General features: G+C 36.8%; 70 protein-coding genes and 8 tRNA genes (1 of these 78 cut by a window edge). 18 read left to right on the forward strand and 60 right to left on the reverse strand.

Annotation, left to right across the window (positions count from 1 at the left end):
- The 8 genes from recB to EPA86_RS15580 all read right to left on the reverse strand — a co-directional run.
- A protein-coding gene (gene recB, locus EPA86_RS15545; protein ID WP_140605237.1) for an exodeoxyribonuclease V subunit beta crosses the window boundary here: on the reverse strand, nucleotides 1–744 show its beginning. 2,901 nt of this gene lie to the left of the window's left edge; only the first 744 of its 3,645 coding nucleotides appear in the window; it begins with the start codon at nucleotides 742–744; its stop codon lies beyond the left edge, outside the window.
- A complete protein-coding gene (recC, locus tag EPA86_RS15550; protein ID WP_140605239.1) occupies nucleotides 744–4,193 on the reverse strand; it encodes an exodeoxyribonuclease V subunit gamma in 3,450 nt (1,149 codons plus the stop codon). The genes recB and recC overlap by 1 nt, the downstream gene beginning before the upstream one ends.
- A 115-nt stretch (nucleotides 4,194–4,308) precedes the next feature.
- On the reverse strand, nucleotides 4,309–4,695 hold the full coding sequence (locus tag EPA86_RS15555; protein ID WP_140605241.1) for a DUF4870 domain-containing protein: 387 nt from the start codon (nucleotides 4,693–4,695) through the stop codon (nucleotides 4,309–4,311).
- A gap of 188 nt (nucleotides 4,696–4,883) precedes the next feature.
- On the reverse strand, nucleotides 4,884–7,040 hold the full coding sequence (locus EPA86_RS15560; protein ID WP_140605244.1) for a transglutaminase TgpA family protein: 2,157 nt from the start codon (nucleotides 7,038–7,040) through the stop codon (nucleotides 4,884–4,886).
- A 63-nt stretch (nucleotides 7,041–7,103) separates the two neighbouring features.
- Nucleotides 7,104–8,090 carry a DUF58 domain-containing protein gene (locus tag EPA86_RS15565; RefSeq protein ID WP_140605246.1) on the reverse strand — a complete coding sequence of 329 codons (987 nt, stop codon included), beginning with the start codon at nucleotides 8,088–8,090 and terminating at the stop codon, nucleotides 7,104–7,106.
- 9 nt (nucleotides 8,091–8,099) lie between these two features.
- Entirely contained in the window at nucleotides 8,100–9,077 is a 978-nt protein-coding gene (locus tag EPA86_RS15570; protein WP_140605248.1) for an AAA family ATPase, read from the reverse strand.
- Between the two features lie 101 nt (nucleotides 9,078–9,178).
- Nucleotides 9,179–10,237 (reverse strand): 3-deoxy-7-phosphoheptulonate synthase AroG, encoded by a 1,059-nt coding sequence (aroG, locus tag EPA86_RS15575; RefSeq protein WP_140605421.1) that lies wholly within the window; start codon nucleotides 10,235–10,237, stop codon nucleotides 9,179–9,181.
- 181 nt (nucleotides 10,238–10,418) lie between these two features.
- Nucleotides 10,419–10,679: a DUF5062 family protein gene (locus tag EPA86_RS15580; RefSeq protein ID WP_140605250.1), complete on the reverse strand. Its 261-nt coding sequence runs from the start codon at nucleotides 10,677–10,679 to the stop codon at nucleotides 10,419–10,421.
- Between the two features lie 204 nt (nucleotides 10,680–10,883).
- Here EPA86_RS15580 and EPA86_RS15585 point away from each other — a divergent pair, with 204 nt between their 5' ends.
- Entirely contained in the window at nucleotides 10,884–12,002 is a 1,119-nt protein-coding gene (locus EPA86_RS15585; RefSeq protein ID WP_140605252.1) for a DUF3083 family protein, read from the forward strand.
- Nucleotides 12,003–12,083: 81 nt separating this feature from the next.
- Here EPA86_RS15585 and EPA86_RS15590 read toward each other — a convergent pair whose 3' ends face one another.
- The 3 genes from EPA86_RS15590 to EPA86_RS15600 are packed head-to-tail and all read right to left on the reverse strand — an operon-like array spanning nucleotide 12,084 to nucleotide 14,584.
- Entirely contained in the window at nucleotides 12,084–12,995 is a 912-nt protein-coding gene (locus tag EPA86_RS15590) for an FAD:protein FMN transferase (RefSeq protein WP_140605254.1), read from the reverse strand.
- A gap of 1 nt (nucleotide 12,996) precedes the next feature.
- On the reverse strand, nucleotides 12,997–14,319 hold the full coding sequence (locus EPA86_RS15595; protein ID WP_140605256.1) for a DUF3570 domain-containing protein: 1,323 nt from the start codon (nucleotides 14,317–14,319) through the stop codon (nucleotides 12,997–12,999).
- Between the two features lie 40 nt (nucleotides 14,320–14,359).
- Nucleotides 14,360–14,584 carry a DUF4266 domain-containing protein gene (locus EPA86_RS15600; RefSeq protein ID WP_140605258.1) on the reverse strand — a complete coding sequence of 75 codons (225 nt, stop codon included), beginning with the start codon at nucleotides 14,582–14,584 and terminating at the stop codon, nucleotides 14,360–14,362.
- 387 nt (nucleotides 14,585–14,971) lie between these two features.
- Here EPA86_RS15600 and asnB point away from each other — a divergent pair, with 387 nt between their 5' ends.
- On the forward strand, nucleotides 14,972–16,636 hold the full coding sequence (gene asnB / locus EPA86_RS15605; protein WP_140605260.1) for an asparagine synthase B: 1,665 nt from the start codon (nucleotides 14,972–14,974) through the stop codon (nucleotides 16,634–16,636).
- Between the two features lie 286 nt (nucleotides 16,637–16,922).
- Here the strand turns inward: asnB and EPA86_RS15610 are convergent, their stop codons facing one another.
- From EPA86_RS15610 to EPA86_RS15735, 26 genes are all read right to left on the reverse strand, one after another.
- Nucleotides 16,923–17,234, reverse strand: coding sequence for a hypothetical protein (locus EPA86_RS15610; protein WP_140605262.1), 312 nt, complete (start codon nucleotides 17,232–17,234; stop codon nucleotides 16,923–16,925).
- A 7-nt stretch (nucleotides 17,235–17,241) separates the two neighbouring features.
- On the reverse strand, nucleotides 17,242–18,252 hold the full coding sequence (gene pyrD / locus EPA86_RS15615) for a quinone-dependent dihydroorotate dehydrogenase (protein ID WP_140605264.1): 1,011 nt from the start codon (nucleotides 18,250–18,252) through the stop codon (nucleotides 17,242–17,244).
- Nucleotides 18,253–18,374: 122 nt separating this feature from the next.
- Complete coding sequence (locus EPA86_RS15620; RefSeq protein ID WP_140605266.1) at nucleotides 18,375–23,240, reverse strand: NAD-glutamate dehydrogenase; 4,866 nt, start codon at nucleotides 23,238–23,240, stop codon at nucleotides 18,375–18,377.
- A gap of 393 nt (nucleotides 23,241–23,633) precedes the next feature.
- Nucleotides 23,634–25,991 (reverse strand): efflux RND transporter permease subunit, encoded by a 2,358-nt coding sequence (locus EPA86_RS15625; protein WP_140605268.1) that lies wholly within the window; start codon nucleotides 25,989–25,991, stop codon nucleotides 23,634–23,636.
- A 69-nt stretch (nucleotides 25,992–26,060) separates the two neighbouring features.
- On the reverse strand, nucleotides 26,061–27,077 hold the full coding sequence (locus EPA86_RS15630; RefSeq protein WP_140605270.1) for a YCF48-related protein: 1,017 nt from the start codon (nucleotides 27,075–27,077) through the stop codon (nucleotides 26,061–26,063).
- 104 nt (nucleotides 27,078–27,181) lie between these two features.
- Nucleotides 27,182–28,543 (reverse strand): DUF1329 domain-containing protein, encoded by a 1,362-nt coding sequence (locus tag EPA86_RS15635; protein ID WP_140605422.1) that lies wholly within the window; start codon nucleotides 28,541–28,543, stop codon nucleotides 27,182–27,184.
- 26 nt (nucleotides 28,544–28,569) lie between these two features.
- Nucleotides 28,570–30,654, reverse strand: coding sequence for a DUF1302 domain-containing protein (locus tag EPA86_RS15640; protein WP_140605272.1), 2,085 nt, complete (start codon nucleotides 30,652–30,654; stop codon nucleotides 28,570–28,572).
- A gap of 424 nt (nucleotides 30,655–31,078) precedes the next feature.
- On the reverse strand, nucleotides 31,079–31,297 hold the full coding sequence (locus EPA86_RS15645) for a DUF2835 domain-containing protein (protein ID WP_140605274.1): 219 nt from the start codon (nucleotides 31,295–31,297) through the stop codon (nucleotides 31,079–31,081).
- Between the two features lie 48 nt (nucleotides 31,298–31,345).
- Nucleotides 31,346–33,958, reverse strand: coding sequence for an aminopeptidase N (gene pepN / locus EPA86_RS15650; protein ID WP_140605276.1), 2,613 nt, complete (start codon nucleotides 33,956–33,958; stop codon nucleotides 31,346–31,348).
- 91 nt (nucleotides 33,959–34,049) lie between these two features.
- The gene (gene nhaC, locus EPA86_RS15655) at nucleotides 34,050–35,507 is read right to left on the reverse strand and encodes a Na+/H+ antiporter NhaC (RefSeq protein ID WP_140605278.1); all 1,458 of its coding nucleotides are present in this window, start codon (nucleotides 35,505–35,507) and stop codon (nucleotides 34,050–34,052) included.
- A 152-nt stretch (nucleotides 35,508–35,659) separates the two neighbouring features.
- Nucleotides 35,660–37,705 carry a carboxy terminal-processing peptidase gene (gene prc / locus EPA86_RS15660; RefSeq protein WP_140605280.1) on the reverse strand — a complete coding sequence of 682 codons (2,046 nt, stop codon included), beginning with the start codon at nucleotides 37,703–37,705 and terminating at the stop codon, nucleotides 35,660–35,662.
- A gap of 48 nt (nucleotides 37,706–37,753) precedes the next feature.
- Nucleotides 37,754–38,425, reverse strand: a complete 672-nt coding sequence (gene proQ, locus EPA86_RS15665) for an RNA chaperone ProQ (RefSeq protein ID WP_140605282.1) — start codon at nucleotides 38,423–38,425, stop codon at nucleotides 37,754–37,756.
- Nucleotides 38,426–38,489: 64 nt separating this feature from the next.
- Nucleotides 38,490–38,774 carry a hypothetical protein gene (locus EPA86_RS15670; protein ID WP_140605284.1) on the reverse strand — a complete coding sequence of 95 codons (285 nt, stop codon included), beginning with the start codon at nucleotides 38,772–38,774 and terminating at the stop codon, nucleotides 38,490–38,492.
- Nucleotides 38,775–38,778: 4 nt separating this feature from the next.
- Entirely contained in the window at nucleotides 38,779–39,219 is a 441-nt protein-coding gene (locus tag EPA86_RS15675; RefSeq protein WP_140605423.1) for a GAF domain-containing protein, read from the reverse strand.
- A 223-nt stretch (nucleotides 39,220–39,442) separates the two neighbouring features.
- Nucleotides 39,443–40,243 carry an SIMPL domain-containing protein gene (locus tag EPA86_RS15680; protein ID WP_140605286.1) on the reverse strand — a complete coding sequence of 267 codons (801 nt, stop codon included), beginning with the start codon at nucleotides 40,241–40,243 and terminating at the stop codon, nucleotides 39,443–39,445.
- A gap of 25 nt (nucleotides 40,244–40,268) precedes the next feature.
- The gene (locus EPA86_RS15685; protein ID WP_170309679.1) at nucleotides 40,269–40,988 is read right to left on the reverse strand and encodes a DUF2057 family protein; all 720 of its coding nucleotides are present in this window, start codon (nucleotides 40,986–40,988) and stop codon (nucleotides 40,269–40,271) included.
- A gap of 159 nt (nucleotides 40,989–41,147) precedes the next feature.
- A complete protein-coding gene (gene prpF / locus EPA86_RS15690) occupies nucleotides 41,148–42,326 on the reverse strand; it encodes a 2-methylaconitate cis-trans isomerase PrpF (RefSeq protein ID WP_140605290.1) in 1,179 nt (392 codons plus the stop codon).
- A 95-nt stretch (nucleotides 42,327–42,421) separates the two neighbouring features.
- The gene (acnD, locus tag EPA86_RS15695; RefSeq protein ID WP_140605292.1) at nucleotides 42,422–45,025 is read right to left on the reverse strand and encodes a Fe/S-dependent 2-methylisocitrate dehydratase AcnD; all 2,604 of its coding nucleotides are present in this window, start codon (nucleotides 45,023–45,025) and stop codon (nucleotides 42,422–42,424) included.
- A 133-nt stretch (nucleotides 45,026–45,158) separates the two neighbouring features.
- Nucleotides 45,159–46,283 carry a bifunctional 2-methylcitrate synthase/citrate synthase gene (gene prpC, locus EPA86_RS15700; RefSeq protein ID WP_140605294.1) on the reverse strand — a complete coding sequence of 375 codons (1,125 nt, stop codon included), beginning with the start codon at nucleotides 46,281–46,283 and terminating at the stop codon, nucleotides 45,159–45,161.
- Nucleotides 46,284–46,338: 55 nt separating this feature from the next.
- On the reverse strand, nucleotides 46,339–47,229 hold the full coding sequence (gene prpB, locus EPA86_RS15705; protein ID WP_140605296.1) for a methylisocitrate lyase: 891 nt from the start codon (nucleotides 47,227–47,229) through the stop codon (nucleotides 46,339–46,341).
- A gap of 14 nt (nucleotides 47,230–47,243) precedes the next feature.
- The gene (locus EPA86_RS15710; protein WP_140605298.1) at nucleotides 47,244–47,945 is read right to left on the reverse strand and encodes a GntR family transcriptional regulator; all 702 of its coding nucleotides are present in this window, start codon (nucleotides 47,943–47,945) and stop codon (nucleotides 47,244–47,246) included.
- Between the two features lie 229 nt (nucleotides 47,946–48,174).
- Nucleotides 48,175–48,250 (reverse strand) — tRNA-Glu (locus EPA86_RS15715).
- 164 nt (nucleotides 48,251–48,414) lie between these two features.
- A tRNA-Glu gene (locus EPA86_RS15720) sits at nucleotides 48,415–48,490 on the reverse strand.
- A 142-nt stretch (nucleotides 48,491–48,632) separates the two neighbouring features.
- Nucleotides 48,633–48,708 (reverse strand) — tRNA-Glu (locus EPA86_RS15725).
- A gap of 138 nt (nucleotides 48,709–48,846) precedes the next feature.
- Nucleotides 48,847–48,922 (reverse strand) — tRNA-Glu (locus EPA86_RS15730).
- A 56-nt stretch (nucleotides 48,923–48,978) separates the two neighbouring features.
- Nucleotides 48,979–49,054: transfer RNA gene (locus tag EPA86_RS15735), tRNA-Ala, on the reverse strand.
- Nucleotides 49,055–49,460: 406 nt separating this feature from the next.
- On the opposite strand from EPA86_RS15735, the gene EPA86_RS15740 reads away from it, so the two are divergent.
- On the forward strand, nucleotides 49,461–50,360 hold the full coding sequence (locus EPA86_RS15740) for a gluconeogenesis factor YvcK family protein (RefSeq protein WP_140605300.1): 900 nt from the start codon (nucleotides 49,461–49,463) through the stop codon (nucleotides 50,358–50,360).
- Between the two features lie 67 nt (nucleotides 50,361–50,427).
- On the opposite strand, the gene dcd is transcribed toward EPA86_RS15740, so the two are convergent.
- Nucleotides 50,428–51,024, reverse strand: coding sequence for a dCTP deaminase (dcd, locus tag EPA86_RS15745; RefSeq protein ID WP_140605302.1), 597 nt, complete (start codon nucleotides 51,022–51,024; stop codon nucleotides 50,428–50,430).
- Between the two features lie 51 nt (nucleotides 51,025–51,075).
- A complete protein-coding gene (apbC, locus tag EPA86_RS15750) occupies nucleotides 51,076–52,263 on the reverse strand; it encodes an iron-sulfur cluster carrier protein ApbC (RefSeq protein WP_140605304.1) in 1,188 nt (395 codons plus the stop codon).
- Nucleotides 52,264–52,353: 90 nt separating this feature from the next.
- Here apbC and metG point away from each other — a divergent pair, with 90 nt between their 5' ends.
- From metG to EPA86_RS15775, 5 genes are all read left to right on the forward strand, one after another.
- The gene (metG, locus tag EPA86_RS15755) at nucleotides 52,354–54,489 is read left to right on the forward strand and encodes a methionine--tRNA ligase (protein WP_140605306.1); all 2,136 of its coding nucleotides are present in this window, start codon (nucleotides 52,354–52,356) and stop codon (nucleotides 54,487–54,489) included.
- Between the two features lie 118 nt (nucleotides 54,490–54,607).
- Nucleotides 54,608–56,791, forward strand: a complete 2,184-nt coding sequence (locus tag EPA86_RS15760; protein ID WP_140605308.1) for a cation:dicarboxylate symporter family transporter — start codon at nucleotides 54,608–54,610, stop codon at nucleotides 56,789–56,791.
- Between the two features lie 32 nt (nucleotides 56,792–56,823).
- Nucleotides 56,824–57,243, forward strand: coding sequence for an Rcs stress response system protein RcsF (gene rcsF / locus EPA86_RS15765; RefSeq protein ID WP_140605310.1), 420 nt, complete (start codon nucleotides 56,824–56,826; stop codon nucleotides 57,241–57,243).
- Between the two features lie 31 nt (nucleotides 57,244–57,274).
- Nucleotides 57,275–58,024, forward strand: a complete 750-nt coding sequence (gene tsaA / locus EPA86_RS15770; RefSeq protein ID WP_211664951.1) for a tRNA (N6-threonylcarbamoyladenosine(37)-N6)-methyltransferase TrmO — start codon at nucleotides 57,275–57,277, stop codon at nucleotides 58,022–58,024.
- A 50-nt stretch (nucleotides 58,025–58,074) separates the two neighbouring features.
- Nucleotides 58,075–58,731, forward strand: a complete 657-nt coding sequence (locus tag EPA86_RS15775) for a carbohydrate-binding family 9-like protein (protein WP_140605312.1) — start codon at nucleotides 58,075–58,077, stop codon at nucleotides 58,729–58,731.
- Between the two features lie 200 nt (nucleotides 58,732–58,931).
- Here EPA86_RS15775 and EPA86_RS15780 read toward each other — a convergent pair whose 3' ends face one another.
- From EPA86_RS15780 to fdhD, 8 genes are all read right to left on the reverse strand, one after another.
- Nucleotides 58,932–59,435, reverse strand: a complete 504-nt coding sequence (locus tag EPA86_RS15780; protein WP_140605314.1) for an FKBP-type peptidyl-prolyl cis-trans isomerase — start codon at nucleotides 59,433–59,435, stop codon at nucleotides 58,932–58,934.
- A 59-nt stretch (nucleotides 59,436–59,494) separates the two neighbouring features.
- Nucleotides 59,495–60,394, reverse strand: coding sequence for a DMT family transporter (locus EPA86_RS15785; RefSeq protein WP_140605316.1), 900 nt, complete (start codon nucleotides 60,392–60,394; stop codon nucleotides 59,495–59,497).
- 47 nt (nucleotides 60,395–60,441) lie between these two features.
- A complete protein-coding gene (locus EPA86_RS15790) occupies nucleotides 60,442–64,269 on the reverse strand; it encodes an AAA family ATPase (RefSeq protein ID WP_140605318.1) in 3,828 nt (1,275 codons plus the stop codon).
- On the reverse strand, nucleotides 64,266–65,720 hold the full coding sequence (gene sbcD / locus EPA86_RS15795; RefSeq protein WP_140605320.1) for an exonuclease subunit SbcD: 1,455 nt from the start codon (nucleotides 65,718–65,720) through the stop codon (nucleotides 64,266–64,268). Before sbcD ends, EPA86_RS15790 begins: the two co-directional genes overlap by 4 nt.
- 165 nt (nucleotides 65,721–65,885) lie before the next feature.
- Nucleotides 65,886–66,563, reverse strand: coding sequence for a flagellar brake domain-containing protein (locus EPA86_RS15800; protein WP_246058428.1), 678 nt, complete (start codon nucleotides 66,561–66,563; stop codon nucleotides 65,886–65,888).
- 182 nt (nucleotides 66,564–66,745) lie between these two features.
- The gene (gene fdhF, locus EPA86_RS15805) at nucleotides 66,746–69,535 is read right to left on the reverse strand and encodes a formate dehydrogenase subunit alpha (RefSeq protein ID WP_211664952.1); all 2,790 of its coding nucleotides are present in this window, start codon (nucleotides 69,533–69,535) and stop codon (nucleotides 66,746–66,748) included.
- Nucleotides 69,535–71,235 carry an NADH-ubiquinone oxidoreductase-F iron-sulfur binding region domain-containing protein gene (locus EPA86_RS15810; RefSeq protein ID WP_140605322.1) on the reverse strand — a complete coding sequence of 567 codons (1,701 nt, stop codon included), beginning with the start codon at nucleotides 71,233–71,235 and terminating at the stop codon, nucleotides 69,535–69,537. The genes fdhF and EPA86_RS15810 overlap by 1 nt, the downstream gene beginning before the upstream one ends.
- A 58-nt stretch (nucleotides 71,236–71,293) precedes the next feature.
- Complete coding sequence (gene fdhD / locus EPA86_RS15815) at nucleotides 71,294–72,196, reverse strand: formate dehydrogenase accessory sulfurtransferase FdhD (RefSeq protein ID WP_140605324.1); 903 nt, start codon at nucleotides 72,194–72,196, stop codon at nucleotides 71,294–71,296.
- A 269-nt stretch (nucleotides 72,197–72,465) separates the two neighbouring features.
- On the opposite strand from fdhD, the gene EPA86_RS15820 reads away from it, so the two are divergent.
- Complete coding sequence (locus EPA86_RS15820; RefSeq protein WP_140605326.1) at nucleotides 72,466–74,130, forward strand: formate--tetrahydrofolate ligase; 1,665 nt, start codon at nucleotides 72,466–72,468, stop codon at nucleotides 74,128–74,130.
- A gap of 130 nt (nucleotides 74,131–74,260) precedes the next feature.
- Here the strand turns inward: EPA86_RS15820 and EPA86_RS15825 are convergent, their stop codons facing one another.
- Genes EPA86_RS15825 through bamJ form a run of 4 tightly spaced genes read right to left on the reverse strand, consistent with a single transcriptional unit; the run spans nucleotide 74,261 to nucleotide 76,777 of the window.
- A complete protein-coding gene (locus tag EPA86_RS15825) occupies nucleotides 74,261–75,166 on the reverse strand; it encodes a peptidoglycan DD-metalloendopeptidase family protein (RefSeq protein ID WP_140605328.1) in 906 nt (301 codons plus the stop codon).
- A gap of 28 nt (nucleotides 75,167–75,194) precedes the next feature.
- On the reverse strand, nucleotides 75,195–75,827 hold the full coding sequence (locus EPA86_RS15830) for an NAD(P)H-dependent oxidoreductase (RefSeq protein ID WP_140605330.1): 633 nt from the start codon (nucleotides 75,825–75,827) through the stop codon (nucleotides 75,195–75,197).
- Between the two features lie 31 nt (nucleotides 75,828–75,858).
- Complete coding sequence (locus EPA86_RS15835) at nucleotides 75,859–76,251, reverse strand: GFA family protein (RefSeq protein ID WP_140605332.1); 393 nt, start codon at nucleotides 76,249–76,251, stop codon at nucleotides 75,859–75,861.
- Nucleotides 76,252–76,303: 52 nt separating this feature from the next.
- On the reverse strand, nucleotides 76,304–76,777 hold the full coding sequence (bamJ, locus tag EPA86_RS15840) for a BamJ family beta-barrel-assembly machinery protein (protein ID WP_140605334.1): 474 nt from the start codon (nucleotides 76,775–76,777) through the stop codon (nucleotides 76,304–76,306).
- A 209-nt stretch (nucleotides 76,778–76,986) separates the two neighbouring features.
- Between bamJ and EPA86_RS15845 the strand changes: the two genes are divergently transcribed.
- Complete coding sequence (locus EPA86_RS15845; RefSeq protein WP_140605336.1) at nucleotides 76,987–78,822, forward strand: DUF885 domain-containing protein; 1,836 nt, start codon at nucleotides 76,987–76,989, stop codon at nucleotides 78,820–78,822.
- A gap of 123 nt (nucleotides 78,823–78,945) precedes the next feature.
- Here the strand turns inward: EPA86_RS15845 and EPA86_RS15850 are convergent, their stop codons facing one another.
- The gene (locus EPA86_RS15850; RefSeq protein ID WP_140605338.1) at nucleotides 78,946–79,128 is read right to left on the reverse strand and encodes a hypothetical protein; all 183 of its coding nucleotides are present in this window, start codon (nucleotides 79,126–79,128) and stop codon (nucleotides 78,946–78,948) included.
- A gap of 119 nt (nucleotides 79,129–79,247) precedes the next feature.
- On the opposite strand from EPA86_RS15850, the gene EPA86_RS15855 reads away from it, so the two are divergent.
- Nucleotides 79,248–80,354, forward strand: a complete 1,107-nt coding sequence (locus EPA86_RS15855; protein WP_140605340.1) for an NAD(P)/FAD-dependent oxidoreductase — start codon at nucleotides 79,248–79,250, stop codon at nucleotides 80,352–80,354.
- A 3-nt stretch (nucleotides 80,355–80,357) separates the two neighbouring features.
- Here EPA86_RS15855 and pbp4b read toward each other — a convergent pair whose 3' ends face one another.
- From pbp4b to murQ, 3 genes are all read right to left on the reverse strand, one after another.
- Nucleotides 80,358–82,793: a penicillin binding protein PBP4B gene (pbp4b, locus tag EPA86_RS15860; protein WP_246058429.1), complete on the reverse strand. Its 2,436-nt coding sequence runs from the start codon at nucleotides 82,791–82,793 to the stop codon at nucleotides 80,358–80,360.
- Between the two features lie 103 nt (nucleotides 82,794–82,896).
- Nucleotides 82,897–84,138: an exo-beta-N-acetylmuramidase NamZ family protein gene (locus EPA86_RS15865; RefSeq protein ID WP_140605344.1), complete on the reverse strand. Its 1,242-nt coding sequence runs from the start codon at nucleotides 84,136–84,138 to the stop codon at nucleotides 82,897–82,899.
- Nucleotides 84,131–85,066 carry an N-acetylmuramic acid 6-phosphate etherase gene (gene murQ / locus EPA86_RS15870; RefSeq protein WP_140605346.1) on the reverse strand — a complete coding sequence of 312 codons (936 nt, stop codon included), beginning with the start codon at nucleotides 85,064–85,066 and terminating at the stop codon, nucleotides 84,131–84,133. The genes EPA86_RS15865 and murQ overlap by 8 nt, the downstream gene beginning before the upstream one ends.
- A 165-nt stretch (nucleotides 85,067–85,231) precedes the next feature.
- Between murQ and alr the strand changes: the two genes are divergently transcribed.
- Nucleotides 85,232–86,320, forward strand: a complete 1,089-nt coding sequence (gene alr, locus EPA86_RS15875) for an alanine racemase (protein ID WP_140605348.1) — start codon at nucleotides 85,232–85,234, stop codon at nucleotides 86,318–86,320.
- On the opposite strand, the gene EPA86_RS15880 is transcribed toward alr, so the two are convergent.
- The 3 genes from EPA86_RS15880 to queE form a co-directional block, all read right to left on the reverse strand.
- Nucleotides 86,321–87,604, reverse strand: coding sequence for a GGDEF domain-containing protein (locus EPA86_RS15880; RefSeq protein ID WP_140605350.1), 1,284 nt, complete (start codon nucleotides 87,602–87,604; stop codon nucleotides 86,321–86,323). It lies immediately after the preceding gene.
- An 11-nt stretch (nucleotides 87,605–87,615) separates the two neighbouring features.
- Complete coding sequence (locus tag EPA86_RS15885; RefSeq protein WP_140605352.1) at nucleotides 87,616–88,614, reverse strand: ABC transporter substrate-binding protein; 999 nt, start codon at nucleotides 88,612–88,614, stop codon at nucleotides 87,616–87,618.
- 91 nt (nucleotides 88,615–88,705) lie between these two features.
- Nucleotides 88,706–89,383, reverse strand: a complete 678-nt coding sequence (gene queE / locus EPA86_RS15890; protein WP_140605353.1) for a 7-carboxy-7-deazaguanine synthase QueE — start codon at nucleotides 89,381–89,383, stop codon at nucleotides 88,706–88,708.
- A 97-nt stretch (nucleotides 89,384–89,480) separates the two neighbouring features.
- Here queE and queC point away from each other — a divergent pair, with 97 nt between their 5' ends.
- The 3 genes from queC to EPA86_RS15905 all read left to right on the forward strand — a co-directional run bounded on the left by queC (nucleotide 89,481) and on the right by EPA86_RS15905 (nucleotide 91,557).
- The gene (queC, locus tag EPA86_RS15895) at nucleotides 89,481–90,137 is read left to right on the forward strand and encodes a 7-cyano-7-deazaguanine synthase QueC (RefSeq protein WP_140605355.1); all 657 of its coding nucleotides are present in this window, start codon (nucleotides 89,481–89,483) and stop codon (nucleotides 90,135–90,137) included.
- A 73-nt stretch (nucleotides 90,138–90,210) separates the two neighbouring features.
- On the forward strand, nucleotides 90,211–91,164 hold the full coding sequence (locus EPA86_RS15900; protein ID WP_140605357.1) for an ion transporter: 954 nt from the start codon (nucleotides 90,211–90,213) through the stop codon (nucleotides 91,162–91,164).
- Between the two features lie 180 nt (nucleotides 91,165–91,344).
- Nucleotides 91,345–91,557, forward strand: a complete 213-nt coding sequence (locus tag EPA86_RS15905) for a hypothetical protein (RefSeq protein ID WP_140605359.1) — start codon at nucleotides 91,345–91,347, stop codon at nucleotides 91,555–91,557.
- Between the two features lie 221 nt (nucleotides 91,558–91,778).
- Here the strand turns inward: EPA86_RS15905 and uvrB are convergent, their stop codons facing one another.
- On the reverse strand, nucleotides 91,779–93,788 hold the full coding sequence (uvrB, locus tag EPA86_RS15910) for an excinuclease ABC subunit UvrB (RefSeq protein WP_425462578.1): 2,010 nt from the start codon (nucleotides 93,786–93,788) through the stop codon (nucleotides 91,779–91,781).
- Between the two features lie 5 nt (nucleotides 93,789–93,793).
- Nucleotides 93,794–95,173: an MATE family efflux transporter gene (locus EPA86_RS15915; RefSeq protein WP_140605363.1), complete on the reverse strand. Its 1,380-nt coding sequence runs from the start codon at nucleotides 95,171–95,173 to the stop codon at nucleotides 93,794–93,796.
- A gap of 647 nt (nucleotides 95,174–95,820) precedes the next feature.
- Here EPA86_RS15915 and EPA86_RS15920 point away from each other — a divergent pair.
- From EPA86_RS15920 to EPA86_RS15930, 3 genes are all read left to right on the forward strand, one after another.
- Nucleotides 95,821–95,896, forward strand: a tRNA-Asn gene (locus tag EPA86_RS15920).
- A 146-nt stretch (nucleotides 95,897–96,042) separates the two neighbouring features.
- Nucleotides 96,043–96,118: transfer RNA gene (locus EPA86_RS15925), tRNA-Asn, on the forward strand.
- A 40-nt stretch (nucleotides 96,119–96,158) separates the two neighbouring features.
- Nucleotides 96,159–96,234: transfer RNA gene (locus EPA86_RS15930), tRNA-Asn, on the forward strand.
- The last annotated feature ends 218 nt before the right edge of the window (nucleotides 96,235–96,452 follow it).

Below are 96,452 nucleotides of genomic sequence, written 5' to 3' on the forward strand. Positions count from 1 at the left end.
AAGCTGAGCTAACTCTTCTCTTCTCACTTGTTGGTCTTTTCCCTTTTTAACAAGTATTAACTGGTTTTCTAACAAAGTTGAGTTTGTTTGCAAACTTATACGGGCTTCACAAACTAACTGCTGGAACTGCTTTTCAATATCCTCAACAGGCACAAGAGTAAGTTCACGGTTATGTGAAATGGCTTTACTAAAACTGGTGAGAAAGCTTGTCGGTGTTGCCCAAAACTCTGCCAATAAAGTAAAAGCATGCTCATTTTGATTAGCCAACTGGCGATACCAATCTTGCGTTGCTTGTAATGTTATATCGTTAGTATTGGTAGATAACGTGGCATCAAAAGTTAAACCACTGGAAAATGCATGTTGATTGAGTACTTTTTGACAAAAGCCATGGATAGTATGAATTGCCGCATCATCAAGCAACAATAAAGCCCTTTTTAACAGAAATTGCGCTTTTTCATAACTCACCTTTTCACTTATCTGACGAAAGTATTCATCTGTTGCTATGAGTTCATGCCATTGTGTTAATGCTTGACGAATAAAAACATCAATGCGACCTCTTAGTTCTTGAGTCGCGTCTTTAGTAAATGTCATCAATAATATTTGTTCAACGGATAACTCTTGCTCTAACAAGAGCCTTAAGTAAATACGCGTAATATTATATGTTTTACCCGTACCAGCACTGGCTTCAATCAAATGTTTACCTGACAATGGGATGGTTTGAGCACATAAATTTTGCATATTCATTAATGCTCTCCTGTCAAAGTTGGCACTTCGATATTGTGTATAACTTTCACGACTTGCTTATACATAGCTTGATAAACTAAACATAAATCTTCTTCAAACAAGTTAATATCTGGGCATGTTGGCCAGAAGTACTCAAGGTATGGGTCTTCACCTAACCCTCTTGCTGATTGATTTCCTTGCCATGTTTTAGCGAATTTTTCCTGTGATATTTCTTCAAATTTCCCACGTTTTTGCGTAAACATAACGTGGGCTAAATCGCTATTGAGTAATAGTGCTTGTTGTTTCCCTTTAAAAAAGATCTTCAGCATGAGCGCAAGTTGTATTGCGGGTTGTTCAAGTTGTGCAAAGGTAAATTGTTCAACTTTTTGAGATTTAGTATTAAAGTAAAAACCTGTCGATTTTTCAACGCCAAGTAGCGCTTGTACCACCTCTGAGTTACTCGCTAAGCTTTTAGCTAAATGAGTTTCTTGCCAAACTTGTATCAATAATTGTTGTAAATAAAGGCTCAATAAATCTTTAGACTTTGCCGTAGAGTACCTGTACATAATGTGCTCATTGCCATGTACATTTAATTGACTCATTAAAGTTATATTTTGTAACTTTCCATCAAGGTTTATATCAACCTGACAATCCAGCTTATTAATACAGGTTATGCCCTTTTGCTCGAGTACTTTTGCAAATGATTGACTTTCGTTTTGCCATTGATGCAAGGTTTGCTTTGTTTGAGGTAAGTCGGGAAATTTACCAGATAATAAAGCCTGATGAACAAGATCATCACTGGTTATATCGCGGTTATTTTGCAGCTCACTTTTTACCAGTGCTTGTTTTAATAAATAACTTTCTAAGTAATCACTGGTAAAAGGCTCAACATCGTCGAGAGCAGCATTGTTAGTGTGGAAAAATAGTTTTAATTGAGACTGTGCAAAATACTTAGCAGGATGTTGATAGAAACGTATAAGTTCATCAATACTTAGTGAAGTAATGTCATTAACTGAATAATTTTCTGGTATCACTGCTAAATCAGCGCCTTGATTTTCCACTTCATTAGATAATGCTAAAGATAACCAGTGCCTATCAAAACTTGCTCTATTACCCATATAATTACTTTGACTAAAAGCTTGCATGGGTAACTGGAAAAGCTTGTTATTTAACGATTCCCCCTCATCTGAGCTATTCGTTGACTCATCAGTTGAAAAATGCCAGCCATAAGCTGATGTTAGATACTCCATTAGTTCTTTTAATACTAAAGATGGCTGTTTTTCTATATTCGTTTTTATACTGCGTCCTTGATAACTTAAGTAAAGCGCTTGTCTAGCAGAAATAATTGCTTCTAAAAACAAATAGCGATCGTCAGCTTTTCGTGATCTATCACCCATTCTTGCTGTTGATGATGAGAGTAAATCAAAACCTAATGGTTGGCGTTGTCTTGGGTATTCTCCGTCATTTAGTCCAAGTACAGCAATCACTTTAAATGGAATACTACGCATCGGCAGCATTGAGCAAAAAGTTACCTGACCAACCATAAACTGTTGACTTGCATCTCCTTGATTAAAGTGATTTGTTAAAAATTCAACCACAATATTTAACGGTAATAACTCCGTTAATTGTGCTTTTTCACAATGTTCAACTAAAGATACAATCGCTTGTGTAATAACGTTGAAGCTTACGTCGTGAGTTTTGCTGTTTTCTTGATTAAATAAAATTTCTATTTGCTCTAGTAAAAATTGATGCCACTGAGCGGGCGTACGTTCTTTCAATAGCTGCTGACTTAACGACTGTAATTGCTCAATAAATAGCATCAGTTGTCCAAGTAGAATCGCATCATCGCCTTCAACAATGCCTAACAATAGTTGCTCTTGATAAACAGTATCATTATCAGAAAAGGCAAAACCCTTAATCAATCGTGAAAGCCCTTGTTGCCAGGTAAAACTATTGTTTGCTTCTTCACCTAGATATTGTTGTTTATGTTCTTGGTTAATTCCCCAATGTATACAAGCCGAGTCTAACCACAAAGCAATTTTATCGAGTGATTCAAGGGGGATATTTACCGCATTGGCGATAGCGGGTAAGCGTAATAACGAGACAATTTGCGAAACCTGAAAGCGACTATCGGGTAGCGCAAGCAACTCTACAAATGTAGCTACAATAGGATCACTATGCAATGCGCTTCTATCAGCAATAGAACAAGGCAATGGCGGGCGTTTACTGTCTACATCTTGCCAGCCATGGGTAAATACGGCATTAACAAAAGGTGCGTATTGCTCTATTTGAGGACACATAACTAATATGTCCTTTGGCGTCAGAGATTCATCTTCATTAAATAAACTCAATAAATAGTCATGAAGCCCTTGTACTTCTCTTAGCACACTATGACTACTTGTTACCACAATAGAATTATCTTGGTTAATCTCATCTATGCATAAGCGTTGTGGATTTTCGCGTGAATCACTAAAGCTTAAAATATCTTGCTGTATACGCTGTAGAGCAGGTTTGCCAATATGAGTTTCATCTTCACTAAGTAACTCAAAAGCATCAACATTTACTGTGCTATATTCTTGCAACATAGCAATAAACTCACGCCCTTGTTGGCCCAAGTTCGCTAATAATGGATTACCGACAAATTGTTCAACTTGCTCAACACCTTCTGTCCACAGGCGTAATTGACGAAATGCTTCTTTTTCACTTTTTATATCTCCCCAATAATCAAAACAGGGATTTAAATGATAAAAATGAACATCTATATGTTGGCTTAACGCATTAATAAATGACAACCACATTGGTGCCATGGTATTTATGCCAAAGAAACTTAATCTTTTAGGTAATGCCGGTAAATTTTGCTTTATATTTTCAATGGCATTTTCAAGTAGAGCAACGGGGTTGTAAGGCAGTTGTTGTATCAATGTTTGCCAAATTCTAGCCTGCCATTTATAGTCTTTCGCATCAACATCATCTATTGCTTTTCCTTTTTCCCACGCATCAAGCCAATCGGGTCTAAAAATTAGATACTGCTCAAACAAATCGGCTAATTGTCTGGCCAACTGATAACGTTTAAAGTTATCAGCAAGCTTTTCATTCTTTGCTGTAAGTTCATTGCGCCAATAATGAGTTGCAACACTCATTTCTTCATCATCAATAATACTTTGCAAAGCCAAAATATCATAAATACGCCAGGTTAAAACTTCTCGAGAATAAGGTGACTGCTCTGGTACCACATCATCGTTAGCTATCGTTCTTATTAGCTTCCATAAAAACTGCGCCGGTAACGCGTAACGCATATTCATACTAATTTCGCGCTCGTTAGCTAAAGCAAGGTTTAGCCAATGTTGCATACCTGGATTTTGAACAACAACCACTTCTTGTTCAAACACACCTAAAGGAGAAACTTGGGAAACTTTGTTAAAAAGGGCTAACAAATGCTCCATTTTGTTGGCTGGATAGAGATAAATCAAAGAAAGCCCTGCGATGAGTTAAACATAAATTAATAACTTAAATTTAACCACACGCAGCTTATGAACTCTAGTAAAATGCGCTTAAAATTTTGACAAGATTACAAGCGCTTACAAGTTAATCAATAAAATCGAGGTTCTTCTGGAAGAAGTCACCTAAAATGGGCAACTTGTAGATATTTCCTATAAGGGCTTGATAGACACAAAATATCCAAATGAGACAAAGCATGATACTGACAAACCAACCAATTAATGGGATCAAAGTTAATAGTGCTGCTGTAATAATTAAGCCTAAGCTTTGTCTTAAATGAAACCGGGAAAATTCAGACTTTTGCTGTCCGTATAAAAACATTGCTAAAATCCAACCAAACAATGTTAAATAACTTAATACCGATATTAACTTACTCATGTCAGAAAGCTTAATAGATTTGTCGCTATTACAGGCACTTGATAAATGGTGATTTATAAGTGTATTTTGTTGTTTTTCCATTGCTTTATAACGCATTCATTGATTCTCCATCATCGTCTGCTATAAAAAGGAAGTACGAGCATAGATGTATCACTGCCCTGTTATTAACTTAGGTAAAATATACCGTTACTACAAGGGCAGAATATTTACATTGCCATAAAATACATCTTAATTATTTCAATTATATGAAGAAAACTTATAAAGAATATTTTGCTTAGAAATCATTAGTTCTTATAACTTAACTTATTAACTTGTTGATTTAATGATTTAAACTCATTTTTCATTTTTGAGAGCAATACTAATTGTTGCTCATGCGAAATTTGTTGATAGTTAAGCTGGTTAAATAAATGACTCAGCTTATAAAATGTTTTTGATATTTTGGGGAATTTTAATGCAACTTGTTTAGCAAAATGATTAACCGTTTCATCTGGGGATTTAGTCAAACCTTTTTTAGTTAACAATGTTAATGATTTGCTGTATAAAGCCCCCCAGGGCGTACGCTCTTTTGCTTTTATTCTAACCTTTGACAAGTAGATGTTAATAAAAAATAACAGCAATAATACTAACACAATCGAGCTGACCATAATTAAGCCAAACGTCCAAGATTGAACTTGACCAAACCAACGTTTAATCAGTTCATATTGCTTTTGAGCAGAATAACCAATAACAAGTTTTGTCCATTGATAATCTAATAAGTCCAGTGTTAAGCGTAGATTATTTATCCATGCAAAATGTTTAAATGACTGAAGGCTAAAGAAATTATTATCTAAATTATCTCTTTGCTCAGCTAAGCGCTCAGAAAAACCTTGATTAACTCTGCTAGGATCCACCGATGCCGTGGGATCATACCTGACCCAACCTATTCCCTTTAACCATATTTCAGACCATGCATGCGCATCATATTGATAAATATTTAAATGCCCTTTTGAACCACCTTTAGCATTAAGACGATTAATTTCTCCTCCCATATATCCTGTTACCATACGCGAAGGCACACCTGCGGATCGCATTAAAAATGTAAAAGCACTAGCGTAATGAGAGCAAAAGCCAGCTTTCGTATCAAAGAAAAATTGGTCTAAGCTATTATTTACCAATAAAGGAGGCTCTAAAGTGTAATAATAATTCAATTCGTTAAAACGAGTTAACACTGCTAAAGCTCTATCTTGCGGTGATTGAAATTGCTCTCTTAATTGCGCTCCTAATGCTTCTAATTTGGGATTAGAGCCAACAGGATAACTGAGGTTTATACGTTGCTCTGTCTTAGTTAAAGGACGCAACTTAGCTTGATTAACATAACTAGTGACCGAGTAACTTTGTGTTTGACTAACTATTCGCTTACTTTTTAGCGTATAGTCAGGTAGCAAATCGATACCTGTTTCAGCTGTTCTCGCCACAGGTAAGGCAAAAAGCCATGGTTGAAAGCTTGGTTCGACAGTTACTCGATATGAAATTGCTTCATCGCTTGCTAAAGTTTCGAGTCCTTTTAGCTCTTTTTGAAATAATGCGAGACCCCAAATATTTTTCTCGTTTGACTTGCTCCATTTTCTACCATCATATTTATCAAGCACTAATGCACGCCAATATAATTGTGAATATGCCGGTATGGTGTCCTCAGAAAATTCAACCCTAAAAGCCAATTCACTTGAGCGAGCTAGCTTGGCAATATCACCTGGTTGAACAGTCGCAGATAGTCCTGTTTGAGCTGACTTAGCTAAAGGCACTTGCCAAAAAGGTGAAAGTCGAGGAAAAAATAAAAACAGTAAGACAGCGAGTACTGAGCTTTGTGCAAGCAATAAGAACTGTAACTTACTATTTTTAAAAACTCGATTCGAAGGAGAGAAATACTGCAACAGTACCAATAGATTAATCATCAGTACCGCAAACGCTAAAATACTAAAATATAAATTTTGTGTAAAAATTAAAGAAGAGGCTAAAACAAAAAAGCCAAGTAATATTAACTGGTAAAAATCTTTTCGGCTTCTTAATTCAAACGCTTTTAATATATAAGAGAAGCTGAGCAGGTGAATCATACTAATTAAAATCCCAAAGCTTTTAGCAGTTACGGCTATTGCTATACACCCTAACAAGGCAAAAATTAATAACACCATGGGAGAAACAGTCTTTAACGCGAGCCAGTTTAATTGAGAATTTACTGGGTTTGGATGATCGGGTTTCACATTTTGCTGTATACGTAACGCTTGTAAGCAAAAACACAGCAATATAATGGCTAACATCCAATATGCTAGCTCAAAACCTAACAACGCGATATTAAGTAGCTGTGAAAGCCATAATAACCAAGCATTACTTCTAGTTAAGTAAAACTTTGGTTTACTCACCGCTTGCTTTACCAGCAACTTATTAAAAAGATGGGTTATCTTCACTTAAATCCTAGCCATTTGTTTTTCGAGTTTTTTTGAATAGTAACTATCACAGTTTATACCCCCTTAATACATAGCCAGAGCAGTCAAACATTGCTGTTTATGTGCTTTGCTCAATGAAGGTTCGATCTTTACCTTAGCCTTTCCAGGAGATGAGAGCAGTAACCCGAACTCTTGATTACTGGTAGACAATTTATTGACCAAGTAACTTAAATATTGCAATTGCACCTCGAGTTGTTTAGTGGGTAAATTATCTAAGGTTAACCATAATGGTTCACCTTGTTGGCTTTGGTAATGTTTGGTGAAATGCCCCTGCCCTTTAGCTAATTGTTTCCAAGCAGTTCTTGCCAGAGACTCCCCCTGAATAAAGTTTTTTAGTTCTGAAAACTCATCTATGCCAATATCCGAGGATTGAGTCACCCCGGCAAGTTTACTTTCCTCTGTAGAAGAAGATAACCAAGTATTTAAGTTGTTTATCACGCGTTGCTTGGGATATACCAACACCTTGTGATCGAAATCTAATTTAGACCAACTCCTAAATAAGCCAAAAGAATACTCACTACTCACAGTTATTCGTCCTAATGAAAATTGCCCACGCTCATTAGAGAATACTGGCAAATTAACCAATTCACTACCGGGTTGTACATGAATGGTAGCCGCAGTCTTTGTTTTCATTGACGGTTTTGTATAGGCAAATTGAATATTGAAATGTTCTTTTTGGGCTTCAATATAAATAGGAAAATCTATACGTTGCTCACAATAACCCGCCATAAGTTTTTCTGAATGTAAGGTTAATCCAGAAAAATTAAAGAAACTATGAAGCATTACCGTGACAAAAAAGCTCGCTAAGAAGAAGCTAAATAGAATAATTAAATTATTTTGATAATTAGTACCTAGTAAAAATAGCAGTAAAACAAACAGTAAATAAGTAAAGCCAAACGCTGTTGGAAATATGAATATATTCTTACTTGTTAGCGTATGTTGTGACTTTGCAGGTATACGTTTTGTTAACCAAGACTCAAATCTATCTTTAAAAAATGTCTTAATATTCACAGCCAATACTTAATAAGCAAGTGGATTTAAGACATCAACTAAGCCTAATATCTGCTTCGCAGCTGAACTAGAACCTGCTGTGTTTTGATATTGTTGTGGCTCTAACCTGTGTTGGCACACTTCATAAAAAACAGCCTGAATGTCATCAGGCAAAACATAATCTCGATCATCGATATAAGCCCATGCCTTAGCAGCGGCTAACAATGATTTTCCAGCGCGTGGCGATAAAGGTGCGCATTGCAAACCAGAAGATAAAACAGCTTTATTTTGTGGTAACTTTTTATCATCCATAAACTGATAGCGACTGACTTGGCATAAGGCGATAACATAATCAATTACATCAGAAGACACAGTAATATTTTGAACGGCTTGCTGCATTTCTATTAACTGCTCAGAATTAAGTACGTTTGGATGTTCTCCTGTAATCGTATCATCACTTCCTTGTAGGATTTTCTTTTCTGCTTTTAAATCAGGAAATCCTAATGATAATCGCATCATAAAACGATCAAGCTGAGATTCAGGTAAAGGATACGTACCTGAGTGAAATAAAGGATTTTGAGTTGCTATCACGAAAAAAGGGGTTGGTAAATCATAAGTAACACCATCAATACTGACTTGATTTTCAGCCATAGCTTCTAATAATGCACTTTGAGTTTTTGGGCTGGCACGGTTAATCTCATCGCCTAGCACTACCTGGTTAAATACAGGCCCTTTATGTAATTCAAAGGTTTTTGTGTCTTGATTAAAAATTGATACGCCAATGACATCTGAGGGTAATAAATCACTAGTAAATTGCGTTCTTTGATAGCTAAGACCTAATGAAATAGCTAATTGATGTGCTAAAGTTGTTTTCCCCATACCAGGTAGGTCTTCAATTAGTAAATGCCCTTTGGCTAGCAAACATGCTAATGCTAATCGACATTCTCTGGGTTTACCTAGAACGACTGATTCAATTTGAGTTAATACCTTTTCAATTATATGTTGCACTACTTCATTCCAAAGTTATAGGTTAAAAAACACTCGAAAAAAAACGCCTAAAAGCAAAGCTCATTAGACGTTTTAACATGAATGTTTCGATAAAGAAATGATTAGCTACGAGAATCTCGTCGGTTTTGTACTGCCTGACTCAATTGCTCAAGCATCTTTTCTGTATCAGACCATCCAATACACGCATCTGTAATACTTTGACCATATACTTGTGCTTTACCGTCAATAAGCTTTTGATTCCCTTCAACAAGGTGACTCTCGACCATAACGCCAAAAATATTATTATTACCTTGGCTAATTTGTTCACTAACATCCGTTGAAACAAGCATTTGATTTTCAAACTTTTTGTTTGAATTTGCATGACTGAAATCAATCATAACCTTGGTATTTAGTTTTGAATCATCTAACTGTGAAGTCACTTCTTGCACACTGTCAGCATCAAAGTTAGTTGTTTTACCACCACGTAAAATAATATGACAATCACTATTACCTGTGGTTTCAACGATAGCGGCATGACCAAATTTCGTAACTGAAAGAAAATGATGAGATGCTGCCGCTGAACCTATTGCATCTATTGCTATTTTTATTGTGCCGTCTGTACCATTTTTAAAACCAACAGGACATGATAAACCTGAAGCTAATTCACGGTGAACTTGTGATTCAGTAGTTCTTGCACCAATTGCTCCCCAACACATAAAATCAGCCATGTATTGTGGTGTGATCATATCAAGAAACTCACCTGCCGTTGGTAAACCAAGCTCATTCAAATCCAATAGTAGTTTACGTCCCATACGTAAGCCATCATTCAATTTAAAGCTATTATCCAAATAAGGGTCATTAATTAGACCTTTCCATCCAACAGTAGTACGTGGTTTTTCAAAATAAACGCGCATAACCACTTCTAAATTGTCTTTATATTTTTCGCGCAGTTTTACTAAACGCTGACCATACTCAATGGCCGCTTCAGGATCATGGATAGAACATGGGCCGATCACAACTAATAAGCGGTCATCTTTATTCTTTAAAATATTATGAATAGCAGCACGACCTGCAACTACAGAAGCGGTTGCCTCATCTGACGCTGGAAATCGTTCCAGTAATGCAATAGGAGGTAATAAGTCTTTAATTTTATTGATGCGCACATCGTCAGTTTGGTACATAAATTGTTCTCTTTTTTCTGCCATTCATGTTGGCTTAAATGTATTTTTGTCTAATTCTTTACGGCTAGACGCCTATATTGGTAATCCCAAAGACAATCTAGCAGTGTTAACAATGGATTTCTATGAAAAAATACTAAAACACAGCAATATTTAGAATAAATATTCTATTCAGCATCTATTCTCACTTTAACAAGGGATGATCTTTTGGTAATTGCTTCGCGAGCCATAAAGCAAGCTTGTGCTTCATATTGACTTGATTTTCTTGAACAACAGGTAAGGGTTGAATAAGTTTATCGTTAACTAACAGTCGATATAGACTTTCTATTTTATCTTTAGCTGCATTAGTTGAACTAAAGCCCTTATACCCTCGATTGATTGCATATTTTTCACCAATAATGATGGCTTTCTTTACTAACTCTGCTTCATTTTTAATCTTTTTCATTTAGATTCCTTGATTGAATTACGTTCAACTTCTCGAGTACGTTAAGTAGTATTTACTCCATATACAACAATAAGTTACATTTAATTACAAAATAGCCTAAGCATTCACTTTAATAGTTGATTCACATCAGCTTAAATCAACTTTCATTCGCTATAATTGCCATAATTTAATTTTAACTATTTTTATCACTATATAGGTGAGTATATGTCTGTATCAAGAACTAGAAATTTACAACATAAAGTTTACATTCCCTCTTCTGCAAGAGAAAACCAATATTTAATGGCTAAGATACCATTAACTGATGAGTTGTTAGCCTCATTTGATGAATTAATTGCTAAAGGCTCTGAAACACCATTTGAAGCGTTATATCAACATTTAAGTGATTCGTTTTTTAAAGCCACAGATAAATCAACTATTGAAAGTGCACAATTTATTGCTAACGATAAGTTCCCTCGAGTTCGTTATAGCCCTGAAAAATTAACTGCACAAACAAAACAGCAAGTACTATTTTTATACGATCCTAAATTTCATACGAGTCGTAATACTTTTGTAAATGGCGCAAATAAAGCTAAAAAGATTACTTTGATCTTTTTAGCTAATGGTGATGATATCCGAGTTGAGTCAGCAAAATTCCATAATGAAGTAAAAAATGTATTACTTGATTTTGCTAAGCAAACAAATATTGATATTTCTCAAATTCGTGTTTGTGATCATCAACATTTAACTTACGATCTATTCGCTAAAAATAAAGGTATTGAAGGCAGTCAATCTCATAAATTCCGTTCTATGACAGATAGATATTTAGCTGACAAATTACAGTTACCACAAGAGACTGATGCCCTTACTTATGCTGTAGTTGATTTACCACTAAATCGCAGGATCAGATCGTTAGTGACTATAGACGACACAGCATCAGACAAATATATTGAGTTATATAACCTTGTGGCTGACGCTTTTATCAATTCAGCAAAACAACACAACTTACATAATGGCGCTGTTATCGCTAATGGCTTAGTACCAATAGTAAGACGTGCTGAAGACGAGAATGTCATCAAAGATGGCGAGTTGTTGATGTTGGGTTATAACCCTAAACACTCATCAGGTGGCTATACCTGTAAATGGGATGCGAATAAGTTAGTTGATAGCATTCAACTTATCTTTGTTGCTAGTGAACAAGACAAAACTTCGCATGGCTATGGCAAATTTGTTAATCAGATCCAACAAGCTTTATCATCTTTTGCAAAACAACTAGATTATGTGGTTGAAAAAGAGGAATTAATACTAAGACTTCACCAGCACATTGGCTTTTATTTAGAGAAATAATTCGACCAAATATACTAGAAAACAGTTAACAAGCAGCTAGTAAGCAAACTAGCTGCTTGTTATTTCAACTGACAGGAAATATTAACGCCTAACCCAATACTTAACTTCTTGTTCATTTAGGAAATTTTCTGCTCTTTCTCCTTGTAGCAGCGCTAAAGTTGCTAAAACACCTGCTTGAGTACATTGTGGTGCCACAACGGTTATTGAGCGCGGTGCATTTTCAATAGGCCAACCAGTTTTGGCATTAAGTACATGCCCAAAACGTTTACCTTCTTTTATTAAGTAACGTTTACTATCTCCACTTGTTGCTAATCCGCCCGATACTAAAGCAATGATCATATCAGGCTGTTGCTTGGTTAAAGTGGGATGTTCGATTGCGACCTGCCAAGGTTTATTCTGCTTAAGTGGAGAAGTTACTGCTAAATCACCACCTAAATTGATTAAAACTGGTGAATCAGTGATTGATTTTGCAAGTAAAATGGCCTTATCAACAGCATATTCTTTTGCAATGCCGCCAAAGTCAATTTCCATTTTCTCAGGTAAAGTCACTTGATGTTGATTGTATTTAACTTTTTGCCAGCCAATATATTTCAACAAACTGTCAATGTTACTTTGCTCAGGCACTTCATGGTTGGGCGAAAATTGCCAAGCTTTTCTTAATATACCTGTAGTTATATCAAACAGGCCATCACTTAAGTGATAACACTGCTCAGCAAAGTTTAACAATAAAAACGTTTCTTCATCTATTGGAGTCGGTAACCCACCATTGGTGTTAATTTGTTGACACAAACTGTCTGTACGATAGCGACTGTACTTGTGTTCAATCCTCCAAACCTCTGTACACACCTTACTAGCCAATCGTTGTGCTAGCTGTTTATCTTGACTTTGAATAATGATTTCACACGGACTTGCCATAGCCTGAAAGTTTATGTGTATAAATGCTGAATTATCACGCTGACATAAATTTACATTGATTTTTCTTGAAATAGACATGTTAAAACGAGTAAGAAACTTGCGCTATGATTGCTTTTACTGCCGGATAAATATTAAGGTCATTTAATACCCCTATTGACTCAAACCCTGCATTCTCAGGCGTTTGTTGGTAATATTCAAGCCTGAACGAAAGTTCATTACCCTTTTCTAAAAACATCCCATACTTTACCCCTAAAGTTAAGGTAACCATCTGCCCTATTCGATAATCTGCACTTGCATAATCAATATTAAGGCTTTCGTTTTGCTCTAATAAGTAGGGTTGATAAAACAGAGCTGCTGATTGTTTGTAGAAACGTAGGTGTGGCTGTATATATGATTCATTAGATGAGAATAAATGAACTGGAATACGTAAGCGGCTATCTATTGTGTGAGAGGTAATATCCCAATCATCCCACATATATCGGTAGGATAAATCTAAAATATTCTGCTCGAAATGATACATACTTTGAAAGAATGTACTTTGTTTAACTCGAGTTGTAGGCCGTTTTTCATAAATATAATCTTGGGCAATACCCTGCTCGTTTATGACACTGATAATTTTAAAAGGATCGGTAAGGTAACCATCAACCATTGAATAAGAATAATTCATTTGCACCAACATTCGTCTATTAATAACTTGTGTCAGTCCAAGCATGAGATCTGTAGTGGTTTTAGTATCACTTGAAGTTAATCGTGTCTTCGCAAAGGCTTCATCCCAATCAGGGTCATTACTATCACCAATTAACATAGAAGCAAAAGCAACAGGTATACCACCTTCAGGGCTAAAAGTATCATGAAAATAACTAAATCCAGCCGAAAGCGTGGTGTTCTTACGGTCAAAATCAACAGCAAGATTACTATTAATTCCTAAAGATAAATAATCATATTCCTTTGAAAAATGTGCGCCAGAGCTCAAAATATAATCTTGCGCAATGGCTTGCGTCCATTGGCCATTAAGCTGCACTCGTGTATCTTTGAAAGTATCATCAAGAGGTGTATCTTCTCCAGAAATTACATATTGCCCCTGACCTGAGGGTCTAGTAAATGTTTGTGCGTATGGCTGCGCCACTGCACCATTAGCTGAAGCCCCTGTTAAAGCGTCGATAGTAAACTTAAGATTAAGCACTTCATCGTTATCAAACGTTTTATTCGCAGAAATAATACCTTCAATAGCGCTGACTCGCTCTGCTTCACTGTAAAACAAAAAAGCACTCTCGATATCCCAATCATCAGTGACACTGCTTTGTTGAGCGTTTGACTCTGTCGGTATTGCAATACCTAACAAGGTACTTGTTGCAATAGAAAGTGCAGCTTTAATATTTTCTTTATTTTTACCTAGAACCATAGAATACAGAGCTTAATTATTATGAGATAAATTAATAAGGTTAATTACAGCCACAACCGCCACCGCCAAAACTTTTACCACCACTTGAAGCTTCTTTACTAAAATAAATGTGATCGTCCAAAGAGGCATCGAGTGGCGAAGACGTTAATGCCATTTCTTTTTTAGCAAGTAGATCTCTTTCCCAAGGCTCAACCCCTAAACTAGCACAGCCCATTACGCTTATGGAAGTTATAAATATGAAACATAACCTTATAATTTTATTCATTGCAATCATCCAGTTAGTAATAGCGGTTCATAGCTAAAGATTAACATTTATATAAGCAAATTAATGCCGTTGCTACCTAAATTTTAGTAACTTTCTGTTAAACAACATAGAATTATGTCTCCGCTTATAACTATTTTTACTAAATATTTAAAAAATATTGTTGATATTTTATAAAAAACTGGCAAAGTGTCTATAGAAGCAATTTGAGTAATTAGTCTATAACAAGTTTTGTTGATACTTAAATTGATGTAATCTTGCAGTACTACAACAAATTTAATTTTTTAAATTTAGCTTCCTAACCTGCCATATTCAATCAGTTTATTTGAATTTACTGTTTTGAACTCACAATCTGACATTAACTATATTATTTAAAGGAGTAGCGCTTCAATGTGTTCGATCTTTGGTATATTAGACATAAAAACTAGTGCTGATGCACTTCGCCCTAAAGCATTAGAATGTTCTCGCTTATTACGTCATCGCGGCCCAGATTGGTCGGGTATTTACAACAACGACAATGCGATTTTAGTGCACGAACGATTATCTATTGTTGATACAGAGCATGGCGCTCAACCACTTTATAATGATGATAAAACTCATGTATTGGCGGTCAATGGTGAGATATATAATCATAAAACACTCTCAGAAAAGCTGTTAGTAGAATATAGCTTTAAAACAGGTTCTGACTGCGAAGTTATTCTTCCATTATATGAAGAGCATGGCGTAGAGTTTGTAGACAAACTTCAAGGAATGTTTGCTTTTTGTTTATACAATGCAAATGATAACAGTTATTTAATTGCTAGAGACCATATAGGTATTATCCCACTTTATACCGGCTATGATAGTGATGGTAACTTTTATGTTGCCTCTGAAATGAAAGCATTAATGCCACTGTGTAAAACTGTTGAAGAATTCCCTCCTGGTCATATTTTAGATAGCCGCGTTGGTAGAGTTGAAAAATATTACAAGCGTAACTGGCAACAATATGGTGCAATTAAAGATAACACCACCAGTAAAGATAAACTAAGAGAAGCACTTGAAGAATCCGTTAAAAGTCACTTGATGACTGATGTACCATATGGCGTACTTTTATCAGGAGGGTTAGATTCATCATTAATTTCAGCTATCACGCAAAAGTTTGCCGCTCGTCGTATTGAAGATAATGATTTAGCTGAAGCATGGTGGCCAAAAGTGCATTCGTTTGCTTGTGGTCTTGAGGGGTCTCCTGATTTGCTAGCAGCGCAAACTGTTGCCGACAGTATTGGTACCATCCATCACAGTGTTATTTTTACCGAACAAGAAGGTATCGATGCCCTTAAAGAAGTTATTTATCATCTAGAAACTTATGACGTAACCACAATCAGAGCCTCTACTCCAATGTATTTAATGGCAAGAAAAATTAAAGCTATGGGGATCAAGATGGTGCTTTCTGGAGAAGGTGCGGATGAAATATTTGGTGGTTATTTATATTTTCATAAAGCGCCAAACGCACAAGAGTTTCATGAAGAACTAAACCGAAAACTTGAAAGGTTACACAAGTTTGATTGTTTAAGAGCAAATAAATCAATGTCTGCTTGGGGAATTGAAGCTCGTGTCCCCTTCTTGGATAAAAACTTTATGGACGTTGCAATGCGCATAAATCCTGAAGATAAAATGTGTGGTAATGGCAAAATGGAGAAAGCCATTTTACGAGAATCTTTTGAAGGTTATTTACCTAAAGAAATTTTATGGCGTCAAAAAGAGCAATTTTCTGATGGTGTAGGTTATTCTTGGATTGATGGCTTAAAAGCATTTGTTGAGTCTCAAGTAACAGATCAACAACTAGAAAGTGCTAGCTATAGATTCCCTGTAAACACACCAGATAGTAAAGAGGCTTACTTCTATCGTTGTATATTTGAAGAGAAATTCCCGCTAGCCTCAGCTGCACACTGTGTTATAGGTGGCAAATCTGTAGCCTGTAGTACACAAGAAGCATTAGCTTGGGATGAAAGCTTTAAAGATAATGCCGATCCATCTGGGCGTGCAGTACTTAGCGTACATAATGAAAGTTATTAACCCGTATAAAGTTAATAACCAGCAATAAAAAGGCCGATTGATTTCGGCCTTTTATATTTTTACTGCAATCATCTAAGCATTATCACTAACTAACCTCAGCTCGGGATAACAACTTGCTATCTAGCTGTCTATTTTCCTTACTACAGCGTTAAATTAGTTTGCAATAGACTAGCTATTGGCGCACTAGTTTTCCTTTAAATAAGAAAAATCGCCAAGCTAGAATACTGATAAATCTAAATTTACATACATTTCAAATAGCTAGCTAATTTCTTATCTCTAGTTGAGGTTAACTAGAAAATTTTAAAAACCAAGCAGTTAAGGTGACTAAGAATTGTAATAACCAAAAAACACCTACAAGTAATAATCTTATAACAAACTGAGCCGTAGAAATATTGGCTTTTTGGTTAACATTATCATTAACTAATCTTATTGCTTTATTTGTAGAATACAAAAAAGTAATAGTAACTATGGTAATGCTTGATAGTAAAAAAACATTAACCGAGTAATCACCGTAAAGTACTAGATAACAGACAAAAACAGCAAGTATTGAGCAAACAGGTGCTAAAGCTAAATGAAGAAAATACTTCCAAAAGTTCATTTATAGCCTATAAGCCTTTAACAATGTCTTTAACTAACTCTGGTCCCTGATAAATAAAACCAGTATACACCTGTACAAGACTTGCACCCGCGGCGAGTTTTTCATTAGCATCATCACTTGAAGAAATACCGCCAACACCAATAATAGGAAGTTTATTGTCTAATGCCTTAGCAAGTAACTTAATTACTGTTGTACTTTTATCTTTAACAGGCGCACCGCTTAAACCACCTTGCTCATTACCATGCTCAAGACCTTCAACACCATCTCTTGATAAGGTTGTATTTGTGGCAATAACGCCATCTATCTCATTTGTGATCAATGAAGCTGCGATAGAATTAACTTCATCTTCATTTAAATCAGGCGCGATTTTTACCGCTATTGGAACATATTTATCATACTCTTTACTTAGGAGTTTTTGCTCAGCTTTTAATGCAGCTAACAATTCATCCAGTGCTTCACCATATTGCAGTGAGCGTAAGCCAGGTGTATTTGGTGATGAAATATTAACGGTAATGTAAGTAGCGAAATCATAAACCTTTCTCATGCAATGAATATAATCATCTTTAGCATTTTCTTCAGGTGTCGTTTTATTTTTTCCAATGTTGATACCTATAACGCCTTTAAACTTAGCTGCTCTTACTTGGTCAACTAAATAATCAACACCTTTGTTGTTAAACCCCATACGGTTAATAACTGCGTTAGCTTGTGGAATTCTGAAAATGCGTGGCTTGTCATTACCTGGTTGTGGTTTAGGAGTTACTGTGCCTACTTCGACAAAGCCAAAGCCCATTGCAGCAAATGCATCTATACATTCCCCATTTTTATCTAACCCGGCAGCTAAACCAACTGGATTAGGAAATTTTATTCCCATGACATTAACAGGCTTGTCTTTTACAGACTGTTTGTACATAAAGTTTAACGGTGATGAACCAGTGCTTTTTAATCCTTTGATGGTAACTTCATGAATCTTCTCTGGATCAAAATGAAAAAAAACTTTTCGTATCGCTGAATAGAACATAGAGCCTCTAATGTTAGGTAGTTATAGAATAAATTGTAAAGGAGAAAATAAAAATCCCCGCTAGGCGAGGATTTTATCAGTTAAGGTAAGTATTACAACTTCCCTAAAGCATTTGCGCTAAATTATTTAACGATAACTGGGCTACAGTTTAAACTGAGTAGCATCAACTCACGTAATGCAACTGAGAATTTTGCAAAATCATGTGTTTGCCCGACTTTAAAGTCTGACAAAATATGCTTCCAACGATCAAGTGGCTGCTCATTAGTTGCAACCCACTCATCCAGTAACGTTTCAAGATCAGCAACTTTTGTATCACACTCACAGCTTAAAACTACCGAAGTTAATGAACGCTGTTGCCAGTCTAGCTCTTCCCTAAATGAAGCACGAGCTAATGCTTGCCAATGGTTGCCTACCGGTTGATTGGTAATTTGATCTAAGAACCAGTGTAGCTCTAAACGCACACCTAACTTGAAGTATAAATGAGCAACTTGTTCAATTGTTCGGCCATCATCATTCGCTACTTCAGCAATGTCCATCGCAGAGAATAGCGTGCTTAACTGTGAAACTCTTACTGCAATATCTTTAGGCACACCAGCGTTAATTAAATCATCTGAAATTCGTTCTAGCTCCTGAATTTCTTCTGTGATCATAAAATCAGCAAGGTTAGAAGACAATAACGCAAATGTTGGTTGATAAAGTGCAATTGATTGCTCAATTGATAATGCCTTGTTTCTATGGCGCAAGAACCAACGAGTTACACGTCTAATTGTTCTACGGTATTGAAATAGCATCTCTGTTTGTATTGCTGTAGAAATTTTATTATCTAACGTTGCGATTTTTTGCCAAAAGAGTGGCAGTTCAAATACCTCACTAGCAATAGTGTAACAGTTGGCAATCTCTGCCACAGTTGCACCTGTTTCTTCATGCATACGATTAACAAAATTAAAGCCCATATCATTGCCAATTTTATTAGCAAGTTTTGTCGCTATAATTTCAGCACGTAATGGATGTTGTTGCATTTCAGCTTGATAGTTATCTCTTAGCTGCGCAGGGAATGCGTCAATTAATAATCTATCATGGTATGGATTATCTGTGATTTCTTCATGAACTAAATCATCTTTCAATACCATTTTACTATAGGCGAGTAATACTGAAAGTTCTGGACGAGTTAAACCTTTATTTTCTGCTAAACGATCAGCAATTTCTTCATCATCAGGAATAAACTCAAGTGCGCGATCTAATTTACCCGTTCTCTCCAGTTCGTGAATAAAGCGAACTTGCTCTTTTAATTGATTAACACCGCGCATTGCCGTTATTGACAGTGAATGTGTTTGACGGTAACAATCTTCAATAACAATATCACCTACTTCATCAGTCATATCATATAAAAGCTTGTTACGTTGCTTAACAGTTAAATCACCATTTTGAACTAATGTATTGAGCAAGATCTTAATGTTTACTTCATTATCTGAACAATCAACACCACCAGCATTATCAACCGCATCGGTATTAATTCTACCGCCAGTAGCAGCATATTCAATACGACCTAATTGTGTTAAACCAAGGTTACCACCCTCGCCTACAATTTTTGCTTTTAATTCTTTACCGTTAATTCGTAAGCCATCATTTGCACGATCACCTACTTCTAAATGTGTTTCTTTGCTGCCTTTAACGTAGGTACCGATACCACCATTCCAAAGTAAGTCTACTTCCATTGTTAAGATGGCTTGAATTAGATCGTTTGGTGCCATACTCTGCTTTTGTGTACCAAGCATTTTTTTAATTTCAGGCGTTAATTTGATCGATTTAACATGGCGACTAAAAATACCACCGCCTTTAGAAATTAATTCTTTGTTGTAATCTTCCCATGTACATCCCGCTAAATTGAATAAACGCTCACGCTCAGGGTAAGACGTTTTCGCTACTGGGTTCGGGTCGATAAAAATATGCATGTGGTTAAAAGCAGCTTGTAATCGAATATGCTTAGATAACAGCATACCATTACCGAATACATCACCAGCCATATCACCTACAGCGATACAGGTGAAGTCAGTACTTTGACAATCGATGTCCATTTCTCTGAAATGACGTTTAACTGATTCCCACGCGCCTTTTGCTGTAATACCCATTGCTTTATGGTCGTAACCAACACTACCACCTGAGGCAAAAGCATCACCTAGCCAGAAGTCATATTCTTCAGAGATACCATTAGCTATATCAGAGAAAGTCGCAGTACCTTTATCCGCTGCTACAACTAAATATGCGTCATCTTCATCTAAACGAACAACATCCTTAGGAGGAACAATTTCACCTGCAACAATGTTATCCGTGATATCTAATAAGGCACGAATAAACGTTCTATAACATTCTTTACCAGCTTCAAAAATTTCTTCTCTAGAGCCACTTTCAGGAAGCTGCTTACAAACAAAACCACCCTTGGCACCAACTGGCACGATAACAGTGTTTTTAACTTGTTGTGCTTTGACTAAGCCCAATACTTCGGTTCTAAAGTCTTCACGGCGATCTGACCAACGTAAGCCACCACGAGCAACTTTGCCACCACGCAAGTGAACACCTTCAACTTGTGGAGAATAAACAAAGATCTCAAATTTAGGCACAGGTAATGGAATTTCACTAATTTGTTCAGGCACAATTTTGAATGAGATATAAGATTTCTCGGCCTGATTAGCATCTAATTGATAATAGTTAGTACGGATAGTCGCATTTATCATTTCGACAAAACGACGAATAATGCGGTCATCATCCAAGTTAGCAACATTGTCTAAAGAACTTTCAATCTCATTTAATACTTTATCAATTGCTTTCCCTTTAGCTGACTCCGATGACTTACTATTAGGATCAAAACGTAAGCTAAATAATTTAATTAATAGCTCAGCTAAATTTGGGTATCTTGAAAAAGTATCCTCGATATAACTTTGACTAAAACGTCCACCAATTTGACGTTCATATTTTGCAAATGCACGCAAGATTGATACAGCTCTGCCTTCAAGTCCAGCACCTAAAATTAAACGGTTAAAACCATCATCTTCTAGATCACCACGCCATACTTTAGCAAAGGCATCTTGAAATAAAGAACGTACTTTATATAAATCAAAATTACTATCACCTGTTAAGTACATCGAAAAATCTAGTATCCAGCTTGTTTCACCTGGTGTTCTTATCGCATAAGGACTTTCACCAATGACGCGTAAACCAAAGTTTTCTAACATTGGTAACACATCACTTAAGTGAATTGGCTCACCTTTATGGAATAATTTTAATTTAACAAAACGGCTATCAGGCTTTTCTTCAAGTGGTTGATAGAAAAGCATTTCAAGATTATTACTTTCGGTTAAGCTTTCTAACTTTTCGATATCAACAATGGCTGAACCTGGTAAAACTTCATCTTTATAAGCTTGCGGGAAGCTTGAGTACTTTTTACTTAATGATTTAGCATCTGCTTCACCAAGGTTAGAAGCAAGTGCAGTTACTAGCTTGTCATCCCAGTTACGTGCAGCTTCATTCAAATTCTTTTCTATTTCTTTCACGTTTATATCTGCTTTAGTAGAGTTTACTTTGACGATGTAGTGAGTTCTAGCGTGTACAGACTCAGAGAAGAAAGTAGTAAACTCAACTTCTTCATTGCTGTTAAAAACTTCTTTCAATAGTTTTTGTGTCTCAACACGTAACTTGGTGTTATAACGCTCCCTTGGTACATAAACCATACATGAATAGAAACGATCAAACGCATCTCTTCTGACAAAAAGTCCTGTATAGTCGCGCTCTTGCATCTGCAAAATACCTGTAACATTTTGCAGGAGTTCTTCAACAGAGCTTTGTAATATTTCATCTCTTGGGTAAGTTTCTAAAATATTAATAAGGGCTTTATAAGCATGTGTTCCTTTAGCAAAGCCAGATGAGTCACAGACCTCAATTACTTTAGATTTAATTAATGGTAAATCTAGAGCACTGTTTGTGTAATAAGCTGAACCGAATAAACCAATAAAGCGTTCTTCACCTACCACGTTACCTTTGCTATCGAAACGCTTAATGCCGATATAATCAAGTTGTGCTGGACGGTGAACTCGAGAACGTGAATTTGTTTTCGTTAGAATTAAATGGTTGTTACCCAGAGCAACTTCACGGCCTGTTTCACTTAACGTAGAAACTAAGCGTGATTTTAAACCTTTAGAGTTTTTCATTAAGCCTAAGCTTGATTCTAAATTCGCTTCTAAAGAAATATCACCTTTAACTGCTTTTACATCATATGAACGATAGCCCATTAATGTGAAATGGTTTTCAGTAATCCATGATAAAAACTCTAAGGTGTCATCTTTAGCTTTTTTAGTGCCTGGCAATTTGGCTTTTTTAACATCTGCAACAACTTCATTTAAGCGTTTTAGCATTGGTTGCCAATCATTAACAGTGAGTTGAATATCTTCAACAACAGATAAAAGTTCAGCCTTGATAGCATTTAGCTCAGCTTGACTCGTTTGACGGTCAACTTCGATGAAGAAGATAGTTTCTTCTGAAGTCGCTTTAATTTTTGTATCAACAATAGGTGCTAGCTCAGCAATTTCAAGATCTTTAGTTCTGGCTACTTTTAATGGTGAATTTAACATTAAATGCGCAGGTATTCCGAGACGGTTCAAAGCGATACGTATTGAATCAACTAAAAAGGGCATGTCTTTGACAATAATTTCAATAATAGTGTGGCTAGATTTCCAACCATTCTTGCTTACTGTTGGGTTAAAAACATGAATTACAGGCTCATCATCTTTATGTTCATTCAATGAGCTCCATAAACTCAAAGTTGCACCATACATATCACTATCATTTCGATGCGATAAATCTTGCGATGAAATATTACCGTAAAGTAAGTTGGCAAACTGCTCTACTAATGGAGCACTGTTCTTTGGTACTTTTTGATGAATTAATTGTGATACATTATTTAATATCACTGATGGTGAACCGTTTACTAACGCCATGCCGTTTTCCTTTTGCCTTAGAGTTTTAAAAAGAAAGCTTGAATAATTAATTTAGTTATCTTGGGTATTACTTTACGCAATTTAAACAAGATTTATATTATTTTTTTATATCTGTCTATCAGAATAGACTATGGCACGGATTTTATGAATAAATCTAAGCTATTGCGAGTTTTTTTTTCTTGAAAGGAGCACTAAAACTTCTTGTTTTACACAAGATTCGACCACTTTATTTTACAATAAACTATGTTTATGCATTATTGCTAAATAGAAACTGGTTAATCAGTAGTATTCTTGTTTTTTTATGCACAAAAAAAGCAGGTTTTGTGAATAAAAAAAAGTTTGTTTAATATCAAATTAAACAAACTTTTTTTATAGCCTTGCTTTGGGTAAGTGTTAAATTCCCGTTCTTCCTGCAATTTGCACTTCGCCAGAGTCTTTTTCTTCTTCGGCTTTAGATGGCCAGAAAAAAGCAGCTAATGCGGGGAGAACTATTATCGCTGCCAGCATATTAACTAAAAACATGAAAGTTAATAAAATTCCCATATCCATTTGGAATTTCAAATCCGAGAAGAACCAAGTTGAAACACCAATGGCAAGTGTTAAGCCTGTTATGAGAACTGCACTTCCCCTTTCTTTTAAGGCAGCTAAATAAGCATCTTGAACTTTAGCACCTTCATTTAATTTAGTACTCATGGTTGAAAGTATATAAATACCATAATCAACACCAATACCAACACCTAATGCAATTACAGGTAATGTTGAAACGGTTAATCCAATATCTAAAGCGGTCATTAACCATTGTGCTAATGTCGATACTACATATAAAGGTAAAATTACAACGGCTGTAGCTCTGATACTTCTAAAACTAATTAAACATAATAAAATTACCGCTCCGTATACATAAAGCATCATCGGGACTTGCGCTTCAGAAACGGCTTCATTAGTTGCAGCCATAACGCCTACGGGGCCTGAGGCAAGTTTAAACTGCACTTGTTCTGTACCTAATACTTTTGATGCAGCTTGAACAGCATCAATAACAGTATTAATTGTTTCTGCTTTATGGTCCTCTAAAAAGAGAATAACAGGCATTACACTACAATCACTATTTAATAAGCCACTAGAAGAAGGAACCCTTGCTATAGACTGCACTAGAGTTTGTTGATTTCGTGGAATAACTCTCCACTTAGGATTACCTTCGTTATATCCAGCATTCACTATTTTTGATATTGAAGCCAAACTAACCGCAGACTGAACGCCAGCAACGTTTTCCATACGCCATTGAAAATTGTTAATAGTCGACATAATGTCATAGTATGTACAAGCTTCTGGCGTCGTTTCAATAATCACTGACATATAGTCAACGCTAATAGCGTATCGGTCTGTTATTAAAAAAGTATCGGTATTATATCGAGAGCTTTCATGTAAGGCTGGAGCACCAGCGTGAAGCTCACCTATTTTCAACTCTTGGCCTTTATAAAAACCAACCAAATATAAAGCAGCCGTAATAGATAAAATGATAACTGCAGGCCCTTTAGTGGCAAAACTTGATAAAGCGAGCCATACAGTACTTTCTTCTTTTAATTGCCCGACTTTTGCCGATTGTTTAATTGTCATGTAAGAAAGCATTACAGGTAACAATACTAAGTTGGTCAAAATGATCATCGCTACACCTAAAGAGGCTGTAATGGCAAGCTCTCTAATAATACCTATGTCAATAGATAGTAATGTTAAGAAACCGACAGTATCAGAAAGTAATGCAATTCCACCTGGTATCAATAAAGCTCTAAAGCTTGCTTGTGCAGCAGCGGTACAAGTCAACCCTAAGCCAACTTTTTTAACCACAGAGTTTATCATTTGCACGCCGTGGCTCACGCCGATAGCAAAAACCAAAAATGGTACCAAAATAGACATAGGATCAAGGCCAAAGCCTAGAGATGAAAGCATGCCCATCTGCCAAACAACAGCGATTAGAGAGCAAAAAATAGGCAGGATTGTTAAACGAATAGAATGGCAAAAGATGTACACCATTACCGCGGTAATTGCGATTGCTATAGCAAAGAATAAAACTACCCCTTTAGCTCCTTGAGCAACATCACCAACCATTTTAGCAAAGCCAATAATATGCACTGTTATATTGTTTTTCTCATAACTTTGCCTAACTTCATTTTCAAGCTTTTCGGCTATTTGTAGTGTATCTAGTTTCTCTCCTGTTTCAGGGTTTATATCAAGCAGAGCAGCTTTTACCATAGCGCAACTATAATCATCCGCGACGATACCACCTACAATACCTGCCTTTTCAATATTACCTTTAACAATAGCAAGACCTTCAGTAGTTGCTTGAAAGTCAGCCGGAATAACAGGACCACCAGCAAAACCATCTTCAACAACCTCAACGAAACGAGTACTGGGTGAGAACAAAGACTTTACTTGAATTCTATCTACGCCGGGAATAAAAAATAACTTATCGTGAACGCCCTTTAATGCAGTAAAGAATTCAGGGTTGAAAATATCTCCTTCACTATCACATACAGAAATTAAAATATTATTTGCACCACCAAAATTAGCACGATGCTTTAAATACGTTTTCATGTAACTATGTTCTAGAGGAATATTTTTAGTAAACGAAGCATCAAGTCTAATTTGACTCGCTTGGAATAATAAAAAAACACTGGTAAGAAAGAAAAGTACCAACACAAAAAGTCGATGACGAAATAACGCAACTTCTATGCGGTTAGCTAGGGAGATTTTCATAGTATTTATAATTCCACACAAAATATAACAAGAACAACATCGAATAGGTAATTAGCGGATAACCTATCACTACAAGGAAATTTGTTTTATTCCAACATCAGAAACAACAATAAGTTTTCCATTAAATAACACGCCTGCAATTAAAGACTTACCGTCTTTTTGAGGGTGTAATCGATAAGTTAAACCATCATCAGTGCTTTCTAACAAAACACCGTTATTACCTAAAATTAGTACTCTATCGTCTTTACTGATGAGCACTTCATTTAGTAAAGCTGTAGTATTTGTTGATATCTCATTCCAATTACTACCATTCTTAATACCTCTAAATACATGCCCACGTAGACCTGCAACAATAAGATTTCCTGTTTTAGTTCGTGCTAAACCAAAAAATGAACCTTGATAAATATCTTCAAACTGTTGCCAAGTAACACCGAAATCATTACTTTTTGCCAACATGCCTGTTTCACCTAACAAGAAAAGCGTGCGACCATCTTTTACCAGTTTATTGAAATGCGGTAAAATAAAAGCGATTTCATCAAGGTATGCTTCTTCGTCTTCCTGCTTTAGCTCAGCTAAATACTCGACATCATCGGGAAGTAAAAACTCTTGATGAAATTCACTTTGCCATGTCTTTCCGCCATCAGATGTACGAAGCGTTTGTCCGTAAGCACCAACAGCAATACCATGGTTCTCATTATCAAAGGCTATATCAAAAAGAGGTTTTTCTAATTCAGGGGAAAAATACTGTATTTCCCAACTTTCACCGCCATCGCTTGTATGTAAAATCGTTGAATCATGACCAACAACCCAGCCAAGTTCAGGTGTTAAAAAATACACACTAGTTAGGGTTGACTGCACGGGAACATTTGCTTGACGCCAGTTTTCACCGTCATTTGAAAGCAATATATGACCATACTCACCAACAGCAACTAGTTTGGATTGTCCTACTTGAGTAATATCTAATAATAAAGATTTATCAGCTAAGGGTGCTTGGATGGCAGGAGAAGGAGATTCACTTTGAAAACCGTAGCTAGTCAGACTAAAACTACAAACAAGCAAAGCTATAGTGAATATTAAAAAACGCATAATAAATAGCACTCAACTAAAACAAAATTGTGTATGTAATTAATTTTTATTTGTGTAGGTTTAAACAAAAACGGCTGACATAGTCAGCCGTTAATTAAAATGACTTATCTACGACCTTCTCGTCTTAATGCCGATGGTGTAAAGTCTCGGTCTTTTAACTCAACAGAGAAATCATACATTTTAGCTTCGTTATCTAAACCAATCGCTAAATAACGACGAGATTGAATGTCATGATATACCTCAAGTGTAGACCATTGGGCAGGAACTTCGTAATAGTTCAGGCCATGAGCAACTCCAACACGATATAATTCATCACGGTTATCATAAATATCAGTCACAGCCACTTGCCAACTATCTTCATCTATAAAGAAAACACGTTTTTTATACGTATGACGTGTATTTTCTTTTAGTGTAGCTTCAACAACCCAAACTCTATGCTTTTCATAACGAACAAGATCTGGATTAATATGTCCTGCTTGTAATATGTCCTTATATTTAACTTGGTTACTGTGTAAACGGTAATCGTTATAAGGAATCAGCAATTCTTTCTTGCCTTTGAGTTCCCAGTTGTAACGATTAGGTGCACCGTTATACATATCAAAATCATCTGTAGTACGTAAACCATCTGACGCTGTACCAGGTGCATCATATGCAACATTAGGCGCACGACGAACACGACGCTGGCCTGTATTGTATGTCCATGCTTGTCTTGGCACTTTAATTTGATCCATGGTTTCATGAACCAATAATGCAGTACCTGCTAGACGTGCTGGCTCAGTAACCTTTTGTTTAAACTTAAATAAGATGTTCGATTTTTCAAGCTCTTCTGGAGAAGCACCTTTTGTTCCATAAGGTAACATTAATGTTTCGTTGAAACCGATGTAGGTGAAACTTCCTGAAGCAGTTGGAGCAGCTTGTCCGCCTTGACGTTGAACTTGTTCACCACGATAACGTAAGGTGTGATTCCAAATTGCTTGTAACCCATTTTCTGGGATTGGAAAAGGCACACCAATTGCGGCTTGCTTAATACCATTTCCATTTTCAATTAATTCTGCTCGAGTGGCATTATCTTTTACGGCTTGATAAACATGTTCAGGAAAAGAAGCACTTCGGCGAGTTTGATAAACATTCATTTTAAATGTATCAGGGTACGTTTCAAATAGCTTAACTTGACCAGGTGTCAATAAGTCTTTGTACTCAGCCATATTGCTGGCAGTTACAGTATATTTTACTTTATCCGCAGAAAACGGATCTAAATGGTGATCACCTGGAGAATAACCAGCAGGTGCTTTTGTAATACCACCAGTCCACTCAGGGATTGAACCATCTTTATTCGCTGCGCGTTCTGCGCCCATAGGCGTAAGTTCTTTACCAAGCTTAGCTGCTTGTTCAGGTGAAGTTTTTGCTAAAACATTACCTGACAATGCAATTGATACAGCTAAAGATATTAAAGGTAATTTCTTCATTGTTGTTTTCATTATTAGTGCCTTTCTTAAATAGAGTACTTAATGCTGAAAGATACATAATCACGATCTTCCATCTTGTTTGTAGTGCCTACACCACCAAAGAAACTGTTGTACGAGAAGTCTGCTGACCATCTGCTTTGATAATCAAAGCTTATTCCAGCTGCAACTGATTTTCTATCTTCAATAAACATAAATAAAGGATCTGGTGTGATACCTTTTACGTCATGTGAAAATACAATACGAGGGTTCATGTTTATGCCAGCGAACAAGTTATTGTATTCAAACTTAGCAACAGCTTTATAACCCCAAGCAAATTCGGTTGGGAATGGGTTACTTTCTACACCATTTTGTACTACTTGCTCGATTTCCCAAGCATGACGGCCATCAATATAAATTTCACCACTACGTGCCGTACCAGGACCATTTAAACGAAGTTCACTCTGATTAGGAATATCATTGATATTAATACCACCAATCTCAACTAAACCTACAAATTGGTTAGCGCCAAGAGTTGGCCCAAATAAATGAGTTAAAGTTAACTGTGCTTGTAACGTATCAGATAAAATAAAGCCATCAGGTGTTGCACCTGGACCGTAAGGATTGCCATTAGCATCTTTAAACTGTGATAAGCCATCTAATGAGTCATATCCTGGTATACCTGCATTAGCTAACTGTTGTGGCATTGCAGCAAATAACAATTCAACATCATCAATTTGCAAAGGCTCATCCTTACGGAAACTCACCTCACCGGCAACCGATGTAGTACCAACGTTAGTGTTAAAGCTTAACGCGTACATTTGAATATCTTCAGGGTAGGCAAGTTTCACTTGTGAGAATGCAGAAAGGTTATCAGAATAATTCTCTTCAGTAATTTCTGTTTGTGCCATGTAAGCTAAGTCTGTACCGATTGAAGCGGCGGTAAAATCTGCCATTTGACCTGAGAATAAAGGTCTACGGCTATGATAATTTACATAGTAAAAACTAAACTCAGTGTCATTTAATTCTGGAACATACCAAGCAAGACGCAAACCATATTGACCACCGTCATCAGGACGTAATTCCGCCTTGGCGCCAGGTGCTCTTAGGGTTACTTTAGTCGGGTAAGCTAAATAAGCTTGAGATGCTGCAGCAACATCACCTGCTCTAACCATATCACCAATTTGATTTAACCCCATTAATAAGTAATCTAGATCGATATCAGGGTTACCAGTAAAGCCTAATTGAACATTATTTGCGTGACCACCGTCACCAGCAAAGTCATTTGTCGAGAAGTAGCTACCAGGAGGTGGTAAAATTGATTGTTCCCAGCTGTACTGATAAAAACCTTCAATATTAATGTTTTCTGTCACACCAATAGACGCCCATACAGCACCAAAAGGAATAAAAGCTTCTTTAAGCTCAGCACCAGGCGCTCTTAAACGCGCTATATCTACCGGGTTAATTTCACTAATACCATGAGATATTAACGTACTTTCACCCCAACTGATTACTTGGTTACCAACACGAACAGAAAGTGGCATATCACCAATATGAAAATCACCGTAAGCATAAGCATCTAGTAAGCGAACATCTTTACAAACTTGTTCACGTGCTTTTTTGTCATCACACGGATCGTTAATTTCACCTGTTAATTGATTTGTCCAATCTCTATCGCTATTCATCATCGCGAAATCGTAGTAGTACATACCACGAACGAACACACCAAAGTTACCGTAATTAACATCAAGTTCATGACTACCTTTAATTAGCTGAGAAAAGCTCTCGCCTGCATCAAAGTTTAAGCCACCATTATCACCATTGTTAGAATAACTGCCCGCACCTTGCCATATTGTGTCGCTTGCAGGGTAAGGATTCATCACTGGATGATATTGACTAAAGTCAAAACCATTATTTAGATTGTTTGATTTACCAACATTATCATTCCAGTTTCTGTCTTCGGTTCTTATACTTGTACCAAGACTAAATGTTGAGTCAAAACTAATTTGTACATCACCAAGTTCAAACCTAGCAGCTTGAGCAGGATTAGTAACTAATAAGGTCATCGAAAGTGCCGCCGCGATACCTGCAGCTAAAGGTTTTTTGCTAAAGCTGTTGCGAGGGTTGTGTTTCATTTATTCTCTCCCCTGTCATAATTTATGCGAAGTAACTTATTGTAACGCTCGCCATAAATCACATTCTTATTATTGAGTTAATGTCATGATTTTATTGGTTGTGCTCTTTTTATTCTTTTTGACCACTTTATGAGCATAGCTCATTAATTCAAGGTGGATTAAACAATAATTGCATCATTTTCCTTTCGGGGCAAGGGTAAAAATCTATTGTAAAGGGACTGTATTTTAATGACTTTTGGATATAGAAAGCGAAGATTTAAAATCATGTTTTAAACTAGTGTTTAAAACCGTAATCCATAAGTTGGTAATGATTAGTTATAAGTTCATGATATAACACTTATTTAAATAATATATCACGGTATTTACCGCCCAAAGATGGTCTGACCACTGTTTAAAGCAAATACTCTAGGACGGTATTAAAAACTTACATATTTATTTTTTTTATTGATAAAAATTTATTATTTTGTGTTTCTAAACAAAATCGACCGTGAATACCATTGCTAACAAGAAAGCTTCTCAAGTGCATTGCAGGAAATTGAATGCGCTTGCCACTTTCACTTAATACCACAATGCTTGATGCCTTACCTTGGTAATAAGGCATAAATTCTTTAGCTGACATAGAAAGATAAAAGTAATATTTCATTGCTCAAACCACTAAAATTCAGATAGCACTGTCATTCATCGAAATTAATCAATCAGCCAAAGCTGCATCTAACTTTTCTTTCAGATCATTAGATAACTCAGGTAAATTATGAAGCTTCACTAATTGCTCTTTCATTAGGATCTGATGACTTGCCTCGAAGCTTTTAAATTGAATCAAAGGCGTTATTAGTCGAGATGCTACTTGTGGGTTTATCGTATTAAGTTTTGCTATTTGCGCTGCTAAAAACTCATATCCTCTCCCAGTTGGGCAATGAAAGTACTTAGGGTTATTCATTGCAAACGCACCTATTAATGAACGCGCCCTATTTGGATTTTTCAGAGTAAATAACGGATGTTCCATTAGCTGGTCTAAATGTTCGAATATGGTTTCAGTCTCAACACTCGCATTTATCGCAAACCACTTATCCATGACGAGTGTTGTGTCTTGCCATTTGTTCTCAAAATGGCTTAATTGATTAGTTAATGACTCAGCGTTAATTTTAGCTGCGCAAGTAAGTGCCGCTAAGCTATCAGTCATATTCTCATTTTGAACAAGTCCATTATTAGCTAAATCATATTGTTTTTGAGCTAATGACTGCGATGTCGTTAATAAAGATAAATATTGCAGACATATGTTTTTCAATGAGCGTGTACCAACATTATTTCCTAGTCTGCCCTGCTCTTGGCAATATTGATATGTTCTTAATAGGTTTTCTTGCGCACCTTTTGCTATAAATATTGAAAGCTTTTTGATGGCTTCAACTAAGCGTTGTGGAGAAACTTTATCAATTAACCCAGCGACTTCATCAAAACTAGGTAATTGTAACTGTTCTGCTATAAAGGCATGTTCATTTTTACTAGTAAGTAGTGTATCAATACTGTTGATAAGCGCCTGAGGCAGTACAAAGTCATTATCAATAGTTAACCTTTTAATATAAGAAATGAGTAACTGTTGACCTGCATCCCAACGACAGAAACTATTTTGTGCATGGTTTATTATGGTGTACAAGCTTTGTTCATCTTGTTCAAAAGTTAGTTTTACTGGAGCAGAGAAATCGGCTAGTAATGCAGTTATAGGTTTAGTTGTGACGTCATTAAATGTAAAAGTTTGCTCTTGCTCTGTTAACTCAAGCATATGACTCTTACTTGCCATTTTACCTTCACTATCTGGCAACAATAACTCAAGCTTAATGGGTATATGTAATGCCTTGGGATCGAGTTGTGACTTTGTTACTGGCGATTGTTGAGATAAAGTTAACTGGTATGTTTTAGTTAAAGTATCATAAACTTCACTTACATTGATTTGTGGTGTTCCAAATTGGCTATACCACAATTTGAACTGAGATAAATCTTTAGCACTAGCACTACTCATAGCGTCGATAAAATCATCACAAGTAACTGCCATTCCATCATAACGTTTAAAGTATAGATCCATCCCCTTTCTGAAGTTTTCCGCACCAATTAAGGTGTGAAGCATTCTAATAACCTCAGCTCCTTTTTCATACACGGTAAGCGTATAAAAGTTATTCATTTCAAGAACTTTTGTCGGTCTTATCGGGTGAGCCATCGGCCCTGCATCTTCAGCAAATTGCTGAGCACGTAATAACCTAACATTTTGAATACGAGTAACAGCACTTGAATGCATATCAGCACTAAATTGTTGATCGCGAAAAACAGTTAACCCTTCTTTTAAACTTAACTGAAACCAATCACGACAAGTAACTCGGTTACCTGTCCAATTATGGAAATATTCATGGGCTATTACCGCTTCAATATTAAAATAGTCGCTGTCTGTAGCACAATCTGAATCAGCGAGAACATATTTAGAATTAAATACATTCAAACCTTTATTCTCCATTGCACCCATATTGAAAAAATCAACGGCGACAATCATGTAAATATCCAGATCATATTCAAGGCCATAAACTTGCTCATCCCATGCCATCGACTTTTTCAATGATGTCATTGCATGCTCAGCTTTATGTAAGTTACCTTGATCTACAAAAATTTCTAAATTGACTTCTCGACCTGAACTCGTCGTAAAAGAATCTGTCAATAAATCAAAATTCCCCGCTACTAAAGCAAATAAATAACATGGCTTTGGAAAAGGGTCATACCAAGTAACAAAGTGCATCCCTTCAGCTAAATCACCTGAATCAATTTTATTACCATTTGCAAGCAAATAGGGATAATTGACTTTATTGGCAATAACTTTAGTGGTAAACGTAGCCATTACATCTGGTCTATCTAAATAATAAGTTATACGCCTAAAACCTTCTGCTTCACACTGCGTACAAAACGCCTCTCCAGACTTAAATAAACCTTCTAATGCAGTATTTTCTTCAGGATTAACTTCCGTTACGATTACCACTTTAAACTCACCTTGAGTTTTGCTAAATAGGCTCGATGGCAGTGTTAGGTGGGTATCATTAATCTCATATTGCTGAGCTGATAAAGCTTGATTTTCTAACGTGATAGATATCAGCTTTACATGCTCTCCATTTAAAACCAAATCACATAAAGATTCATTCGCCTTAGTTACTAATAGTTCACTTACAACTTGTGTGTTCTTATCATCTAACGTAACCGTTAAATTGACATGTGAAATATTAAAATCAGATGGAGAATAGTCGGATAAAAAACGAGGAGATGAATCAGTCATAGTGAACCTTTCAATGTCATAAAATAAAATGCCTGCAAAGCAGGCATTAATATAAAAGTCTATTAGTTAACTTAATAGAAGTTAATAATTATTACGCCGTTACTTTTTTAGCAAGTGTTTTGATATTAAAACCAATAAAGCCATAGATTACTGCTAAAATTGGATTAATCCAGTTAAAGAAGCAATAGAATATATAATCTAACGGATTAACCAGCAACACACCTGACATATAAACAGCACAAGTATTCCATGGTATTAATGGTGAAGTAATAGTACCAGCATCCTCTAAAGTACGGCTTAATACTAGAGGATCTAGCCCTCGAGCTTGATACTCTTCTTTATACATACGGCCAGGCATTACAATTGCTATATATTGATCGGCTGTAATCACGTTAGTACCAATACATGTTGCGACAGTACTCGCTATTAAGCTACCTGTTGATTTAGCTGCTGATAGAATAGCATTGACAAATTTTTTCAGCATGCCTAAATATTCTAGTACAGCCCCAAAACTTAAGGCACACATAATTAACCAAACAGTATTTAACATGCCCGACATACCGCCGCCACTTAACAAATCATTAAGCTCTGCATTACCTGTTTCAATCACAACACCATCGAAGAAAGCTGTCCATATCACTAGAATATTCGCAGTCAATTGATCACTACCCTCTGCAGATAATCGAATGATTAATTCTTGTTGAAACATAAAAGCCCATATAGCACCAACTAAAGCTCCTATAGCCACGGCAGGAAATGCTGGTACTTTCTTAATAGCTAAGCTCAACAAGATTATTAAAGGAATTAAATTAAAAACTGAGATGTCAAACTGTTCAGCTAACTGCGCACTTAAGTTATCTATAGCGACATTATTTACTTCTGAAGTCCCATTAAAACCAAGAATAATAAACAAAACTAATGCGGTAAGGATTGAAGGCGCCGTCGTCCAAAGCATATATCTAATATGGGCAAACAACTCACTGCCCGCAATAGCAGGAGCAAGGTTAGTAGTTTCTGATAGTGGTGAGATCTTATCACCAAAATAAGCACCAGAGATTACCGCACCAGCTGTAATAGCCGGATCCAACCCTAACCCTTGTGCTATACCGATTAGAGCAACACCAATGGTTGCCGCAGTAGTCCATGAACTACCTATACTCATTGAAACTACACCACACATTATACAGGCTGCAGCATAAAACCATGATGGGTTAAGTATTTTCAAACCATAGTAAATCATCGTTGGCACTGTACCTGATAATAACCAAGTACCGATTAGGGAGCCTACGGCAAATAAAATCAGCACAGCACCGAGTGATAGTGAAATACCTTTCACTATAGCCTTTTCCATGTCATGCCATTGATGACCATTTTTCAAACCAATGACAATAGCAATCCCCATAGAGAATAGTAATGCTATTTGATTTGGCCCATAAGAGGAATTATCTCCAAAAAACGTAACCGCAAGTGCTAATAACCCTATTAAAGAGATTACCGGTATGGATGCATCTAACATAGAGGGTGATTTGACTTGATTTAACTCAGACATGGTATAACAGAACCTTTTATCGTTATTATTATTTATAAGTTTTATATTTTCTTTTATTCTTCATCATACTTATACAAAAAAACTAAATAAAAATATCATGGGAATAAAATAATAAAGCCGCCTCTACGGGCGGCTTTTAATTTTGTTAGCGATTACTTTTTAGCAACTTTACCTAAAGAGATCAAGTCAAAGGTGATTCTCGCTGTTTCATCTAAAAATGGATCTAAGTCATCTAACTCTTCACCCAAATCATCGAGATTTTCAACTTTTTCTTTACCTAAATTAACTAAACGCTCGTTTACTCTAACTAGGCGTTTGGCCTTATTCGTTTCTCTTTTAGCCTTCCTTTCAGCTAAATTCAACGAAATACTTTTGTTATCTTTCTCTTCTTGATACGTAGCAATATCTTCCAATAAGTAATTAAATTCTTGATTATCTTTAATTCTTTGTTGATATAGCGATGTTAAATAATCAATATCTGTAGAGATATCATTTAGCGGTGTATACTGGGCTTTTTTGATTTGATCCCAAGGTAACGCGTTTTCTTCTTTACTTTCACCCCAATCTTCTGGGTCTACAGCACTTGGAAAAGCAATATCAGGTAGAACACCGCGATGTTGCGTGCTGCCACCATTTATGCGATAGAACTTTGCAATAGTATACTGAATGCTACCTAAAGGCTTTTCGTATAAATCATATACACGACCTAAACCTCTATGTTGTTGAACAGTTCCCTTACCAAAGGTATGTTCACCCACTATCACACCACGACCATAATCTTGAATCGCAGCAGAAAAAATTTCAGAAGCTGAGGCACTGTATCTATCAACCATTACTGTTAATGGTCCATCATAATAACTTATACCATCTTTATCACGGTTCACTTGAACTCTATCTGCTCCATCGCGAATTTGAACTACGGGTCCTTTATCAATAAAGAGACCTGTCAATAATGTTGCTTCTGTTAATGAACCACCACCATTTCCACGTAAATCAACGATTATACCTTGAACGTCTTGTTCTTTTAGTTTGGCTATTTCTTTTTTAACATCGCGAGAAAGGTTGTTATAAAAGCTAGGGATAGTAATTATTCCCAGTTTTTTCGAATCAGCTTGTTTAGGGTTCTCCTGATAAACTTCAGACTTAGCGGCTCTATCTTCAAGTTTTATAATATCTCTGATAATAGAAACAATTTTAATATTTGCTTCATCATCAGATTCACCTGAAAGTACCTGTAAACGAACAGTCGTACCTTTAGGACCTTTGATTAATTCAACAACATCATCTAAACGCCATCCAATAACATCTTCGAAGTCATCTTCTCCTTGCGCGACTCCAACAATGCGATCTTTTGCTTTTAATTGGTTAGATTTGTCTGCTGGACCGCCCGTAACAACACGGTGGATTACAGTATAATCTTCAATCGCTCTAAGCTCGGCACCAATACCTTCAAGTGACAAATTCATGTCAACTTGGAAACGTTCGGCATTTCGAGGTGATAAATATGAAGTATGAGGCTCTACAACACGAGCAAAACTATTCATTACAATTTGAAAAGCATCTTCACTTTCACTTTGCTTTAAGCGCTTAATGGCATAACTATATCGCTTAGTTAATACCTCTTTTATCTTATCCCACTTTTTACCAGTCAAAGTTAAATTTAATGCATCAGACTTAACTTTTTTACGCCATAACTCATTCAATTCAGCTTCTGTTTTAGCCCAAGGAGCCTCTTCTCTATCGAAGCTGTAAACTTCCTCTTTAGTAAAATCAAAAGGTTTATCTAATAAGCTAATAGCGTACTCATAACGCTCTAAACGACGTAGTAAATTGACGTTAAAAATATCATAAGCAGCATCGAGTTTTCCACGTGCTATTACGTTATCAAAATCTTCACGGTATTTAGAGAAATCTTCAATATCAGAAGCTAAAAAAACATTACGAGCATAATCAAGCTGTTTAATATAGCGATCAAAAACTTCCGCTGACAACTCATCACTTATCTTAACTTTTTTATAATGCGCTCGCGTAAATCGTGCCGATATTCGTTTACTTGCTGTTGCGTGTTGGCTTTCAGGGCTCAATACGGGTAGCTCTTCAGGAACAGAGGCCTTTTCAAATGCGAGTGAATCGACACTGGTAAATGAAAAACTTATTGATAATGAAACAGCAATTGCGATACGACAAAATTTTTGCATGCATTAACTCCAAAATAGGGACATAACTTGCAGTACTATGACCGCTTATTATAAAAATATATTCTTCAATTGAGTCTTGATTACCATTCCAGAATCAAGCTGTACACTGATATCATTACCAGATATCTCAGATATTGTGGCATTCATTGGTGAATTACCCAATTGAACTCTAACCTTGTTACCAACTTTAATTGTAGTTGCTTCTACCGGTTTTAGTGGTGCAGACTCAGTTTTAGGCGTAGATACTTTTGTCGACTTAACTTGTTTAAACTTATTCGACTTTGAAAGTTCTCGCTTAGAGCCCTCTGATTTATTACCTTTAGAGCTTTTGTCACCATCTTTAGTTTTATACGACTTTTGCTGTTCTTTGTCTGTCGCTTTTTTGTTACCAAATTTTTCTTGGCTCTCTTTTAATGTCTTGCTGGCATAATTTGCTTGCTCTTCATCGATTTCAGCAATCTCTTTTCCATCAACATCAACACGAAAAGCGCCAAGCTTTACTGACTTAAGGTATCGCCAGCTACTAGTGTAATGACGTAATGCCTGACGTAAACGAGTTTTACTTACTGTTTCGTCACCTTCTAATCGCTCAGCTAAGTCTTGAAAAATACCAACTTTTAATGGCTTTACAGGGCCTTTAATTGAAAAACACTCAGGGAATTTCTCAGTTAAATAGGCAATAATTTCTTTTGTACTTGTACGTTTAAGTTCAGTTTCCATAAATACAACTTTTAAAGTTCTGTTAATGTTCTTGTTAAAAAATATCTTCGTCTTAGTATATTAACTAGTCTTGCTGAAGATGTTGTTCTCTGTTGTCTAGCAAATGCCGACACCAATCATATATATCGTCTGTTTCAATTTCGGGTAGCGCTTCTTGGCCAATCCATGTGTCCCATACTAATGCTAGTAATCCTTCCAGCACTTCTGTTTCTATATCTTCTTCAGCGAGATCATACAAGGTGTGATAAATTTCATTAACACGCTCTGCAACGATTTCTTCTTGGCCATCCCAGTCTCCTACGATGCCTTCTGTTACTAAATAGTCATGTATTACGACAAACTCTTTCATTAAATTAGCTTACTGTTAGATGCTTAGCCAATAAATCGACTATTGCAGATAAACCTTCTTGATCATTTTGATCAAACCTATCAAATACAGTGCTATCAATATCTAAAACAGCTACAACTTTACCTTCAACAATTAACGGTAATACTATTTCAGAATTGGTTGTTGCATCACAGGCAATATGGCCTGAAAACTGATGAACATCAGCTACTCGTTGTACCTTAGCAGTACTTGCTGCCGCACCACATACACCTTTAGATAAAGGTATACGAATACAAGCCACTTTACCTTGAAAAGGCCCCAGCACAAGCTCATCTTCAATAACACGATAAAAACCAACCCAATTAACTTCATCAAGATGTTCAAAAAGTAATGCGCTTAAATTTGCCATATTGGCAATTATATCTTCTTCACCTTGAATTAGTGCGTGCGATTGCTCTAATAGCATTGGGTATAATGATGTTTGACTATTCAACGATAATTCCACAATGAGGCAAAAACGGTCGTTAAAGACAGGAACTCGTTCTCACGCCAATTTTTACTGATATCAAAAAGCGCATAACATACCTAAATTACCAACATAATTAAAGCTTTTATCACTGAATAAAGCCACATTTACCATAGAAGTGACTAATTTTGTTTCTATTTAGTATTTTTTCATTCAATTATTACTAATTTATGGCAAACTTTACGATAACACTCGCCTTTATTTTATTCGTTCCTGTCAAGCTTCTATGCCTTACTGAACTATCTTCAGCCATCATTGCCATACTATATTGTGGTTGGTAATGGTTATTTGATAATTCTTTTAAATAAACCATTTTGCCAAGAGTAACACCAGCGTGTTTTGCAATAACCGATGCTTTTTGACTTGCCTGCGAAATTGCTTGAGTTAATGCTTGCTGATATAACTTATTACTATCTTTAACTGTCATAGACAATGACGATATATGATTTACGCGTATTTTAACTATCTGAGTTAAAAATTTATCGTAATCATCAATAGAAGAAAAATTAATGGTTACTCGTCTAGTTAACTCAAATAAAGTTGGCTTTTGCTTCTCATATTTTTGTGTCGATATTTCATTACTGTCTATATAAACACTGCCTTTTAATGGCTTAGTATTAGTTGATGGGAACTTATGTTTTACTTCAACACCATGTAATTCAATAGCTGGTTTCTCTTCAACTACGCGTAAATTAACCCTTGCGGAGTTAATGGCCTCCTCCTTGACTCCTATTGACTCTGCTGCATTAATAACTATATTACTTCTTTTATCTACCGAAGCTTTAAGTTTATCTGGCACGCGACCACGTTCACTTATCGTTAAAGAAAGCGTAAAGTTATTAGGCGCAACTTCAATGATTCCTTCTCCGGAAACTTCAATCACTTGAGCGTCAGCTTTCACCTCAACGCTATATATCGTTATAAAGAATAAACATAATTGAAAAACTTTTGGAATGTTTAACATATTGACGCCTTATAGTTGGACTGTTTTATTGCTTTTTAATAAAAGTAATAAACTCAGCTTTTTCTTTAGCGGAGGCTTTTTGCCACCAGTATTTGAGCATAGGTAAAGTATCTACTTTATCCATAACCTTTTCTGTAAATTCTTGTGATCGAGTATCAATATCATTCGTTTCGGTTTTAACGTCTAAATCAGCGATATCATTGTCTATTGCAACAGCTATTTTTTCTTCAGCTTTTGGTGATGACGGTTTATCCGACAGATCCACAGGCAAAGTTGCTACCACTTTGGTCACTTCCCTTTTAAGTTTATAATCTGCATACGTTTCCAATGTAAGTGGAATTGATACGCCATTGTTACTCACCAACATCACTTCCGGTTTACTTACAAATGATTCTGCCTCGCTAATATCATTTATGGTGGTAGTTTTAAGCTTAAGTACACTTTGTTTTTCTAGGTTGAACTTAATCACAAAATATTCAGATTCGACAACTCTGTCTTGGCCTAGTTCAAAATCTTCAAAGACATCTTTATAACGAACAACAATCGTTTGAGTTGTTTGCTGATTTAATTGTTCTGCTGGAATCTTGATAGATTTATTGTTGGAAAAAAAGCCTTCACTAAACGGCTTGTCATTAACTTCTTTTATTTCTAGATTTTTAGCAACTTCAATGGTAGTTGCTGAAGAAGTAAAACTAAGCAACAAAAGTAAAATTGTTATAATTTTAATAAAGAAAAATCGGCTCACAATATATTCCTTGTGGTTAAAAAAAACGCTGTAGTATTTATACCCCTTAAACTCAACAAGTTAAAGCAAATCCTTGTGGTAAAATAGAAAAATACTAAAAAAAAACCTGAAAAAATTCAGGTTTTTAGGAAAATATATATACAAAATGTTATTACAGTATTAAAAAGAATCTTCAGGTATAAAAACCCAGCCTTGCATTAATACACGAGCACTTCTACTCATTATAGCTTTGTTAACTATCCAGTTACCCGTAGCATTAGACGCTTGTGCCCCTACTTTTAATGAACCTGAAGGGTGACCAAAAGTAACCGCCTCCATTTCACCTCCACCGGCAGCTAAATTAACTAACGTTCCAGGAATTGCTGACGCAGTACCAATAGCTACAGCTGCAGTTCCCATCATCGCATGATGAAGTTTCCCCATAGATAGTGCCCGAACATGTAAATCTAATGCATTACTGGCTATAGTTTTTCCGCTAGACGTTGTAAAAGTTTTTGCTGGTGCTACAAAGGCAACTTTAGGTGTATGTTGCCTTGCTTGTGCTTCATCAATATCTTTTATCAAGCCCATTTTTACTGCACCATAGGCTCTAATGGTTTCAAAACGTTTAAGCGCTTCTGCATCACTGTTAATCGCTTCTTGTAATTCTGTACCTTGATAACCGATATCTTCAGCATTTAAAAATATAGTAGGGATACCAGCATTTATCATAGTCACTGGGAATGAACCTATTCCTGGTACATCTAGTTGATCAACAATATTTGAGGTAGGAAACATGGCTTCAGAAGGATCAACTGGTTCAATAAACTCTACCGGTACTTCAGCAGCTGGAAAAGTCACACCATCAAGTTCAAAATCACCAGTTTCTTGTACTTGTGAATTAGTAATAGGCACATGTGCAATGATAGTTTTACTAATATTTTTTTGCCAAATCTTAACCGTACATACGCCATTTGATGGAATTTTACTTTCATCCACTAACCCTGACATGATGGCAAAAGCACCAACAGCCGCCGTTAAGTTGCCGCAGTTACCGCTCCAATCAACAAACGCTTTATCAATAGCTACTTGTCCAAATAAATAATCGACATCGTGATCTGCTTGCTCCGATTTAGCTAAGATTACAGTTTTACTGGTACTGGAAGTAGCACCTCCCATACCGTCAGTTTGTTTACCATAGGGATCTGGACTACCAATAACACGCAGTAACATATTGTCACGTGCATCGCCTGGTTGCTGACAGCGCTCTGGTAAATCAGTTAAATTAAAGAAGACACCTTTAGAAGTGCCACCGCGCATATATGTTGCGGGTATTTTTATTTGAGGAACATAAGACATTGCTCTCTCCTTTTTAGTCATAAAAAAGCGGCGCTTAATAAACAAAGAGCCGCTTTTACATTTAATTTAAAAATGAATGATGATTTGATGATTTTTTATGCATTAGACTGCAAAAAATCATTAGCAAATTTTTGTAGTACACCACCAGCAGCATGAACGATTACTTCTTCGGCAGTATCTAATCGACATTTAACAGTTATGTTAACAACATCACCATTTGCTCTAGTCATCACTACAGTCATCTTGCCTCCAGGAGAGGTTATACCTTCAACATCAAAGGTTTCTGTACCATCTATTTGGAAGGTTTTTCGTGTCTCATTATTGGTGAATTCTAATGGCAATACGCCCATGCCAATTAAATTGGTTCGATGAATGCGTTCGAAACCTTCAGCAACAATAACTTCTACACCAGCCAAACGAACGCCTTTAGCAGCCCAATCCCTTGATGAACCTTGGCCATAATCAGCACCGGCAACAATAATTAATGGTTGCTTACGTTCCATATATGTTTCAATGGCTTCCCACATTCGTGATTCTGTACCTTCTGGTTCAATACGTGCTAATGAACCTTGCTTAACATCACCATTTTCATCTAAACACATTTCATTAAATAGTTTAGGGTTGGCAAATGTTGCTCGTTGAGCCGTTAAATGATCGCCACGATGTGTTGCGTATGAGTTAAAGTCTTCTTCAGGTAACCCCATCTTATCAAGATATGCGCCTGCAGCACTGTCTAACATAATGGCATTTGAAGGAGAAAGATGGTCCGTTGTAATGTTATCACCCAGTACTGCAAGTGGACGCATTCCTTTCATGGTACGTTCACCAGCAAGCGCTCCTTCCCAATATGGCGGTCTGCGGATATAAGTACTTTGGGGGCGCCAATCATATAATGGGCTTTCAGCCGGCTCAAAAGCACCTAGATCAAACATCGGCGTATAGATTTTCTTGAATTGCTCAGGTTTAACACTGTTTTTTACAATCGAATCGATTTCTTCATCAGACGGCCAAATGTCTTTTAATCTAATGTCATTTCCTTGAGTATCTTGACCTAATACATCATTTTCGATATCAAAACGCATCGTACCTGCTATAGCATAAGCAACAACAAGCGGAGGTGATGCTAGAAATGCTTGTTTAGCATAAGGATGTATTCGACCGTCAAAGTTACGGTTACCTGAAAGTACCGCTGTGGCATATAAATCACGGTCAATAACTTCCTGCTGAATTTTCGGGTCTAACGCACCTGACATACCGTTACATGTAGTACATGCATAAGCGACTATACCAAAGCCAAGTTTTTCCATTTCAGCGAGTAAACCCGCTTCTTCTAGATACAATTTTGCCACTTTAGAACCTGGAGCAAATGATGACTTAACCCATGGTTTACGTACTAACCCTAATTCATTAGCCCGTTTAGCTACTAGACCGGCTGCAACGACATTGCGCGGATTTGAAGTATTAGTACAAGAAGTGATTGCTGCAATGATGACAGCCCCATCTGGCATATCACCATTAGCTTCTTGCGCTTTACATTGCGCTAAATCTTTTGCAATAGCTTTAGAAGAAAGGTCTGAAGTCGCTAACCTTCTGTGTGGATTAGATGGTCCAGCCATGTTTCGGCCAACAAGGGATAAATCAAAAGTTAGAACACGTTTATATTGTGCATCTTTTAAATCATCAGCCCATAAACCTGTGTGCTTTGCATAGTTTTCAACTAATGCAACTTGTTCCGGCTCTCTACCTGTAATTTTCAAGTAATCAATGGTTTGTTCATCAATATAGAACATGCCAGCCGATGCACCGTACTCAGGTGTCATATTTGAAATGGTCGCGCGATCGCCAATTGATAAACTGCGAGCACCATCGCCAAAAAACTCTAAATATGCTCCAACCACTTTTTCATTACGTAGAAATTCAGTAATGGCTAAGACAATATCTGTTGCAGTTATACCAGGTTGACGTTGTCCAACTAGTTGCACACCCACAATATTAGGTAAACGCATCATTGATGGACGCCCTAACATTACCGTTTCAGCTTCTAAGCCGCCAACACCTATCGCAATAACACCAAGCGCATCAACATGGGGGGTGTGAGAATCGGTACCAACACATGTATCAGGGAATGCAACGCCATCACGTGCTTGAATGACAGGTGACATTTTTTCTAAATTAATTTGATGCATGATGCCATTACCAGCTGGTATCACATCAACATTTTTAAAAGCCGTCTTTGTCCATTCTATAAAATGAAATCTATCTTCGTTACGGCGATCTTCTATGGCTCTATTTTTATCGAACGCATCAGGGTCAAAACCACCATGCTCTACTGCCAAAGAGTGATCAACAATTAATTGGGTCGGCACTACTGGATTTACTTTTGCAGGGTCACCACCTTGATCAGCAATAGCATCACGAAGACCTGCTAAATCCACTAATGCTGTTTGACCAAGAATATCATGACAAACTACACGTGCTGGATACCATGGAAAATCAAGATCTTGCTTACCTTCTATTATCTGAGTAAGTGATTCGGTCAGTGTTGATGGTTCACAGCGGCGCACTAACTGCTCTGCTAGAACCCTTGAGGTATAAGGTAATTTGCTATAACTACCTGGACTTATTGCTTCAATCGCACCACGAGTATCGAAAAAATCGATATTCGAGCCTGGCAATGGTTTGCGATGTTCATAGTTCATAATTATTTCCACATAATTTGTAAAACAAGCACTAATATTTAAAAAATAGTGAGCTATGTGTAGGTTGATTGAGAAATTCCCCTTAAACTTTTAGCATGCATAGTCGCTAAGAAAAATTAAGGGGATTTACTTATTAGCGTTGCTCAATAGGGGTAACTGTACGAGGCTCGCTTCCCGTATAGTCGGCACTTGGGCGAATTATACGGTTATTTGAGCGCTGTTCCATAACGTGAGCTGCCCAACCAGTTAAACGTGAACAAACAAAAATAGGAGTAAATAATTTAGTAGGAATACCCATGTAATTGTAAGTTGATGCATGGAAGAAGTCTGCATTACAGAATAACTTTTTGGTATCCCACATATATTCTTCACAAGCGACTGAGATATCGTATAAAGAAGTATCACCGTTTTCTTTAGCAAGCTTTTCTGACCATGCCTTAATGATGACATTACGTGGATCAGAGGTGCGGTAAATCGCATGACCAAAGCCCATGATCTTCTCTTTACGCTCTAACATACCGGCCATTTGAGTTTTAGCGTCTTCTGGTGAAGTAAAGCGTTCAATCATATCCATTGCTGCTTCGTTAGCACCACCGTGTAATGGGCCTCGTAAAGTACCAATAGCGCCTGTGATACATGAATACATATCTGAAAGCGTCGAGGCACATACTCTTGCAGTAAAGGTAGAAGCGTTAAATTCATGCTCAGCATAAAGAATTAATGAGACATCCATAACTCTGCGGTGTTGTTCAGACGGTGTCTCACCGTTTAAAAGTTTCAAGAAATGACCACCTAATGAATCTTCATCAGTAACGCAATCAATTTCTTTTCCTTCATGTGAATAGTTATACCAGTAACACATAATGGCAGGAAACGCCGCAAGCAATCGGTTAGCAGCTTTATTTTGCTGTGAAAAATCAATTTCTGGCTCAAGGTTGCCTAAAAATGAACAACCTGTTCGCATAACATCCATTGGGTGTGCATCCGCAGGTATTTTTTGCAACACTTCTTTCAATGCCTGTGGTAAATCACGCATGCCATTAAGTTCTGCTTTGTACGTTGCTAATTGATCTACAGTAGGTAGTTCACCATTGAATAGTAAATATGCCACTTCTTCAAACGTCGCATTATCTGCTAAGTCTGAAACATCATAGCCGCAGTAAGTTAAACCACTACCTGACTTGCCTACGGTGCATAAAGACGTTTCACCTGCACTTTGACCACGTAAGCCTGCACCACCTAATTTTTTATCAACCATCTCTCTTTCCTCATATTCTGTATTTATTATGTTTATATCTCGTAATGACTATTGCTTACTTGTTTTTACCTTCAGCAAATAATGAATCTAGCTTTTGTTCATAATCGTGATAACCAAGGTAGTCATATAAATCCATTCTGGTTTGCATATTGTCAATTTCAGCTTTTTGATCGCCATCAGCTAAAAGGGTTTTATAAACTGACTCAGCGGCTTTATTCATAGCTCTAAACGCTGAAAGTGGGTAAAGCACCATGGCACAACCCCACTCACCTAATTGCTCTTTATTCCACAATTCAGTTTGACCAAATTCGGTAATATTCGCTAAAACAGGAACGTCTAATGCTTCGGTAAATGCTCTATAATGCTCTTCTGTTTTAACAGCCTCAGCAAAAATACCATCAGCACCTGCTGCGACATAAGCTTTAGCGCGCTCTAAGGCAGCTTCTAACCCTTCTTGAGCGAAAGCATCAGTTCTTGCCATAATAAAAAAGTCACTATCTGTTCTAGCATCTACAGCTGCTTTAATGCGATCTACCATTTCCTCTGTAGATACAATTTCTTTATTAGGACGGTGGCCACAACGTTTTTGTGCAACCTGATCTTCAATATGTACGGCAGCTGCACCCGCTTTTTCCATATCACGGATTGTTTTAGCAATATTAAAAGCACCACCCCAACCCGTATCAATATCCACTAATAAAGGAAGGCTTGAAGCTGATGTGATACGTTGAACATCTGCGATTACATCATTTAATGAAGTCATACCTAAGTCAGGTAAACCATAAGATGCATTAGCAACGCCACCACCAGATAAATAAATAGCTTGGTGTCCGAGTTGTTCAGCCATCATGGCGCAGTAGGCGTTAATAGTTCCTACGACTTGTAAAGGTTTATTGTTAACTAACGCTTGTCTAAATTTTGCGCCTGGTGATAATACTGTTGACATTCTGAGTTCCCCTGTTAATTTTTTGCTGATGTATTAAGCTTTTGTTCAGCAATTTTTTGTTCAATGTTTTTGCGAGAAGCGGCGATATGGCGACGCATTAACATTTCTGCCAATTCGCCATCTCTATCACTTATCGCTTGTAAAATATGTAAATGTTCATCATAAGCTCGACTTGCACGAGCACTCTGCATACCAAACTGAAAACGATACATGCGAACTAAATGATAAAGTTGACCACAAATAAGGTTAATTAATTGTTGGTTATGGCTGCCAAGAATAATTTTATAGTGAAAGTCTAAATCACCCTCTTCCTGATAATAAGCAACACCTTCTTGTAACGCCTTGGCTTGACTGTGATTGATTAGCATTTGTTGCATAGAAGCAATCTCTTCATCAGTCATATTAAATGCAGCATGTCGACACGCCATACCTTCAAGTGCTTCACGGGTAATGTACAATTCAAGTAATCCTTCAATTGTACAATCAACCACTCTAGAGCCTATGTTTGCTTTACGTTCAATGAGGTGACACTTCTCTAAACGATTAAGAGCTTCACGCAAGGTAGAACGACTAATTTGATAATGCTTAGCCAATTCAGGTTCACTAATTTTACTTCCAGCTGGAATTTCACCTTCTACGATGGCATGTTGCATTTTTTCAAAGACTTTATCAGCCGTTGTAACGATAGCTTGTTTGGTTGGATTATCTATATACATAAGAAATAATCAGTCACATTAATTGTCGACACATTGGATTTATACAGCTAATAATATCTTATTTCAAAGATATAACAAGTAGACCTAAGTATAATTGTCGACAATAAATGATTTTCATAATGAGGAGAGTGAATTTTAGACAAAAAAAAACCTACGTAATAGAGTAGACTATTAAGTAGGTTTTCTTTTTTCACTTATGTTCACATTTTAATTAATGAGCAAAAAAATGTGGCATCCCTAAGGGGATTCGAACCCCTGTTACCGCCGTGAAAGGGCGGTGTCCTAGGCCTCTAGACGATAGGGACACAGATATAAATCTAACTATCTTTTGAGTTATTACACTCAAAGAATTAATTTTTCATTGTTTAATATAGTTAAACTAACTAAATATCTCAATTAAAATTAAAACTCTAGTACTTATTTTTATATAGAATAATAACTATTTTTATTAATCATAAAATTAATAAATTGGCATCCCTAAGGGGATTCGAACCCCTGTTACCGCCGTGAAAGGGCGGTGTCCTAGGCCTCTAGACGATAGGGACACATGCTGGATAATTCCAGTAACTATCTACCTTAATAAAGGTATAACTAACTTTTACATTAGCAGTCTATTTAACTTTCAAGCTTACACTCACAGTAGCTAACAACTGTTTACCTAATAATATCAAAACACAATATTATAAGTGGCATCCCTAAGGGGATTCGAACCCCTGTTACCGCCGTGAAAGGGCGGTGTCCTAGGCCTCTAGACGATAGGGACACAAGCTGGTTACACCAGAATTCTATCTATCAAACAAATAATGCTTGATGCTCTACTTATATAAATATCTGTAAAGCTCTAAATCACTACCCCGCCTTGAAACACATTGCGCGATAGCTTAAAACAAACCATCAATAGTGGCATCCCTAAGGGGATTCGAACCCCTGTTACCGCCGTGAAAGGGCGGTGTCCTAGGCCTCTAGACGATAGGGACACATAAATACTATCGTTTGGATTTCTCCAAATTTTACATCTCAGATGCAAACTCTATGGTGGAGCTATGCGGGATCGAACCGCAGACCTCTTCGCTGCCAGCGAAGCGCTCTCCCAGCTGAGCTATAGCCCCGTTTTATAACGGTTTATTTAATCACTGGCCTAATAGCAATTAAATATTCATCCTCTGCAGGTGGACCTAACACTTGCTGAAAACGAGGCGCATTCTAAGCAGCACCCCTTAAACTGTCAACTGTTATTTTAAAATTTTTACTGTTTTTTTCAATAAATTGACAATCTGATTACTTAAGCACCAACTTGATTATTTATTGCATAGCAAATCCACTACTTAGCACAATAATTTGCTCATTTAGTTAACTTAAACCGTTTTGAATAAAATCAATTTTAAGAATAAATAGCGTCAATCATGGTTAATGTTACAATGCCATAACAGTGAATAACTTTATTAAAAATTGTTTTATCGATATCGTGCTCTAATGATATCGACTAACTATATTTGAAAACACAATCATATTTATATGCAATTAAGAAAATTAAACATCGTTGCAATTGGTGGTGGACACGGCTTAGGACGTGTACTACTGACTTTATCTTTTATGGGTAATAAGCTTACCGGTATTGTAACAACTACAGATAATGGTGGCTCCACTGGGCGCTTAAGAAAAAGAAACAGCACCATTGCTTGGGGTGACTTGCGTAACTGTTTAACACAATTAGCAGATAAGAACGCCATCGGTAGTCAATTATTTGATTTTAGATTTGAGGGTGAAGATGATTTAGGTGGCCATAACCTTGGTAACCTAATTCTTTACGCGCTAGAAAATTTACAGTCATCCCCTCTCGATTCTATCAATCTGGTTCGACGTATCCTGCGCGTTAAAACACAGTTACTACCCATGTCTGAAACGCCAACAGATCTTATGGCGTTTTATCCTGAAGGACGTTGTCGTTTAGGCGAGTTGTCTGTTGATGATATGCCTATAATGCCGAAAAACTTAATGTTAGCGCCCTTAGTTAAAGCAAGTCCATCTTGTCTTGAGGCAATAAGAAATGCAGATTTAATTATTCTAGGACCGGGAAGTTTCTTAACCAGTGTAATTCCTCCTTTATTAGTAAGAGATATCAGTAATGCAATAATTGAACGAAAAGGTCATTGCGTATTCATCGACAATATTGTCCCTGAGCAAAGTCCTGCCGCATCTTTAACCCTTGATGAAAAGTTAAATTGGATTGAAGATAATGTTGGCAGCTTACCTATTGATAGTGTTATTACCCAAGATCTACAAGTTAACTCTGAACGTGTAAATATTCTCCATCAAGATCTTGCTCATAATACTGTGCCTCATCATCATGATAAGGAAAAGCTGATTAATGCACTAGAAAACTGTTTTACAAAATTTTCTAATCTAGAAAAATAGTTATTTTCCAATAAATAAAAAAGCATAGCGATTAGACTATGCTTTTTTAATCTCTATACGTAGGTTTTTATCTTAACGCACTTTCATCTTGACTGATTCTACTTGCTACGGCACCTTTTTGATCTTTGTATTTTGCATCACCACGCTTGTTATAAGGCCTTAATGCACTTGATGACATGGTTTCAAAATTAAGCGCAGCTATTTTCATTTTTGGACGCAAAGCTAAAGGTAGTTTTCCACTATTATAAAATTCTAATACAATTTGTCCTGACCAACCTGGATCTATTCGATGAGCTGTTACATGCACCATTAATCCTAAGCGAGCTAATGATGAACGTCCGTCTAACCAGCCAACAATATTATCAGGCAAGGTAACTGACTCGAAAGTTACTGCTAAAGCTAATTCACCAGGATGTAAGAAAAAGGCTTCACCATCTTCAATGTATATTTCTTCACTCATTACGGAGTTCATTGCTTGTTGTACTTCCGCTTTAGGACCGCTTAAATCTATATAAGGTGCAGTATGATCTTTGAATACTCTAAACTCATTGCCTAAGCGAATATCAACACTCACCCCTGAAATCATTGAGCTATCAGGCGTTGGAGTTATCAGTATTTGCTCATCTTTAATATATTGTTCTATGTCTTTATCGCAAAGTCTCATAATAGTTTTCTTATGGTTAGTTAGTGGCTAAGCCTAAAGCCTTGATATCAATCAATCAATCAGTGATATTTCAATATTAGGTGTTTGCGAACTGTTATTATCACATTGTAAATATAACTGTCCCGCAATATTGCGGGCTATCTTACGATATTGTTGTGCTATTTCACCAGTGCTATTTTCTATAATGTCTGATTTACCTGTATCTGCGTCATGTCTAATATCAATATTTAATGGCAGTTGACCTAACAGGTGAGTGTCAAAATGTTCCGCCATCTTCACTCCTCCTGCCTGTCCGAAAATATGACTTTGATGACCACAGTTTTCACAGGTGTGATAGCTCATGTTTTCCACTATACCAAGTACCGGAACTTTAACCTTATCAAACATTGCAACTCCCTTCCCTGCATCAACTAAGGCAATATCTTGTGGCGTAGTCACAATCACTGCAGCTGCCACAGGCACCTTTTGCGCTAAAGTTAATTGAATATCACCCGTTCCTGGTGGCATATCTATTAGTAAATAATCCAGTTCTGACCAAGCGGTTTCATTGAGGAGTTGATTAAACGCCGAACTTGCCATCGGTCCTCGCCAAACCGTGGCATCATCTTTATCAACCAAAAAGCCAATGGACATAGCTTCAAGACCATGACTTTTTAGCGGAGTCATATATTTGCCATCAGTTGAAGTCGGCTTTTCATCCGATAACCCCAGCATAGTAGGAATAGAAGGGCCATATATGTCAGCATCAAGAATACCCACTTTGGCACCCTCGCTCATTAACGCATAAGCCAAGTTAACGGTAGTGGTTGATTTTCCTACGCCACCTTTACCAGATGCGACAGCAATAATGTTTTTAATATTTTGACCGCTTCCCGTTAATTGAAATTGACGTACCGGCATAATATTAAGTAGACCATTTAAAACCACTTCTTTTGATAAAGCACTAGATAAGCTAATCGCTATCTCATCTAACTCTCCCTGACAGGGGAACGGCACCGTTAAGCTGACTTTTATGATATTACTTGATTGCTTTTCAATACGTAGTTTAGATTGCTGATCTAAAATCCCTTGCGGAAAACGTTCTGAGCGATACTGTAGCAAAGCATTTTCTATAACTTGACTGTCATCACTATCGATTAATGTATTTTGGGAATTGTCCTTTGTTGATTGAGCCATATTTTCATTTGTCTCAACGTTAGATTTATTTGAAGGTTCTCGAGAAAAAAATTTACCAAACATAGCAACTACCTAGGCTATTAATCATTTGAGTATAAGCGGTAAATTCTGTACTATTGCAGCCATTATTACCATCATAAACATTAATTATTCATGTCTGATCCTATTTTATCTGAAACTTCATCAAACGCGAACAATAAAAAGCGTAAAATTTTAGTCACTTGTGCCCTACCTTATGCAAACGGCTCAATACATCTAGGTCACTTACTCGAACATATTCAAACGGATATCTGGGTAAGGTTTCAACGTATGCGCGGTAATGAAACTTACTTTGTTTGTGCTGATGATGCACACGGCACACCTATTATGCTTAAAGCGCAAGAATTAGGTGTATCTCCTGAAGAGATGATTAATGCTGTTCGTGATGAGCATATGGCTGATTTTGCAGATTTTCATATTAGCTTTGATAACTATCATTCAACTCATAGTGAAGAAAATAAAAGTTTTGCTGAAGAGATATATAACCGACTTCATGCAAGTGGTCATATTAAAACTCGAACAATCTCACAATTATACGATCCAGAAAAAGGCATGTTCCTACCTGATCGCTTTGTTAAGGGCACTTGCCCTAAATGTAAAAGCGAAGATCAAAATGGTGACAGCTGTGACGATTGTGGTGCAACCTATTCTCCAACAGAAGTTTTAAATCCGCGCTCTGTGGTTTCAGGCGCAACACCGGTTTTAAAAGATTCTGAGCATTATTTCTTTGATTTACCTGCTTTCGAGCAGATGTTAAAAGACTGGACTCGCAGTGGTGCATTACAAGAAGAAATGGCAAACAAATTAGCCGAATGGTTTGAGTCAGGTTTACAGCAATGGGATATTAGTCGTGATGCACCTTATTTTGGTTTCGAGATACCTAACGCACCTGGCAAATTCTTCTATGTCTGGTTAGATGCGCCTATTGGCTATATGGGCAGCTTTAAGAATTTATGTGATAAAAAGCCAGAAATTGACTTTGATAGTTTCTGGTCGGAAGACTCTGAAGCCGAACTTTATCACTTTATCGGTAAAGACATTATTTATTTCCACAGCCTATTTTGGCCAGCAATGTTAGAAGGAGCTGGATTTAGAAAACCTACGTCTGTCTATGCTCATGGTTTTGTCACCGTTAACGGCGCTAAAATGTCAAAATCAAAAGGAACCTTCATCAAAGGGCGTACTTATTTAGAGCATTTAAACCCTGAATATTTACGTTACTACTACGCTGCAAAATTAACGCACCGTATTGATGACTTAGATTTAAACCTTGAAGACTTCGCACAACGAGTCAATTCAGACTTGGTTGGTAAAGTTGTTAATATTGCTTCACGTTGTGCAAGCTTCATCACAAAACGTTTTGATGGCATGTTATCAACGAATATTGATGATCAAGCTTTAGCGGATGAAGTGATGAATGCTGGCGATAGCATTGCTGCACATTATGAATCACGTGATTTTGGCCGTGGTATGCGCGAAATTATGGCCCTTGCTGATAAAGTCAACGAATATATTGCGGTCAAAGAACCATGGCAGCTCGTTAAAGACGAAAGCAAGCAACAAGAAGTTCAAGATATCTGTTCATTAGGCATTAACATGTTCCGTACATTAATGATCTATTTGAAGCCTGTATTACCTGTATTAGCAAACAGTACAGAAACCTTCTTAAATGATGAGTTATCTTGGGAAGGTCATAAAGCATTACTTACTAATCATAAAATCAACAAATTCAAAGCATTATTGCAACGTGTTGATATGGATAAAATTAATGCCATGACAGAAGCATCAAAAGAAAGCTTAACCTCAGATAAAAATAACAATAAAGCTGAAACAAAAAAGGCTAAGAAAAAAGCAAAAGCTGAAAATGATAATAGTGCAGCACTAGCAAACCCGCTGGCGGCTGATCCCATCTCTGAAGAAATTCAATTTGATGACTTTGCAAAGATAGACTTAAGAATTGCTAAAATCATTAATGCCGAACACGTTGAAAAGGCTGATAAGCTGTTAAAACTAACCCTAGGGTTAGATGAAGACGGTACTGAAACAAGGCAAGTATTTGCTGGTATTAAATCCGCTTATCAACCTGAAGACTTAATCGGAAAGCATACGGTAATGGTGGCTAATTTAGCACCAAGAAAAATGCGCTTTGGTATGTCTGAAGGAATGGTGCTAGCAGCAGGGCCAGGCGGTAAAGATCTTTGGGTTTTAAACCCTGATGATGGCGCGAAACCAGGAATGCGTGTTAAATAAAAAGCACTTCGGCTAAAATCAAATACGTGCAAAAGGTATCGATAACTCGGTACCTTTTTCATTTATATTTTAGTAAATCAAGCCTCTTACAGTAACATGGGCATAAAAACGACAAACAATGAATAACGTAATAAAATATATAACGAATTCACCACTCTCAGCACAAATCATTACAGCGATGATTTTAGGTTTATTGGTCGGCATGAATTCATCTGGGGTATTACCGGGCGTTAACTCACTCGCTAACGCTTTTATCATGTTATTACAAATGACCGCACTGCCCTATATTGCCTTATCACTTATCATCGGCTTTGGTAGCTTATCTTCTCAACACATAGCTAAAACATCTAAAAAAGTCGTATTCTATATTCTACTGCTGGTCTTTATTGTCATTGGTTTTATATTGCTTGCGCCTATTGCTTTTCCACATTGGCAAAGCGCGGACTTTTATAGTTTAAATACCATCAAAACTCGTACTGAATTAGATTTAGTTGAGTTGTTTATCCCTAAAAATCCTTTCTACTCCTTTGCTAATGGTTTAATTCCTAGCGTTGTTGTTTTCAGTATTTTTCTGGGTATTGGTTTAATGCAAGTCAAAGGGAAAAAGCATGCGTTAATGGCATTAACGGGTCTTAATAATGCTGTTATTGCAGTGACTTCTATGGTGATGAAGTTTGCTCCAATTGGTATCTTTTGTATTGCACAGCGCGCTGTTGCAACCTTAGATAGCGATCAAATAGATGGATTAGTTGTTTATATTACCACTGCCGCAAGTCTTATTGTGATATTAAGTTTTGTCATTTTGCCTGCACTTATTGCAATGTTAACCCCTTTTAGTTACCTACAAATAATTAAAGCTTCTCGTCAAGCCATGTTAACTGCCTTTGCCACTGGCAGCTTTTTTGCGGTAATTCCAATTATTGTTGAAAAAGTTAAAACCTTAATACGAACAAACTTATTGGACGCTAATGTGACTCAAAGTTCAACTAATAGCACATCAAAAAGTAAAGACAGTATTGAACACTTGCCTGGTATTATTGTTCCAATTACCTTTAGCCTACCCGTAGGCGGTAAGTTATTAGCCATCTTATTTACATTATTTGCTGGCTGGTTTTCTGGTTCAAATGTTGAGATAGCAGATTACCTATTACTGATCACTGCAGGTGTCTCTCAGTTATTTGGTTCAACAACTATAGCAATTCCAAGCTTACTCGAATTGTTCAATGTACCTAGTTCCATGTTTGACTTGTTTGTCGTTGCAGAAAATTTAATGGTTGGACGCATCAGTTCTATGTTCTCTGTTATTTTCTCCATGTCTTTAGTGGTACTTGTCGCTTGCTCAATGACCAAAAAGATACGTTTTTCATGGAAAAAATCACGATATTTTATCGCGTTGCTACCCATAGTATCCATTTTAACTTTCATTGTATTGAGAGTGACCTTTGGACAAATTAGTTATCAATATCAAGGTTATACTAAATTCATAGAGCGTGACTTCATCTTATTAGACACTAAATCACGTGTACTACAATCACCAGATGAAAGCATTATGCATAATCAACCTACTGGTGATGTTTTAAGTAGAATTAAACAAAGGGGCTTTATTAGGGTTGGTTATTTTCGTGATGATTTACCTTACGCTCTCCATAATAGCCAAGGAAAGTTAGTCGGTTTTGATATTGAAATTATTAATTTGCTGGCAGATGATCTCAATGTCTCTATTGAGTTTGTACGTATTTTCCATGAGCAAGCGAAAGAATTGCTTACCTCAGGCTATCTTGATATGACCACGGGCATTCCCGTATTACCAAGTAATATGGCAGAATATACCTTAACCGTCCCCTACTCCAGCCAACATCTGGCTTTTGTGGTAAAAGAAAATAGACGTAGAGAATTCACTCAGTGGGGCCCTTTATTTAATAATGAAGACTTATTAATTGGCATACCTGAAATGTATTTCAGTAAGAATTTAGTTAAACGTTACTTTGAGAAAACAAGAGTTTGGGAAATAACAACTCCACGTCTGTATTTTAAAGAAAAATATCAGCATATTGATGCAATGTTACTTGGCGCACCTACTGCGTCAGCATGGACACTATTACACCCAGACTATACAGTTGTTGTACCAAAGCCCGCAATATCAGATATTTATATGGCCTTTGCGATTAATACCAACGACAGTCAATTTGAACAATATATGAGAAATTGGATTTATATGAAACAACAAAACAAGGCAATTGACAGACTGTTTGATTATTGGATAGCTGGAAATAATCCAGACTTCTTTAAAACATTAAAATAAACCTCTAACTATGTTGTATTAAGGATATCCTAATGAAAAATAAAATTATTTTAACGATTTTTACAAGTATAACTCTACTTAGCAGTTGTTCATCAAACTATGTTGTTTCAACTAACCTAGATAAAGAAAATTTCGATCATTACTTTTCAGCGAGTAAAGTTAAAATATATGACAAGGAAAGTGAGCTACCTGGCCCGTATAAGTTTGTCGGCCTTGTTGAAGGTCAAGATTGTCAAGCTATGTCTCACCAAGCTCAGCCAGATAAAATAAACGCAAGAACTCAAGCCAGACAACAAGCCTACCAACACGGCGCTAATGCAATTGTTTTTAGTGGTTGTGCATTACTTGATAGTGAAAAATTATCAAAGTTAAATGCCAGTAATGATGCTAAACAGTGTCACGCGATAATCATTTGTTATGCAAGAGCTTTTAAAACCAAAGATATTAAATAACACATGTTTCTCTATAAAACGGTTTCGCAATATGTCTGAAAATAACAAGAATAATCAAATTCATAGCGTCCAAGTTAACGCCATTGGTTTTATCGAGTCACCTTATCAGGAAAAATTTGCGATTCCACGACAGCCCGGATTGGTTAGTGCCGCTTATGGAAAAATCTTTTTAACGAATGAGCATAACCATCAGGAATTAGTTAAAGACATTGAACAGTTTTCTCACCTTTGGCTTGTTTTTATTTTTCATGAAACTCAAAACCAGGGTTGGAAACCACTCGTTAGGCCGCCAAGATTAGGGGGCAATGTTAAAACAGGCGTTTTGGCAACACGTTCTACGTTTAGGCCTAATCCTATTGGCATGTCAGTAGTGAAACTTGAGCATGTCGAGTTTGCAAAGATTGCTGGTAAATCACAAGTCATTCTTCATGTTTCAGGTGCTGATCTCGTTAACAATACACCGATTATTGATATTAAGCCTTATTTACCCTACTCAGATGCTATTACAGAGGCATCAGCAGGCTTTGCTCAAACAGAGCCAGCTAACACCCTAAAAATCCTATTCAGTAAACAAGCTTCAACTCAAGTAGGCCATTATAGTGCCCAGTACCCAAATATTACTCAGCTTATTGAGCAAGTTCTTGCACAAGATCCAAGGCCTGCATACAAACACGGTAAGTTAGATACTAAAGACTATGGTATGTCTTTATATGATTTAAACATTCAATGGAAAATGATAGATTTATCCACCATCGAAGTCTTTAACATTACGAAAAGTTAATTATTACCGTCCATTAGCATTAGCCTTAACACAGGATGAAATAACCCTAAATGAAGCAATATACAATACCCTCTCTCGCTAACGGCTCATTTGGCTGCGCTACATCTTCTCAAGTTAGTTGGCAAGACATACCCCAGTTGCACATAGCAACATATCCATGGTTTAAGCAAGGGATAAAGCAAGATACTAGCGTTAAACTTGCAGCCAGTTCAACACATTTGCATATACAAATTATTGCGCAAGATAACCATAGCTATGCCGTTCAAACACAGTTAAACCATATGCTGATTTGCGAAGATTCTTGTGTTGAATTTTTCTTTAGTCCTAGTGGGGAACTTGGTAGTGACTATATTAACTTGGAAGTAAACTGTTGCGGTACGCTTCATATTGCTTATGGCCCTAATCGAGAACAGCGCCAATTTATTTCACTTGAATCAGCAAGCAAAATTAGCTGTGTAAGTAGTATTACATCTCCTGTGAAATTTGAACAAGAACAAGATAGTCATTGGCAAATTGAACTAACGATACCTTTTGATGTGATTAAAGAAATCACTAAAAAAGAAATTAACCTTAACCATTGGTATGGCAATTTCTATCGTTGTGGCGGCAGAGTCGAGCCGCAATACTCGGTTTGGAATAATATAGACGTTAACCAACCTGATTATCACCGTCCAGAGTTTTTTGGCAAGTTAAGTTTTGACGTATGATCAGCCAGAATTCAACATAAGCATAAATGCAACGAAACTTAACCAGATATAAGCTTAGCTATACAATAGTTAAAGCCATAACCTAACTGTAATTGAATTGAATTGAAACTGTGAAAGTTTTAGGTAATAAAAAGCCGATATCATGAAAATATCGGCTTTAAAGGTAACGAGAGTTTTAAAATAAAACTGAATTAACCGTTTTAGTGATCATGACCACAGCTACTTCCCGCTGTATGTACATGGCCATGACTGATCTCTTCTTCTGTTGCCTCTCTAACATCAACCACTTCGATATCAAAAGTGATCACTTTTCCGGCTAATGGTGGATTCACATCAACGGTTACCATAAACTTACCTACTTTGAGCACAGTGACTTGACGTTGACCTTGCTCAGTATGTACTACAGCAACCATACCTGGTTTCCATTTAGCATTTTTACTTGGTAAACCTTGTAGATGTTTTGTTGGAACACGCTGAGTTGCGGCTTCATCGCGTTGACCGTAAGCTTCTTCAGGTTGTAGAGTGACTGAAAATTTATCACCCACTTCTTTATCAGTTAAGGCATTTTCTAAACCAACTAAGGTGTTGTTTGCGCCATGCAAGTAAGTTAATGGCTCATGTCCTGCAGATGACTCTAACTCTTCACCCGCTTCATTTTTTAATGTGTAATGAAAGTGCACTACTTTTTTATCTGAAATTTTCATAATATCTCAATGGTTAATCTATATCATTGCTGCAAAGTTTACCTTGCTCGTGCTGTGGATCAAGCCCATAACAATAAAATAACGACACTTAATACAATTAAAAACATCCCTAAATACTCTTTTAAAGAAATCGTTTCCTTAAACACACGGTAAGTTAAGGCTAAAGTTATAAAAAATTCAACTTGGCCAAGGGCTTTAACATAAGCAGCATTTTGATAGCTTGCCCCAGTAAACCAGCCAATAGAGCCTAATACACTAGTAATGCCAACAAAAAAACATAAACGCCAATGTTTAAGCATTAATCCTAGTTGTGTTTTATCTTGAATATAAACATAAACAACAGAAATAACCGTTTGAACCGTTATCATAAAAACTAAAGTGACCGCGGCACTGATCATAAGATCCGTATTTAGAGCTAGACTTGCTTCACGAATAAGCAACGTCGTTATGGCTAAACCAAGACCTGCAGCTAAACCATAGGCCATCCCCGTAACAGCATCAGAGCCTTTAAATATCTCTCGCAGGGTAAACTTTACTTTTGAGACTAAAAACACGCCAATAACACCGACGATAACGCTAAACCAACCTAAACCACTTAATTGCGCAGAAAACAGTAACGCGCCAACAATTGCCACTTGAATCGCTTCTGTTTTTGCTAAGCTAGTCGCGACAGCGAAATTGCGATAACGAAACGCTGCCACTAAGCATGCAGTACCAATAATTTGCATGACACAAGCAATAAGCCCATATTGCAAAAACTCAGTGTTTAGCGGCGGCGCAGATTGTTCCTTATAAGTTAATAACCACGCCAAATATCCCCAAGCAAAAGGCAAAGCATAAATATAACGTACCCCAGTAGTTGCCATAGCATTCAACTTGCCTGACAATTGTTTTTGACCTGCGGTGCGCACTGCTTGCATGGTCGCTGCAAGTAAAGTGAAATAAATCCAAATTTCCACTCATTTTTCCTTAATTGAAATCTTTCAAATGTAGATGATATCTCTTGCTAAGCTAAGTTATCCGTCGATTTAATGAATTCAAACTGCTTATCCAAACGACTTATGCCTAAACCATTTTGCTTTTCTACTTTAATTTGTACGGCAATACGTTCTTTTAACGCTTCAACATGACTAATAATACCAATCATTTTTCCTGAAGCATTTAAGGTATCAAGGGCATCAAGCGCTATTTCTAAGGTATCACTGTCTAACGTGCCAAAGCCTTCATCTAAAAATAGCGAATCAATACAGGTTTTATTACTAACCAAATCCGATAAAGCTAAAGCTAGTGCTAAACTCACGAGAAAACTCTCGCCTCCTGATAAAGTTTTAGTATCTCGAATCACATCTCCCTGCCATGTATCTAATACGGCCAAGGCTAAATTGTCACTTTGCTGACACTGTAACTGATAACGCCCATGAAGTTTAGTTAGCTGCTCATTAGCTAAATGCACTAAGTAATTTAGCGTTAGCCCTTGGGCAAATTTTCTAAACTTAGCACCATCGGCTGAACCGACTAAACTATTTAAGTGACTTAAATCATCAAGCTCTCGCATAGCTCGGGTTATGTTAGATAACAAGGCTTGTTGTTTTTTCACATTTTCAACATGTTGAGAAATAAGTTGCTGATGACTACCAAGCTGCATTTGCTGGTTTTTCAATAGCGATTTACTTGCCTCTAATTCGGCAGTTAATTCCTCATTACCAAGTATGGTTACACCCTGTTGTTCAAAATTTTCTCGTTCACGTAACAGTAATGTTTGTTGTTTTTCTGCCGTCTGCTTCAAAGCCAATATTCGCTTATTTTCATCATCAATTTGCTGAGCCAAGTGTTCTAAATCTGCCTTAATTTCAGGCGAAATCAAGGCAAGTTGAAAGGCTTGTTCATTCTCAAATACACTAGCTGATAAAGCATCACGCCAATTCAATTCGGTAGAAGATTTGAGCATTTCTTCACGTACAAACTGCTCTTTAGCAGACGATAACTGCCCATGTAAATGTTGATTTTTTTGAACTAACTGCTGGTTTTCAGTTTCAATTGATTTTAATGACGCTTTATTCTTCTTACGGCAGGATTCTATATATTCCCTCACATTTTCAACTACTTGCTCAACGCGCCCGTGAATGCTCAGCTCACCATACATGGTAACGCGTAACGTTTTTTGATTCGTGTTATCGACTTGTAATGCTATATTTTGCTGAACAAGTGATTGTTGTTGTTCACTGAGTTGTTCAAGTTGACTGGTGTGTAAAAATAATTGTTGGTTGATATCAACTAAACGTTTTTCACTACTCTCAATTGCCTCTTTCGTTGACAAAAAGTTATCAAGTTTTTCTGATAAATGAGCAAGCCAAACCTGCTCATTTTCAACATCAGAATTTTCTGGTTTTACCTGCTCTGCTGGTTGCTCAAAAGATAAAATTGGCAGAGAAAATTGATTGGATAAAATATCATTAAACACTGATTGTTTGATCTGCTCATACTCTGCTTTTAACAGCTCAACTTGTTTGCTGTTTGTCATTAAACTATTTTCAATATTAATTATGTTGGCTTGGAGTACTGCCATATCACTTTGCAAATCACTTGCTTGCTTTTCAATGTGCGTAAGTTGCTGTTGTTTACTTTGCTGTTCTTGTTCAATTTGGATAAATGTTGCTTGCAATGTTTGAGTTGCTTGTAATACCGTTAATGTTAGATGAACTTGCTCTGCAATATGATCAGAATTCGATAGTTCTACACCTTTGGGTAGACCTAGCGACATACTTTGCCACTGTTGCTCTATAGCTTGAAGTTCTTCACCCATAGCCTGTTTGCTATTGATTGAGGCATTGATTGTTGCCTGTATGTCGCTATGTTGCTGATTAAGTAGCTTGCCTTCTGCCTCTAAAGTAGATTTATGTACTTTTATTTTTAATAAACGCTCTTCATGTTCATTACCATTTATAATTTGATAGTTTTCTATGTAAGGGTGCTCTAATGAACCACACAATGGGCAAGCATTGTTAGGCTCAAGCTTAGCTCGATGGTCTGACAAGGCCATAATGGCACGTTGCTGTGTTAATAAGTTCTCAACATCTGTTTGCTGCTGGTTGAGTGCTGAAAAGTCAGCACGCATCAAAGCTAGTTTTTCAGTTAATTGCGCTTTAACTTTCTCATCTTCTGTTAGCTGTTGATTTAGTTGCAATATATCAGAGGTTAATTTTATAAATCGCGTTGAAAGTTGTTGGGTTTGTTGCCAGCTATGATGTTGCTCCTGCAACTGCATTAATAAGTCAGTTAATGCCGTAGAATTATTAAGTGATTTCTCTGATAATTCAAGCCATGGGTAGCTTTCTTGGTATTCGCTTAATAATGTTTCTTTTTTTCCTTCTACCTGCTCAAGCGCAAGCTGAATTCCCTGTATTTGCTGTTGGCCTGATTCAGATTTACTTGCTAATTGCTTTTGTTCCTTTAAAAGGTTTTGTTGATTAGTTAATTGGTCATTATATTGTTGCTCAATAGTCTGAACCTCAAAAAACTTACCTTGTAAATGTTCAAATTGACTTGCCCACAGCGGTAATTTTTCATTTAAAACTTCAAAAGAGGCATTGTTGCTAATAAAGGTTTGTTGTTGCAATAAGGTTTTATTGATAGCACTTTGCTCTGCTTGACACTTATCACGCGCACTATTCATTGATGAAATAGATTGTTGTAAAGCATTCAGTTCTGTCTTACTTGCTTGTAAGGCTGCATCTTGCTGTGCTAGCTGTAATTCTAACGGCGTGATCTTCTCTATTAAGATTTTTTCATCTTGTTTAAAGGTTAATTCTTGCGATGCAACATTTTTCTGAATTAAGGCAAGCTCTTCCATTGATTTAGTTAACTGAATACTCGATTCTGACAGTTGTGATTCAATTTGCTTAACCGTATGGCTTGATTCTGATAATTGTTTAACGGCCTGTTGATATTGATTATATGGTTCTCTCAAGGCTTCGGCAGGCTTTGCTTGGCTCAAACGCGCTAAATCCTCTTTCGACTCTTGCTGTCGTTTAACTACTTGTGCTTGTTGCTCACGTATATCATTTAGCTGGCTTTCATTATCATTAACGTTAGCTAACCAGCGCTGAAGTTGGTGATTGCGATCAAGCTGTTCATTGGTTTGCTTTTCTTGAGTGATTAATAGCGCTATTTCATTTTCAATTCGCTCTATTTCATCATCAGAGAGTAACTCAACACCTTTAGTTTCAGCTTGTAGTAATTGTAGCTTCTGCTCAGCCTCTTTATGATTTTGATATACTTTTTGTGAGATAACACCGTAAATTTCTGTGCCTGTAAGCTGCTCTAATAATTGCGCTCTATCGTTTGGTTTGGCATTCAAAAAGGCTGAAAAGGCTCCTTGGCACAGCATCATTGACTTGGTAAACCTTGAAAAGTTTAAGCCAGTAATTTCAGCGACCATTGCGCGAACATCTTTAAGTTTTTCGGCTAAAATAACGCCATCAAGTTGAGCTAACTCTGCTACAGGTTCAAGCAAATTTCCATCAACTTTATTTCGCGCTCTTTTTTGGCTCCAAAAAGCACGATATCCTTGACCTTGAACTTCAAATTCAACTTCTGCCATACAATGACTAGTATGACGAGTCATTAATAGGTTTTGACTTTTTGAGACTTCTAAACGGGGCGTTTTATGATACAAGGCTAAACAAATTGCATCTAACAGTGTGGTTTTACCAGCACCTGTTGCACCTGTAATGGCAAATAGACTATTCCCGTCAAAAGGGGTATCAGTGAAATCTAGTTTCCAGCTACCTTTTAAAGCATTAATGTTTTCAAATCGTAAAGTTAGTATTTTCATTGTTTGTTCTTCTCTATACTAACATTTAGATCACTTGCTCTTGCGCCATTTGTACTTGCGTCACTAACACTTTCATCACTAATACGTTTATTGTTTGGCTTTTCATCGCTTGGGCTATTATCAGTGTTATTAGTATTGACTTGCTGTACAGAAGTTATCTTGGTTAATTCCTCTTTCGATTGCTCAGCAATTTTTGTAAACAGCTGCCCTAACCTTGCTTTTCTCTCACTATCCTCGTCTTGCCAATCAACTTGAGCAAGCTTCGAGTTAAAAACATCCTCTATTGATAACTCTGCTAAAGAATTTTTATTCTGCTCACCTTGACTAAGTAGCATCGCTTGCCTGTCTTGTTTACTGCGCCTAACTAGTAACACTTCAACCGGATATTCAAGCACTAGCTCCTCAATCCGCTGCTGAAGATCGTTTAAATAGCCGCTACTTTGCACCTCAATATCTAACCAAATTTTTCGCTCTGATGTTAATTCTTCTTGGTATGAATCAATCAATGCTTGAGTTTTACTGACAAGGCTCTCTAATGAGGTTTTAATCATGGCTAAAGGTTGAAAGCATGGGATAGGTATCGTTGATATTTTTGGCGTCTCACTGTTTTCAAATTCAACTAAATAAACACTTTTCTGTTGCTTTGCTTCATCAAAACTTAACGGGATTGGCGATCCTGAGTATCTAATATGTTCAGTGCCACCAACCTTTTGTGCACGGTGAATGTGCCCTAGTGCAATGTAATCCGCTGGGGGAAATGCATGAGATGAAAACGCTTCAAGAGTACCAATATAAATATCCCTAACGCTATCACTTTTGCTGTCTGTTAACGAAACACCTAAAGCAGTTAAGTGTCCGGTTGCAATAATGGGGATATTTTGATTTTCATGAGTTTTATGCTGTAAAGCTACTTGCTCTGCATGTTTGTATAACTCACTATAATGCTTTGTAATAGCACTTTGTAATGTTTGCTGCTTATCTTGCGCTGATTGTCCGGCTTTACTAGCAATAACATCTCTTGGACGGATAAATGGTACGGCACAGACAACAGCCGTTACTTCTTTGTTGCTGTTCTTTAGTGTAATAACCTGTTCGTTGGTTTTATTTGAGTTTTCATCAGCTACGTTAACATGTGTTATGACTCGCGTAGATAAATTTGCGAGTAAAGATTTTGATTCACCTAACATAGCAACAGAATCATGATTACCTGCGAGGATAATCAACTGGCAATTCATCTGTTGTATTTTGCCAATAAAATCAAAATACAACTCACGCGCATAACTTGGCGGTGTTGAGGTATCAAATATATCACCTGCAACAATAATGGCATCTATGCCAAGGGTTTGTACTTGTTCAATAAGCCAATTTAAAAACTGTTGATGCTCATTGGCTCGGTTTTTACCATAAAAATACTGGCCTAAATGCCAGTCAGAGGTATGAATGAATCGCATGATGAGAAACGTAACTGCGCAATTTGAAAAAGAAATAGTCTACCTGAACAGGAAAATTTATTCAGCCACTAATCTTTAATATAAGATGGTTTAGCCGTTATTTAGTCAGTTAACGATTATTTATGATCGGATACCATAAATTAGCATATAAGTATGTTTAGCAAGTTAACATTCGCCAGTATCAATGAATAATTGAGCCAATAACTTAGGTACTATCTCTTCATTATCTAAAAATTGAATACCAACATTCACTTTACCGTCATCGTTTCGACTATTACGTACTTTTGCTGGAATCTTTACATCCTCCCCTGTTGGGCTTTTAAGGCAAACAAAAATATCACGTTTTTTTACTGTTGTTGTATTACTTTTACTAACAAAGGTAAAACCACAGCCTTTAGTTGATATATCCCCAATAACACCATTGATTTTAGTATTATTTTCTTTGTTAGAGTCTTCTAACATAATCATTGAAGGCAAGTGAATAGTCGTCCTTTGCTGCATACGTAACTGGCGATTTTCAATTTTTTTAGGGTATTCAAGATAAATATGCTTTTCTGGATATTTTGTAATGTTCTTGATAGTCGAGCGAAAAGCAAAGCATTCGCCTTTACTGCCTTCCATGAGATACCGAACAATAACAACATTTCCTTCGATCAATACGTCACTGTATTGTGATTTACTCACCACTTTGGGGTATTTAATCAAAATATATCGGCCTAATTCATAGCCAATCAGAGTAAGTTTTAATCGTACTGCAACGGGATGGTTAATTTGTACATCAATGTATTTTCCTGGCTGAAGTTCAAATAATTGAAGCTCCTGAGTATCCATTTGGTCTGACATGTAAGTGATGAGAGCCTATTAATTGATAAGATATAGCTATTAATATAAACAAAGTTGTACAAAGCTACAATCAGAGAAACCATTTCTGATAAATATTTGTAACTAAAAAGTAAGTTATAAGGCAAATAATAAAAAAGGTACTCAAAAGAGTACCTTTATTTAAATCAACTAACGATGCCGTATTATGAGCAGGCTGGCTCAATACCGACTGAAACTACTTTATACTCTGGGCATTTAGTGTGTTTATCTGTTACATCACCAGTCACTCTATTAATCATCAGCTCAGGAAAATGGAAAGTAGTGAACAGAACACCTGATTTCACTTTTTCACTGATTTCTGCTGTGAGCTCTATTTCACCACGAGCAGAATATAATCTTACTTTGCTATTATCCTTAATCGCTTTAGCTTTTGCATCAAGAGGGTTAATAAGTAATACATCTTCACTGACAATAATTTCATTGGCTGTTCTACGCGTCATTGTTCCAGCATTATAATGCTCTAGATTACGACTTGTCGTTAAGATAAATGGATATTGCGCTCCATGCTCTTCTACCTCTTTACTCTCTTCAAACTCATAAAAATGAAACTTACCTAAGCCACGTGTAAACTGCTCAGTGTGCAATATTTGCGTGTCAGTACCATCTTTTGCAACAGGCCATTGCAAACCATTTTCACCTAGATTATCCCATGTAATACCTGCAAAGAATGGCACGACTTGTGAGATTTCTTCTAGCATAGAATCTGCGTGGTAGTCAGCTTGCTGATATCCTAGGGCATTCATCATATCAACGACAATTTGTCCATCTGTTTTACAGCCTTCTTTAGGGGGAACAGCAGCATTAACTTTTTGTACACGTCGCTCACCGTTAGTAAACGTACCGTTTTTCTCTAAAAATGAGCTACCCGGTAAAACAACATCGGCCATTTTTGCCGTTTCAGATAAAAAGATTTCTTGCACAACCAGTAAATCAAGGTTGGATAAACTCGCCACGACATGGTGTTGGTTGGGATCAGTTTGTACAACATCTTCCCCCATTATCCATAATGCTTTTAAATCACCAGCTAAAGCCGCATTAAACATTTCAGGGATCTTATAACCCACATCTGTAGGCCATAACTCATTAGGAGCAATACCGTAATGTGATTTGTAGTACTCAATGTTATCTTCTTTCGTTACATCAAGATAGCCTGCACCTTGATGAGGTTGACAGCCCATATCTGCAGCACCTTGAACGTTGTTTTGACCACGAAGTGGATTCATACCAACGCCAGCTCGGCCAATATTACCTGTTAACATAACAAGATCAGCAATACACATGATGGCACGACTACCCTGAGAATGTTCTGTCACACCCAGCCCATGGAAGCTCATGGCATGACTTGCCTTGGCATAAGCTATTGCAGCTTCTTTAACTAAGTTTTTATCAACCCCAGCAATATTGGCTAATTCATCCATATTTAGCGATAAAATAGCATCACGATATGCAAGGTATTCCTCTGTTCTATTATCAACGAAGCTTTGATCAATTAACTGCTCAGTAATGATGTAATATGCCATCATATTTAACACAGCAACATTGGTTCCTGGGCGCAATTGAATATGCCAATTTGCATAACGCGCTAACTCAGTTTTTACCGGATCTAACACGATAAGCGGTGTGCCTTTAAGCACTTTTTGTTTAATTTTAGCGCCAGTTACTGGGTGTGCTGCCGTTGGGTTAGCACCGATTAATAAGATGAAATTTGTTTCTTTAAGATCATCAATAGAATTGGTCGCGGCACCAGTACCAAAACTTTGTTGCATACCGTAAGCCGTTGGTGAGTGACAAACTCGTGCACAACAATCTATATTATTAGTGCCTAGAACAACACGCATCATTTTTTGTAGTAAATAGTTTTCTTCATTAGTACAACGTGCAGATGAAATGCCAGCTAAGGCATCACCGCCATGTTCTGATTTTATGGCGTTCATTTTCTTGGCCAAATAATCAAATGCAAAATCCCAACTCACTTCTGTTAATGCGCCATTAAGCCTAACAAGTGGTTTAGTTAACCTATCTGGGTGATTATAAAAGCGCCATGCATAGCGTCCTTTTAAACAGGTGTGTCCTGAATTCACCGCAGCATCTTTAGGAGCTTCAATAGATAAAATCTTATTATCTTTTACTGAAACCTCTAAATTACAACCAACACCGCAATATGAACAAATGGTGCGAACTTTATCGATTGAAGATTGCTCAGTGGAGCTTTCTTGACGTAAGTTTTGTCTAAAGACATCAGTTATTGCACCTGTAGGACATGTTTGCGCACAAGCGCCACACGAAACACAATCTGACTCGTCAAAACTCACATCTTGGCCCTTAATAATACGTGCATCAAAGCCTCTACCTGCTACATTGAGTACTTGCTCGCCCTGTATTTCATCACAAGCACGTACACAGCGATTACAATCTATACATTGGGTAAGATCCATACGCATATAAGGGTGTGAATCATCGACAATACTACCCTGCTCATCGCTTGGAACACTATCTACACTGAATTTACCTTTAGCAAAACGAACTTCTGTAACGCCAGTATCTAACACAACTTGTTCAAATTCTGTAGTATGTTCATTTTGCTTAGGTGGTAATTGCTGCTCAGGCAGATCACTTAACACGAGCTCAACGATATTTTTTCTCAACTTAACAACACGTTCTGACTGGCTGTAAACATGCATACCATCGCCAATAGGTGTGTGGCAAGAAGCCATCACACGTCTAGGGCCATCAGCGGCAAGTGCTACATCTACGGAACATACCCGACAACTTCCGTAAGGTTCAAGGCGGCTATCGTCACATAAGGTTGGAATGTTAAAACTATCTTGTACTCTGCGGCTAAATTCTAAAATGGTTTCACCTGCTTTGATCGGGTAATCAACACCATCTAGAAATGCGCGTTTGTCTGTTATTTTATTTGAAGAGACTGTCATTATTTTGCCTCCTGTTTTGCTGTACCTGAAGCAATAAATGGCGAAATTTCATCACCAAAATACTGTAAAATATTTTGAATAGGCAATGGAACACCTCCCCCCAGAGCACAAAGCGAGCCTAGCTGCATTGTTTCCAATAAATCATTGAGTAAACTTTCATCAATCGCTTGTTTACCTGATATTGCATTTTCTACCATCTCGTGTCCGCGTGTTGAACCGATTTGACAGGGGTAACACTTGCCACACGATTCTGCAGCAGTAAACTCAAATAAATGAGCCATATAATCAATCATAGAGAAAGATTCAGGTATACCAATAATACTAGCGTGCCCTAATAAAAAACCTTCTTGAGCAAAAGACTCAAAATCTACTGTTAATTTTTCAATAGCTGAAATAGGTACTACACCACCAAGCGGACCGCCAATGTGCAATGCTTTAATTTCTTTTGAAAAACCACCGGCAAGGGAAATAACATCAGCTAATGGGGTACCCATCGCTACTTCATAAATACCTGGTTTGTTAAAAGCTGAATCTAATGAAATAAGCTTAGAGCCTGTAGATTTTCCATTACCAAGTACAGAATATCTTGTTACGCCACTTGGCTCATGTTCGTTTTTATCTGTTTTTGATAAGTCATCACTTAGAATGAAATGAATGGAGCCAAATGTTTCGACATTATTAACAACGGTAGGACAACCGAATAAACCACTTTGAGTTGGGAATGGTGGTCTAACCGAAACAACGGGCCTTTGACCCTCTATAGATCGTAATAATGCTGTCTCTTCACCACAAATATAAGCCCCAGCACCGCGGACAATTTTAAAGGTAAACTGCCAATTATCAGTAAATGCTATGGATAACTGATTAAATTCAGCAATGGCTTTTTCTGTATTTATAATAGCGTCTGGGTATTCATCACGTATATATAAAATACCTGTTTTGGCCCCTGTTAAATAACCAGACATAAGCATGCCAAACATTACAGCATGAGGTCTTTGCTCTAATAAATAACGATCACTATAAGCGCCAGCATCACCTTCATCAGCATTGCAAACTATATATTTTTCATCACCTTGTGCTTCTAAACATGAGCGCCACTTAAAGCCTGTAGGAAAACCTGCACCACCTCGACCTCTAAGACCAGAATCACTGACGAAAGTCAGCAAATCATCAACGCTAAACTTTTTTACCAACTCATTAAACAGCTGATAATACTGAGCAACATCATTAATTTCAGCCGTTAGTATTGGCTGCTCTAAAGTACAGGCAACCTCATAATATTCATTTGATTTTGTATCAGGCTCTTCCGCTAAACTGGCAAGGTTATCAATATCATTTGCAGAAAAGTTTTTGCCCGCTATTTGAAAGGCCGCATTTTGAGCACATCGTCCTAAACAAGTAACATGTCCAACATTATTTTCGCCGAACTTTTCGCTTAAATTTTGCTTAATATTCTCTTGTGTACCAGCACATAAACACGAAGAGCCATTACATACATAAGCTTTTTTATCAGCGTTTTCACCTTCAATAAAATCATAAAAACTAGCTGTACCTGAGACTACCGCTTCACCCACTAAAAACTCTTTTGCTAATTTCTCTTTTTCTTTTGGTGACTTTTGTTGCTCTGACAGCACTAACTCTTGAAACAAGGTGTGCTCTATGCCCTTTCTACGGGCTAATTGTGATAAATTTTTCGACATAGTTGCTCTCTTTGTCTGCTTGCGTTGGTAATAAATATCAACAGCTTTATTATTTATTTTATGACGTAATTCGCCAATCGCCATGATAAACGTTAAATGAATGCTCGGCTGCAAAACCGATAAGTGTTAAATCAAACCGTTTAGCACCTTGTATAGCAAGATCTGATGGTGCACCTACGCCAATAAGCACACTTACCCCAGCCATAAGTGCTTTTTGTACTATTTCAAAACTGATTCTGCCGCTAACCATTAATACAAGTAAACTTGTGGCGGCGCAGTTATGTTCATCTATATATGAACCTACAACTTTATCAACGGCATTATGACGGCCAATATCTTCATGAAGATGGAGTAATTGACCAGTTTCATCGAATAAAGCTGCTGCATGTACACCACCAGTTTGATCAAATAACCTTTGCTGCTTTCGCATAGCTTCATTAAGAAAAGCTATTAGAGTTGCGGGTAAAACACTATGAGATTTAGATAATTCTGGTAGTTTTGGATTTTTAAGTTCAAGAGATTTGATTGATGTTGTACCACAAATACCACAACTCGAGTAAGTCAATTGAAATTGTTCAATAGAGTCGAGCTTAGGGGCAAAGTTTTTGCTGAAAATGACTAACCATGCGTTCTGGTTTATATCGCTATTTATTTGCTCTATATCATCGCCATTATGTTCAGTTTGTATACTAGCAATTTGACTACTTTGTTGAATAACCCCTTCACTTAATAATAAACCTAAAATTAATTCACGTTCATATCCTAGGGTACGCATCGTTATTGAAAACACTTTTTCAATGTTTTCCTTTCCTGAAATCCAAGATAAACGAATCTGCAAAGGTTGTTCAACAATGACCAAGTCAGTTGATAAAGACCTTTTTTCCGCACTAGAACCAACAAAAGAATAATTAACTTTATTGATTTTTTTTGTTGATTGTACTGAGTGGGTGTCTTTTTCCATATAAAATTCGCATACTGTTGAATATTCGTTTAACTTAACAAAGTCTACTCTCAATTATAATGACTTAAAAGTAATGCTTATACCGGTATTGAAATAATCACTGCAAAGATTGTATACCTTTTGTTGTAAATCAAACTTTCGTTAATCATTTCAAGATAGGCTATGGGCAAAATATCATAAAAGATATGAATAGTGAGTATTATTTTTGATTATTACTACACTATAAACATTTATTACAACCCCTCTAACGCACGAGAAGGAAAATTTTTATGGCTACAGATGTTGAAATTGCTCAGCAATTTACTCCTAAACCAATTACTGAAATCAGCGATAACCTTGGTATTGCTCCTGAGCATGTTCTTCCTTATGGTCGTGATGTTGCCAAAATAGATCTTAATAGCTTAAAGCAGCCAAATGATAAGCAAGGCAAACTTATTTTAGTTTCTGCAACAACACCTACTCCTTCTGGTGAAGGTAAAACCACAACAACCATAGGTTTAGGTCAAGCATTCACTCAATTAAATGAATCTGTTTGTTTAGCATTAAGAGAACCTTCTCTTGGCCCATGTCTGGGTATGAAAGGCGGTGCTACGGGTGGTGGTTATAGTCAAATCATGCCAGGTGATAAAATAAACTTACACTTTACTGGCGATTTTCATGCAATAACCAGTGCTAATAATTTATTATCAGCAGCGATTGATAATCATATATACCAAGGTAATGCCTTAAGTATTGATCCTCGCCAGATAGTATGGCGTCGTGTCATGGATATGAACGATCGTAGTCTACGTAAGATAGTGCTTGGCTTAGGTGGTAAAATGCAAGGCATACCTCGCGAGGGTGGTTTTGATATTACCGCTGCATCTGAAGTAATGGCAATGTTATGTTTAGCAGATGATGCTAACGACTTAAAGGCACGCTTAGATAGAACCTTAATAGGCTATACCTATGAAGGTAAGCCAGTACATGCAAAAGACTTAAACATTACTGGTGCAATGATGGCATTACTACGTGACGCACTTCAGCCTAACTTAGTTCAAAGTTTTGAAGGTACCCCAGCTTTTGTTCACGGTGGACCTTTCGCCAATATTGCACACGGTTGTAATAGTGTGATTGCTACACGTATGGCAATGCATCATGCAGATTGGGCAATTACCGAAGCAGGCTTTGGTTTTGACTTAGGTGCTGAAAAATTCTTTGATATTAAATGTCGTATTGCAGAAATCGATCCTGATGCAGTGGTACTTGTAACCACAGTTCGCGCTTTAAAAATGCATGGCGGAAAAGACAAGAAGGATTTAGAAACTGAAGATTTAAGTGCCGTTGCTAAAGGCTTAGAAAACTTAGACAAGCACATTGAAAGTGTTGAATTGTTTAACAAGCACCCTGTGGTTGCATTAAACCGCTTTGCAACAGACAGTGATGCAGAAATAGCCCTTATTAAAGCAAGATGTGAAGAGCATGGCGTTTCTTTCGCTGAAACAACTCATCATGCAAACGGCGGTAAAGGTGCTATTGAACTTGCTAAAGCTGTTATGGAGTCGGTAGAAAAAAGTAAGCCATACCAACCGCTTTATGATTTAGATTTAACTGTAGTAGAAAAAGTTCGCAAAGTAAGCCGCGCTATGTACGGTGCTACAGATGTTGCTTTCTCTAAACAAGCTGAAAAAGATCTAAAACATGTTGAGCAGCTTGGTTTAACCCATTTACCTATTTGTATCGCTAAAGCACCTAGTTCATTATCTGATGATCCTACTTTACATGGTAGACCTCGAGATTTCGAAGTTACCGTTAGTTCGATTCAAATAAATGAAGGCGCGGGTTTCTTAGTTGTTTTAACTGGTAATATTATGCGTATGCCTGGCCTACCTAAAAAGCCAGCGGCTAACGATATCAAGCTATTAGAAAATGGTATTATTGAAGGGTTAGAGTAAATTACTAAACCTGATAAGTTAGTTCATTAATAAACGTTAGCTATACGAATAAAAGGCCATTGCTTAAGAGATTAAGCAATGGCCTTTTTTTAAAAAATTAAACTTTGAATGTGCGTTTACTCATATAAATTTACGGCTTAGCCTCAACAAGCATTCCAGCTTTTGGCGTGAAATATTCTCCATTGCCGTTTGAAAACTTAAAGGGAACAGATTTGAGTTTAAAACCATAATTCTTGCGAATAACGAAATGTAAATGAGGACCTGTTGAATAGCCTGACGAACCAGATCGCGCAAGTTTATCGCCCACTTCGACTTTATCACCAGGAGAAACGACTACTGTGTCTTGTAGGATATGAGCATACGTGGCAAATGTTCCATCAGTGTGCAAAACTTTGACATAATTTGCTTTATCAACAAAGTAGCGTGTTTTACCACTCATATGAAAGTTATCTTTTGTCGCCACAACCACCCCAGCTCTAGCAGCTGTAATATCTGTTCCAACAGGCATAGCAATATCTACAGCATATTTATTAGGTGTTTGAAAATGAGAGAATTTGCCATTAAATGATTGAGTAATCTTTAACGCTTTACCTGTATTACTAGGAAACTGATAAACACTGTGATCTACCTGAGCTTTTGGGTCGCCAGTAATCCAACGGTAAGTAAAATCAGGTTTGCTGAGTAAATTCTCAACTAACGTTTTACTTTTTTGCGCAGGAATAACTAAATATTGTGAAGCAATTTCATTGCCCGCGCTTTTTATTTCTATTTCAACAGGGATATAAAGTGGATTTTTAATAACAACACTATAGGTTGCATCGTGGGGAATAACATAAACTTTTGGTGCTGATTGGTTTTCTGCTTTTTCTTCTTTATAAATAAGCTCTTGAGTTTTTACATCATTAATTGGCGGTGTATCACTAAAAACCCATTGACCATTTTCATCTTTGTATTTATAAACTGTGCTAGCAAACGTTATGTCTGAAAAGCACAAAGATATGAATAAAATTAAAAAAATATGCCGTGAAAAGCGCATAAACTATCCTTACTAGAACTGAGCTAGTCTATTGCCCAAATGGATGTTTTACTGAAAGCTGAACGAGTTGCTCTCTTACTTCTTTTAACTGCTTAGCGTATACAAGTAAACTGGTTATCCCTACATCAATTCTTGATTGTACATTAGTATAACGTCCTTCAGCTTCAGGTTGCCAAGACTGTGTTAAAAAATCATCCACGTTTTGAACAATAGCGTGTAATGGCAACCACACTAAATGACTATTCTTCGCCGCATAAGCTTTTAATAAACTAATGGGATTGCTGCCGCCACCAGAAGCAGAAATACCTATAGCAAAGGCAGGTTTATGGCCAAGAGGTAATCCCCCAGCTGAACCATTGGCTGTTAGCAAAAGTAAATTTACTAACGCTGGAGGGATCATGCCACCCCACTCAGGTACAATAAAAACCACTGCGTCGCATTGATAAAGCTTTTCAAGAACTTGTTGTTTTTTAGATAAAAGAGCAGAATTTTCATTATTTAAAATTCCATAATGCTCAAGTAACTCTGGCCATAACGATAAATCTAATATATCTGTTTCAACATCATCTGTGTTTAACACTGGTATTTTTTGGATTAACTGACTAATCGCTGCACTGTTTGAGTTTGGCCTTTGGCTTGCGCTGATTAATAGAACTTTCACTCATTACTCCCTGTTGATGTTTTCATTTTATTTAGTCAGACGCACCGTGTAAAAATCTTTTACACTCATCTTGTATCGTTAACCAGCTCACTTGATCATCAGTATGTATATGATAAGTAGGTTTAACTAGATTAGCATTACCTAAAGAGGCTATGGTCAAAGTTGTATATTGCTGATAACGTGAATCACCAAATGTGACCGTAGAGCCACATTGCTGACAGAAACCACGCTTAACAAATTCAGAAGAGTGAAAATAAGTTAACTGGCCTTTAAGCCATTGTACTTGTTCACTTTTAAAATCCATCCATGCTACAACGACAGAGCCCGTCTGTTTACGACAAATACTGCAGTGGCAATAGTCAGCGGCAAAAGGCTCAGCTAACACACGATATCGAATCGCACCACATAAACAACCACCTTCCATTTACGCCTCCTAACTAAATCCAGCCAAATATGTAAAGCACTAGGTGTTAATATTATTTTATCTCGAGTAATTCAACGTCAAAAATAAGTAACGAGCCGGCTGATATTTTTCCCGTTGCGCTATTGCCATACCCTAAGTTGGCTGGGATATAAAAACGCGTTTTTTCACCAACCACCATCAATTGAACTCCTTCCGTCCAACCTTTTATTACTTGATTCAAACCAAAGCTAAGTGGCTCACCTCGTTCAACCGAACTGTCAAATACAGTGCCATCTAACAAAGTGCCATGATAATGCACAACAACTTTAGAACGCGCAGTAGGATGTTCGGTACCTGTACCTTGATTAAGCACCTTGTATTGAAGACCTGAACTCGTTTCAACCACACCTTCAGCGGTTTTATTCTCAGCTAAAAAACTTTTCGCTTCTGCAAAATTCTTTTTCAACGCCTCTTTATTGGCATTTTGACGAACAAAATACAAAATAACGATGGCGATAATGATAACTAACCAAAACAACTTACTCATAAAAATTCTCTGCTAAAAATAAATACGCATATTACGCAAATAGTCAGTAACTTACTATAGAGATTGACTAAAACGTATCGTTACATCAAACTTCGACTTTTCATTTCACTATCACAGTCATATAATAACTTAAATTGTATATTGTAGAAAATGCGATTTTATTGGCTGCGAGTTGCAACTCAATAAAACTATTAATAAAGAGGCGAATAATGAACAAATCTGTCATGGCACTTTCCATAGCACTTGCATTAACCACCAGTTTAACGGGATGTACTCATTCATCAAATAAAAGCTCCCCTGTAGTACAGGCAGAAAATACCCGACAGCTTGAAGCAAAAAAAGTTAATGAAATAGTAGAGCAATTCTTTACTGAGATGCTTGTACTGGACCCATTAACCGCAACTGAGGTTGGTGTTAACGACTATAACGACAGATTTATCGCCCCTATTTCAAAACAATCGATTGAAGAAAATATAGCTTTTGAACAAAAATACTTAAACCGTATAAGTGCAATAGATGTAAACCAACTCTCTGGCCAAGATTTACTCAGCTATCAAGTTTTCAAACGTGATCGCGAAGTTGCTATCGCAGGTTATGAGTTTCCAGAACATTATATTCCATTTAATCAGATGTACGGCATTCATAATGACTTTGCCATGCTTGGCTCTGGAGAAAGTTCCCAACCTTTTAATACTGAAAAAGATTACCGCGACTTTATGAAGCGTGCTGAAGGTTTTTCTGCGTATATGGACAGTACAATCTTATCAATGCGTGAAGGTTCTAAAAAAGGTGTTGTACTACCTAAAGCAATTATCAAAAAATTATTGCCACAATTTCAAACTCATCTAGTAAAAAATATTGAAGACAGTGTTTTCTATGGTCCTGTAAAGCAACTGCAAGCGAACACGAATATAAATACAAATGATAAAGAACGCTTAGCACGTGATTACAGCCAGATGATACAAAACGTTATCATTCCTACTTATCAAAAAACATTAAGTTTTTTAACGACAGAATATGCGCCATTAGGCAGTGACACCGTAGGCCTATCTCACTTACCCAACGGTAAAGCTTGGTATGATCATATGATCACACACCATACTACATTGCCTTTAACAGCAGACGAGATCCATGAGTTTGGTCAACAAGAAGTTGCGCGCATTTTAGCTGAGATGAAAAAAGTTAAACAAACGGTTGGATTTAAAGGCAACTTAGCAGAGTTCTTCACTTTCTTAAAAGAAGATGAACAATTCTATTTCTCAAGCCCCGAAGAAGTCATTGCCGCTTATGAAGGAGTAAAAGATAAAATTAACAGCCGAGTATCACAGTTATTTGAAGTCTTTCCTAAAGCTGACTATCAGGTAAAAGAAGTTGAAGCATTTAGAGCGGCTTCATCTGCTGGTGCCAGTTATCAAGCTCCGGCTCCTGATGGTTCAAGACCCGGTACTTTTTATATCAATACCTTTAATTTAAAAGCTCAGCCTAATTTTATTGTTGAAACATTAAGTATTCATGAAGCCTCTCCTGGGCATCACTTTCAAGCGTCAATTCAGCAAGAAGTAGAATCTTTACCTAAATTTCGAAAATTTGGTAATTTTACTGTCTATGAAGAAGGCTGGGCGCTATATGCTGAAAGTCTAGGTAAAGAAATGGGTTTATTTACCGATCCTTACCAATGGTATGGCCGATTAGTTGATGAGCAGCTTCGCGCAATGCGTTTAGTGGTAGATACAGGAATGCATGCGAAAGGCTGGACAAGAGAACAAGCAATTGACTTTATGACCAAAAATTCATCAATGGCTGATTCGGATATTGAAGCTGAAGTTGAACGTTATGTGAGTATACCTGGACAAGCACTATCATACAAAACAGGACAAAGAGCGATCCAGCAAATGCGCGAAAGTGCTAAAAAATCACTTGGTTCGGCTTTTGACATTAAAAAGTTCCACACTCAAATTTTAATTGATGGTTCACTGCCTATGCCCATATTAGCTGCAAAAATAGAGCGTTGGGTTGATGCACAAAAAGTCACTGCAAAGCACTAATTTCAGCTGCTTCACTATTGTTCCTGAACGTTAAGTTTATTGACGTTCAGGACATCTTCTAAGTTATTCGAATAATTCTTTGGTCTTAATAAGGTAAATCCAAACAATACCTTAACAAAGTAATCACTCCAAAAGCTCTAATAAAATCGTATATGAATTAATTCGACCAAAAAAACTTGTATTTGCTGTTAATGCCTTTACAGACCACCCTTCTTGGTTAAGTGATGCTATTTGCTCATTCAATGCTTTCATATCAATTTGATTTGACCAAAACGATTGCTTTTTAAACTCTAAAACGCGTTGCATATAACTTCCCTTTTAATTAAGCCCTAATAGATAGCCCTTTTACTTCTTACAAATAAAAGACTACTCGCTAGTCTAGTATTCTTTTATAGTAGTCTTTTTTTACCAAAAAATTGAGTTTTATGTATAGCACTGATGTACTTATTATAGGCTCTGGCGTTGTTGGTTTAGCCATTGCAGCAAAACTTAGTAAACACTACAAAAAAGTACTAGTCATCGATAAAAACCAATCATTTGGTGAAGAAACCAGTAGCCGCAATAGTGAAGTAATACATGCCGGTATTTACTATCCAGCAAATAGCTTAAAAGCGACACTGTGCGTTAAAGGTAAATCACTTCTCTATGAATATTGTAATAAATATCATATTCCTATTAATAATATAGGTAAATTACTGGTTGCCACTAATCGGAAAGAAGAGGATTACTTAGCTAAAGCTATTGAATTAGCGAAACAAAACAATGTTGATGATCTTAGCTGGGTAAGCCAACAATGGTTAAAAGCTAACGAACCAAGCCTAGGAGTGAAATCTGCAATCCTCTCACCTAGTACCGGAATCGTTGATAGCCATCAACTGATGTTAAGTTTTTTAAGGGAAGTTGAAAGCCATGGTGGACAGTTCGTTGGGAACACCAAGGTATTATCTATAAACCCGGTAGAAAATGGCTTTATTAGTACTATTAATAGCCTACAAGACACCTTTAAACTGCACAGTAAAATAGTTATAAATAGTGCTGGGCTACATAGTGTTGAGTTGGCAAACAATATAACATCATTAGCTAAAAAGCATATTCCCACACTTCATTATTGTCGTGGCTGTTATTTCAGTTACCAAGGTCGCAGCCCGATAAATCGACTAGTCTACCCAGTTCCTAGCGCTCATGGTTTAGGTATTCATACAACCTTAGACATGGCTGGAGGGTTAAAGTTTGGACCTGATACTCAATACCTAGACGATATCAACTATGATTGCCCTGAATCGTTAAGGCGTACGTTTTATTCTGCTATTAAAAACTACCTTCCTGACATTGAAGAAAACAAGTTGCAACCCGCTTACGCAGGCATAAGGCCAAAGCTTCAAGGTCCAAATGATGAAGCGCAAGACTTTATGATACAAGGAGCAGAGCAACATAACCTTGAGAATTTAATTAATCTATTTGGTATTGAATCACCCGGTTTAACATCAAGTTTGGCAATTGCTAACTTAGTATTCCAACGACTTGAACGTTAGCCGTTAATTAACGGTCTTATTTGTTAAAATGGCTTCATAAATAAGTGAAACCACACTACCATACTTGGCTGTTTCAAACGTTTTACCCAAAAAGTGAAACTGTTTGTCATCCCCAACAATGTCACTGTGGCGTGCATTGGTTAATAGTATTATGGCTAAATCATGCTTAGGGTCGATAACCGTTACTGTACCCGTCCAACCAGTGTGCCCATAGGCTTGGGCGCTAGCATATGGGCCAAAATGCCAGGCTCTATCACCATTATTTGCTCTGCGCCAACCTAAGCCAAAGCTACCATTACCATCATCAGGTTTAACAAATTGATCTAACACTTTCGCTGTAAACAACTGGGTTTCATTATAACCGCCACGGTTAAGTAGAGCCTGAGCTAAAACAGCTAGGCTTTCTGCGTTAGAAAATAATCCCGCATGTCCTGCTACACCACCTAATGAATAAAACGCCGTTTCATCATGAACTTCGCCTTGAAGTACTTGATGTCTAACATTATCAAAATGAACACGACCTCCCCTTGTGTTGCCAGCAATTTCTGTAGCTGCAAATTGGTTCTTATGCCAACCTTTTTGTAGAGGGTTATATAAAATACTGTCTAAACCCAATGGCTGATAAATAAATTGCTCAACATATTGATCTAAGCTTACCCCTGATATTTTCTCAATAAGCAAACCAAGTAAAATATAATTAACATCACTATAAACAGACGTCGTTTTACTACGGTTACTAAGCGGTACTTTATCAATCAGTAACTGTTGTGTTTGCTGCTTATTTTGCGAATAAAACATCTTACCTAGCTTATTGTTTTTATCGTAAAACTTTACTTGTGGTGTATAGCCACTACGATGAGTAAGTATATCTTTTACCGTGATAAACTCTCGGCCTTCCCCTTGGTACTCAGGTATATAGAAGCTTAAAGGTAAATCTATTGATAAACGTCCCTCACTGATCAATTTCATTAACGCGATATTCGTGGCAAACATTTTTGTATTTGAGGCAATATCAAAGACGGTATTTTTTTCCATCACTATGGGAAATGTTAGTAATGCTCCCTCATCATTATACTTACGCGCATAACCATAAGCAGTGTGCTTAATTATTTCTCCTTTGTGCTGTACCAATAACACAGCGCCCGGAAAGCCATTTTCGACATCATTGTTAATTAATGTATCTACTGCGGTAAAGTTATGGGCAGAGTTAGACCGATCAAATTTATTAGTACTAAACTTTTGCTTAGTTAAATCTGGATATGGGATGGTAATTGTTAATTTTGCCCCTTCAGGTTTTATATTTTCAACCATCAAAGTATTGTCACCGGTATGGGTGCGTCTTTTTAAACTGTAACGATAACGCTTATGAGGAATTAAAGGCTCTGCAATAGATAGTTTTTCACCATTAACAAACATGTCTGCAGATGTCGCAGAAATATTATCAATAATGATCTCACCCGCTCCCTGATAAGCTTTAAATGATGCTCTATTATTTACTAACGCTCTGCTACTGGGATTTTGTTCAGGAAATGTTTTGACCACTTGGCCTCTTTTTATCGCAAAATCAGTAGCAGGTTTTATTTGTAACTCATTGTGGTAATGCATTGTTAATGCGTTTAAACGCTGTGGAAAATATTTTTCTATTAAGGCAAAAATAGTCGCAGCTGTTCGTGCATCAGCTGCTTTCGTTAAATGCCACGGCATAAAGTGTTGTTGAAAAGCAAGTACTACTGCTTGAGTTTGTGCATTTTTATAACCCGTTGATTCAATGGCATAACCATAAGTGTTTAACGCTTTTTGAATGAGTGCAAGACTCGGTAAACGAACATTAAATGTTTGGTAATACTTCATCATTACCTCTTCGTCATACCAAGCTCCTATACCTGATTGATATAATTGAAACCACGGAAATCTGGGTCCAGGATCACGCTTTCTCATAGGAGAAATATCGCTATGCCCTACAATTGCCGTTGGAGATATATCAGGGTTTTCAGCTAATATCTTTTTTAACAAATTAATAAGCAGTTCAATTTGCTGTGCTTGAAAATCGGGAAAAAAACAAACGGGCTGTTGCTTTACCGTAGTCAAAGGGGACTCCACTGGCTTACAGTGAGCTTCATTAACTAATTCAATACCGATAGACTGGTCGTTCAAATTTTCTCTATTTTGCCAGGCACTTTCGCCAGAGTGCCAAGCTCTTTTATCTTCACTAACTAACTGAATAACCTTTAAATCTTCTTGATGATAGGTGGCATCATGTAATTGTGGAATAAAATAATGAGCACTTGCTTCACCTTGGCTGGTTAATGCATTTAAAGAGTCTTGATAATTTCCTGCGGTATAATGTAATACTACAAATTTAATACGCTCACTGTAGTTCTTTGATTTGAGTGAAGGCTGTGGTTGAGAGGTACAATTTGTCAGAAAAAACACTGACATTAAAATAGTCCATAGACTTTTACGCGTGAAAAAAAACTTCCCTTTACGGTACATAATTATAACTACCCTTACACTCTTGAGGATATTCAATCATCACTATAACCTAGTGATATAACAAATACGGTTGTCTTTGTGTTTTAAACAGCTGCAATGGCACTTGCCAACTAGCCTTAATTTCTTGTTCGGTTTTACCAGAGATAATGGCGTTTCTTAGCTTATCTGTTCCGCTTAGTTTATCCATAAAATCAGCACGATTAAAAAAAGTTAGTTGCTGATCTTTAAAAGCTTGATGCCATTGAATAATATAGGATAAATCTAAGCCCCCTGCTGAAACATTTCGTAAATCCTGCCCCTTTAATTGTTTATCCATCAATTTAGGCTTAAGTGCTGCGCCTGGTGTTGATTTAGGGGTAAAATTAAAATCATCTAAATGTATTGTGTTATGACCAATAACTTGAAAAGGAAACGAAGTACCCCGACCTATACTCACAGGTGTTGCTTCAAAAAAACCTAAAGAAGGATATAAAGCAATAGCTTGTTGATTAGGTAAGTTAGGGCTAGGCTTAATTGGTAAATGGTAGCTATCTGACTTTAGATAATTAAGCACTTTCACTACCTGTAAGGATAATGTTTTTTGAGTATTTAACCACTGTTCACCAACAAACATTTGAGCTAACTCGCCCACAGTCATGCCATGTAGTAACGGAATATTATGCATACCAACAAATGATCTAAATTCAGACTCTAATATAGGACCATCAACATATGCTCCATTAGGGTTTGGTCTATCTAGTACAATGAAATGAATATTAGCATCTGCGGCTGCCTCCATCATGTAATGCATTGAGCTGATATAAGTATAAAAACGAACCCCAACATCTTGAATGTCAAAAATAATCACATCAAACGATGCTAATACTTCTGGTGTTGGTTTTTTATATTTGCCATATATTGAAATTATCGGTAATTGTGTTTTACTGTCGGTGGCATTCTTAAATGTTTGACCTGCGTCTAAATTACCTCTAAAACCGTGCTCTGGTGCGAATACGGCTTTAATATTCACGCCTTTCGCTAATAGTACATCAACCAAATGTTGCTCTTTAACCACAGAAGTTTGATTAACCACTAAGCCAACACGCTTACCTGATAACTGGGGCAGATATTGAGAAAATTGTTCAGCACCAACAATAACTGATTTCGCATTAGCACTATTTATAGATAAAAGAGTAAAACATACACAAACAATACAGTAAGTGATAAAAGGTAATAGGTTTTGCTGGTATTTTTCAATCAAATACGCATCGCACACTTCAAAGTTTACTGCTTTATTCTCATTGTTATTCATTGTTCGCAATCGCTCGTCTTAAAAAACCCTGCTCTTGTGAAAGAGCTTTTTCTGCTTGTTCTGCATTTAGCCCAGTGAGTACCATCAAGCTGGCCGTTTTAGTTTTATGATTCGCTAAGTCTAACGCGTGCTGCGCCGTTGATTCATCACACTCCGTTGCCTGCATAACAATACGTACAGCTCTCGCGTAAAGTTTCTCATTACTGGCATTCACATCAATCATTAAGTTTTTATAACTTTTACCACAGCGGATCATACTAGCCGTTGTTAACATATTAAGTACAAGCTTTTGTGCTGTGCCTGATTTCATTCTTGTAGAGCCAGTTAATACCTCAGGCCCAACCTCAATACACAAATTTACATGGCTGTCTTGAGCAAAGCGCTCATTTGGACTACAACTTATACCCACGACTTTGGCATTAACAGAACGCGCATACGCCATAGCAGAAAGCACATAAGGGGTTCTACCACTTGCCGCAATACCCACAACCACATCTTGCTCATTCACTTGTTGCGCCTTTAAATCATGAATAGCTAACTCTTGGCTATCTTCAGCACCTTCTACAGCTTTATACATTGCTTTTTCACCACCAGCTAGAATACCTACGACTTGCTCAGAAGAAACACTAAAGGTGGGCGGACATTCAACCGCATCGAGTACGCCAAGACGACCACTGGTTCCAGCCCCAATATAAAGTAGACGCCCACCCGACTTAAAACTTTCAACTATTAAATCAACTGTTTGTGCAACTTCAGGCAGAATATCTTTAACAGCGAGGGCAACTTTTTGATCTTCATTATTTATCTTTTTGAGAATATTCAATGAATCAAGTAAGTCTATATCAAGTGTCTCTGGGTTTTGCCCTTCTGTGGCAATTGATTTTAATGTTGTTACTAATTTTGTTTGCGATTCTAATTCGTCACTCATCAACTAAGACCCTGTTAGCTCAGATAAATACTGTTATTCATAATCTCTAATGGTACACTGATACACATTCATAGGATATTTATTTACCTAGTATTTTTTTGGTTCATTCCTAGTTAATAACTAGTTATTAATACCGTTTTTTTAGTGATGCTTTTTCTCTGCTTTATGACCTATATTTCTCGTAAAACACAAGCCGTTATTGATTTAACAGCCCTACAAAACAATTATCAATATATTTCCACTTTAGCGCCTAACAGTAAAACAATGGCAGTGATAAAAGCTAACGGCTACGAACATGGCGCGATTGAAGTAGCCAAAGCACTTGAAGAGCAAGTACCTTGCTTTGCTGTAGCCTTTGTTGATGAAGCGATACAATTACGTAAAGCAGGAATTAAAACGCCCATTCTAGTGTTAGAAGGGCCTTTTCAAGAAAGTGACTTTGCTATTGCTATCCAGCATGACTTATCTCTGATGTTACACACAGCTGCGCAAATAGCTTGGCTTAATAATGATAAAGGTACGTATCGCAGTGATATTTGGTTAAAGATTGATACCGGAATGAATAGGTTAGGATTTAGAGTAGAAGATGCGCCTGATGTTATCGCGTTATTAACTGAAGAACACCGCAAAAAACTAATTATATGTAGCCACTTTTCTTGCGCCGAAATCAAAAACAACCCTAAAACTGCCAAACAAATTACGCAAGTCAAAGCGTTGGTTGAACAATATGCTTGTCAATATAGTATGGCTAACTCTGCAGGCATACTGAATTGGCCCGAAAGTCATGGTCACTATAATCGCCTTGGCCTTGCGCTATATGGGGTAAGCCCAATTGAGCAATGCGATTTAGTTGAGCCCCTTGAACCCGTGATGACCTTAGAAGCAGAGATAATCGCCATTAGAAAAGTAAAAGCAGGTGAAACTGTTGGTTATGGCGATACATGGCAAGCAGACCGTTCATCAATCATTGCGGTCATAGCTATTGGTTATGCCGATGGTTACCCAAGAAATGCTAAATCAGGTACACCAGTCTATGTAAATGGCTCAATCGCGTATTTGGTTGGTAGAGTTTCTATGGATATGATCACTATTGATATTACCGATTTACCTAAGGTGAGCGTTGGCGATAGCGTTGAATTATGGGGTAAAAATATTTCGGTAGATACGGTCGCTAAATACTCTGATTCTATTAATTACGAACTGCTAACGCGTTTATCTTCAAGGTTACCAAAAACCTTTATTAACAGAGGGTAATTAATGCAAAGCTGACTGGGATAATACTTCAACCCTGTTTCTTCCTCTTTCTTTTGCTATATACATAGCTTTATCAGCATCACCAATTAAGTCCTCAAAGCTCTCATGATTGGCTGATAATGAACTTACTCCGATACTTAAAGTCAGCTTTACAAGCTTACTGTTATTTTTAATTGGCTGTTGGGCTAATAACTGTTGAATACGGTTTGCTATATCTACTCCACCATCAATATCACACTCAGGTAAAATCACAATAAACTCTTCACCACCATATCTAGCTAAAAAATCAATGTCTCTAATTGCTTCATCACATATGTTACAAACATGTTTTAATACCTCGTCTCCGAACAAGTGGCCGTACTTATCATTTATGCTTTTAAATAAATCGCAATCAAGTAATAAAATAGTCAGCTGATTGCTACCACGTATACCACGTGAGTACTCCATGTTACCACGCTCAAATAAAGCCCTTCTGTTAGCAACTTTGGTTAAAGGATCTGTGTCTGATAACTGTTGAAGTACTTTAGTCTTTTCCTCTACTATTTTCTTCATTGCCTCAAGAGATACTGTGTTCTCACTTAATTTACTGTTCATTGCATTAAACGCTTTAGCGATACTTTCAAATTCATCAGTATGATGAGACAGTGTGATTTCTTGAAAATTACCACTATGATTTGCTTCAAAGGCTTGTTTGACTTCTTTTAATGATAAGGTAAAAATTTTTGATAGCTTTATCCCACCAACAATGACAATTAAAAAACATAATACAAAGGTAAAAATAATCACTATTACTTGCTGTTTAATAACTTGATGAATGTCTTTTTTAACAATAGATGATAATTGCACAGAGTCAGAACGAATTGATTCTAATTGTGTCATTAGTCTTACTTTAAAATGATTTTGAACTGACGAATTAACAGCCTTACTTCTGCTTAAGGCTATTTGATCAAAAAGGTGCCGTACATTTTCATTTTGGCTTTTTAGACTTTGCTGAATGGTTTTTTGAGGTGCAGTTAACTTTGGCGGAAATTTTAATAACGTTGACAGTTTATTTTGCCAATATAACCAACTATCGTCATTATAATTCATTGCATAAATATCATCGCTGATCATTAATTGCTTCAATGTATTCGTATGGTTATCAACTTTCTGGGCATAGTTTTCGCGCTTAAATGCTAAATCTATCGTGATAGAAGACCAAAGAATGCTTATTAACAAAATGGTAAAAATGACAGCACAAATCACAGAAAATACTATAATTTGTTGAGATAAATTTATCTTCATGTCATTAAAGCCTATAAAGAGATATTCACTGCAAGTGGGTCCACTTGTAGCATTGCTCTACTGTCTAAAAAGTTATTAATATTCGGTATATCTTTTAAGTTCATCATTTGTGTTTCATTTATCCAAATAGCCTGAGATTTAATAGATAGGAGCAATGACTGATTTAATGCCAGTTTAAAAATATAGTCTGGCCAAACCCATGCAATAAAATCTGGAGTTAAGCCTAGTTCACTCATGACAATTTCTTGAGCTTTTTTAGGATGTAATGCTATATAATCAATGGCTGTATTTAACGCCTCTAATACACATTTAGCTTTTTCCACATCATAGTTATCTGCTTGTTTAGAGATTAGATTAAAGCTTAGCGTATTCAAGTTTTTAGTATCATGCACAATAACATCATCGCCAAGTTGCATAGCACTTTGATAGGCAAATGGCTCCCACGGTGCGATAGAGTCAACTACATGATTAACAAAGGCACTATTTAGGTGCTCGGGCTTAAAATGATGTAATTCCACTTCATCTATCGAAACACCATGTAACGCTAAAAGAGTACTTAGAAAATATTCACTCGCGGTACCTTTTGTTACACCAATTTTTTTGCCTTTTAAATCTGCAATCTTAGATATGTTTGCCGAAACACGAGAAATTAGCTTCACATCATTATCCGAATGAACAAACATGGCATGAGAAACAAACTCTTTATATAAAAGGCTTTGAAATGCAATCACTGAGTCAGAACTCGTGCCAAAATCAGCTTCACCGTTCATCACTTTGGAGAAAGCCGCTTGCCCGCCAATAACTGGCTCAAAGGTTACAGACACACAAGTAGCCTCGAAAGCATTAATCGCTTTAGCTACATAAAAAGGTGAAGATAAAGGAGTTTTAGATACGGCTATAACAATGGGGTATTGCTCTTTTTGCCATAAATGCTTGGCATTTACATATAGCAAGGCAAAAGCACCAAAGACGATGCTACTGATGACAATTATTGATATTTTATTCCCCACAAGACTTCATCCCAATTGAGCCTATTAACTAGTATAGAAAACAAATACCTAACTTGCTTAATTGAATTTGAAACAGCTTATTTTTATAAACTTACTCTATACCAATATATTTGTGAACTTGAATTGATAAGCGCCAGTCATTTTCTATACAACTAGCAATAGCAAGCTCTGTAGCTCTTTGCTTCTGGCTTATCGGTTGTAGATAAACAGGAGTCGTTGTCACTTTATGTTGTAATAGTAATGACTTTAAATCATCAATATGTTGTTCAGTTGCCACTGGGTGTTTAATTTCATTCGCTCTTTTCATTGCACTCGATAATATTTCATATCCACCACGCATATTTACTTTAGGTGACACAGTTACCCAGCACGAGTCAGTAGTTCGTATTTCAAAGGTTCCTGATGTTTCAATTTGAGTGCTAAACCCTGCTTGTTCAAGTCCTTGACATAAAGGTGTTAAATCAACCATACAAGGTTCACCGCCAGTAATTACAACATGTTTTGCTTTAAATTTTTGTTGAACGATTAATGTGAGTATTTGGTCTACGCTTAAATCTGACCATTGCTCAGTTTCCGCTGATTTTGCAAGTAGCTTATCGGCTGAAATTTCTAATGACGGTTCAATATCCCAAGTATGCTTAGTATCGCACCAAGAACATGCAACAGGACAGCCTTGCAAGCGAATAAAAATAGAGGGCTGGCCAGTATATGATCCCTCCCCTTGGATCGTTTGAAAAAATTCATTAATTTTATAATTAGTAAGGTTCACTTTCTGCTTTAGCCTATGGTTTATTTAAAGTAAAATACTTTTGCTATTTCAAGCAACACGATAACTGTTAATTATTATACCTCAAGAGACTCTACAAATGGCTGAAAAAGTTGTTGTTATTTATTCAGGTGGCATGGATTCATTCACCGTATTAAACCGTGCAATAAAAGATGGTAAACAAGTTTACGCACTTTCGTTTGATTACGGCCAACGTCACGTTAAAGAATTGACTTGTGCTAGAACGGTTTGTACTCAACTTGATATTCCACATAAAGTAATTGATATATCTGCAATAAATGAATTGCTAGCAGGCTCATCTCTAACCGATGACATAGAGATTCCAGAGGGGCATTACGAAGCAGAGAATATGAAATCAACCATTGTACCTAATAGAAACATGATTTTATTATCCCTTGCTGTTGGCTATGCCGTCTCCGTTGGTGCTGGGCAAGTTTATTATGGAGCTCATTCAGGTGACCATGCCATTTATCCAGACTGTCGACCAGAATTTGTCTTAAAGATGAATGACGTATGTAAAATTGCTAATTATGAGAGTGTTGAAATTTTTAGTCCCTATTTAGAAGTGAATAAAACAGCTATCTTAACTGATGGTATCGCAATGGGTCTTGATTATAGTAATACTTGGACCTGTTATAACGGCCGAGAAAAAGCCTGTGGTAAATGTGGTGCCTGCCAAGAAAGATTAGAAGCTTTTGCTGATAATAATGTCAATGATCCAATCAGTTATGAATAGATAAACACTATTGATTGGCTTCTTTACAATAACTTCACGCTCGCTTTTATAATGACAATTAATAAGGAATACAATGTCAGAGGCACAACTTATTTCAAATAGCAGTCTCAGGGCTAAGACATATCAATTATTAGAAAGCGAAACGCAGAAAAGCTTAGCGGCTAAAGCGGTCACTTTCTTTCTTATTTTTTTGATTCTTGCGAATGTTTCTGCCGTTATACTCGAGTCTGAAGCTGACTTTAATCAACAATTTCGTCAGCAATTTTATTGGTTTGAAATAGTTTCTCTGTCTATTTTTTGCATAGAATATTTACTTCGCATATGGTGTTGCGTTGAATCAAGCAAGTACCGACATTTATCTCCTGTAAAAGCACGATTAAACTACATAACTACCCCTATTGCTATTATTGACTTTATAGCAATTTTGCCTTTTATCATCGCCGTACTTTTTACTATCGATTTAAGATCTTTAAGGTTGTTAAGAGTTTTAAGGTTATTAAAACTCACCCATTACTTTAAAGGGTTTAATATTTTCATCACAGTTATCGCCAAAGAGTTCAAAAGCCTTGTCGCAGCGATGACAGTTATATTTGTATTGATCATTATAGCTGCCAGTCTAATGCATATCATTGAAGGTCAAGCGCAACCTGAACAGTTCGGTAGTATTCTTAAATCTATATGGTGGGCAGTAGTAACAATGACAACTGTCGGTTATGGAGATGTGGTCCCAATAACAGGTTTAGGAAAGTTAATATCGACCTTTATCATGTTAATTGGCATTGGTTTAGTTGCCCTTCCGGCAGGTATGCTCGCTGCACGTTTTGGTGAAGAGTTAAGAGAACGAAGAAATAAGCTTAACCTACAAATAGAAAAAGCCCTTTCAGATGGACATTTAGATCAGCAAGAGCTTAAGGAATTACACAATCTTGCTGAAAAGCTCGACATTGACGGCAAGGCTCTTAGACAAAGCATTAAGCAAATTAAAAAAGGACATCCATCAGGAAAATGTCCACATTGTGGAAAATAAATACACTATTCTAGAGCTTATAGATCACTACCAGCTTATATATGTTTAAGTTTTTAAATGACTTAGTTAGCTATAGATTATTATCTTCCATCAAAGTTTTTTTAATAGAAATTCCTTCTAACCCTTGATATAGCTTGTTCTAGACTTAAAAGGTGTTTAGTGAAATGTTAAGGATTTCTTATGTGTGCCACTTGGAAACACCCTGCAAAACGTTTAATGAAAATGATCGATGCAAATAAAGAAACACAAGCTCATATGTATTTAGAGCAATTTCTCTTATTTCCCGTCGATGTACAAGACAGTATCATTGAAGATATTAGCCATTTATCAAACTGCAATAGTGATGCGGTAGCCAATATCATCGGTAATCATGCTATGGTCGATTTAAGGTGACTCTTCCAATAAATATAAGGTATACATTAAGTAATCAAGCTCAGGTTAACAAATAGCTTTAAAAGCTTATTTTACTGACTTTAATGATAATTTCATTCTCAATCGACTTAGCATTGACCAATGTTTTTATCCTGCTCTAAGTAAAACTGAAAACTTAAGTTTAACATAAAAAAATGAGCTTAATTCTTAGTATATTAAGCTCTATTTAAACATAGTTATGATTAACTCGATAATTGTTGAGTTCTTAATTTAGCAATTTTATCTCGAATAGCTGCGGCCTGTTCAAACTCAAGATTTTGAGCACATTGCAACATTTCTTTTTCAAGCTGCGCAATTTTATCGTCTATTTCTTTAGTTGACAGTAATGGTTCATCTGCCTTGTAATTAGCCGTTGCCTGTGCGACTTTATCAAGCTGTTTAGCGTCACTATAACCATCAACATCCATTACATCAGTGATCTTGCGAATAACCCCTTTAGGGACAATATTATTATCAAGGTTATATTGGTGTTGTTTTTCCCGTCTACGCTCTGTTTCATCTATTGCTTTACGCATTGAACCCGTAATTCTATCCGCGTATAGAATAGCTTTACCATTTATATTTCGAGCGGCACGGCCAATAGTTTGTATTAAAGACCGCTCTGAACGTAAAAAACCTTCTTTGTCTGCATCTAGAATTGCCACTAGAGAGACTTCTGGCATATCTAAACCTTCACGTAACAAGTTAATGCCAATTAAGACATCAAATTTTCCAAGACGAAAATCTCGAATAATTTCCATACGTTCAACGGTATCTACATCTGAATGTAAGTATCGCGTTTTTATACCGTGCTCATCTAAATAGTCAGTTAAGTCTTCTGCCATACGTTTGGTTAATGTAGTGGCTAAAACACGCTCATTTAAAGGTACACGCTTATTTATTTCTGAAAGCAAGTCATCGACTTGAGTTTCAACTGGGCGCACTTCAATTTCTGGATCAAGTAAACCTGTCGGTCTAACGACTTGTTCAGCAATATCACCTGATGATTTCTCTATTTCATAATTACTCGGTGTCGCTGATACATAGATAGTTTGTGGTGCTAACGCTTCGAATTCATCAAACTTCATTGGTCGATTATCTAATGCCGAAGGTAATCTAAAACCATATTGAACTAGGTTTTCTTTACGTGAACGATCACCTTTATACATAGCGCCAATTTGTGGCACTGTGACATGAGATTCATCAATAATGAGTAAACCATCTTTAGGTAAGTAGTCAAATAAAGTAGGTGGCGCTTCACCTGGCTCCCTACCAGAAAGGTACCTTGAGTAATTTTCAATACCCGAGCAATAACCAAGTTCAGTCATCATTTCAATATCAAACTGTGTTCTTTGGGTAATTCGCTGCTCTTCAACTAACTTATTATTTTCTTTTAATTGCGCAGAGCGATCTTTTAGCTCTACCTTAATTGAGTCAACAGCCGCAAGTATCTTTTCTCGTGGTGTAGCATAGTGTGTCTTGGGGTAAATAGTAACTCGAGCAAGTGTTCGTTCCACTTGACCCGTGAGCGGATCAAATTGGCTTATACGCTCAATTTCTTCATCAAATAATTCTATCCTTAATGCAAGGCGATCAGATTCAGCTGGAAAAACATCAATAACATCTCCCCTAACCCGATAGGTCGCGCGAGCAAAAGCTACATCATTTCGAGTATATTGTAGCTCAGCTAAACGCCTTAAAATATCACGTTGGTTAATGATGTCACCAACACTGATATGTAACATCATTTTTAAATATGAATCAGGATCACCTAAACCATAAATTGCCGATACAGAAGCAATAATAATGACATCACGGCGCTCCAATAATGCTTTAGTTGCAGATAAACGCATTTGTTCAATATGCTCATTTACTGAAGCATCTTTTTCTATAAAAGTATCTGTGGTTGGTACGTAAGCTTCAGGTTGATAATAATCATAATAAGAAACAAAATATTCCACAGCATTTTCAGGAAAGAATTCTTTCATTTCACCATACAATTGCGCAGCTAACGTTTTGTTAGGTGCAAGCATCATGGTGGGTCGATTAAGTTTTTCAATGACATTCGCTATAGTAAAGGTTTTACCGGAACCTGTTACACCTAGTAATGTTTGATGAGCTAATCCAGAGTCGATCCCGTCCAATAACTGCTTGATAGCCGTAGGTTGATCGCCACTTGGTGTGTAATCTGATTCAAGTGTTAAAGATTTCACGATGTTTAAGCCTTAGATAAAACGCAGTCTTGAGTAAATTGCTTACTGAACAGTCGGTATGAAATTGCTGCCATTACAACATTCCCTAATAATGCACCTACAAAAAATCCTGTCAAATCATAAAAATAGCTTCCTATGTATGCTAAAGGTACATAACAAATAAATAATCTAATGATACTCAATACCAGTGCTACCATAGGTTTATGCAAAGCATTAAAAGACGAATTCGTTAAAATGATAATTCCTTGAAGGCCGTAGCCTAATGGCAAGATCCATATAAACAATTTTATGATATCGGCAACTGCCTCTTCTTTAGCGAAGATATTTGCAATTAAAGGCGCACTAACAACAAGCACAGCAAAGATAACTACCTGCCAAACTAACACAAACTTCACTGACACTTTATAAGCTTCTTCTACTCTGTGCATTGAACCTGCACCAAAGTTTTGACTAATAAAAGGTGGTAATGTCATCGACATGGCAAGTACAACAAGGCAAGCAATTGACTCAATTCTAGAGCCAACACCAAAAGCTGCGACTGCTGATTCACCGTAGGTTGCAACAATAGCAGTCATAATAGCTGCAGCAATTGGCGTTAACATATTAGCGCCAGCCGCAGGTAAGCCAATTTTTAAAATATTTTTACAGGCAGGTAATAAATTTTTTATCGTAGAAAAATGGGTATGAATTAAATTTAACTTTTTCGTTAAGATATTTAATACAAATATCAAACCAAATATCCAAGAAAGTAATGTAGCAATTGCCGCACCTTGGATCCCCATAGCAGGAATCGGGCCTAAACCAAATATAAAAATAGGATCTAATATTGCATTAATTAAGCCTGCACTCCCCATAATAATACTTGGTGTTTTAGTATCACCAGAGGCTCTTAAAATGGCATTACCGATCATTGGCCCTATTAAACATACACTGCCAATGTACCAAATATCCATGTATTGATGAATTAATGGCAATAATTGTTCTTGTGCACCCAAAGCAGTGAATAATTGGTCCGTAAATAAATAGCCCACAACAGATAATGCAGCAACGATTACTGCAGCTAAATACATTGCTGCTGTTGCAGAATCTTTAGCTGCACTGTGATCTTTTTTGCCAAGGGATCTGGCTATAACAGCTGAAGTACCAATACCTAAACCAATGGTCAAACTAATAACGGTAAAAGTTACAGGAAAAGTAAAGCTTATTGCAGCTAAGGGTTGAGTACCTAATAAACTGACAAAGAAAGTATCAATTAAATTAAAGGTCATTAATAAAACCATGCCATAAATCATTGGAATGGTCATACGTTTTAAAGTACTGCCTACGGGATCTTCGAGTAAATTAACTGGCTTTTTGCCATGATCTGATTTTGTAGTTTTGGTCATTAAAAGTTTCAATAATAAAGAATAAAAGCAAGACGGACGATATTGTAAAAGAATAACTGTATTATATATAGTTATAGGCTTAGCTTGACGGAATTTATTTTTAATAGCAAAGCAAAAAACGTAATCAAATATTTTTAAACGCTTTGATGTTACCAAGCCTTTAAATTAATTAAACTTTTTAATCCCTTTCAAATGAACACCTATAAGCAATATTTAACACACAGAAGTATCAATAAAACTCCCCTTTGAACAAAAAACACTCCATTTAGATAAAAAAACAACAAACCTCTGTAGGTCATTGTATTTATTATAAAAAATAAAACGTCATAAACTCATTGACTTTGCTGCAGCCCATATGGTTTATAAATGTTATTTATCGTTACAGTTTAACTCACAAAGTTATCCACAACTTTGGTGGATAAGTGTTAATAGTTTTATAAGGTAAAACAAGTTAACTGTTAATCAAATGGAAGCGTTCAAATTCACTTCAATTGTTGCATTTAAAACAAGCTTAGTGAGCATATTTCAAGCAAACAAACTGATAAATCATTTTTTTATGATTTTAGTATTGACACTAGCGCCACAGGACTTTAATATTCCGCCCCGTTAGCCAAGATGGTTAGCAAGCTAATCGAAAGAAAAGCAATTCCCCAATAGCTCAGTTGGTAGAGCGATGGACTGTTAATCCATGTGTCACTGGTTCAAGCCCAGTTTGGGGAGCCAAATTTAAAAATTGGTGATTAATGTAAGAGCGGTAAAGCGATGTACTGTACTCTCTTAATAACAGCATGTGTCACTGATTGGTTCTCAAACCCAGTTTGGGGAGCCACATTCAACTTCACTGATAAACAGAAGTTAAAAAAGTTTATTCCCCAATAGCTCAGTTGGTAGAGCGATGGACTGTTAATCCATGTGTCACTGGTTCAAGCCCAGTTTGGGGAGCCACATTCAACTTCACTGATAAACAGAAGTTAAAAAAGTTTATTCCCCAATAGCTCAGTTGGTAGAGCGATGGACTGTTAATCCATGTGTCACTGGTTCAAGCCCAGTTTGGGGAGCCACATTTAATGTGAAAATAAACCTGCTTTTAGCAGGTTTTTTTTCGCCTGCAATTTACCTTTCTACTATTTCATCTTCATAAACACTTCATACAAAGCCAGTATAAGTGCAAAGTTCTCGTAATAGCTCATTAGAAGAGCGATGGACTGTACTCTCTTAATAACAGCATGTGTCACTGATTGGTTCTCAAGCCCAGTTTGGGGAGCCACATTTAATGTGA

Origin of the sequence: Litorilituus lipolyticus (assembly GCF_006439335.1) — a bacterium.
GTDB classification, from domain to species: Bacteria; Pseudomonadota; Gammaproteobacteria; order Enterobacterales; family Alteromonadaceae; genus Colwellia; species Colwellia lipolytica.

Bases quoted from the DNA above. Each gene is read 5' to 3' on its own strand.
- EPA86_RS15555 (WP_140605241.1), bottom strand. From the start codon at position 4,695: ATGCGTTATAAAGCAATGGAAAAACAACAAAATACACTTATAAATCAC.
- aroG (WP_140605421.1), bottom strand. From the start codon at position 10,237: ATGTACCAAACTGACGATGTGCGCATCAATAAAATTAAAGACTTATTA.
- EPA86_RS15580 (WP_140605250.1), bottom strand. From the start codon at position 10,679: ATGAAAAAGATTAAAAATGAAGCAGAGTTAGTAAAGAAAGCCATCATT.
- EPA86_RS15585 (WP_140605252.1), top strand. From the start codon at position 10,884: ATGTCTGTATCAAGAACTAGAAATTTACAACATAAAGTTTACATTCCC.
- EPA86_RS15590 (WP_140605254.1), bottom strand. From the start codon at position 12,995: ATGTCTATTTCAAGAAAAATCAATGTAAATTTATGTCAGCGTGATAAT.
- EPA86_RS15595 (WP_140605256.1), bottom strand. From the start codon at position 14,319: ATGGTTCTAGGTAAAAATAAAGAAAATATTAAAGCTGCACTTTCTATT.
- EPA86_RS15600 (WP_140605258.1), bottom strand. From the start codon at position 14,584: ATGAATAAAATTATAAGGTTATGTTTCATATTTATAACTTCCATAAGC.
- asnB (WP_140605260.1), top strand. From the start codon at position 14,972: ATGTGTTCGATCTTTGGTATATTAGACATAAAAACTAGTGCTGATGCA.
- EPA86_RS15610 (WP_140605262.1), bottom strand. From the start codon at position 17,234: ATGAACTTTTGGAAGTATTTTCTTCATTTAGCTTTAGCACCTGTTTGC.
- pyrD (WP_140605264.1), bottom strand. From the start codon at position 18,252: ATGTTCTATTCAGCGATACGAAAAGTTTTTTTTCATTTTGATCCAGAG.
- EPA86_RS15620 (WP_140605266.1), bottom strand. From the start codon at position 23,240: ATGGCGTTAGTAAACGGTTCACCATCAGTGATATTAAATAATGTATCA.
- EPA86_RS15625 (WP_140605268.1), bottom strand. From the start codon at position 25,991: ATGAAAATCTCCCTAGCTAACCGCATAGAAGTTGCGTTATTTCGTCAT.
- EPA86_RS15630 (WP_140605270.1), bottom strand. From the start codon at position 27,077: ATGCGTTTTTTAATATTCACTATAGCTTTGCTTGTTTGTAGTTTTAGT.
- EPA86_RS15635 (WP_140605422.1), bottom strand. From the start codon at position 28,543: ATGAAGAAATTACCTTTAATATCTTTAGCTGTATCAATTGCATTGTCA.
- EPA86_RS15640 (WP_140605272.1), bottom strand. From the start codon at position 30,654: ATGAAACACAACCCTCGCAACAGCTTTAGCAAAAAACCTTTAGCTGCA.
- EPA86_RS15645 (WP_140605274.1), bottom strand. From the start codon at position 31,297: ATGAAATATTACTTTTATCTTTCTATGTCAGCTAAAGAATTTATGCCT.
- pepN (WP_140605276.1), bottom strand. From the start codon at position 33,958: ATGACTGATTCATCTCCTCGTTTTTTATCCGACTATTCTCCATCTGAT.
- nhaC (WP_140605278.1), bottom strand. From the start codon at position 35,507: ATGTCTGAGTTAAATCAAGTCAAATCACCCTCTATGTTAGATGCATCC.
- prc (WP_140605280.1), bottom strand. From the start codon at position 37,705: ATGCAAAAATTTTGTCGTATCGCAATTGCTGTTTCATTATCAATAAGT.
- proQ (WP_140605282.1), bottom strand. From the start codon at position 38,425: ATGGAAACTGAACTTAAACGTACAAGTACAAAAGAAATTATTGCCTAT.
- EPA86_RS15670 (WP_140605284.1), bottom strand. From the start codon at position 38,774: ATGAAAGAGTTTGTCGTAATACATGACTATTTAGTAACAGAAGGCATC.
- EPA86_RS15675 (WP_140605423.1), bottom strand. From the start codon at position 39,219: ATGCTATTAGAGCAATCGCACGCACTAATTCAAGGTGAAGAAGATATA.
- EPA86_RS15680 (WP_140605286.1), bottom strand. From the start codon at position 40,243: ATGTTAAACATTCCAAAAGTTTTTCAATTATGTTTATTCTTTATAACG.
- prpF (WP_140605290.1), bottom strand. From the start codon at position 42,326: ATGTCTTATGTTCCTCAAATAAAAATACCCGCAACATATATGCGCGGT.
- acnD (WP_140605292.1), bottom strand. From the start codon at position 45,025: ATGAACTATGAACATCGCAAACCATTGCCAGGCTCGAATATCGATTTT.
- prpC (WP_140605294.1), bottom strand. From the start codon at position 46,283: ATGGTTGATAAAAAATTAGGTGGTGCAGGCTTACGTGGTCAAAGTGCA.
- prpB (WP_140605296.1), bottom strand. From the start codon at position 47,229: ATGTCAACAGTATTATCACCAGGCGCAAAATTTAGACAAGCGTTAGTT.
- EPA86_RS15710 (WP_140605298.1), bottom strand. From the start codon at position 47,945: ATGTATATAGATAATCCAACCAAACAAGCTATCGTTACAACGGCTGAT.
- EPA86_RS15740 (WP_140605300.1), top strand. From the start codon at position 49,461: ATGCAATTAAGAAAATTAAACATCGTTGCAATTGGTGGTGGACACGGC.
- dcd (WP_140605302.1), bottom strand. From the start codon at position 51,024: ATGAGACTTTGCGATAAAGACATAGAACAATATATTAAAGATGAGCAA.
- apbC (WP_140605304.1), bottom strand. From the start codon at position 52,263: ATGTTTGGTAAATTTTTTTCTCGAGAACCTTCAAATAAATCTAACGTT.
- metG (WP_140605306.1), top strand. From the start codon at position 52,354: ATGTCTGATCCTATTTTATCTGAAACTTCATCAAACGCGAACAATAAA.
- EPA86_RS15760 (WP_140605308.1), top strand. From the start codon at position 54,608: ATGAATAACGTAATAAAATATATAACGAATTCACCACTCTCAGCACAA.
- rcsF (WP_140605310.1), top strand. From the start codon at position 56,824: ATGAAAAATAAAATTATTTTAACGATTTTTACAAGTATAACTCTACTT.
- tsaA (WP_211664951.1), top strand. From the start codon at position 57,275: ATGTCTGAAAATAACAAGAATAATCAAATTCATAGCGTCCAAGTTAAC.
- EPA86_RS15775 (WP_140605312.1), top strand. From the start codon at position 58,075: ATGAAGCAATATACAATACCCTCTCTCGCTAACGGCTCATTTGGCTGC.
- EPA86_RS15780 (WP_140605314.1), bottom strand. From the start codon at position 59,435: ATGAAAATTTCAGATAAAAAAGTAGTGCACTTTCATTACACATTAAAA.
- EPA86_RS15790 (WP_140605318.1), bottom strand. From the start codon at position 64,269: ATGAAAATACTAACTTTACGATTTGAAAACATTAATGCTTTAAAAGGT.
- sbcD (WP_140605320.1), bottom strand. From the start codon at position 65,720: ATGCGATTCATTCATACCTCTGACTGGCATTTAGGCCAGTATTTTTAT.
- EPA86_RS15800 (WP_246058428.1), bottom strand. From the start codon at position 66,563: ATGTCAGACCAAATGGATACTCAGGAGCTTCAATTATTTGAACTTCAG.
- fdhF (WP_211664952.1), bottom strand. From the start codon at position 69,535: ATGACAGTCTCTTCAAATAAAATAACAGACAAACGCGCATTTCTAGAT.
- EPA86_RS15810 (WP_140605322.1), bottom strand. From the start codon at position 71,235: ATGTCGAAAAATTTATCACAATTAGCCCGTAGAAAGGGCATAGAGCAC.
- fdhD (WP_140605324.1), bottom strand. From the start codon at position 72,196: ATGGAAAAAGACACCCACTCAGTACAATCAACAAAAAAAATCAATAAA.
- EPA86_RS15820 (WP_140605326.1), top strand. From the start codon at position 72,466: ATGGCTACAGATGTTGAAATTGCTCAGCAATTTACTCCTAAACCAATT.
- EPA86_RS15825 (WP_140605328.1), bottom strand. From the start codon at position 75,166: ATGCGCTTTTCACGGCATATTTTTTTAATTTTATTCATATCTTTGTGC.
- EPA86_RS15835 (WP_140605332.1), bottom strand. From the start codon at position 76,251: ATGGAAGGTGGTTGTTTATGTGGTGCGATTCGATATCGTGTGTTAGCT.
- bamJ (WP_140605334.1), bottom strand. From the start codon at position 76,777: ATGAGTAAGTTGTTTTGGTTAGTTATCATTATCGCCATCGTTATTTTG.
- EPA86_RS15845 (WP_140605336.1), top strand. From the start codon at position 76,987: ATGAACAAATCTGTCATGGCACTTTCCATAGCACTTGCATTAACCACC.
- EPA86_RS15850 (WP_140605338.1), bottom strand. From the start codon at position 79,128: ATGCAACGCGTTTTAGAGTTTAAAAAGCAATCGTTTTGGTCAAATCAA.
- EPA86_RS15855 (WP_140605340.1), top strand. From the start codon at position 79,248: ATGTATAGCACTGATGTACTTATTATAGGCTCTGGCGTTGTTGGTTTA.
- pbp4b (WP_246058429.1), bottom strand. From the start codon at position 82,793: ATGTCAGTGTTTTTTCTGACAAATTGTACCTCTCAACCACAGCCTTCA.
- EPA86_RS15865 (WP_140605344.1), bottom strand. From the start codon at position 84,138: ATGAATAACAATGAGAATAAAGCAGTAAACTTTGAAGTGTGCGATGCG.
- murQ (WP_140605346.1), bottom strand. From the start codon at position 85,066: ATGAGTGACGAATTAGAATCGCAAACAAAATTAGTAACAACATTAAAA.
- alr (WP_140605348.1), top strand. From the start codon at position 85,232: ATGACCTATATTTCTCGTAAAACACAAGCCGTTATTGATTTAACAGCC.
- EPA86_RS15880 (WP_140605350.1), bottom strand. From the start codon at position 87,604: ATGAAGATAAATTTATCTCAACAAATTATAGTATTTTCTGTGATTTGT.
- queC (WP_140605355.1), top strand. From the start codon at position 89,481: ATGGCTGAAAAAGTTGTTGTTATTTATTCAGGTGGCATGGATTCATTC.
- EPA86_RS15900 (WP_140605357.1), top strand. From the start codon at position 90,211: ATGTCAGAGGCACAACTTATTTCAAATAGCAGTCTCAGGGCTAAGACA.
- EPA86_RS15905 (WP_140605359.1), top strand. From the start codon at position 91,345: ATGTGTGCCACTTGGAAACACCCTGCAAAACGTTTAATGAAAATGATC.
- EPA86_RS15915 (WP_140605363.1), bottom strand. From the start codon at position 95,173: ATGACCAAAACTACAAAATCAGATCATGGCAAAAAGCCAGTTAATTTA.